The following is a 115,343-nucleotide window of genomic DNA, read 5'->3' on the forward strand; positions in this document are numbered from 1 at the left end:
AAAACAGGCCCGCAAATTCACAATCAGTCCGCGGTCAGCACGACCTTGACGCTCTGAGTGTGGTCGGCGGCAAGTCGGAACGCATCGGGGGCCGAAGAAAGCGTGCGCTCCGCTGTCACCAACTTGAGGACGTCCACCTCCCGCGACACAATGAGGTCGACTGCACGACCGAACTCTGTACCGAAGCGGAAGGTGCCTTTGAGGTCGATCTCCTTGGCCATCACCGCATTGGCCGGCAGTGGAATCTGGCCACCGGGAAGGTTGCCGACCTGAACCACCGTGCCGCCGCGCCGGACGCTGGCGATCGCAGCGGCAAGGCCGGCCGCGCTGCCCGAAATCTCGAACGCCACGTCAAGCGAACCACCCGCCGCGAGCGCTTGGAGCTCGGCGTCGCCGCCGGAAATGTCGATCATCCTGTCGGCGCCCAATCTGCGGGCGAAGGCGAGCGGCGCGGCGGCGATATCGACGACGGTCAGTTCAGCGCAGCCGGCAAGCCTGGCCGCGAGCATGGTCAAGAGACCGATGGGGCCGGCACCGAACAGGATGACGTTGCGGCCCCTGATGTCGCCGGCCCGCGCGACGGCGTGCAGGCTGACCGCCAACGGCTCGGCAAGTGCCGCCGCCTGATAGGCCACGTCAGATGGAACCTTGAAACATTGCGCGGGCATGGCGTCGAACAGACTGGCGAAACCGCCCTGCATATGCGGCGTCTTCGATGCCGAGCCCATGAAATAGATGTTCTCGCAGAGATTGGCGCGGCCTTCCAGGCATCGTGCGCAATGCCCGCACCAGCGCGACGGATTGACCGCGACATGGTCGCCGACGCTAAGGCCTGGTGCCGCGCCGTTGATCTCGACGATTTCGCCTGAGAGTTCGTGGCCGAGGACAAGCGGCGAGGTCACCACGAAGTCGCCGGTACGGGCATGGCGGAAATAATGCAGGTCGGAGCCGCAGATGCCCCCTGCCCCGAAGCGCACCCGCACCATGCCTGGCGCCAGCGGTTCGAGCGGACGCTCCACGACGCGCAGGTCCTGCGGGCCGAACAGCGTTGCGGCAATTACATGGCCGCTCACCGGATCAAGCCCATCTCGGTCGGCAGCCAAAGCGTGATGGCGGGTATGAAGGTGATCAGAAGCAGCGCCACGATAAGCGGCACCAGCCACGGCAGGATCGCCATGGTGGTGCGCTCGACAGAAAGCTTGGCGACGCGCGACAGTACGAACAGCACCATGCCGAGCGGCGGGTGCAAAAGCCCGATCATCAGATTGAGCGTCATGATCAGCCCGAAATGCACCGGGTTGATGCCGTAGACGGCGGCGACCGGCAGCAGGATCGGCACCAGAATGGTGATCGCGGCGATCGTATCGAGGAAGCAGCCGACCACCAGCATCAGGATGTTGACCAGGATCAGGAAGACCCACTTGTTTTCGGTGAGCGCGAAAATGAAGTTCGAAAACAGCTGTGCTGCCTGGCTGACGGTGAGCAGCCAGGCGAAGATCGATGCGGCGGTGACGATGAAAAGCACCGAGGCGGTCGTCTCGATCGTGTCGAAGCTGGCCTTGGCGAGCAAACGGAGCGTCATCGTGCGGTAGCGCACCAGCCCGAGGAAAAGCGACCAGATCACAGCCGCCATCGCCGCTTCGGTTGGCGTGAACCAGCCCATAGTCATGCCGCCGATCAGGATGACCGGCGTCATCAGCGCCATGACCGCGGAGAAATCGAAATACCAGTCCGCCGCGATCAGAACCAGCAGCGCGATGCCGACCGCGATGTTGATCGACAGGCCAAGTTGCACAAGCACGTAACAGCCAATCGGAAAGGCAGCCACCACCAGCACCTCGCCCGCCGCTTCGGCGAGCCGCCGAAGCTCGAAAGGTGTGTCGGAGCCCCAGCCGCGACTGTAGGCAAAGATGGCGACCGTAATCATCATCAGCACGGTCATGACCACGCCGGGCAGGATGCCGGCCATGAACAGCGCGCCGATCGAGACATTGGCCATCATGCCGTAGATGACGAAGGGCAGCGAGGGCGGAAAGATCGGCCCGAGCGTCGCGGAAGCGGCGGTGACGCCGACCGCGGCGTCGATAGGATAGCCGTGGTCCTTCATCGCCTTGATCTCGATCGTGCCAATGCCGGCGGCGTCGGCGAGCGCGGTGCCCGACATGCCGGAAAAGATCACCGATCCGATGATGTTGACCTGCGCCAGGCCGCCCTTCATCCAGCCGACCAGGGCAAGGGCGAAGGAATAGATGCGCCCGGTGACGCCGGCGATGTTCATGAGGTTGCCGGCCAGGATGAAGAAGGGAACGGCGAGCAGCGGAAAGCTCTCCACCCCGGCGATCATGCGTTGGGCTGCGATGATATCGGGCGCCACGCCGTAGATGACGAGGTAAAGGACCGAGGCGGCCGCCATCGAAACAGCGACCGGCACGCCGATGAGCATCAGGGCAAGAAAGCCCCCTACCAGAAGCAGCATCGCTCAGACCCCCGCCGTCTCGAACGCACTGGGACGCTCGAGCACGGAATAGCCGCGCCGGTAATTGCCGATGAAGACCTGGATCGAGCGCACAAGCATCAGTACGAAGCCGGCCAGAACGGCGTAGAAAAACCAGCGCCGCGGCAGGTTGACGGTGACCATGCGCTCATGCGCCACGATCATGACATAGCGCCACATCAGCCATGTCCCGTAGGCGAAGAATGCGATGCGGACAATATCGACGGCGAGCGCCAGCCAGCGGCCGACACGCTCCGGCAGATAATGGTAAAGCACGTCGACGTGGATGTGGCGCGACAGGCGCACGCACATGGCGGCGCCAAGAAAGACAACGACGACGAGCGCGTTGATGGCGATCTCCTCGGTCCAGGCAAAGCTGTTGTTCAGCGCATAGCGGGTGAAGAACTGCAGGAAGACACAGACGACCATGCCCCAGAACACGGCAAGCGTGACCCAGTCCTCGATACCGTGGTCCGACAGGTCGACGTGTACCGGCACCTCCTCGAAGGCGTGCGCGATCTCTTCGACGGTGATCTCGGTGTGGTGTTCCTCGGCCATTGGCGCGGGCTCCCGAAGCTGGTGGATCGTCAAGGATTGGAAAGGCCGTCCGGCACAATTTGAAGCCGGACGGATGGGCAGGTTAAAGCGGCGAAATCCGATTGCCGCCCTATCCTCTTGATTGAGCATCCGGTTTCCGATGCTCTACTTGATGGCGCGGATCGCTTCCCAATCGGCCTTGTTGTAGCCGAACTCCTCGAAGGTGACCTTCTCCAGCACATTCTTCTCGAAATCGGCACGGTCGACATCGGTTACGGTGATGCCGCGGTCCTTGAATACCTGCACCAGTTCCTTTTCGCGGGCGACGATCTTCGCCGTAGCGCGGGCGGCAGCCTCCTGCATCACCTCGGTAAAGATCTTCTTGTCCTCGTCGGACAGCGAGGCCCAGCGCGACGCCGATATGATGGTGTTGAGATGATCGACGATATGGCCAGTGAGCACAATATTCTTCTGCACCTCGTAGAATTTCTTCGCCTCGATGGTGGTCAGCGGGTTCTCTTGGGCCTCGACCGTGCCGTTCTGCAGGGCGAGATAGACTTCGGCGAAGGCAATCGGCGCCGTGTTGGCGCCGCAGGCACGCGGCATGGCCAGATAGGCCGGCACGTCGGGAACGCGCATCTTCAGGCCCTGCATGTCGGAGCACTTGGCGATCGGCCGGTTCGAGGTGGTCTGCCGCGTCCCGTAATAGGTGGTGGCGGCGATATGATTGCCGGTCTTGTCCTCATAGCCCTTGGTCAGGACCTTGTAGACGTCGCTTTTGGTGTATTTCAGCAGATGGTCGGCATCGCGGAAAGTGTATGGGAAATAGGTGACGCCGATCGGTGGATATTCGCGCGCCGCGAAGCTCGATCCTGAAATGATGATGTCGACGGTGCCGAGCATCAGGCCCTGGTTGATGTCTGCTTCCTTGCCAAGCTGCGAGGCCGGATAGACGTCGATGGCATAGCGGCCCTGGGTACGCTTCTTGATCTCGTCGGCAGCCCACACGGACTCGGTGTGGAAGGGCTCCGTCGTCTCGTAGACATGTGCCCATTTCAGGACCGTTTCCGCCGAGGCCGACGTCATGGGTATGGCAATTGCGACGATCGCACCGAGCAGAACTGCGTATTTTCTCAGCATCTAATTCCTCCCTGGTTGAACTTGACGGCCGGATCTCCCCCCGGCCAACTGCTATTCCGCAACCTCCTTGGCTGCGGCTCTCTCATCGAAATTGCGTGAGAATCTGATTTGCGACTGGCGCAGGTGCTGCTGCATGGCGGCCTTGGCCCGCTCGGGGTCGCGCGCGGCAATTGCGTCGCGCACGGCAAGATGTTCCTTTGCCGCGACCTGCCAGGAATCGCTGGTCTCGAAATAGATCGACAGGCGTTCGAAGTACGGGTTCATGCGCTGGTCGAAAAGCTCGCCGATGAAGCGCACCAGCACCGCGTTCTCGAGAATGCCGGCGACAGCGGTATGGAATTCCCGGTCGAGCGCAATGGTCATCTTGTTGGGGTGAAGCATGGCCTCCATCCGGCGCAGCACGTCGTCGAGCCGTTCGATATCTGCAGGCCGCACGTGAAGGGCCGCTTCGGCGGCGATCGCGCCTTCGACGAATTCGCGCGCGCGCAACAGCTCGAACGGGCCTTCCTCGACTTCGGGTTCGGAGGCGGCGGCGCTCAGCGGATCGGTGACGTAGATACCCGAGCCGACGCGGATGCGTATGCGGCCTTCGACCTCCAAAGCTATCAGCGCTTCACGGACCGTCGGGCGGGAAATTCCGAGTTGGTCGGCCAGATCCCGCTCGGTCGGCAGACGGTCGCCGACGGAAAACTCGCCAGCATCGATCAGCTGCCTGAGCTGATCGGCGACCTGTCGGTAAAGCCGGCGTGGTTCAACTGCCTGGATCGGCATGCGCGTTTAGTTCCCTCCCGGGCCACTCCTGGTACATTGGTCTGACCCATTGACCGCAGCTTAGACGGAGGATGCAGAGAGTCAAGCTCGACAGGCACCGCGGCCCGCGCAACCGGAACGCGGCGGCATTGCGCAAGCATTCCATGCGTCAGCGCCGTCCTCCGCGAATGACCAGGACGTTTCCGGCGGCGACGAGGACGAGCCCGATGATCGCGTACGCGGTCCAGTGATAGCCTTCCAGCGCCGTGGAGATCAAAAGCGCAAAGACGGGAAATATGACGGTCGCATAGCCGGCGCGGGCGCCGCCAATGCGTCCGAGCAGCGTCAGATAGGCGGCGAAAGCCATGACGGTCGATATGACGGCGAGGAAGACCAGCGAGCCAATATAAGAGGCGGTCGTCGCGAACACGAACGGCTCACCGAGCAGGAAGGCCAGGAACGCCGACCACAGAGTGCCATAAAGCATGCCCCAGGCGCTGGTTGAAACGAGCGGCAGGCCGCGGCGCTGGTTTGCGACGGAGACAAGATTGCCGGCGCAGAAGCTCAGCGTGCCGCAGAGGCACAGCAGAAGGCCCACCAACGTGCCGCCGGAAAGCCCGTTGGCGGCGATTTCGGGAAAGAACATCAGCGCTATTCCGGCGAAGCCGATGATGCCGCCGGCGAGAATGCGCGGCGCCGGGCGCTCGCCGATGACCAAGGCACCGAGCAGCATGTTGATGACCGAGGCGAGCGAGAAGACGACCGAGAGCAAGCCGCTGACGAGATAGCCGGCGCCATAATAGAAAAACAGGAAGTTCGACGAGAAGATGAGAATGCCGAGCACAGCAAAGCGCAAATGATCGGTGATTGGAAAGCGGAGCCGCCGACCGGAAAAACCCGCCCAGGCAAACATCAGCAGCGTGGCGATGGCGAAGCGCCAGACCAGATTGACCTCGTTCGACACGCCGCTGCCGACCTGAAGTTCGATCGCGAACCAAGATGCGCTCCAGGCAATGACCGTCAGCGCGTAAAGCCCGTAGTCGACGGGCTCGAAGGGGCGGTCGCGCGTCGTCATGCGCATTTCCACGTTAGCCGGTTTCGCGGCGCCGTTTGGTTCTCTTGTTACCGACATGCTGGCCAAGACTCTTCCGCTCATAAGACACTTATAGACCCACTGTCCGCCTTCGCCGCTTCTGAACCCAGAAGACGAGACCGAGCAACAGCAGGGCTGGAACCGCGAACCAATAGCGTGACGGCCGTTCCGCAGGAACTAGCACCTGGTTGATTTCGTCGCCGGGCTGCAGGCCGAATTTGGCCGCCTGGCTGCCCAGTCGCACGACGCCGATCGTCACGCTGTCGCCAAGCGCACTGACGTCCAGGCCCGCGGCCCTCAGGCGTTCGGCCGATGAATTTCCGGGCCCGAGCTGTAGCCGCACCAGCTTCGATATCTCATCGCCGGTGAGGTTCAGTGTCGTCAGGCGCAAGCGAACCGCGCCTCCCTCGGCCGTCTCGTCGACGATGCGGCTGAGTTCGGAGGCCGGCACTGCCCGATAGGGTTCGCTCACCTGATCGAGCAACAATCCCGGCCTGAACAAGATGAAACAGGCCAGTAGCAACGCAATCGTCTCGTACCAGCGGTTGCGCACGAGCATCCAATTCTGCGTCGCTGCTACAAACGAGACCATGGCCAGCGTCGATGTCGCCACCATCGCGACGAAGTCGAACGGACCTTCGAGATCGATCATCAGCAGTCCGGTGTTGAAGATGAAGATGAACGGCAAGAGGCCGGTACGGATCTCGTATTTGAAACCCTGAATGCCGGTCTTCACCGGATCGGCGCCGGAAATTGCCGCAGCAGCATAAGCCGCCAGCCCCACTGGCGGCGTCACGTCCGCCATCAGCCCGAAATAGAAAACGAACATGTGGACGGCGACCAGCGGCACGGCAAGATCGTTCTGCGCCGCCAAATCGACAATGACCGGCGCCATCAAGGTGGCTACGACGACATAGCTTGCAGTGGTCGGCATGCCCATGCCGAGAATGATGCAGATCACAGCGGTGAACAAAAGCATGACGATGAAGCTGCCGCCCGAGATGAATTCGACCAGCTCGGTCATCACCAGCCCGATGCCGGTGAGCAGAACCGTGCCGACGATGATGCCGGCCGTCGCAGTGGCAATGCCGACCGTCGTCATGTTGCGTGCGGCGGCGGACAGGCCACCGACCAGATCGTCGAAACCGTGAAGCCAATGCCGTGCCAGCGCTTGGTCCTTGCGGAAAAAGGCGGTGAGCGGCCGTTGCGTCACGATCAGCGCCATCAGGGCGACAGCGCCCCAGAATGCCGAGAGGCCGGGCGACAGCTCCTCCACCATCAGGCACCAGATCAGCAAGATCACCGGCAGCAGAAAATGCAATCCTGTGCGCGCAGTTTCGCCGAAGTGGGGAATCCTTACGATCTCGCCCTCCAGATCCTCCAGCGGCAGGTCGGGATAGCGCGCCCTGTAGGCGACAAGGCCGATGTAGACGGCGATCAGCGCGGCAGTGATCATCCAGGTCGCGGCCGCGCCGAAAACGATCTTCGTCCAGCCAATGCCGTAATAGACAAGCCCTGCGAGGACGATGAAGCCGCATATGCCCATCAGCCCGCGCAGCGCACCCTGAAATGCGGAGTGCGTGCTGCGTGACGGCAGGCCCTTCATCCCCGTTTTCATCGCCTCGATATCGACGATATAGAACAACGAGCCGTAGGTCAGCAGCGCTGGGTAGAAGGCGTGCTTCACCACCTCGGCATAGGAGATGCCGACATATTCCGCGATCAGGAATGCGGCCGCGCCCATCACCGGAGGCATCAGCTGACCATTGACGCCGGCCGCGCATTCGATGGCGCCCGCCTTCACCGCAGAATATCCGACCCGGCGCATCAACGGGATGGTGAAGGTTCCGGTGGTCACGACATTGGCGATCGACGACCCGGAAATCATGCCGGTCAGGCCGGAAGCCACGACACCGGCCTTGGCCGGACCGCCGCGGTATTTGCCGAGCAGCGAGAAGGCAAGCTGGATGAAAAAGCCGCCGGCGCCGGCGCGCTCCAGCAATGTTCCGAACAGAACGAACATGAAGACGACGTTGGTGGACACACCGAGGGCAACACCGAAGACCCCCTCCGACGTCAGCCACATCTGCGAGGCTGCGCGCGACAGCGTCGCGCCCTTGTGGCCGAGCAGGCCAGGTAGGTGAGGCCCGGCGAAGATATAGATCAGCATGATCGCCGCGATGACGGTGATGGCAGGCCCGACGGCGCGACGCGCGGCCTCGAGCAGGATGAGGACGCCGGCGATCGAGACGACAAGGTCAGCCGTAGTAGGAAGACCCGGCCGATGGGCGATATCGCTGTAAAAGACCAACAGATAGAGGGCGGACGCCGCCCCGGCGATGCCTAGCACCCAGTCGGGCAGCGGCACGCGGCTGCGCGACGAGGTCTTGAAGGCCGGAAACGTCAGCATCGCCAGAAACAGGGCGAAGGCCAGATGGATGGAGCGGGCGATGCCGTCGCTGACGACGCCGAAATTGAGCATGAACGGAAGGGGCGAGGCATACCAGAGCTGGAACAGCGACCATGCCAGCGATACGCCGAGGATCAGTTTCGCTGTGCGGCCGGTCGGCTTGCGCCCACCGGTGTCGGCCTCGGCGACGATCTCGCTGAGCTTGTCGATGTCGATAACGGGTTGGTCAGGCGCTGCCGCCCGCTGGCTTTGATCTGTCATCGTTCCCCACAATTATTTGCGATGCGAGGCGCCCTTGACGCCTCGCATTGAAGGCCTCAGAGCCAACCCTTCTCCTTGTAATAGCGTTCCGCGCCCGGATGCATTGGCGCCGACAGACCGGTCTTGATCATCTCCTTGGGATCGAGATTGGCGAAAGCCGGATGCAGTTTCTTGAAGTCGTCGAAATTTTCGAAGACCGACTTCACCAGTTCGTAGACCACCTCATCGGGCGTGCTGGCATTCGTCACCACTGTCGCGCGGACGCCGAATGTCGTCACGTCGTCCGGATTATTGGCGTACATGCCGCCCTTGATGGTGGCGACCGAATAGTACGGATGAGCTGCCAACAGCGCATCCACTGCCGGACCGGTCAGCGGGATGAGTTTGGCGCCACAGGCCGTGGTCGGATCCTGGATCGCGGCGGAAGGATGACCGACGCCGTAGAAGAACCCGTCGATCTTGTTGTCGCACAGCGCGCTGCCCTGCTCGTCCGCCTTCAGCTCCGCGGCAAGCGAGAAATCGCCGAGCGTCCAGGCCATCTGCTTGAGCAACTCCTCCATGGACGAGCGGGTGCCTGACCCGGGATTGCCGACGTTGAAGCGTTTGCCTTTGAAATCTTCGAATTTGGTGACGCCGGCATCCGGCCGCGCCAGCACGGTAAACGGCTCGGGATGGACGGAGAACACGGCCCGCAGATCCTTGAACGGCTTGCCGTCGAAATTTCCGGTCCCCTCATAGGCCTGGTACTGGACGTCCGATTGGGTCAAGCCGAAATCGAGATCGCCGGTCTGGATGGAGTTGACATTGAAGACTGAACCGCCGGTCGACTCCGTCGAGCATCGGATGCCGGTTTTCTGCCGGTCCTTGTTCATCAGTCGGCAAATGGCGCCGCCGACGGCGTAGTAGACGCCGGTGACCCCGCCGGTGCCGACCGTGACGAAGCGCTGCTCGGCTCCGACGGATGGCAGCGCCAGCAGCATGCAGGCTGCCGCGCCGATCAGGGTTTTCATCGAACTGTACATGGTTGCTACCTCTCTGGTGGGTGTCCCGGCCCGTCGCCGATGACGCGTTGGACCTGGTTTGAGGCGGTCCGCGTCGTGCGGGTCAGGCCGCTGAAGCAATCGCAGCGTCGATTGCCTCACCGAGCCGTTCGACGATCCGATCGATATCCTGTTTGGAAATAATGAAAGGCGGCGCCACAAGCACGTGAACGCCGCGCACACCGTCAATCGTCCCGGCCATCGGATAAATCATCAGGCCGCGGGCCATTGCTTCGCGCTTGATGCGGGCGTTGAGTTCAAGCCTGTGGTCGAACGGTTCCTTGCTGGCGCGATCAACCACCAGCTCGATTCCCCTGAACAGGCCCCGCCCGCGAATGTCGCCGACGTGATGGTGGTTATCGAAGCGTTGGTGCAGGCGTTCGTCCAGCTGCGCGCCCATTGCGCTGACGTTGTCGAGCAGACGGTCACGCCGGATGACCTCCTGCACGGCAAGGCCGGCCGCCGCTGCCATTGGATGCCCCATATAGGTATGTCCATGCTGGAAGAAGCCCGAGCCTTGGGCAAAGGCGTCGAAGACATGCCGGCCGAGCAGCACCGCGCCAATCGGCTGGTAGCCGCCGCCGAGCCCCTTGGCGATTGTCAGCAGGTCGGGAGCGATGCCGTCCTGCTCGCACGCATGCAGCGTGCCGGTACGGCCCATGCCGCACATCACTTCGTCGAGGATGAGCAGCACGCCGTAGCGGTCACAGATCGCGCGAATGTGCTTGAAATAATCGGCGACCGACGGCACGGCGCCGAGCGTCGCACCCACCACCGGCTCGGCGACAAAGGCGATGACCTCGTCCGGGCCGAGTTCGAGGATCTTGTCTTCGAGCTGCTGGGCGGCGCGCGCCGCATAGGCTTCGTCGCTTTCGCCATGCTTTTGATAGCGATAGGCGTAACAGGGGTCGATATGGTGGGTCTCGATCAGCAACGGCCTGAACTGGGCGCGCCGCCATTCATTGCCGCCGGTGGCGAGAGCGCCGAGCGTATTGCCGTGATAGCTCTGCCGGCGTGCGATGAGATGGCGCCGTTGCGGCTCGCCTTTCTCGACAAAATATTGCCTGGCCATCTTGAGCGCGGCCTCGACCGCCTCCGAGCCGCCGCTGACCAGATAGACGTGGTCCAACCCTTTCGGCGCGTCCTCGACCAGCCGATCCGCCAGGCGCTCCGCCACCTCGGTGGTGAAGAAGCTGGTGTGGGCGTAGGCGATGCGGTCAAGCTGGGTGTGCAGTGCAGCGATCACGTCGGGATGGCCGTGGCCGAGACAGGACACGGCGGCTCCGCCCGAAGCGTCGATATAGGACTTGCCCTCGGCATCGAACAGTTCGATGCCTTGGCCGCGAACGGCGACCGGCAGCGTCGAGTGGATGGTTCGATGAAGAATGTGTGTCATCGACGGTCCCTCATGGGCATTTTCTTCGACGGACGTTGGTTCAGATGGGTCTTGAGGGCGGCGCCCTGCTCATCGAAACGTCGCAGCGACTGAACAGCGCCCTCGCCTGCCTGCCCTGCGACAAGAGCACCGAGGACCTCCGCAACGATGAAAGCTGGCGTCATGGTGTGGAAAAAGGACGGGCTGCCCGTCGGCACGATGACCAGGTGATCGGCAAGCAGCGCCAAGGGCGCCACCCCGCTGTCGGTGATCGCAATGACCGGTACGCCGCGGCCGGCAGCGTACTCGACAAGCTCGATGGTGAAGCGCGTGTAGGGCAGGACGCTGGCGGCGATCAGCACGTCGTCCTTGGTCGCGTGGGCGAGAGCGTCGCCGTCGGTTCCGCCGATGCCGTGCAGCAGCACCGACTTCTCGCCGATCAGCGATAGGATGTAATGCAGATGCCAGGCGACTGCGTGGCTCGAGCGCAGGCCGAGGCAATAGACGCGCCTTGCCGCACTCAGCGCCCTGGCCGTCTCGACCAGACGGTCGATCGACCTGCCTTCGGCGAGATGGGCAAGCTGGCTGGAGATCGAATCCAGAATATCGGCCGCCAGCGCGTGGTCGCCCTTGAGCTTTTGGCTGGCCACCTGAAGACCTGCCTTGCCGGCGAAACCGATTTCGCCGTCCCGGATCGCGGCGGCGTAGATATCGCGTACCGCCTCGTAGCCATCAAGGCCGAGATGCTGGGCCAGCCGCGTCATCGTCGCCGGCTGCACTCCTGCGTGCCGGGCCTGCTCACGCATCGACAACAGCGCGACATCATACGGCTTATCAAGGACATAGCGCGCGGCGGACCGAAGCTGCGCCGACATGCCGTCGAAGGCAATGACGATCTGTCCAGCAAGCTCTCCCTGGTCCATGGATATTGCTAGCTCGCCAGACCAGCGATTGCAACGTCTGTTTCAGTGTGGTCAAAGATTGATTCATATGAATCTTGTCACTCACAGAACGTCCCCATGAAGCCGGCCCATGCTCTCGACCGCATCGCCATAACCGTCGCGCCGAACGGGGGACGTCGCAGCAAGGCCGACCATCCGGCGATTCCGCTGACACCAGCCGAACTTGCAAGGACGGCCGCGGAATGCGCCGATGCCGGTGCGGCTATGATCCACGTCCATGTCCGCGACAGAAGCGGCAATCATCTGCTCGACGCCGACGCCTACCGCCAGGCGATCGCCGCCATCCGCGGTGCTGCCGGCGACCGCTTGGTAATCCAGATCACCTCCGAAGCGCTCGGCATCTATTCGCCGGCCCAACAGATGGCCGTCGTACAAGATGTGAAGCCGCAAGCTGTCTCGCTGGCGCTTCGCGAAATCGTTCCTGATGCCGGATCGGAACTCGCCTTCGCGCGCTTCATGGCCTGGCTGCACACCGAGGGGGTTGCGCCGCAGATCATCCTCTATTCGCCCGAGGAGGCCGTCAGGCTTGCGGACATAAAGCAGCGCGGACTGATCCCCTGGGCAAGCATACCGGTTCTCTACGTGCTGGGCCGCTACACGCCGGGACAGACGTCCGTTCCTGCCGATCTCCTGCCATTCCTCGCGGCGAACATACCGCACTTCGACCATTGGAGCGTCTGCGCCTTCGGCCGCTACGAAGCGGCGTGCGTGACCGCCGCCGCATTGCTTGGCGGCCATGTCCGGGTCGGCTTCGAAAACAATCTTTTCCTTCCGAACGGCAGCATAGCCTCGTCCAACGCCGAACCGGTAGCGACGGTCGCACGCATACTCGCCGACTGCGGCGTCAAGATCGCCTCGGCCGCCGAGTTGGCCGCTCAATGGAACGCGCCGTTTCGTTCCATATGACAAACCAAAGCCTATTTTCGGCGGCAAGCTCGCATAAGGCATAGAGAGGCGGCTGCAATGTCATCGCCACGGAAGAACGACGCGTCCCCGCCCGCGGCGCGGCGATTGCAACAACAGTGCCGGTCGTTGTAACCATTCCGGCCGCTTGATTTTGGAGGAGACGCAGCATGGACCGATTCACCGGCGGTTGCCTGTGCGGCAACGTCCGAATTGTCGCGTCGGGGCGCCCATACCGGGTCGGCCTTTGTCACTGTCTCGACTGCCGCAAGCATCATGGCGCCCTTTTTCACGCTTCCGCGATATTTCCTGAGGATGCGGTGACGATCGACGGCGAAACACGCGACTACGCCGGTCGGTTTTTCTGTCCCCGCTGCGGCTCCTCCATTTTCGCACGCACCGCAGACGAAATCGAAGTGAACCTGGGGTCCCTGGATGCGCCTGACCAACTGATGCCAACCTACGAAAGCTGGATCATCCGTCGCGAGTCCTGGTTGCCGCCGTTTCCGTTCAAGAGACGATACGAGCGCGATCGTGACGCCACGGGTCGCTTCGAGGAGTAGGCCGGACGAACGGTGCGGCTCATTCCTTGCTGCCGTCCTCGGTGTAAACCGCAAGCTCGTAACCATCCGGGTCAGCGAAATGGAAGCGCCGGCCGCCGGGGAAGCCATAGATCGGCCTGACGATCTTGCCTCCCGCCTGTTCGACACGCTTGACCGTTCCCGGCAAATCATCGGCATAGAGAATGACGAGCGGGCCTCCTCCGGACCTCGCTGGGCCAGCAGCAAAGCCACCGGACAAGCGCCCGTCGTTGAACTCGCAATATTGCGGGCCGTAGTCGGTGAAGGTCCAGCCGAACGCCTTTCCGTAGAAGTCGCGTGACCGCTGAATGTCTTTCACATTGAATTCGACGTAGTCGATCCGTTGGTCGTTGTTGTTGCTCATGATGCATACCTCTCATGTGATGTACGACGCGGAAAGATAAGCACGCCTCTCCCTTGCCGGATTGAACAAAACGGCCATCGACATATGAGCCGCACACGGCGCTGCCGATGGCGATGCAAGTGGCATCACCCGCCCTCTTCGTTCCGGCCGGAAGAAAACGACCGATTCTTGCAACCGTTCTCGATTGGAAGACGTTGTCGGTCGTGCAGATTGTTGCCTCGAGCGACGGCCGGGCGCAGCCGCTGCGCCGTAGGTTCACCGCCGCTAATCCGAAGGGGAGCGAGATGAGCGATCCCGTCCCAGCGCAGGCAACGGGTTCATTTCAGCAACGTCCAGCGTCGGCGCGGCTTCGCGGGAGCTTTGCTTCGGTGTGGGTGCATCGGATGGACCCGGCGGGCTCACCGCCAATCGTCGTCATGCCCGACGCAACGATCGATCTGCAATGGATCGGAGGCAGCTTCCGAATTGCCGGCCCCGACAAGGAGCCGCAGACCGAGGTTCTTGCAGCAGACGAGGTCGTGATCGGCTTGCGCTTCCATCCTGCCGCGGCGACGGCATGGCTCGGTGTGCCGCAAGTCGAGCTGGTCGGCAAGAGGCTGTCGCTCGACGATTTGTGGGGGGCGCGAGCTCGCCGCCTCGCCAGCCGCGTGCGCGCCAGCGATAATCTCGAGGATCTGGCCTGCTCGCTCCAACAGGTCGTCGCCGAGGAGGTGGCCTCCCGCGCGCCAGACGTTCCCATGCAGGCGGCATATCGCTTGATCGAGCGCGGGCCGCCACCCGACGCGCCGCTCGTCCCTTGGTTGATGCGCGCGCTCGAGATGAGCGAAAGGACGTTGCGTCGGCGCTTCGACGAGAGCTTCGGCTATGGCCCCAAGACGCTTGACCGTATCCTCCGTTACCAGCGCTTTCTGCGGCTTTCGAGCCACCCCAACAGCACCGCCGCCATGCTGGCAGCCGAGGCGGGCTATTCCGATCAGGCGCATCTTGTCCGCGAGAGCCGCCGCCTGACAGGAAGCACCCCGCGACAGATTCATCACCTGCTGCACAACGAGTGAGACCTCAGCGCGTCCTTCGACTTGGCGGCACGCTTTTGGCCGTTTTGTTCAAGTCCTCACTGTCGCCCGACCTTATCCTGGTGTCTCCGACAACCAGAGGAGACTGCCATGAAACCGCGCATTTCGGTTTTGACTATCGCCGTCGCCGATCTCGAGAGTTCTCTCGCGTTCTACCGCGACGGTCTTGGCTTGCCGACGGAAGGGATCATCGGCCGCGAGTTCGAGCATGGCGCCGTCGCGTTCTTCACGCTGTCCGGCGGGTTGAAGCTCGCGATCTGGGCTCAGGATGACCTCGCCTACGACACCGGGCTGCCGAAGGCGCCGATTACCTCGACCTCGTTCACAATCGGCCACAACGTTGTGCGCCGCGAAGAAGTCGATCAAGTGATGGATGAGGCCGCCGGCGCCGGAGCCGAGATCATCAAGCCTGCCCGGGACACGTTCTTTGGCGGATATGCCGGATATTTCCGCGACCCGAACGGACATCTGTGGGAGGTCGTCTGGAACCCCGCCAACATACCGAGCGAGGATCCTCTTTAAGCGCGGCACGGGCCTGCAGCATCGAACCGCGTCAGTCATCCCGGTGCTGGCAAATCCTGTCGGTACCGGGCGGGGCTTCGGGCATCGAAGCCAGTTCGGCGGCAGGCGACCAGCACAACCGTGAGGGGCTGACTATGTAGCTCGATCCAGGTTCGCCTCGCCTGCATGACGCATCATGCGGCGAAAGCTCATTGAGATATGCGCCCGCCTTATGTGCCCTATGGACTCCCAGTCGCCGATCTCGGCGGCGGCAAGGACCTCTTCCATTTCGCGGCGGAACGCGGTGAACTCCTCGACAAGGCCCAATTGGGGCATCATCTTCAGGACGACGCGCGCGACCTGAAAATACAGGCGCTCACTGATCTCGCGCAGCGGCTGGTTGCCGGTCATCGCCGTGAGCTCGTAGAAAAAATCCATGTTGAGGCGCAGGAAAGCGCGCTGGTCGGGATTGAGTATATCGGCATCGCAGCGCGCGATGAGCGCCCGTATCCGGTCGAGGTCGTCCGCCGTGCGCGGGATCGGCGAAAGCTTGCCGACGAGGAGCGCCAACTCCAGGCGCAAGTGATAGACCTGCTGCAATTCCTCGATGTCGACATCGGTGACGATCGTGCCGACACCATGGACGGATTGAACCAGACCCTCGGATTCGAGGCGCGCCAGGACACGGCGAACCGGCGTGCGGCTGATCTGGAATTCCTGGGCAAGCTCTTCCTCGGAGAGATGGCTACCCGGCGCGTAGTCGAGCAGGCAGATGCGGTCGCGCAGTATCCGGTAGATACGCTCGAACCGTTCCCGCGCCGAGAGCGGGCGCGGCGGTGCGGCGGTCGCGGCCAGGGGCGTGGCATCCGTCTCAAGCGTCATCCAGCCTCCAGGACAGCGTGCAGGAACTGCCGCGTCCGCTCGTTCTTGGGGGCGCCGAACAACTCGCTTGGCGGCCCCTGCTCGCAGATCTTGCCGGCATGGAAAAAGCAGACGCGATCGGAGAATTCCTTGGCAAATCCCATCTGGTGGGTCACCATCAGCATGGTGAGGTCATGTTCCCTACCGAGTTTTCGGATGACTTCAAGCACTTCGCCGACGAGTTCGGGGTCGAGTGCCGAGGTCACTTCGTCGAACAGCATGATCTTGGGCCGCATGGCGCAGGCGCGGGCGATGGCGACACGCTGCTGCTGGCCGCCGGAAAGCTGCGAGGGATAGTGGTCCTTCTTCTCCGACAAACCGACCATGTCGAGCAGCTCGGCAGCACGCGCCTCGGCATCGGGCCGCTTCATGCCGAGCACGGTTATCGGGGCTTCGATGCAGTTCTGGATCGCCGTCATGTGCGGGAACAGGTTGAACGACTGGAACACCATGCCGATCTTGGCGCGGATCTTGCGGATGTGTGCGAGATCGGCGGAAACAAGCTTGCCGTTCCTCTGCATGTGGGTGAGCGGCTCGCCTTCGACCCAGATGACGCCGTCATTGATCGTCTCCAGCGTCATCAGCATGCGCAGCACCGTGGTCTTGCCGGAGCCGGACGGCCCGATGATGGAGACCTTCTCGCCGCGTGCTATTTCCAGATTGAGCCCGTCGAGAACGGTCAGCGCGCCGTAGCGTTTCGAAACATTGTCGAAGCGGACCATCGGTTGTTCCGTCATCGCATGGTCCTCCGGTTGAGCAGGCCTTCGAGGGAGCGAATGAGCGCGGCAGAAACCAGGCTCATGGCAAGGAAGAACAGGCCGACCAGCGTCATCGGCTCAGTGTAGCGGAAGGTTTCGGAGCCGATGATCTTGGCCGTCTGCATCAGCTCCAGCACGGCGATTGCGGAAAGCAATGGCGTCTCCTTGAACAAGGCAACCAGATAGTTGCCGAGCGCCGGAACGATCGGCGGGATCGCCTGCGGAATGATGATGTCGCGGAACGTCGTCCAGGCTGACAGATTGAGTGCGACCGCGGCTTCCCATTGGCCACGATGGATGTTGTCGAAACCGGCGCGATAGACCTCGGAACAATAGGCAGCGTAGTGGATGCCGATGGCAAGCACCCCGGCGGTGAAGGCGTCGAGCACGACACCGAATTTCGGAAAGACGAAATAAAGAAAGAATATCTGGATCAGCAGCGGGGTCGACCGGATCAGTTCGACCAGCACCGAAATCGTCCAGCCGGTCCACGGCACGGCGATGCGGACGACCGCCAGCACCAGGCCAAGCGAGGCGGCAAGCGCAAACCCGATCAGCGTCGCCTCGATGGAAACGATGGCAGCGCGGGCGAGCACCGGCAGGATTTCAAAAGCAAATGCCCAGTCCCAGATCATGCTGCCTTCCCCCGCGCCAATCCGAGCGAAGCCCGCCTTTCGAGAAGCCGCATGCCGATGGTCACGACCAGCGACATTGCCAGGTACATCAAAAGCACGAGGGTGAAGATCGGAATGGTCTTGAAAGTGTTTTGGTTCATTTGCTGGGCCTTGAAGGCGAGATCCGAAAGCGTGATCAGCGAGACCAGCGCTGTCGATTTCAGAAGCTCGATGAACAGATTGCCCCAGGGCGGGATCATCGCGACAAAGGCCTGCGGCAGGATGATCCGGCGCAACATCTGCGGGCGGGTCATGTTCAATGCCGTACACGCTTCCCACTGCCCGCGGGCGACGGACAGGATCGCGCCGCGCACGCACTCCGATCCGTAGGCGCCGACATTCAGGCCGAGCGCGAGCACCGCCACAACGAATGCGTTGATCGTGACGCCGAATTGCGGGAGCACGAAAAACAGCCAGAACAATTGCACCAGTGCCGACGTTCCGCGGAAGATCTCGACGTAAACCGTGGCCAGCCATCTGAGCGGCGTCGGGCCATACATCCTTGCAAGTGCTGCAAGTACGCCCATGACAATTGCGAGCAGGCTGCCGAGGACGGCGATCTCGACCGTCAGGACCGCGCCTTGCAGCAGCCCCGGCATGAAAACGCTATAGCTTTCCTGTGTTGCCAACGCGCCGATCACGACGAGCGCGATGACCAACATGGCAATGAGCGTACGGATTCCCATGCGATTCCCCCGGGAAAAAAGGGCGGCGATTTCGCGCCGCCAGCAGTTGGGAACCTATTTGCCAGCGCAGAGCTCCGCGGTGGTCTTGTTGGGGAGATAATCCTTGCCGAAGCCGAGTGGCTCGACCAGCGCGATGTGCTCTGGCGAACCGATGAACTTCTTCAGCTCGGCGTTGAACGCCTCCAGCAGGTCCGTGTCTTCCTTGCGGAAGCCGAAGCCACCATGGCCTTTCACCGATTTGCCGCCGACCTCGCCGAAGGGCTTGGTCGATTCGACGCCGTCGGCTTTCTTGGCCATGTCGGCGATCGAAAGAGCGGTCAGCGCGGCAGCATCGGCGCGGCCCGACTGGACGGCGGCGACCAGGCTTGACTGGTCGGGCAAGGAGACGATCTGCCCACCGGCAACGCCCGCATCCTTGGCGAAGCCGCCTTCGACGGCGCCGGCCATCACGGCAAGCTTGAGATCCGGATTGTCCTTGATGCTGGAAAAATCCTTGATGCCTTTCGGATTGCCTTTAGCCACCAGCATAGCCTCGCCGATGCCGTAGGACGGCTCGGAGTAGTTGATCTCGGCGCAGCGCTTCGGAGTGATGAACATGCCGGCGGCGATGATGTCGAAGCGGCCGGCCTTGAGACCCGGGATGAGCGAGCCGAATTCGGTCAGAACACCGTCGACCTGCGGTATGCCCATCTTGGCGAGCACCGCCTTGGCGACTTCCGGCGCCTCGCCGGTCAGCTTGCCGTCTGGCGTGGCGTAACCGAACGGCGCCTCGTTGGCGAAACCGACGCGGATGTAGCCGTCCTTCTTGGCCCGTTCGAGAGTGGTTTCCGCGTGAGCGGACAGCGAGGTCAATGACGTCGCGGCCAGCGCGATGCAGGCAGCCGCTTTCACGACCATGCGGCGCGATATCGATGATTTGAACATGCTTTTCTCCCATTGGACAACTGTGGATGGTTCCCAGGGCGCGGCCTTCTTCGAGGTCGACGCCTGCTTGATAAGACGTATACAACTGCCCTAGACATTTCGCAAGCAGAGATATAGAAACCATGAAAATTCGGCGATAATTCGTAGCTAGCCAACAAATTGACGTCGAGTTGTGCACAATTTGGCCTGTTTGCCCATGTTGATCAAAGGGCATGCGGCGTAGCTGGAAGGCAGGATTTCGGTGGCGACTGCGAACGGGTTCGGGACGTTCACGCAAGCGGAGTATGGGCAGCGCCTCGCCGGCGTGAAGACACGCATGCAAAAAGCCGGCTTCGATCTCATCGTCTGTCAGGATCCAGCCAACATGTGCTGGCTGACCGGCTATGACGGATGGTCGTTCTACGTTCCGCAGTGCGTCCTCGTCCATCTGGAGGAGGATCGGCCGATCTGGTTCGGCAGGGCGCAGGACGCCAAGAGTGCACGCCTAACCATCGGCCTGCCCGAGACAAACATCGTGCCGTTCTCGGAACGGCTGGTGCAGCAGCCGGTCGAACACCCCTATGACGAACTCGCCCAACTGATCCGGTCGCGCGGCTGGGGAAAGGCCCGCATCGGCGTCGAGATGGACGCGCATTATTACACTGCGCGCTGCCACGCCCACCTTGTCGAGGGGCTGCCCGACGCGCACTTCGCCAACAACCACGATCTCGTCAACTGGGCGCGGCTGGTCAAATCCGAAGCCGAGCTGGTGCTGATCCGCGAGGCGGGTGCGATCTGCACGCATGCCATGAACCGCGCCATCGAGAAAATGCGGCCCGGTGTGCCTCAGAACCATGTCATTGCGGAAATCTATCACGCACAGATCATGGGCGTGCCTGGAGCGGGCGGCGACTATGCCGCGATCTGTCCGCTGATGCCCGTTGGCGAGGGCACCAGCACGCCGCATCTGACGTGGTCCGACGCGCCGCTGCCGGACAGCGGCCTCGCCATTCTGGAGATCGCCGGCGTGCGGCGCCGCTATCATGCGGCGCTGACCCGGACGGTACATTTCGGCAAGCCGCGGCAAGCCATCCTCGACATGGCCAAGGCGATCGTCGAGGGCGTCGACGCTGGCCTCGAGAAAGCGCGCCCCGGCAACACCGCCGAAGAGGTGGAAGCCGCCTGGCAGGCAGTCCTGCGACGGAACGGGCTGAAGAAGGACAGCCGCGTCGGCTATCCGGTCGGGCTCGCATACCCGCCCGATTGGGGCGAGCGCACCGCAAGCCTTCGTCCCGGCGATACCACCGAGATGCAGCCTGGGATGTGCTTCCATTTCATGGCCGGCGTCTGGCTCGACGATTTCGGCATCGCCATCTCGGAATCGTTCGTCGTCACGGAACGCGGCGGCGAACGCCTCTGCGATGTGGCGCGCGAAGTCATCGTCATCGACTGACATGGCCGCCGGGAAACCGGCTGCCGAAAAGACCAGCCCGCCACCAAGCCGGCAACAAGCGCGAGGACGCCCGATGGACCGCAATCCGTTTTCCGAAGCCGAAATCGCCGGCCGCCTGACAAAGGTCCGTACTGCACTGGTTGAGCGCGAGCTCGACGCAGCGGTGTTTGCCTCGCCGGAGAACGTCTTCTATCTCACCGGGCTTGATCACTGGGGGTATTTTGCCCCTCACCTGCTGATCGTGCCGCTCCGGGGAAAACCTGTTCTGGTCACCCGCTCGATGGAGAAGGTGACAATCGAGAAGCAGGTGAAGGCAGCGGAATTCCGTGGCCACTCCGACAGCGAAACCGCGGCCGACCTTGCCGCACGCGTGCTTGCAGAGCTTGGCCTGTCCGGCAAGCGGATCGGCCTCGAATACTGGACAGCCGGCCTCAGCCATGGACTTGCCGTGGCACTCCAGATGCAAGCCGATGCAAAGTGGAGCGATGTCTCCGGTCTGATCGACAAGATGCGGCGGGTGAAGAGCGCCGAAGAACAGGCGCTGATGCGGCGTGCCGCAAAGGTGACGGACGCCACCGCCGGTGCCGCGATCGCCGCGATCTCGGATGGCGCTTCCGAACAGGAGGTCGCCGCCCAATGTGTTGCGGCAATGATCCGCGCCGGCGGTCATGCACCGGGCTTCGGACCGTTCATCCGCCCGGCCGCGCGCCTGGGTGAAGAGCACACGACCTGGGGCGACGGGATTTACCGCAAGGGCGAGCCGGTCTTTGTCGAACTGTCCGGGTGCATCTCGCGCTACCACGCGCCGCTCGGCCGGCTTGTTCGCATCGGCCACATCAGCGACGAAGACGCCAAAATGGCGGAGGTGACCGCCAAGGCGTTCAACGCGGTCATCGAGGCGCTGCGGCCGGGCGCCAAGGCGCGCGATGTCTACGCCGCCTGGCAGGCCGTCGCCGACGAGGCCGGCCTTTCCCACTATCGCCGCCATCACTGCGGTTACCTCGTCGGCGCCGGCCAGCCGCCGTCATGGACCGGCGGCAATTCGGTGACCGGCTTGAGGCACGATTCCGACCTCGAGATCGAGACCGGGATGAGCTTCCACATCCTGTCGTGGCTGATGGGAACGGGCCGCGGCGACGACTTCGTCTCGAACACGGTGCTGTTGACCGATGCGGGTGCCGAAGTGCTCACCCGTACGCCGGCCGGCCCGATCGTTCGATAGGCCCGCACGCATGGCGCGCTATTCCGCATTTTCGATTTTACGCAACGCGCTGTCCGGCCAGAAGAACTGGCAGCGCGCCTGGCGTGCGGCGGAACCAAAACCGTCCTATGACGTGATCGTCATCGGCGGCGGCGGACACGGCCTCGCCACCGCCTTCTACCTCGCCGAGAACCACGGCATCCGCAACGTCGCGGTGCTCGAAAAGGGTTATGTCGGCGGCGGCAATGTCGGCCGCAACACCACCGTCATCCGCTCCAACTACCTGCTCGACGGCAACACCCAGTTCTACGAATTCTCGATGAAGCTCTGGGAGGGCATGTCGCGGGCGCTGAACTTCAACGTCATGTTTTCCCAGCGCGGCCAGCTCGTCACAGCGCATTCGGCCGATCAGCTCGACAGCTTCAGCCACCGGGCCAATGTCATGCGGATGAACCGCATCGATGCCGATATTCTCGACCGGGAAGAAGTGCGCAGGCTGGTGCCCTATCTCGATTTTTCCGACACCGCCCGCTTTCCTATCCATGGCGCCATCTTTCAGGGCCGCGCGGGCACGGCGCGTCACGACGCCGTGGCGTGGGGGTATGCGCGCGCCGCCGACGGCCATGGCGTCGACATCATCCAGAACTGCGAGGTGACAGGCTTCGTCCGCGACGGCGACAGCATCGTCGGCGTCGAAACGACGAAAGGCCGGATCGGCGCCGGCAAGGTCGGCCTCGCTGTTGCCGGTCATACGTCCGTGCTCGGCGCCAGGGCCGGGCTTGAACTGCCGATCGAAAGCCATGTCCTGCAAGCTTTCGTAACCGAGCCGCTGAAGCCGCTGGTAGATCACGTCGTCGCCTATGGCGCCGACCATTTCTACGTCAGCCAGTCCGACAAGGGCGGACTGGTCTTCGGCGGCAATCTCGACGGCTACAATTCATACGCCCAGCGCGGCAATCTCGGCGTCGTGCGCGAAGTGGCGGAGGCGGCCATTGCGCTGATGCCGTGCATTTCGCGCGTCCGCCTGCTGCGCCACTGGGGCGGCGTCATGGACATGACCCCCGATGCCAGCCCGATCATCTGCCCGACGCCGATCGACGGCCTCTATCTCAATGGCGGCTGGTGCTATGGCGGCTTCAAGGCGACGCCGGCTTCCGGCTGGTGCTTTGCCCACACGATTGCTACCGGCAAGCCGCATCCCTTGATCGCGGCCTACGGGCTCGATCGTTTCCGCACCGGCCACACGCTCGATGAGGCCGGCGTCGGCCCTTCGGCCTGGCTGCAATAGGAGGCGGAACAAAATGCTGCTTATCGAATGCCCCTGCTGCGGCCCGCGTGACCATGACGAGTTCCGCTATGGCGGCGATGCCTCGGTCACGCGTCCGGCCCATGACGATCCCGATCCGGAGGCCTGGTACCGCTACGTCTATATCAGGACAAACCCGGCCGGCCCGCACCGTGAATACTGGCAGCACGTGACCGGTTGCCGGCAATGGCTGGTGGTCGAACGCGACACCCGCAACCATGCCATCACAGCCGGCGACTTCGCCAGAAAATTGCGGGCCAGGAAATCAACTCTCAGGAAATCACCGGCATGAGTGCGAACCGCAAACGCCTGCCGGTGGGCGGCCGTATCAGTCGCGAGGTGCCGGTCGAGTTTACCTTCGACGGCCGCAAGCTGGCTGGATTTCGCGGCGACACACTTGCCGCCGCGCTGCTCGCCAATGGCGTCACGCTGGTCGGTCGCAGCTTCAAATATCATCGCCCGCGCGGCATTTTTTCCGCCGGGCCCGAAGAGCCGAATGCGCTGGTTACGCTCGGGAGCGCCGGCAGGCGCGAGCCGAACCTGCCGGCGACGACGCTGGAACTCGCCGACGGCATGGCCGTGGAGAGCCAGAACCGCTGGCCATCGCTTGCCTTCGACGTGCAAAGCGTCAACGGGCTGTTGGCACCGTTTCTGTCCGCCGGCTTCTACTACAAGACCTTCATGGGCCCGACGCGCCGCGCCTGGATGTTCTACGAGCACTTTATCCGCAAGGCGGCCGGCCTGGGCAGGGCCGGCACCGGCCCGGATCCCGACCACTACGAGGTCCGTCATGCCTTCGCCGATGTCGCCATCGTCGGCGGCGGCCCGGCGGGATTGTCGGCGGCGCGGGCAGCCGCCGCGGCCGGCGCGCGGGTCGCGCTGATCGAGCAGGATTTCCTGCTTGGCGGCCAGCTTCTGGCGGAACCGTCCGACAACGCAGCGGCCGCATGGCTGAGGCAGGCCGAGGCCGAGTTGGAGGGCTTCGAAACCGTCGCGCTGATGAAGCGGACGACCGCTTTCGGCAGCTATGACGGCAATGTCCTTGGACTGGTCGAACAGCGCGATCCAACCGATCCGCAGCCGAATGGCCAGACACGGCAAACGGTCACCATGCTGCGCGCGCGCTCGATCGTTTTTGCCACCGGCGCCATCGAGCGGCCGATGGTGTTCTCGAACAATGACCGGCCCGGCGTCATGTTTGCCGCGGCCGCCCGGACCTATCTCAACCGTTTCGCCGTCCTGCCGGGCAAGAAAATCATTGTCGCCACCACCAATGACGGTGCCTGGCGCACCGCCTTCGACTATGCCGCAGCCGGCGCGGAGGTGACGGTTGCCGATCTGCGCGCAGTCCCGCCCGCAGCACTTGCGGCAGAAGCCGCACGGCTCGGCGTGGTGGTGCGGGCCGCAGCACGCATCGTCGACGTGCACGGCGGCCATGCCGTCAGGCACGTCACGCTCAACGGGCCGGAGGGCCAGTCCTCGGCCGCCTGCGACCTGGTCTGCATCTCCGGCGGCTGGTCGCCAACCGTGCATCTCACCTCGCACCTTGGTGTCAAACCTGTCTATCGCGACGACATCGGCGGCTTCGTGCCGGGCGCGTTTCCGGCCGGCGGGTTCGGCGCCGGCGCGATGATGGGGGCCTTTGCAACTGCCGAAGCCATCGAGGACGGTCATCGCGCCGGCATCGACGCGGCAGTCTCCTGCGGCAAGTCGGCGCCGGTGCCCGATCCGTCCAGACTCGATCTCGGCGAGACCGCCACAATTTCATTTCGCGAAATCCCGTCGGTCGGACTCGGAAAAGCCTTTGTCGATTTCCAGATGGATGTGACGACAAAAGACATCGAGCTCGCCCATCGCGAGGGCTATGAATCGGTCGAGCACCTGAAACGCTACACCACGCTCGGCATGGGCACCGATCAGGGCAAGACCAGCAATTTTCCCGCACTTGCCGCCATGGCAGCGCTGCGCAACGCAACGATCCCCGAGACCGGCACCACGACCTTCCGCCCGCCCTATACGCCGGTTGCCATCGGGGCGCTTGCCGGGCGCGCCATCGGCCATCATTTCAAGCCGATCCGCCGCACGCCGATGCACGACTGGCACATGGCGAACGGCGCCGAGATGCTCGAGGTCGGGCTCTGGATGCGCCCCTATTTCTACCAGCAGTCGGGGCGCGACGTGAACGACGCCTATGTCGCCGAAATGCGTACCGTACGTCAGGCGGCGGGCCTTATGGACATTTCCACCCTTGGCAAGATTGATGTCCAGGGCCCGGATGCGGCAATCTTCCTCGACCGCGTCTACGCCAACGGCTTTGCCAAACTGGCGGTAGGCCGCGCCCGCTACGGCGTCATGCTGCGTGACGACGGCATCGTCTTCGACGACGGCACCACGACGCGGCTGGCGGAAAACCGGTTCTTCATGACCACTTCGACGGCCAAGGCCGCCGACGTGCTGTCGCGTCTCGAATTCCTGCTCGACACGGCCTGGCCGGATTTGCGTGTGGCAGTGACCTCGGTAAGTGACGAATGGGCAGCGATGTCGGTCGCTGGGCCGAAGAGCCGCGCAATCCTCGGTGCTGCTTTTCCTGCTCTTGACGTTTCCGATGAGGCGCTTCCGCATATGGGGCTACTCGAAAGCGAGTGGGAGGGCCGTGGGCTCCGCATCCTGCGTCTCAGTTATTCCGGCGAGCGTGCTTACGAAGTCTATGTCGGCGCCACTGCGGGTGAACAGCTCTGGAGCCGCTTGCTCGAAGCCGGCAGACCCTTCGACCTGAAGCCTTACGGCGTTGAGGCGCTTGGCGCGCTACGCGTCGAAAAGGGCCATGTCGCCGGACCGGAGATCGATGGGCGCACGACGCTCGACGATCTCGGCCTCGGCCGCATGGTCGGCAAGCGCAGCGGCTTCGTCGGCGACGTCCTGCGACGGCGCCCTGCCCTCCGGGCGCCCAACCGGCAGCGTCTGGTCGGACTGGAATGCATCGAGGACGGAAAACGCCTGCGCGGCGGCGCCATCCTGTTCCTGCCGGATGAGAAACCCTATGGCCATGGGCGCGGTCGCATCACCTCCGTCACTTTCAGTCCCGAACGCGGCCATTATGTCGGGCTGGCCCTGCTTGCCGGTGATGTCGCGGCAGAAGGAAGCGAGGTCGTGGCGGTCTATCCGATGAAGGCCGAAACGGTTCTCGCCCGCATTGTCTCGCCGGTATTCGTCGATCCACAGGGAGAACGGCTGCATGGCTAGCTTGACCTCTTCGCGGGATTTCAGCCTGTCCGTGGCCGATTGTCCGCTTATCCAGGTCGAGGGCTGGGACGCGACACTGAGACAATTCGAAAAGAGCGTCTCGGCGTCGCTCGGCAAGAAACTTCCTGCTTCGGTCGGAGAGACGGTTCGCCACAAGGGGCTTCTAATTATCCGCGTTGCACCTCGCCGCCTTTGGCTGGCTCTCGACGAAGGCACAGAAGTGCCAGCCCTTGTCGTCGACCCCGATCTCGGCTGTTCCGTTCCCCTTGGGGAAGGTCGTGCTCGTTTGAAAATGGCCCGCCCTGACATCGCAAGGCTTCTGTCCGGCTGCATTGCCGTCGACTGGCACGCGCCGACCGCCGCTCCGGGCCGCGCCGTACTGACATCCTTCCATCACGTGCCCGTGCTCTTCCTGCGCACCGGCGAGACCGCATGCGAGCTCATCGTGCCGCGAAGCTTTGCCCGCAGCCTCTCGGATTGGATTGCCGGCGGCTAGCCAATACCGGTTCCTCGGGCAAGGGCCGGCTTTAGCGGCGATCCAAGCCGCCGTCACGAAGCCTCCTACTCTCTTGCCGGCCAGTCTTGCAGAAGCGTAATCCCATGCTTCGGCGCGGCTGCTTTGAGCCGCTCGATATCGGCAGGCGTCGGCGGCCCGACCACCTCTCCCTTGCCGAGTTCATGGCCACCTTCGGCGAGAAACCGCTCGAACACACTTGGCGTGTCTATCAGGATATAGCGAACGAGCTGATTGCCGGGATTCATAAGCTGGTGCGGGATGCCCCGCTTCAAAAACATGCTCTCGCCGGGCGAGAGCGTTCGGACCACGCCGTCCACAATTGCGGTCAACTGCCCTTCGATGACGTAGACCGTCTCGTCGTCATTCGCATGAACATGGATTGGTGTTTTCGTGTGCCCGTCGCTTCTGTTTTCGAAGAGACTCAACAAGCCTCCCGTCTGTTCGCCGGAGACCAGTCGCTTCATGACGATGCCTGCGAGCACGAATTCTTTTGGTTCAACATCCGTCATTGATCCAATCCTGCCAGGCACATTTTTGGGGGCCGTCAAGCAGACGAACTGCGCCGCGACATCCGGCAAACGTCGAACGGGCTCACGGGTTCCCGGTCGCCGGAGTTCCCTCTTCCCAAGCTCCGTTTGGACGAAAAGCCGGCTTCGTTCTCACCGGACATGCTGGCCGACATCCGCCAATTCGAGGGCGCCGCAGAGATCCGCCTAACTGACGGCGAAGCTGCAACGGGCTGCCAGGGCCTCGCCGGGCCCAAGCACCGACAGTCCATTCCATTTGTCGATCGAACCACGATTGTGAGCATCGACAGCATGACTGACCGGTTCAAAACAGAAGAAGTCGCTCTCGTCCGATGGCGAATAGACCAGGTAGAAATTCAAGGGCGATGAAGCTTCAATCCGCAGGCTGCAACTATGCTCCGGCCACGATATGGTGGCGACGCCGTTCCAACCAGCAAACAGATTGTTTATCCATCCACTCGGCAATACGGCCGGGGCGCCGAAATCCCAATGGGGACGGGTTTTGATATCCACAAACCGTTCGGGGAGATGGTTGGGCAGTTCGAGACAAACCTGCGAGGCCGGCGCATGAAGCGCGGTTCGTGCCGTTCTCGGGAACCATGGATGGATGCCAAGCCCGAACGGCAACCTGATCGACGCCCGATTGACGATGCGAAGCGTCAGCTCGAGCCCCTGTCCGGTCAGAGTGTAGCGCACCTCGGCGCGATATCGGTATGGGCCGGGTCCATTGCTGATGAGGGACAGCTTTGCGTTGTCCTGCGCTACGCTGTCGACGTCCCACTCGCTCGAAAATCCATTGCCGTGAATGGGAAATGGCTCGCCTGCAACATTGGCAGGCAGTTCGTGGAATTTGGAGTCGAATGTGAACCCGGCGCCCGAGATGCGATTTGACCACGGCAAAAGCAGGTTGCAGGCAAGGTCGAACGGGTTGCTGCTCCCGCCATCCGGCCACGGCCGGAAGAGCGGCACGCGCCCACAGTCCAGTCTCGCAAGACCTGCCCCAAGCGACGGGACGATTTCAGCGGACAGGTCTCCGCTTCTGATCTTGATCGTCGGGGCCATCAGTTCAGACGGTGTCGGCCTTGGCAGCGGCGATCGGCTGTTGATGGCGGCCTTTGCGAGCCACTGCAAGAAGGTCGTTCGACGCGATGCCGATGAGCGCCTTCATCTGATCGTGAGCGTCGTCGGCCCTGCGCATCCTGATTGCCTCCAGCACGTCGCCATGCGCGCTCAGCGTCTGCTGGTAATTAGCGGTGGCCGATGTGGTCAGGCGGAAGGAGAAGCTGAGGGCGGCCGCAAGCATATTGCCGAGATTGGCGAATACCGGGTTGCGGCTGGCACGAAGGATGGCGGTATGAAACCTGACGTCGGCATCGAGACACGCAGCGAGATCGTCCTGCGGAGCAATGCGCATGGCTTCATACGCCGCTTCGATGACTGCGAGATCGCCTGACGTCGCCATCTTGGCCGCAAGTTGGGCGGCAGCGGGTTCAATGACCAGCCGCGCCTCGATCAATCCACGGACGAAATCGAGGTCAGGCTCGATATCGCGCATCCATTCCAGAACCTGTGCATCCAGCCTGTTCCATTCGCTCGATACGCGCACACGCGTCCCGGCCCGCTTGCGTGCCTCGATCAACCCTTTCGCCGAAAGCGTCAGAAGAGCATCGCGAAGCGCGGTGCGGCTCGCCCCGTAGATAACGCAGAGTTCGGCTTCCGTCGGCAGGATGGAGTGCTGGGCGTAGGAGCCGGCGAGGATGCGCTGTCCGAGATCGCGTGCGATGCGATCCTTGAGCGATGACGTGGTGCCATCTGCGGCAGGAATGTCCTGCTTGCCTTGGCCAGTCGAAGCGATCGCCGCGTCCATCGTCATGTCCTGTTCAAGTGGTACTCGGCAATTACCACAGCAAGTATCAGCAGCGAGCCCTTGGCAAGCAACTGATAGAAGGTTGGCACGGAGGTCAGTATCATTCCGTTGTTGAGGACGCCAATGATGGCGACGCCCAGCAGTGCGCCGACGATCGTGCCCTTGCCGCCCTGCAAGGCGCAGCCACCCAGAACGGCCGCTGTGATGGCCTCGAGTTCCAGGCCTTGGGATCCGGATACGGGCTGCCCGGAGCCGGTACGGGCAGCCAACAGAATCCCGGCCAATCCGGCCGCCACTCCACTCATGATGTAGATGCCGACGCGGTAGCGGTTGATGTTGATGCCGGAGAAGCGTGCGACAACGGGATTGCCGCCCAGGGCATAGATGTTGCGGCCAACGATCGAGCGGGCAAGAAAGAGATGGAACACGATGGCGGTCAGCAAAAGAATCCAGATCAGCAGAGGCAGGCCGAAGATTCGTCCGATCCCGATGAAGCGGAAAGTCTCGCTGAAAATCGCGATCGATTGCCCATCGGACATGATGAAAGCGATGCCGCGGAAGATCGCCATCGTACCGAGAGTCGCGATGACAGCGTTGACCCGCCCATAGGTGATGATGATGCCGTTCACGAGGCCGGCAAGACCGCCCAGGACCAGGCCGGCAAGAATGCCCGCGGTGGGTGATCCGGTGGCCTGGATGGCCATTGCCGTCGATACCGTGGTCAGACCGACAATTGCGCCGACAGCAATATCAAGCCCGCCGGCGACGATGACCACGGTCTGGCTCATCGCCAGGACGCCCAGGATGGTGATGCCCAGACCGATGTTCAGCAGGTTTCGGCTCGAGAAGAACACGTCGCCTCTCAGGGTGCCGAAAATGAGCACGAGAATGACGAGAGCAACAAGAAGACTTATGTTGTGAATGCCGATGCGCTCTGCGATGCGCAACGAAGCGCGCCTTTTTCCGGTTTGTGTTGTTGCTGTCCTGAGCTCAAGGCTGTTCACTGAATTTGTCCTCCGAGCGATGCTACAGATTGCGGCATGGCGTATTTCAGGATCGTGGTCTCGTCGATGTCAGGGCGGGAAAGTTCGGCCGTGATCCGACCTCCAGCCATGATAAGCACCCTGTCGGCGAGCCCGATCAGTTCCGGCATTTCCGAGGAAATCAGGATTATGCCGATGCCGCTGGCGGCGAGTTCATCGATCAGGCGATAGATTTCCGCCTTGGCGCCGATGTCGATGCCGCGGGTCGGCTCGTCGAGGATGAGAAGCATCGGCTGCCGCGCAAGCCAGCGCGCGAGAACGACCTTCTGTTGATTGCCACCCGACAGTTTGGAAACCTGTTCGTCGAGGTCGGGCGCCTTGATCGACATCTTTGCTGCCAGTGGTGAGACGATCTCCAGTGCCTTGCGCCGGTTGAAGAAGCCGAAGGTCGACGTTCTGTCGGGCACGCAAAGCGAGGCGTTATCAAGAATGCTTCGGAACAACAGCAGCGCCTCGTGCTTGCGGTCTTCCGGGGCAAAGCCGATGCCCGCCACGATCGCTGCATGCGGACTGTTAGGGCCAACGGGCACCCCATTCATCGTTATGCTTCCGTCGAGACGCCTGTCATAGCCGACAATCGCCTTTGCCAACTCGGATCGACCCGCACCCATAAGGCCGGCAATGCCGAGGACCTCGCCATGGCGGACCTTGAGGCTCACATCGGTGACGTGGTCAGTGGTCAGGCCCGTCACCTCCAGCAACGGTTGCCCCGATTGCCACGTCTCGCGCGTAAACAGATCGGCAATGTCGCGGCCGACCATGAGCTTGGCTATGGTCTGCTCGCTGGCACCGGCCGCGGGGGAATCATCGACCAGCCGGCCGTCCCGCAAAACGACAATGCGATCCGCAAGGTCGATGACCTCGTTCAGCCTGTGAGAGATGTAGACGATCGAAGTGCCCTCTTCGCGCAGCCGGCGAATTACTGAAAACAGACGGCGCGCTTCGTCGTCGGTCAGCGACGAGGTTGGCTCATCAAATGCGATCAGCCGGCCGCCGGCACGTATGGCGCGCATGATTTCGATCATCTGGCGCTGTGCCGGACCGAGTGTGCTGCAGAGTTGACGCGGCCGCATATCCTGCTGCATGGCGAAGGTCGCAAGCACCTTGTCGGTCTGCTCCTCGAGCCTGTGCCAGTCGAGCAGGACGCCTGCCAGCCGCGGCAGTTCGCCGACGAAAATATTCTCGGCCACCGTCAGGTTCGGAACGATCTCCGGCTCCTGATGGATGACGCGTATTCCGGCTCTGTGGCTGTCGCGGGGTTCGCCGAAAACGATCGGCGTGGAGCCGTGCAGCACGGTGCCGGTGTCCGGTGCGAACACGCCTTCGAGAATTCGCATCATTGTCGATTTGCCGGCGCCATTCTCGCCAACCAGGGCGAGCACCTCTCCTGGCCGAAAGGCAATCGAGACATTGTCGAGCGCCTGCACGACGCCGAAGCGCTTCGAAATCCTATCGAGCGAGAAGAAATCCGATTGCATCAAAAGCTCACTCCCGAGGATCGATCCCGTGTGCCTGCCGACGAACTGCCGGCCCAAAGAGCGTCATGCGCCCTGCGGCGCATGACGCATATCTGGTTCAGTGGCAGAGCTTGGCTTTGTAGTCCGACGCAAAATTGTCGGCGGTGATGTATTCCGGGTCGGTGAAGGACTGAACGGGAAGCTTCGTTCCGTCCTTAATGGAGGCCAAGAGAATCTTCACCGCCAGCGCGCCATGATTTTCCGAATTGAGCCACATCGTACCACGGAACGCCGAGGGCTTTCCGGATCCGAAGGCGTCGCAGGCGCGGCTCCCGTCGATGCCGATCCCCATGCCCTGGTCTGCGGAATAGCCGGCATTCTCCAGTGCTCGCGCACCACCCAGCACGCCATCATCGTTGCATGAATAGAATATCCAGTTCGTGACGCTGGGATTGGCCGTCAATGTGGTGGTCATCACATCGATGGCGTTGACCATCGTATTGTCGTAGGGGACGCGAACGATGTTGCCCGGCTTGAAATCGGGCACCGCCTTCAGGAACGCTTCTTCCGCGCCCTTGTTGCGCTGCATGCAGGTATCGGCCTTGCGGTCCTCGATCGAGGCGATGCGCACCTCTTTGCCGGCCCAGCCTTCAGCCTTGTAGAGCTTGGCAAGCTCTTCGCCCACCCGCGCACCGATGTTGTAGGCATTCATGCCGACATAGGGGACCTGGGTGCCATCCTGGTAGTAGATATCGTCGTCCACCGCCACCAGGGGAATTTTTGCGGCCTTTGCTTTCTCCGCGATGACCGGTCCCAGCGCCTTGTCGGGGACAACGATGGCGATGCCTTTCACGCCATCGCCGACCATCGTATCGAAGGTCGTGATCGTCAAATTGGCGTCAAACTGAACGTCCTGCGACACGAATGCAGCCCCGGCCGCCTCAGCCGCTTTCTTGGCGCCGCCGACTTCGGCGACGAACCATGGGTGGTCTCCCATCTTGTTGATGTAACCAATCTTGATGTCGTCTGCGCTTGCTGCGCCACTCATCAGTCCGGCAGCCAGTACCGCAAATGTCGCCAAAGCCTTTGTTGTGGTTTTCATGAAGATCCTCCCTGAGCTCAATGGTGGTTGCTAGTCGTGGTAGAGAACCGAGCGCCCACCATCGATGGTGATCGTCTCGGCATTTATGAACGGCGCTTCGTCGGAAGCGAGGAAAACCGCCGTCATTGCAACCTCGTCCGGCCGGCCAATACGCTTGGGCGGATGGAGGTCGTAGGCTCGCCGCTTCTCCTCGGCGGGGTTCGGGAATGTGTTCCAGTAGGCTTCCGCGATCGGCGTCTCGATATAGCCGGGTGCGATCGCGTTCACCCGGATACCGCGTGCGGCATATTCGATGGCAAGCGAACGGGTCAGGCCCAAAAGTGCATGCTTGGCGACCGGATACGGGAACGTATGGGGAATGATCTGGAACGCGTGACAGCTCGCTATGTTGACGATGGACCCCGAGCCCCTCGCCAGCATCGTCGGCAAAACCGCCTTGGCGCAGAACCACGCGGCCTGGAGATCGAGCTTGAGGCAGCGCTCCCATTCATCATCCGGCATCGCCAGTGGTTCGTAGAAGACGTTGGCACCGGCATTGTTGACCAGAATGTCGACGCCACCATAGGCCGCGATCGTCCGGGAGACCATGTTCGCGACTGCGGATGCGCCGGTGACGTCCGTCTCGATGAACAGGGCGTCCGCGCCCTGGGCACGCAATTCGTCGGCGATCGCTTTTCCGCTTGCCGCATTCAGTTCGGCAATGACGGTCTTTGCCCCCTGCATCGCAAAGGCGCGGGCGATGGCGGCACCGATGCCTTGGCCGGCGCCCGTGATGATTGCGATCTTTCCTTGCAGCCGTCCTGCCATTGCATTCACCAGTCCACCACGGTGCCGTCCGGCATGACGGCGTTGCGGGCATGCAGCACTTCCTGCTTGAAGGGATGGCGCGCGATCACGTCCTCATTGACGGTGACCCCAAGGCCCGGCAGTTCGGGCAGATCCCAGCGGCCTGGCTTACGCTGAATTGGCCAGGTGACGACGTCGTCGTACCAGGCGACGGCACCGGACATCTCCTCCTGAATGACAACGTTTGGCGTCGATATGCCGAAATGAAGAGCAGCCACACCGGCGATCGGACCGAGCGGATTGTGCGGCGCAAGGCCGATGCCTGCGGTTTCCGCCATGGCCGCGATCTTCTTTGTCTCGAGCAGACCGCCGGTGTGGCAAATATCCGGCTGGGCAATGTTGAAGGCGCGGGCTGCGATCGAGTGCGTGAATTCGCGGCGCCCGATCAGCCGCTCGCCGGACGCGATCGGCACGGCCGATCGCGCCGTAATATGTGCCAGTCCGGCAACATCTTCGGGTGGCACTGGCTCTTCCGCGAACATGATGCGGGCCGGCTCGATTGCCTTGAGGTAATCCATCGCCGCGTTAACCGATGCAGGGCGTCCGTGGAAATCGACCATGATGTCGATATCCGGGCCCACCGCCTCGCGAAGCGAGCCGACCATATTGGCAACGGAGTCGATTGCCTTGGCGGGCGATACGTAGTGGGTGTAGGGAATGCAGACTACCTTGACCGCATCGTAGCCTGCTTGCGTCACGATACTTCCGCGTTCCACGATGGCATCCGCGGATCCGGTCTCATAGACCGCCTTCATGTCCCCGAGGCCGAGATGCGTATAGGTGCGCAGATAGTCGCGGACCCGGCCGCCCAAAAGGCGCCAGACGGGGACGCCCAATGACTTGCCCAGGATGTCCCAGAGCGCAATCTCGATGCCGCTGACGGCTGACATTCCCTCGACGCCGAGACGCCAAAAGCCGTGCCGCGTAAGTATCTGGTAGCACTGCTCCACATTGCGTGGATCTTGCCCGATGAGCAGTGCCTCAAGATCCTGAAGCGCCCCAACGACGGCTCGGGTCTTCCATTCCAGCGTTGCCTCACCCCAGCCAAACAGGCCAGGCTCGTCGGTTTCGACCCGAACGAAGACCCAGTTGCGCATTTCCGCATTGCAGACGCGCGCCTTGATGGCCGTGATTTTCATCGGTCCTCCCAGACCTGCCGTCTTTTTTCGAGGCAATATGTATGATTTATTACGGATAATATGGACGAGTCAAGCGCAACGTCGATCATCCTTGTTCGCGGATGGAAAGGCTGTCAGCCGCCGGTCCGCGAACATCGCGAAAAAAGGCGCGGCTAAATCACCGCGCAGACCGTTTTCGTCTCGAGATAGTTCTCCAGGCCCGGTGCGCCGTTCTCATAGCCCCAACCGGATTGCTTGTGGCCGCCCTTCGGCAATTCCGGCGAGAAGTAGGAATGGCAATTGATCCAGACGGTGCCCGACCGGACACGTGCGGCAAGGCGATGCGCAGTGGAAAGGTCGCGGGTCCAGACGCTTGCGGCGAGGCCGTAGGGCGAGTCGTTCGCATGGCTTACCGCCTCCGCGACATCGTCGAACGGTGTCACGGCAACCACCGGGCCGAAGATTTCCTCGCGCATCATGCGCATGTCCGGGCGGACGCCGGTGACCACGGTCGGCTCGAAGAAGTTGTCGAAGCGCCGGCCACCGGTGATGATCTCGGCGCCGCTGGAAGCACCATCGCCGACATAGGAGGCGACGCGCGCAGCCTGGGTTCCGTTGACCAGCGGACCAAGGTCGGTGTTCGGGTCAAGCCCGTGTCCGAGACGCAGCTTTCGCGCCTCTTCCGCCAGACCCTCCACCAGACGGTCGTAGATCGAGCGATGCGCATAGACACGCGAGCCGGCGACGCAGACCTGGCCGGCATTGGCGAAGATCCCCCGGGCCACTCCGGGGATTGCGAGCCCCATGTCCGCATCGGGCATGATGATGGCCGGCGACTTGCCGCCCAGTTCGAGCGTCAGCTTCTTCAGATTGCCGCGCGCTGCGGAGACGATCATCTTTCCGACTTCCGTCGAGCCGGTGAAGGCGACCTTATCGACATCGGAATCTGCAGCCAATGCTGCGCCCACAGTTTCACCGAGACCGGTCACGATATTGACGACGCCGTCCGGCAAGCCGGCTTCGATCATCAGTTCGCCGAGTCTGAGCGCGGTGAGCGACGTTTCCTCAGCCGGCTTGAGCACGATCGTACAGCCGGCGGCAAGCGCCGGGGCGAGCTTCATCGAGGCCATGAGCAGCGGCGAATTCCATGGCGTTATGGCTGCCACGACACCGATCGGCTCGCGCACCGTATAGGCGAAAATCTTGCTGCCCGCCGGTTGGTAGCTGATGGAGGTGGGGATGGTCGTGCCGAGGATTTTCGTGGCAAAACCGGCAAAATAGCGGAACTGCTCGGCCGAGGCGGGAATCTCGGCGAAGCGCGAGGTCTTCAACGACTTTCCCTGGTCAAGCGTCTCGAGCTCTGCAAGCTCATCGGCATGGCGCTCAATCAGGTCGGCGATGCGCCATAGCAGCTTGCCGCGTGCCGACGGTGTCATGTCGCGCCAGCTCTCGCCTTCGAAAGCAGCACGCGCCGCAGCAACGGCGCGCCCGGCGTCACCGGCTGTGCCTTGCGCCAGCAGCGCGAGCGTGTCGCCATTCGCAGGATCGGTCGCGGGCAAGATTGCGCCATCGCTGGCGTCGCACCAGCCGCCGCCGATCAGGTGCCGCATTCTGGGTTTGGCCAGGAACGCCTTGACGCCTGCATGTCTGGCTTCATCATTTCGGATGATGATCGTCATGTCCGTATCCCGCAAGCGAGCGCCTCGACCGCGGCGAGAGCACCGCGGATGATGGAATGATAGCCGGTACAGCGGCAGATATTGCCTTCGAGCGCAGCGCGGAGCTGAGATTCATCAGGAGCCGGATTCTCCAGCAGCAGGGCGGTCAGCGCAACAGTGATGCCGGGTGCGCAGTAGCCGCACTGGAAGGCGTTTTCGGTCGCCAGAGCCTCGCGCAGGACAATGGCTTCGGGAAGATCGTCGAAACCTTCCGGGGTGATGATGGTGGCCCCGTCGAGCTGCCACGACATGACCAGACAGCCATTGACCGCGCGATCATCCATCAGCACGGAACAAGCGCCGCAGCGGCCGATGCCGCAAGCCATCTTGGCGGCAGTCATGCCGAAATGGTCGCGTAGCAGGTCGATCAGGCGTAACTCGGCAGGCATGGCCAGCGCCCGGCGGCAGCCGTTGAGGTTAAAGGTAATCTCGATCTCGGCACTCACGCTGCACTCCTCTGCAGGGCGTCGAGTACCCATTCAGGATCGACCGGGATGCGCTCGGGCCAAGCTCCTGTGGCATCCGCAATCGCGTTGACGATGGCTGGCGTCACGGCGCCAATGCCAAGCTCACCAACTCCGCGCGGACCGAACGGGTCGTTCTCGTCCAGATCCTCCAACGCGAAGGTCGCGAGGCTTTCCGGCGTGTCGGCAATGCCTGGCAGCATGTAGAAATCGAGGTTGCCGGCAAGATACCGGCCATCCCGCATCGCCGCGTCCTCAGTGAGGGTGAAGCCCAGCCCCTGGACGCCGCCGCCTTCGATCTGGCCAAGATAGGCGGCAGCATCGAGCATCGGTCCGGCCGCGGTGTGCTGATGGAGCTCGAGCACGCGTACCTGCCCAGTGATGCGGCTCACGGCAACGCGCGCCAGTGTCGCGCCGAAGGCGAAGATCAGACGTGCATTGCCTTCCAGATAGTCCGATTTCGGAAACTCAAAGCTGACGGCAGCAGCTGGCAGCCGGTCCGGAGGCAACGCCTTGGCAAGCTCGGCGAAACTCATGAGCCGTGAGCCGCTGTTGGAATGTCGCTCGACGATGCCGCCGGGCGCCAGCGCCAGCGTCCCGGCTTCGCGGCAAAGCAGCTGGCCCGCTGCGGCCAGCAGGTCGCGCGTAAAAGGTGGTGCGGCGACTGCCGCGACCCGCCAGGCCACGTGAGTGCCGCGCGAGGCGGTAGAGGAACCGGATTCGGGCGTCGCCGCCGTATCGCCGGTGACCGGCCGGACATCGTCGCGGCCGCAGCCGAGCGCTCCGGCGACCGCGGCTTCACCGAGGTGAGCAGGCCCTGTCCCATCTCGTCCAGGCCGTAGAGAGCTTCGATCATGCCATCCGGAGCCAGGCGCAACGCGCCTCCGGCCGGGTCCGGCGGCAGCGTGCCGAGTCCGTTGCCTTGATAGTTCATCGCCATGCCGACGCCGATCGTCTCATAGCCGTCGAACGACGGGCCGCGCGCCTTGGCCCAGATCGGGTCAGCAGCGGCGGCTTGCAGCATCTCGGCCAGACGTTCGGACGGCGCGACCTGCTGGCCGAGATGGCCTCGCGTGCCAGGCTCGCGCAAATTGCGGCGCCGTATCTCGATAATCTCGATGCCGGCGGCTTCGGCCAGCCGATCCAGCTGGCACTCTACCGCAAAGGCCATCTGGTTGGCACCGAAGCCACGAAACGCGCCGCAGACGCCGTTATTGGTGTAGGCGAGCCGGCCCGAGCTGAGGATGTTGGCAACGACATATGGCCCGCAGGCGTGTTCGAGCGCTGTCTCAAGAACGCCCGGGCCGAGCGACGCATACGCGCCGGCATCCGCGATCACATCCACCTGCTGGGCGAGCAGCCGACCCTCGGCGTCGCAGGCGGTGCGCATATGGATGCGCATCGCATTGCGCTTGGTACCCGCGATGACGGAATCCGCCCGGCCGAGATGCAGCCGCACGGCGCGTCCGGTCTTTGGTGCCAGCAGGGCCAGGGCCGGCTGCACGGTCAGCTCGTCCTTGCCGCCGAAAGCGCCGCCAGTCGGGCTGGTGACCACCCGTATCTGCTCTTGCGGCATGCCGAGGATGCGCGAGAGCTGCATGCGGTCGCGGCGGCCATGCTGCCCACCGGCAAAGACGTTCAGGGTGCCATCCGTACCTACGAAAGCGTAGCCGCCCTCCGTCTCCATAAAGCCGTGCATCTGGCTCGGCGTTTCGTAGACAGCCTCGACGATATGAGCCGCCTTGGCAAAAGCCGCGGCGGCATCGCCACGTATGAACTCGAAGCTGCACTGCAGATTGCCTGAGACGTGGACCGGCTCGGCTCCAGCGGCGAGTGCCTGTTGGGGATCGCTCACAATTGGCAGCGGCTCGTATTCGACCCTGATGAGAGCAAGCGCGCGTTCGGCCGTCTTCGTGTCAACAGCGGCAACGGCAGCAACAGCGTCGCCGATATAGCGCACCTTGTCGAAGCACAGTGCAGGCTGATCCTGCACGACAATGCCGTAGGCATTGCTGCCGGCGATGTCGCGGTGCGTTACAACCGCCGCGACGCCGGGCAGCGCCTCGGCCGCGCTCGTATCGATGGAAACGATCCTTGCATGGGGAACGCCGGCACGCCGAATGCGCCCGACCAGCATGCCGGGCTCGCGATGGTCGGTCAGGTATTCGAGCCTGCCTGCGATTTTCGGCGCACCGTCCGGCCGCTGGTACCAGCGTGCACCGGTCTCCGATCGGGACACGAGAATTTCGGCAGGTGGGTCTCCGGACGGTACGGTCCGCCGGCGCGGCGAATGTGCTCCTTGGGACAACTTTCCGCCGAGCCCGAAGACCAGCGCATTCGCCACGACACTGCGCCGATAGCGGTCGGACCGCCATGCATCATCGATCGCCGGCGCCTCTTCGAGAATTGCGGCGTGCAGCTCGGCCCAATCGATCTCCCGCAGGTGCCGGCCGACAAGCAGCGCTTCAGCGCGGTCGAGACGGGCCGCTTGCCCGCCGCCGCTGGCCGCGAGCCGCGCGACGATGATGCGATCATGCGCCGTTTCGATCAGCCCGGCGATACCGGCCACGCTTCGGGTAAAGGCGGCGCGCAGGCCGACTTTGCGATGGGTCCAGCGAGCGGCAGTTGGTTGCGGTCGAACAATCACCGCCTTGATGAGGCCCGCGGACGGCGCCGCGGCCAGCCATTGCGCGAGCGACACGACGGCGTGCCCGGCCGGTGAGACGATCTCCAGCTGCGCGTCGGTCGCGAGCAGGGCCGGCAGAAGGCAACCCATGCGCCCGGCGACGTTGCCGCCCAGAGTTCCGAGATTGCGGACGGCAGGTCCCGCCGTGGCGCGGACGGCGGCGGCGAGCAGAGGCAAATTCTCGCCTATTGCCCGGTCACGCTCCAAGGCACCCAGGGTCGTCAGTGCGCCGATGCGAAACCCATCGGCGGCCGGTTGGATGCCCTTCAGGCCGGCGATACGGCCGATGTCGATGAGGCACCGCGGCTTTGGCAGGCCCTTGGCCCAGCAGAGTTGCAGCGCCGTGCCTCCGGCGACCAGTTGCGATGCGCACTCCCCTGCCAACGACAGCGCCTCGGCAACGGAGGCCGGGCGAAGCACCTGGAGATCCGGCCCGGTCATGTGGCTACCGCGGTCGTGCCGAAACGAATGCCTTTTTCCTTCAGCCAGCGGCGATAGGCAATGGAGGAACCGTCGGCGCGTGTCGGGATTTCCATCCGCGGCTCGAGCGGAAGGCGCAGCGGCCGCTGGTTCTCCACGATGATCCGGTCTTGCAGGAAGATGACCTGTTCGAAGTTGAGCAACGCCGTCTGCGTCGAAGCGGAGTCGACAAGATACATGACCGGCTGGGCGCGGCAGAGGTCTTCCTCGATGGGCTGGATGAACAGCGCGATCGCATCGAGCCGACCGGGCGCTCCGGGGCATACACGGTAGAGCATCACAACGAATGGGCTCGGCACACGATAGGTCAGATGCACAAACGCGCCGGAGCTTTCCGTTGCGGCAATGCGCGGCTGGAAGAACGTGCAGTTGGTCGCCCAGACCTCGTCCACCTCGCGACGTATCTCGCTCAGATAGGCCGGCACTTCCGTGTGCGGCTCCGAACCGAGAATGTCGGTATGCACGAAGGGGAAATGCGCCATGTCGAGGAAATTCTCTACGACGCGCAAACCCGAAGCCCGCATCGTCACCCAGCCGCAGGGCACGTATCGGCGGTCGGGCTCCGATGCCTCGGCGATCTCGAAGATTTCCTTCCCGGGCCGGCCCAGCGTCGTCCAGACGCAGCCGTAGCGCTGCCGGACGGGCAGCGCGGGGCCGCGGTTGCCGTCGTCCAGTATCTCCCGAACCGTGATTGCACCCGTGATGTCACGGACCAGTTCGATGTCCTGGCCGAGCAGCCGCGTGCGGCTCGGCGCGCCATCTAGATCGGCGACCGTCTCCACCGCGTACCAATCGTCCAGTGCCGCCCTGTCCGTCGTCTTCATCACCGAGGCCCGCCCTATTGGGTCCATTGCAGGCTGCCGCCGGAATTCTCGGCAAGGAAAGCGGCGCGCCGGGCGAACAGACCAGGCGCGACGCGATGGATTTCGGCGATGATCTCGCGCAGGTCGCCGGTGCGCAACGCGCCGTCCTCGGCCAGGATTTCGCCATCGACCATAGTCAAAGACACGTCGCTGCCGCGCACAGCGTGGACAAGATTGTGATGGAAGTTGAAATAAGGTCCGTCGCGGAAGACGGGCGTCATGCGCGGCGTATCGGTGCGGACCGCGATGATGTCGGCGCGCTTGCCGACTTCGATCGAGCCGATCTCGTGGTCGAGGCCGATCGCTCTGGCGCCGAGAATGGTGGCCATCCGCAGCACCTGCCAGCTATCCATGGCGGCGGCGTCGAGGTCCTTCAGCTTGCCCAGCAGCGAAGTCACCTTCATCTCTTCGAACATGTCGAAATTGTTGTTCTCCTTCTCGCCGTCGGTGCCGATCCCGACAGGCACGCCGGCCTTCAGCATCTCGGCCACCAACGCGATGCCGCTTGCCAGCTTCATGTTGGAAACAGGATTGTGGGCCACCGAAACGCGGCGCTTGGAAATAAGCTCGATCTCTTCTCGATCGAGCCAGACGGCGTGGGCGATCATGGCGCGCGGCGTTTCGAAGAAGCCAAGGTCGTCCAGCGCGAACATCGGGCGTTTGCCGTAGCGCCGCTCAAATTCCGCGATCTCGATCTCGGCCTCGCTGCAATGGGTGTGGAAGCCGGTGTCGTGTTTCCTTGCGAGTTCGATAGCCCGGCGTTGGCCGGCTTCGTCGGCATAAAACAGATGCTCCAGCCCGACCCACACATTGATGCGGCCGCCCGCCTTGCGATGCCAGCCCTCGATCATCGCCTCGTTCATGTCGAGCGTGTCGAAGTAGTTGTAGTCGGGATGCTCGCCGACGTAAGGCACGGCGACCAGGCGGTTGCCGATCGCCTCGGCCGCCCTGGCGCTTCCTTCCATGAACCGCCACATGTCGACGACGGTGGTCGTGCCGCCGAGCACGGATTCCGCGTAGCAGAGCCACGATGCCGCCTCGGCCTCGTGCGGCTGCAGCACGCGATGCATTGGATTGATATGGAGCGTCAGCCAGTCCCAGACCGGCAGGTGCTCCGCCGTGCCGCGCAGAAAGCCGGAATGCGCATGCGCGTTGACCAGCCCGGGCAGAAGCACCGCATTGTCGAGCTTCTTCACGGCCACGGCCGGATACGCAGCGCGCAATGCTGCGAGTGCGCTGACCGCGGCGATACGACCATCCTCGACCAGCACGGCGCCGTCAGGCAGCACGTGGTTATCTTCATCCATGGTGAGCAGCGTGTCGGCAGCAAGGATGAGGCTTGGGGTCATCGCGGGTACCCTGTGTGCGTTCCGTCGGTCATGGCATCCTCAAGCTGCCGCCGCGAGCAGGAAATCGGCGGCGCGCTCGCCGATCATCGTGGCGGGCGCGTGGGTGTTGCAGGTCGGGATCGTCGGGATCACCGAGGCATCGGCGACATGCAGGCCGTCCAGCCCGTGCACGGCGAGACGGCTGTCTACGACGGCCATCGCGTCCTCGCCCATCTTGGCGGTTCCGCAGGTGTGGAAGAACGTCGAGCACGCCTCGCGGATGAAGGCGATGGTCTCGGTGCGGGTCAGTCGGCGGTCAGGTGCGGCAAAGTTGCGGAAGAGACCGGCGTTCGCCTTTGCAGCCGCCATCTCCATCACCATCTCGACCGCAGTGACCATGGCGTCGAGGTCTTCCGGTTCCGCCAGAAAGTTCGGTTGGATTTCGAGCCGCCCGCCGGGCGTGCCGTCGAGCAGCTTCAAGTGCCCGACGCTCTTCGAGCGCATCAGGCCCGCACCGAAGGAAAAGACATCGCCGGATGTATCGTAGCGCGCGCGGATCGCCGGTTCGGCGCTGTTGCCCTGGACGGGGAAGGCATGCAGGTCGGGCTGCGACAGGTCCGGCCGTGACTTCCAGTTGACCATCGAGCCACCGCCATTGCCCACTATCGGTCCGATCGGTCGTTTCGCGCGGAAGACGCAGGCCTGCGCCAGCGGATGGTCCTGAAGATTCCGGCCGACACCCGGCAGGGCGCAAATGACCGCAATACCAAGCCGCTGCAGTTCGACCGGATCGCCGATGCCCGACAGCATCAGCAGGCGTGGCGTGTCGATGGCCCCTGCCGCGAGCACGATGCTCTGTTGCGCGCGCGTCTCGCGGATTTCGCCGCCGACGAGGTGCTTGATCGCGACGCATCGGCTGCCTTCGACCGTCAGGCCGATGGCCGCGGATCCGGTCAGCACCGTCAGCATCGGGTGATCCAGGATCGGCACGAGATAGCCCGTCGCCGAACTCCAGCGCTTGCCGTCGAAGATGTTGAAATTCGCGGCCGCCGCCCCCTCGTTGCTCGGGCCGTTCGGATCGTCGATCACCGGGATGCCGATCTCGGCCGCGCCATCGATCAGCGCCTGCGCGACCGGGTGCAGTGCCGCCGGGCGCTCGATACGGAGCGGACCGCCCGCTCCGCGAAATTCGCTTGCACCGTCGCGCCAGTCCTCGCAGCGCCGGAAATAGGGCAGCACGTCGGCGAAGCTCCAGCCCTTGGCGCCGCCAGCCTCCCAGGCATCGTAATCATGCGGATGGCCGCGATACCACATCATCGCGTTGATGGCGCTTGAGCCGCCAAGCAGGCGCCCGCGCGGGATGCCGATAGTACGCCCGTTCATGCTCAGTGTCGGAGCATAGTCATAGCCCCAGTCATAGGTGCCGCGGCCAAGCGGCACCCACTTGCCGGGGTCCTCGATCTCTTCGATCCCAAGACCCGTCGGGCCGGCCTCGATCAGGAGGACGTCGGCGCCGGCATCGACCAGTCGCCGCGTCACCGCACAGCCACCGGAACCCGAGCCGACCACCACGTAATCGTAGCTGCGTTTCAACACGCGTCGGGGGACGACAGGTCCGAGGATGCCCATGATCTCGTCAGTTGTGCTCGCTCGGGCCCATGATGACGATGCCTTCGCTCGCCTCGACGTGGCGGACGAAGATATACTTGTCCTCGCGGCCGTCGCTGTGTTTGCGCTTGATGTCGGGCTGGACCGTTCCCGAGACCTTGGCGACCACTATATAGGGTGCCTCCATCGCGAGCCCCCTTGCGCAATGCGCGTCGAACTCGTCCACCGTGCGCACTGTATGGGCGTTCTCGACACCGGCGCCGCGCGCGATCGCAGCAAGGTCGACGCGGCCCAGCGCCGTATGCGTCGGCGGCCCGCCGATCGACTGGTAGCACTCATTGTCCCAGACCACGATGAAGAGGTTTTTCGGTTGTTCGTTGCCGAGCGTGGCCAGGATGCCCAGATTGAAGAGCAGGCCGCCATCCGTATCAAGCGAAACGACGCGGCGGTGCGGCAACCCGGCGGCGAGCCCGAAGGCCTGCGGCGTGACGCAGCCGAGTTGCTGCTGGAACAGGCTCGCCTCGCGCATATGCGGCGCGGCGTTGTACCACTCGTCGACGCTGCCGCCGAGCGAAAGGATCACCAGCTCATCCTTCAGCCGCGCGGCAAGAGCCTTCATGCAGTCGAAGCGTTTCATCGCACCACCTCGCCGCCGAGAGCCACGGCCGAATGGTAGTAGGACGCATAGGACCAGGAATAGGCGTCGACGATGGCGCGCTCGATCTTCGCCTCCTCGGTGACGATCCGGTAGGGCACGCGCAGCGCGTTCAGCACCGGCTCCATGGTGATGCCATGCGGAATTGCCCACCAGTTGTTCTCTCCGAGCTCGCCGCGATAGCTCATCAGCATGACGACCGGGATGCCGGCTCCGAGGCCCATGCGGGCCAGCGGCTCGACCGACGCGCGCAAGCCGGAATTTTCCATGACCAGCGCCGCGCGCTTGCCCGACAGGAACACCCCGCCGCAGATCGCCGCGCCCTCACCCTCGTTGGTGACGCGGATCGTGCGGATATCCGGATCGGCATCAAGGGCCGGGTAGAGCTCCTTGAACAGCGAATCGGGCAGGTAGCAGACGATGCTCACTCCTGCCCGCTTAAGCCCCCGAATGACCGCGTCGACCGCACTCTGCTTCATGACATCCCCTTCGGCCGGGAAGTCTCGCAAAGCTCAGTTGTTCGAGATAGAGGCAAATTACTCTCATTATCGATGCGCAAAATGCAACAACTAATCATGCAACGCCTCGACCATGCGGGCCAGCAGCGCCGCGAATGCGGAGGCCGCATCCGACATTTCGCGTTCAAGCCGGGCGAGCAGCATCAGCCGGTGCGGATTCATGCGAGAATCGCGCAACGGCACGAAAACGAGCGATCCGTCAGCCACTTCCGGTTCGATGCCGAGCTTGGTGCGAAGCACCACGCCGAGGTTGAGGCGCACCATCTCGGTCATCAGTCCGATCGAGTTGGTCCGTGACCGTCGCGTGAGGTCGATCATGGAGCGCCCGATCGCATCGTCGATCGAAATCCCCAGTGCAAGGCTGTTGTCCGAGACGATGACCTGTTCGCCGGCAAGATCGAACAGCTTCACTTCCTTGCGGCCGGCAAGGCGGCTGTCCGGATGAGCGACGACGCCCAGCGGCAGAGGCGTGCTCGCGATCTTGCGCACGTTGCGCGGCACGCGCACGTCGAAAGCAAGCGCCAGATCGCATTCGCCGTCGGCAACCGCATCGCAGGCGCGTTGCGACCCGGCGACATGCACATCGACCGATATCTGCGGGTGGCGCTTCCAGAATTCCTTCAGCGCGTTCGGCACCAGCCCGCGCGCCGCGCTCTCCACGATCGCCACGGACAACGAGCCGCGGTTGAGGCCACTGAGATCGTTGATCTCGGACGAGGCGCGCGCCAACTCGGTGATGCTCTGACGCGCGTGGTAGAGCAGAAGCTCGCCTGCGCTGGTCAGTTTCAGTCGCTGGCGCACACGCTCGAAGAGCGGCGTGCCCAGTTCGTCCTCCAGGCCCTTGATGACGCGGCTGATGGAGGATGGCGCCACGTTGAGCGCCTGCGCGGTCTGGCGAACCGAGCCCAGCCGCGCGACCATTTGGAAATAATGGATGCGCGGTGAGACCAGCCCAAGTCGGAAGGGATCCACTCAGGCGGCCTCAAAGGCGGGGACGATCTCCATTTCCGGCACCAGCACGAGACCTTTGTCGGTGATACGAATTTCGGGGATGACCGAGAGCGGGATGAGGTTGAAGCCCATATAGGGAATGCAGCAGCCGGCCGCCTCCCATTCCCGTTTGAGGATCTTCACCTCCTCCGCGACCTCGGTGACGCGCTTGTCGGACAAAAGGCCGGCGATCGGCAGTTCAACCATGGCAGTCACTTTGCCGTCGACGACGACACAGACGCCGCCTTGCGTTTCCTCGATGGCCCGCAGCGCCACCTGCATGTCGGCCTCGTTGAGGCCGGCGATGATGATGTTGTGACTGTCGTGGCCGACAGACGATGCGACGGCGCCGCGTCGCAGCGTGAAATTGCTGAGCAGCCCGTAGGCGACGTTGCCGTCCGACTTGCCATGGCGCTCGACCACAGTGACGAAGCACAGGCCGTGGCGGTCGAAATGGTTCTGCCAGCCGTTGGCCGGATCGAGCGTGATCTTCTGGTGGCCGAGCGTGATCCCCGGCAGTTCGGTGCGGATGGTATGGGCCACCACCTTGCCGGTTGGCAGGTCCGGCGTCAGCTTGATCTGCTTCGGCAGCTTCACTGTGTGGTAGGCCGCGTCCGGATAGCGGTAGCGGGTCGACAGGGCCTGGTCGAGCAGTGGCGTGATCTTGCCGTCATCGACGACGAGTTCGCCGCCATACCACGTGCTGACGGGATCGAAGCCGTCGTCGAGCAGCACCAGGTCGGCACGGCGGCCACCACCGAGGCCTCCGATTTCGCCTTCCATACCAAAGCGCGTCGCGCCATGCAGCGAGCCCATCGCCCAGGCCTGCTCCGGCGTCATGCCGGCCTTCATCGCCTCGCGCGTCACCCAGTCCAGGCCGAAGAGCATCAGGTCGTCAGCATCGCGGTCGTCGGTGCAGACCGCGACGCGCTTGTGCGAGGCTCCGAGTTCCGTGATCGTTTTGATCGCTGCGGGCAGGCTGTGCCAGGGCGTCGTCGGCGGGCCGCCACGCAGGAACAGCCAGATGCCGGCTTCGAGCATGTCGTCAGCGATCTCGCGGTCGATCGCCTCATGCGTATCGGTGACGCCGGACGCGGCATAGGCCGACACGAATTCGCGTCCATAGACGTGGCCCGACACCGGACGGCCGCGTTTCAGCGCCGCAGCGAGGATGGCATGGCTGCGCTCATCGCCCATAGCCACTGGCACGAAATCCATCTTCTCGCCGAGCGCCACGGCTTCCGGCCATTTGTCGAACAATGCGCCCACCTTCTCGGCTGTCAGGTCGCCACCGGCCGTTTCCAGCAACGGCGAAGTTGCCGGGACGGTGCTCGGAACCGTCAGGAAAATGGACAATGGCGCCAGGCGTGCGTCCTCCAGCATCGCCTCGATGCCAGCAACGTCCATGACGTTGCCGATCTCGTGGCTGTCGCAGAAGAGGGTCGTGGTGCCGTTGAGCAGCGCCGCCTCGGCATAGGCGCAGGCCGTCACCATCGAGGATTCGATGTGGATGTGCGGATCGACCAGGCCGGGGGCGACGATGCCGCCCCTGGCGTCATATATCCTGGCGGTACCGCCCTTATAGGTGCCGGCCGGCTTCACAGCGGCGATCCGCCCTCCCCACAACCAGATCTCGCGGCCCGGAAGCACGCGCTCCGAGTAGGTCGACAACACGCGTGCGCCGGCAATGACCAGATCGGGATCGGCTCGCCCGGAAGCGACGCCGGCCAGCCGCCGGGTCATGGACGAGAGCGGCTGGACGGAAAAGTGCGTGAGAAAGGTCATTTTGCTGCCAGCCTCGTTCTCGTTGAATGTTGGGCGTCAATGGTAGTCGGGGATGCCCGGCATGGTCATGAAGCCGGGAAGCACGCGGAAGCGCCGCGCCCAGCGGCGCAGCGCCGGATACTCGTCATGGTCGACGCCGAAATCGCGGCTCAGCGCAAAAGCCGGAAAAAGTGCGATGTCGGCGATGGTCGGGCGGTCAGCAGCGAACCATTCTTTCTTCTCGAAACCCCGCGCGGTCATATGGTCGTCCATGGCGCGGAGCGCTTGCGCGGCACCGGCGCGCAGCGTAGCCTCGTCGCCGGCGGCACCGAACATGGCATGGCGGCGCGCGGCGCCTGCAACGCCAAGATCGCCGGCCGCGAAGAAAAGCCACTGCATCACCTTGGCGAAATCCGCACCATCCGCCGGCAGCCATGCACCCGTTGAATCGTGGCTGCGCGCCAGATGGACGACGATGGACTCGGCGCCGAACATCGTTACCTCGTCGTCGCGGAGAATGGGCAGGCTGCCCGCCGGGTTCATGGCCAGGAATGGCGGCGTCTTCTGCTCCGCCCCCGGAAATGCATCGACTGCAACGGTCTGCCATTCCAGGCCGAGCATGGAAAGCGCCAGCCGCACCTTGTAGCAGTTTTCGTCCAGCTCGTAGTTGTAGAGCGTGATCCCCGCCATCATGCGGCCCGCGTCGTCGAGGTCGCGCCGGTACGCCCGGTCTCGAGATGATGACGCAGCTCGCTCGTCCAAGCGAAGAAGTGCTCCTGCCCCCTGCCGGCATACTTGGCTGCCGGTCCGTCAATCACGACGTGCAGGGCCGATCGTTTGCCGGTCAGCTCCTGCAGGCCAAGAAGCAGCGTGTCTTCGCCGGCCGTCAGGCTGAACAGCATCCCGCTCAGCACCTTCAGATCGGCCACCCCGGATCCGCTGGAGGAGGGCGAAGGCGGCATGGCCTTCACGACATCGATCACCATTGCGGCGGGACTGTCGAGATACAGGCTGCGGACCGGCACCACCTCCTCTGGCAAGGCAGGCAGTTCTGGCAATGCTGCTGCCGGGTCCAGCGCCGTCCAGACCATGCCAGCCGCTTCGGCCGAGCTGTAGGCAGACACGGTAATGGACGCCGGCACCCTGAGATCGGGGTGGGCCGGAATGTATCGGCACTGGCCGGCCGCATCGTACTGCCAGCCGTGATAAAGACAGGCAATATGATCGCTGCGGACAAAACCGAAGCTCAGCTTCATACCGCGATGCGGGCAGCGATCCTCCCACACATGCGCTGCGCCGCTGTTGTCGCGCCACACCACCAGTTCGTTTCCGCCAAGGCGGGTCCCGGCCGAACTGCCCGGCTCGATCGATCCCGACAGCGCCACTGGGTGCCATCCAGCCTGTATCGTCATCCTGCGTCTTCCTCTCTGGAATATTCCCGAATTTCGGCCCGTTCGCAGTCCATCACCAGACAGTCGATTGGTCCCAGGCTACATGCCATCTCGAAGGCATCGATGAGATCAGGCTGGCCCGAAACCTGGACGACAAAAAAATCGTCCGCGGCTTCGTGCACCAGCAGATCGAGATTGAGCCGAGCGGCACGCCTGTCGGCGAACTCGCCAAAGCTCGACGACACCAGTTGGCCGACGAAGCGCAGGCGCGTTGTTTGAGGCGGAGGCGCAGAGTTCTGCGCTTCCAGTAGGTGCTTCATGCCTATATTTCTCCCGGCCTGCACATTTTTTAAGCAGTTTTCGAATGTGTCTAGTTAGGCATCATTTTTTGGCTTGTGCAAGCCCCGTTTCCCTGACATCTGGTGCGTAGCAGGTGATCGGACAGTTGGAAAAAGCCGCGATTTTCGAACAACTCGGCAGCCGTCCGTCGCCCAAGAAAACCAGGTGCGGCTTGGGATTGCCGGTCCGGGCGGGTGAGCGTCGATGTCGTTGTCAAGTTTCATTCAGCTATACCCAAGGTCGAGTTGCACTTGCACCTCGAGGGTGCCGTCTCCGCAGAGACATTCGCCGAGCTGGCGGCGCTGAACGCGGTGCCGCTGCCGGGCAGCAAACTGACATCGGAGCTCTACAGCTACGGCAACCTGCTGGATTTCCTGAAGGTTTACGATCTGGTTTGCGCCTCAATCAGGACTGCGGACGATTTCTCTCGCATCACCTTCGAGGCACTGGAGCGCTGCGCGAAGGCCGGTGCGCGCTACGTCGAACTGTTCTTCAGCCCGCATGCGCATCTGGCTCATGGCGTGGCCTATTCGACTATGCTCGAAGGCATCCTCGACGGCTTTCACCGCGTGAAGGAGCGCTATGGGCTTATAGCAAAGCTGATACCGGCGCATGCGAAGCCGCTCGGCGCGGCAGGTGGCGAGCGATTCCTGGACATGGTTCTGGCCGAGCGTCCGGCTGAGGTGATCGGCATCGGCTTCGATTACGACGAACGCCCGAACCCACCGCCGATGTTCGCGCGCATCGTCGAGCGAGCGCGAGCGGCCGGGCTCAATGTCACTAACCATGCGGGCGAGGACGGCCCGGCGGGCTACGTCCGCGATACCGTCGACGTCCTCGGCCTAAGACGGATCGACCACGGCTACCACGTAGTCGACGACCCGGCGCTGATGGAACAGTGCAGGGAGATGGGTATCGTCTTCACCTGCTGTCCGAGCACGACGCTGGCCACCACTGTCTGGCGCGACCTTTCCGCGCCCGACCATGCGATCCGCCGCATGATCGAGGCCGGGCTTACCGTGACGATCCACTCCGACGATCCGCCCATGTTCGGCACGACGCTCGACCGCGAATACGCGCCGATCGCCGAAAATTTTGCGCTCGGGCCGCCGGCACTGAAGCAGATCGCGCTGGCCGGCGTGTCCGCCGCATGGCTCGACGACGACATCAAGCAGGCATGGCTGGCCGACTGGTCCGCAGAAATCGACCGCCTCATGGATACCGAACTGTCTCTCCCGAACTGAACACAACACGGAACAAAGGACCGACGCATGATCGACCTGCGCAATCTCTCCCGCCGAGGCTTCCTCAACATGGGCGCCGCAGCCGGCGCCTCGCTGCTCCTGCCGAAATCCGGCCTTATCACGCCCGCGCATGCACAAACGCCGCTCGCCGCCGTCGCCGAGGAAAACGCTGTCATCGCCTTCGGCCACACCGGTCCGGTGACCGATGAAGGCTGGACCTGGAGCCACGACCAGGGCATGAAGGCCGTGCAGGAAGCGTTCCCGAAGCTGAAGACGCTGTTCGTCGAAAGCATCCCCTACTCGGCCGACGCGACCCGCACTTTCCGCCAGTTTGTCTCGGAAGGTGCCAACATGGTGTTTGCCACTTCCAACTATGGCGACTTCCTCTACGACGTGGCCAAGCGTTCGCCGGACGTCGCCTTCTATGAATGCGATGGCCGCAACCCGCTCGAAAATCTCTCGACCTATTACCTTGCCCACTGGTATCCGACCTACGTCACCGGTGTCGCCGCGGGCCTGATGAGCAAGAGCGGCAAGCTCGGCTACGTCGCCTCCTTCCCGGTTCCGTCGGTCTTTTCCGGCACCAACGCCTTCCTGATGGGCGCCCGTTCGGTCAATCCCAACGCCACGATGCAGACCATCGTCATCAACTCGTGGTTCGATCCGCAGGCGGCCACCCAGGCCGGCACCGCGCTAATCGACAACGGCGCCGACCTTCTGTTTGGCATCATGGACGAAGCCGGCTATCTGCAGGTGGCCGAGCAGCGCGGCGCGAAGGCCGTCATGTGGAATACCGACATCCGCCGCTACGGGCCGAAGGCCTACGTCTCCTCGATCGCCATCGACTTCAAGAAATTCTATGTCGACCAGGTGCGCTTGCGCCTCGAAGGCAAGTGGACGCCCTCGCAGACCATCCTGCCGATGGGCGGTGGTATTGACCGCGATGCCTGGGGCGAGACGGTGCCCCCGGAGGTCGCAAAGCAGGCCGATGCCGTGCGCGACAAGATTCTCGGCGGCTGGAGCCCGTTCGAGGGCGAGATTAAGGACACCAATGGCAACGTCAAGGTGGCTGCCGGCCATCGCATGACCGACGAGGAACTCTACAACTGGGATTGGTCGATCGAAGGCGTCAGCGGCCTCCAAGCGTGATCCCGAAGATTGCAGAGTTTTTGGATAGACTATGCGGCAGAGGGCAAGAGCTAAGCAGGATGAATGATTTTGTTCCAGTTCATCATGCTTCGAGTGAGCACCGCTACGGCGGCGTGGAGGTGCCGTCCAGCTCCCCGGGGCGTTACGAGCCGGGCTCCGGCGCGCCGCCGCTCGTGCTGCTCAAGGGCATCAGCAAATATTTCCCCGGCGTCGTCGCCAACCAGGACGTCGACCTGGACGTAATGCCGGGGGAGATCCACGCCTTGCTCGGCGAGAATGGCGCCGGCAAGTCGACCTTGATGAACATCCTCACCGGCATCTATCAGCCGGATGCCGGTGAGATCGTCGTCGACGGCTATGCCAAACGCTTCGCGTCTCCGGTCGATGCGATCTCCGCCGGTATTGGCATGGTCCACCAGCATTTCAAGCTGGTGACCGCCTTCACGGTCGCCGAGAATATTCATCTCGGCTGGTCCGAAACGCCCAAGCGTATTGGCTCGTCGGTGCTCGAGGCGCGGACTGCCGCACTGGCCGAGAAGCTGAACCTCGCGGTGCGGCCATCCGCGCGCGTCGCCGATCTTTCGACCGGCGAACAGCAGCGCGTGGAAATCCTACGCGTGCTCGCGCGCAACGCCCGCGTTCTGATCCTCGACGAGCCGACTGCAGTGCTTACTCCGGCGGAGGCGCGCGAGCTCTTCAAGGCGCTCAAGCAGTTCGTGTCCCGGGGCAATGCGGTGGTCTTCATCAGCCACAAGCTCGACGAGGTCCTGGAGATATCCGACCGCATCACCGTGCTGCGCGGCGGCCGCAAGGTGGCCACCGAAAAGACTGCGGACTGCAGCGAGAAGATGCTGGCGCGCCTGATGGTTGGCCGTGAGATCGTGCTCAGCAATCTGCGTGCCAGGCAGCCAGGCGCGGCCGGCATCTCCGCCGAGCCGGTGCTCAGCCTCAAATCCGTCGTCGCGCGTGACGACGTGGGCGGCATCCTTCTCGACGAGGTTTCGCTCGACATCCATGCCGGCGAGATTCTCGGCATCGCCGGCGTGGCCGGCAACGGCCAGAAGGAGCTGACCCAGGCCGTCACCGGCTTACGGCCGATCCACTCCGGCCAGATACTGCTCGGCGGAAAGGACGTCACGACCGCCGGCGCGGTCGACTACGCGAAGTTCGGCGTCGGCCACATTCCCGAAGACCGGCTGCACAGCGGCCTGGCGCCGGCGCTTTCAATCACCGACAACGCCATAATCCGCGAATATGCGTCGGCGCCTGTTTCAAAGGGCCTCGCATTCCGACCGCGCCTTGCGGCTGCTCTCGCGCGCACGATCGCCGAAGCGGCATCCGTCGCGGTGCCCGATTTCGGCATGCCCATGCGCAACCTTTCCGGCGGCAACCAGCAGCGCCTCGTCGCACGCCGCGAGATGCGCATCGCAAGCAAGGTTCTGATCGCCGCCTATCCGAGCCGCGGCCTCGATGTCGGAGCAATCAACACGATGATGCACTATCTCGTCGAATTGCGCGATGCCGGAGTGGGGGTGCTCTTCATTTCCGAGGAGCTGGAAGAGCTGTTCAATCTGTCGGATCGCATCGCCGTGATGTTCCATGGCAGGATCATGGGCGCGGTGGAGACTGCCTCCACCGACATCGAGGAAATCGGCCTGATGATGGGCGGACAGATGCGGTCCAGCGCCGGCGCCCAGGCCGCTGCCGGGAAGCACTGACCTTGGCGATCAAGCTCCAGCGCGTTCCATCCGCGCAGCCCTCCGTTGCCTTTGCGGCACGTGCTCTGGCGATCGTGCTGGCGCTGGTGGTCGCCGGCCTGGTTCTGGCCGCTCGCGGCAATGCTCCCATCAAACTCGCCTGGGAGGTGCTCAGCTCGACTTTTGGCTCGAGCTTCGGGCTGGAAGATGTTGGGCTTCTGGTCACACCCCTGATCCTGACCGGCCTCTCGGTCTGGGTAGCGCTGAGAATCGGCGCCTGGAACATCGGCGCGGAGGGCCAATTCTATGCCGGCGCCTTCAGCGCCACGGCGGTCGCGCTGTTCATTCCCGGCCCGACCTGGCTGATCCTGCCTGTCATGTTCATCGCTGGCGCGCTCGGCGGGCTGCTCTGGATACTGGTGCCGACGCTGGCGCGCGCCTACGCCGATGTCAGCGAACTCATCACCACCCTGCTTCTGAATTTCGTGGCGACGCTGATGGTCTATTATGTCGCCACCGGCCCATGGCTCGACCCGAGCGGCCACGCGCTCGCGACCACTGCGCGTCTGCCGCATGACGTGCCCGAATTCTGGGGTATCGTGCACTACGGTTTCCCGCTGGCGATCCTGCTCACCTTTGCCATCGCAGGACTGCTCAACTACACGCGCTGGGGCTACGAGGTAAGGATCGCCGGGTCGAATCCAAGCGCCGCGCTCTATGCGGGCATGCCGTTCCGCCGCCGCCTGATCGTCGTCCTGCTGATGTCGGGAGCGATTGCCGGCATCGCCGGTATGCTGGAAGTAGCTGGCACAGTGCATCGCCTGCAGGGCGGCATCTCCAACAATTTCGGCTATCTCGGCATCATGGTCGCGGTGCTGGCGCGCGGTTCCTCACTTGGCGTGCTCGCGGGCGCGGCTTTGATGGGCGTCATCCTGAATTCGGGCATCATCCTGCAGACGCAAGGCATCACCGTCTCGGCCGTGCTCGCCATCACCGGACTGATCCTGTTCTTCACAGCGATCGGCAACGAACTCGCTCACTACCGCATCACACGGACTGAACCGGCCGCGAGCTGAGGAAACACCCATGGACATGATCGCCGGACTGATCCAGACCTCCATTCTCGCCGGCGGCGTGCTGGCGCTGGCGGCGCTGGGCGAGACGCTCGCCGAGCGCGCCGGCGTTGTCAATCTCGGCGTCGAAGGGCTTATGGCGCTCGGTGCAATTACTGGCATCGCGGTCGTCGTCGCCACGCCGCACCCTATGCTCGGCTTCGTCCTTGCGCTTGCCGTCGGTTTCCTCGTTGGCTGCGTCTTCGCTGTTGGAACCGTCGTCGTCAAGGCGAACCAGGTGTTGTGCGGCCTGGCGCTGACGCTGATGGGCACCGGCATGGCCGCAACGATCGGTCGCGCCTATTCCGGCATGCCGGCGCCGGCGACTTTCGCGCCGATCGCTATTCCCTATCTTAGCGACATCCCGCTGCTCGGTCGCGCGATCTTCACACAGAACATCCTTGTCTACCTGATCTACATCGTCCTGCCGGTTGTGCTGCACTACATCATGTTCCGCACGCGCCACGGGCTGAACATGCGCGCGGTGGGCGAAAACCCCGCGGCAGCCGACGCCGCCGGCATTTCGGTGCAAAGCATCCGCTTCTGGTATGTCGCCGCGGGTTCGGCGCTGGCGGCCGGCGCCGGCGCTTACCTCACGCTTGCCTTCGTTCCCTCCTGGTCGGAAGGCGTCGTGGCCGGCCGCGGCTGGATTGCCGTCTCTCTCGTCATCTTCGCAGGCTACCGGCCCCTCAACGCCGTGCTGGCCGCTCTGCTGTTCGGTCTCATCACCTCTCTCGGCTTCGTCGGCCAGGCACGCAACTGGCCGATAGCGGCGCCGATCCTGTCGATGCTGCCCTATCTCGGCACGATCGCCCTGATCATCGTGCCGGTGCTTGCCTGGCAGCGCATGCGCCGGGTAATGGCCGCGCCGGCTGCTCTCGGCGAACCCTATTTCCGCGACATGCGTTGAGACCATCATGCCCCGCCTGCTTGTCAAGAACATCGATCTGCTCGCCACCTTCGACGATACGCGCCGCGAGATTTCCGACGGCGCCTTGTTGATCGGCGGCAACGTCGTCGAGGCGGTCGGCACCACCGCGGAACTCAGTGCCTGCAGCGCCGACGAGGTGCTCGACCTGTCGGGCCATGTCGTCATGCCGGGCATGGTGAACACGCATCATCATATGTACCAGAACCTCACCCGTGTGATGGCTCAGGACGACGAGCTGCTTGTCTGGCTGAAGACGCTCTATCCGATCTGGGCCGAGCTCGACGACGATGCGATAGGCGTCTCGGCGCGCGTAGCGATGGCCGAGCTCATCCATTCGGGCTGCACGACCAGCTCCGATCACCTCTACATCTTGCCCAACAACTGCACGCTCGACGCGACGATCGATGCGGCCCGCGATATCGGTCTGCGTTTCCACGCTGCGCGTGGAGCCATGTCGCGCGGCGAAAGCCAGGGCGGCCTGCCGCCGGATCGCTGCGTCGAAAAGGAAGAGGATATCCTGAAGGATGCCGAGCGGCTGATCGGCAGCTATCACGACGCGTCGCGGCATTCGATGAGTCGCATCATCGTGGCTCCTTGCTCGCCCTTCTCGGTGACGCCGGAGCTGATGCGCGATGCGGCATCGCTGGCGCGCAGCCACAAGGGCGTAAACCTGCATTCGCACCTTGCCGAAGAGCTTTTCGAGGAGAAGTACTGCCTCGAAATCTATGGCAAGCGGCCGGGCGAGTTCGCCGAATCCGTCGGCTGGCTCGGTGACGACGTCTGGTTCGCCCACTCGATCTTCATGACCAGCGACGAGATCGACCGCTTCGCCGAAACCGGCACCGGGGTCGCCCATTGCCCGTCGGCCAACATGCGCTGCGGCCAGGGCATCGCGAAGATCCGCGAGATGCTCGACAAGGGCGTGAAGGTCGGCCTTGGCGTCGACGGCTCGGCCTCGAACGACACGTCGAACCTGTTCATGGAAGCGCGGCTGGCGCTGATGCTTCAGCGTGTCGCGCCGCACCACTATCTCTCCGAAAAGCCCGGCGGCCGCGGCGGCTTCGGCGGCACGCCGACCGCTCTGTCCGCGCGCGAGGCCCTCGAAATGGCGACGCGCGGCGGCGCTGCCCTGCTCGGCCGCAATGACATCGGCCATCTCGCGCCCGGCATGTGCGCCGACTTCATCGCGGTCAAACGCAGCCAACTCGGCCTTTCCGGCACCGAGCGCGACCCGCTCGCCGCGCTGGTGCTTTGCGGACCTTTCAAGGTCGACTATTCCTACATCAACGGCCGGCAGATTATCGCGAGAGGCGACTTCGCCTCCTTCGATGTCGAGGCGGCGATGGCCGACCACCGGGCCGTGATGGACCGCATCTATCGGCAGTGAGACAGCACAGAAAGGACGCAACAATGACCATTAAGCGAGCTGCGGAGCAGGCGGCCCTCGATCAATGGTATTGCATTGAAGCGGTGAACGAGATTCCGGTCGGCACGATGCCGAACCGGCTTCTGGGCATCGATCTGTTGGTAGCCCGCGATACGGCAGGCGCGGTCAATGTGTCGCGTGCCGGTGACGGCAGCCAAGTCCCGGCCAAGGAACGCTACGGCTATCTATGGATCACGCTCGGCATGCCGGCCGGCGATGTGCTGTCGATCCCGGAGGCCTATGAGGACGACCGCCGGCCTGTCGTTTGCGGAGCAATCGCGGTAAAGGCGTCCGGCCTCCGCATCGTCGAGAATTTCCTCGACATGGCGCATTTCCCCTTCGTCCATACCGACATATTGGGCGCCGAGCCGCACACGGAAGTGCGGCATTATACAACCGAAATCCGCCGCGACGTGGATGAGGTATGGGCGACCAACTGCGAATTCTTCCAGCCGCAGGCAGCACTCTCGGCGACCGGCGGCATCATGACCCAATACATGTACCGGGTCGCCAATCCTTTCGCGGTGATGCTCTACAAGACCTGCCCCAACTCGGCTACCCGGTGGGACGTGATCTGCCTGTTCGTGCAGCCGCTCGATCCGGACCGCTGCCGCGCACACCCCGTCATGTTCCTGATCGACGACGCATCGACCACGACCGAACTGGTGCAGTTCCAGCAGCTCATCTTCCTGCAGGACCGCATCATCCTGGAGAACCAGCGGCCACTTCTTTTGCCGCTCGAGCCGCGCGCGGAAATCCCGACGCGGGCCGACGGCTCGTCGATCGCCTATCGCCGCTGGCTGAAGGAGAAGGGCATCACCTATGGCACGACGGCGCAAGCCGCATGAGCAGCCCTTCCGCTATTGTCATCGGCATCGACGGACGGGCAAACGCGCTCTGGCGCTTCGCGACGGCAGTGCGTAACTGTTCTTCGGCGGAGGACAGGTGAGCGACCTGAGCGGCAAGACGCTTCTGGCCAGCGGCTTTCACGCGCCGGAGCGCGGGCTCGTGGAAGAGTTGCGCCATGCCCTGATCGCAGTCGATCAATCAGGCATCATCGCCTCGGTGCTGCATCCGCATGATGCCGGCTATGACGAGGCGCTGGAGGCCGCGCGCCGGACCGGTTCGCTGGCGACCTTGCCGGCGCAGAGTTATCTGCTGCCCGGCTTCGTCGATCTTCACGTGCACGCGCCACAATATCCGCAGCTCGGCCGGGCGCTGGACGTGCCGCTCGAGGCCTGGCTTCACAAACACACGTTTCCCCTGGAGGCGCGCTACGCCGATCTCGCCTTCGCCCGGCGCAGCTACGGCCTGCTGGTCGACGACCTGATCGCCAACGGCACGACCACAGCGCTCTACTTCGCAACCATCCACCAGGACGCGACAAGGCTGCTCGTCGACATCTGCCTCGAACGCGGACAACGTGCGCTGGTCGGCAAAGTGGCGATGGACAATCCCGACGAATGCCCGGCCTATTATCGCGATACCTCGGCGGACGCAGCCATCGATGGCACGCGCGCTCTGATCGACTACGTGCATGGGCATCCGGACAATGCTGCGGGACGGGTAAAGCCGGTCATTACGCCGCGCTTCATCCCCTCCTGTACCGACGCCGCCCTCGAAGGGCTCGGCACGCTCGCACAGGAATGCGGCTGCCATGTGCAGACGCATTGCTCGGAGAGCGACTGGGCGCATGGCTACGTGCTGCAGCGCCACGGGATCAGCGACACGTCGAGCCTTGATCGCTTTGGCCTGCTGCGCGCCGGCAGCGTGCTCGCGCACGCCAATTTCATCACGCTTGCCGACATGGAGACGATCCGCGTGCGCAAGGCGGCCGTGGCGCACTGCGCCGTTTCCAACGCCTATTTCGCAGGCGCCGTGTTCCCGTTGAGGGCGGCCCTCGAGAAGGGTGTCAAGGTCGGGCTCGGCACCGATATTTCCGGGGGACCGAGCGCCTCGATGTTCGATGCGATGCGCGCGACGGTCATGTCGTCGCGCATGCTGGAAACCGGCACCGACCCGGCGCTAGCGGCCGAGGCGCGCGGCACCGCCGGAACAGCCCGCGTCGACTTTCGCGAGGCCTTCCACCTGGCGACGGCAGGCGGCGGCGCGGCACTCGGCTTGCCTGTGGGGCGATTCTCGCCTGGCTACCATTTCGATGCGATCCTGGTCGACACCGCCGCGCCCAGAGGCACAATTCACCTGTGGGACGAACTCGACGACGGCGACGGCATCCTTCAGAAGATCGTCTACTCCGCTTCCAGGGCCAACATCGCGTCGGTCTGGGTCGGCGGGAGAGCTGTTCTCGCCTAAGCCGACAGGAAGCTGTGCCGAGAACCAGAATGGATCTCAGTATTCGCCGACGTCGATGACAGCCTGGGCAAAGGCTTGCGGGGCTTCTTGAGGCAAGTTGTGGCCGATACCACCCGTGATGATCCGGTGCGTGTATCTGCCCGAGAATTTCTTGGCGTAGGAACTGCTGTCGGGATGGGGTGCGCCATTGGCATCACCCTCAAGGGTAATGGTCGGCACTGTGATCACGGGAGCTTCGGCCAGCCGGTTTTCCAGACCGTCATATTCCGGTTCGCCCTGCGCCAGGCCGAGCCTCCAGCGGTAATTGTGAATGACGATGCTGACGTGATCCGGGTTGTCCAGGGCTGGGGCGCTACGCTGGAAGATCGCATCGTCGAAATTCCACTGCGGCGAAGCGAGTTGCCAGATTAGTTTGGCGAAATCGCGCGTGTATTTCTCGTAGCCGGCGCGGCCGCGATCCGTGGCGAAGTAATACTGATACCACCATTGAAGCTCCGTCTCCGGTGCCAGCGGCACCATGCCGACCTGCTGATTTCCGATGAGATAGCCGCTCACCGAGACGATCGCCTTGCAACGCTCAGGCCAGAGCGCGGCGACGACATTGGCCGTTCGGGCGCCCCAGTCGCAGCCGGCGATCATGGCCTTTTCGATCCCCAGCGCATCCATCAGGGCAATCGTATCCGCGGCGAGCGCCGACTGCTGGCCGTTGCGCATCGTCTCGTCCGACAGGAAGCTTGTAGTGCCGTAACCGCGCAGGTAGGGCACGATCACGCGGTACCCCTTTGCGGCAAGCAAAGGAGCGACGTCGGTGTAGGTGTGAATGTCATAAGGCCAGCCATGAAGCAGGATCACAGGGGCACCTTCGGCCGGCCCCAGCTCCGCATATCCGACGCTCAGTTTTCCGGCATTGACCCGTCTGAGCGAGCCGAATGATTTCTGCGTGGCTTGCGTTGCAGATGCCCTTGCCTCGACCATCCAAGTGGCTGCCGGCGCGCTCAAGCCGAGTTCGGTGGCGGCGAGCGTCATTGCTGTTGCACCAACAATGCGCCGGCGGCGATGATCGACCGTCTCGGGAGCCTTACTCGCATTCATGATGAAGCCTCTATGATGACCAACAAGCGGGAACGACTAGACCGGCCGCCACATCGGCCTACAGGAAATATTGCGCTTATTTCGACGGTGACTGCGGCGAATCCAGGATTGTAACCACTCGGCCAGGGGGCAGTGCGGCGAGCTCTGACTGAATGTCGGTAAGGTCCAGCGTTTCCTCGATTTCCCTCCGGAGAAATTCGAGACGTAGGCCACCCCCGCGCTTGGAAGCGGCTGGATGTAGCATCCGCAGGAACGGCAGCATGAGAATGACTCCTGATCTTCTGTTGGGGCGAGAGGATATGTTGCGTCTGATCTTATGTTCGGAGCCACCCCGGCTTCAGACGAGGCCCTCACGATCCATTGCGATGCGCACGGCCGGCCGGGCAGCCATTCGGGCGCGGAGCGCTTGCAAAGGCGCGGGAACAGGGACGTGGAAGCGCGCCGCCCAAAGCAGCATCACGAAAAGATAAAAATCCGCGACGCTGGGTTTGTCGCCGAACAGATAGTCGGTCTCGAGCCCGTCAGCGAAGAACTCGAGTTGGCTCGTAATCGTCGCGCTCGCCTTGGCCTTTTCGGCATCGCTGCTTTGGTGCCACATCGGCTTGAAGCTTCGGTGTATTTCAGTTGAGACGTAGGCCAACGCTTCGAGAAGGCGGGTACGGCCCAACGGCCCCGCCGCTCCCAGTGCCGGGTATTGCGACGCAATCCAGTCGAGGACGGCGATATTTTCCGTCAGCGTTTCGCCGCTTTCCAGCACGAGGGCTGGAACATAGCCCTTGCGCGTGACGGTAGTGAAATCATCCCCGGAGCCCGTTCGTTTGGTCTTGAGGTTCACGCTTTCGCGCTCGAAGGAAACACCCGCTTCTTCCAGTGCGATGTGGTCCGCCAGGCTGCAGGCGAGAGGGCTGTAATAGAGTTTCACCGCTTTTCCCTTTTTCGGAACCCGATTGAATCGCGCTGGTCCTCGCCGGGCGGAAAACCTGCCACGCGAGACAGCCGCCCCAGAAACTCGCACCTGGCGGAGACCACGACTACAACACCGACAGCTAGACGTGCCTATGCCGAGGTATGGTCGGGCTGAAGTTCGGGGATCGCCGTGCGCAATGCCGGGGCGCGTGCCAGCTCAGTGACCAACGGTTATCTCGAGAGATCCAGAACCTTCCATGATGGCATCATCGCCAGCCCGGCCAGTCCTTCGCTCAGGAAATCCTAAACGAAAGTATTGGACGCACGTGCCGTTGGCACGATGGCTCACACCCGGCCACGGCCGGCATATTCCGCGCGGCATGAGCAGACTGGAAAGGCGAAAGCCGTGGCCTGCTTTTGCTCGATTGCCACCAACGCGATGACGCAGCTTCCAACAACAGGAGTCGCTATCATGGCCGACCTTTCCGAAACCTCCACAGCCGAGCACACATTGCGCGTCGAAGCGCCCGCCGCGATCGAGGTCGACGTCTCCTCGCTGACGCCGGGAACGTCGCTGATCGTCGACTGGCACGGCAAGCCGGTGGTCGTACGCAACCGCACCGAAAGAGAGAGGAAGGAAGCCGAGGCGGTCAGTCTCGCCGAGCTCAAGGATCCAATCGCCCGCAACGCCAACCTGCCGGCCGATGCGCCGGCAACCGATGCCAACCGAACCACGCCGGGCAAGGAAGCCTGGATGGTGATGGTCCAGGTCTGCACCCATCTCGGCTGCATCCCGCATGGCCAGGAAGGCGATTTCGGCGGCTGGTTCTGCCCATGCCACGGTTCCGTATACGATACTGCCGGCCGCATCCGGAAGGGGCCGGCGCCGGAGAACATGGCGGTACCGGTGTTCCAATTCGTTTCCGACACCAAGATCCGCATCGGTTGAGGCGGGGCATTTCGATGAGCGGCAACAAACACTCGACCTATACGCCCAAAACCAGAATCGAACGTTGGTTCGACGCCCGCCTGCCGCTGCCGCGGCTGGTGCACGACAGCTTCATCGTCTATCCCGTCCCGCGCAACCTGAACTACGCCTATACGTTCGGCGGCATTCTCACGATCATGCTGGTTTCACAGATCCTGACCGGCATCGTGCTGGCGATGCATTACGCACCTGATACGGGGCTGGCCTTCAATTCGGTCGAGCAGATCATGCGCGACGTGAATTCGGGCTGGCTGCTGCGCTATCTCCATTCCAACGGCGCGTCGTTCTTCTTCATTGCCGTCTACATCCATATCTGTCGTGGGCTCTACTATGGTTCGTACAAGGCGCCGCGTGAGTTGCTGTGGGTGCTCGGTTGCACCAACCTCCTGCTGATGATGGCGACGGCCTTCATGGGCTACGTGCTGCCTTGGGGACAGATGTCGTTCTGGGGCGCTACTGTCATCACCAACTTCTTCACCGCCGTCCCACTGGTCGGCGACTGGCTCCAGCAGCTTTTGCTCGGCGGCTTCGCGGTCGACAATCCGACGCTGAACCGCTTCTTTGCGCTGCATTACCTGCTACCATTTGTGCTTGCAGGCGTGGTGACCTTGCATATCTGGGCGCTTCACGTCGTTGGCCAGAACAATCCGACCGGCATAGAGGTCAAATCGAAGACCGATGTCGTGGACTTCACGCCCTATGCCACCGTCAAAGATGCCTTCGGCATCCTCGTGTTCCTGTTCTTCTTCGCCTATTTCGTCTTCTACCTGCCGAACTATCTCGGCCATCCCGACAATAACAGCATTGCCAACCCGCTGAAGACGCCGGCCCACATCGTGCCGGAATGGTACTTCCTGCCGTTTTACGCGATCCTGCGCGCCATCACCTTCAATATCGGGCCAATCAACTCCAAGCTCGGCGGCGTGCTCTGCATGTTCGGCGCGATCGCGGTGCTGTTCCTGGTGCCCTGGCTCGACACCTCGAAGGTACGCTCGGCTGTCTACCGGCCCTGGTACAGGGTGCTCTTCTGGCTGTTCGTTGCCAACGCCCTCTTTCTCGGCTGGCTCGGCTCCCGGCCGGCGGAAGGCGCATACGTCGTCATGTCCCAACTGGCGACGCTTTACTATTTTGCGTTCTTCATCGTCGCCATGCCGGTGCTCGGGCTGATCGAAAAGCCGCGACGGCTGCCGAATTCGATCACCGAAGCAGTTCTCGAAAAAGACAAGGCCAGCGGCAGAGGCCCGATCGCCCGGCCGGAGACCAAACATTGAACTGGGCATCGCGGTGATCGTTCATGAACTGGTGGAACTCTCCTCTGGTCTACATCGTGTTGCTCGGCCTCGCCGGGATCGTCGTTTGGACCGTCATCCCCAGACGCTTCGCCAATGCGAAGCTGGTCGTCCAACTTGGCTTTTTCGTCGCGATGTCGGCCATGGTTCTCGACCTGCGCGTCGTGCCATACGAGGCCGCAGGCGACAACGAGACAACCGGAGGAGCGATCCTCATCGGCTCGGTCAAGCTGCTCTGGTGGGTTCACCTTGCCTGGGCGCTGATCGGATTTGTCCGTATCTATCTCGTCTTTGAGCGAAAGCCGCGCGAGGCACGTCTCCTGCAGGACGTCGTGGTCGGTGTCGTCTACGCTGGAATGTTCCTGTCGATCCTGGCGTTTGTCTTTGCAGTGCCGGTCGGAACGCTCATCGCCACGTCGGGTGTCTTTGCCGTCATTCTGGGACTGGCGCTCCAGAATACGCTTGGTGACGTATTTTCGGGGATCGCGCTTAACGTCGGCCGCCCTTACGTGCTTGGAAACTGGATCATTCTGGGCGACGGAACCGAAGGCCGCGTTGTCGAGACCAATTGGCGGTCGACTCAACTCCTGACCCCGACCCACAATGTCGTCGCGCTGCCAAACAGCCTTCTCGCCAAGATCGGGGTAACAAATTTAAGCGGTCCGGACGAGAGCCATGGACTTGCCGTAACCGTCAAGGTGGCGCCGACAAAGACGCCGGCGATCATCGTAGATCTCATGCGCACTGTCTTGCTGAGCTGTAATTCAATCCTCCAGGACCCTCCGCCTTCGGTTACCATCAGAAGCCTGGATGCCGCAGCTATCGAGATAGAGTTGTCGTTTCGCGTCGCAAGTATTGACCAGCGAAGTGCCGCTCGGAACGACATCTTCGATCTCATTTATCGCCATTCAAAGTCGACCGGCATGCTGCTGGCGCAGCCGCTTTCGGCTTCGATTGCCATGACCAACCGGCCGAGCGACGAGACGGCAGCGTCGCAAGGCTTCACCCCAATCGAACTCATCAATTCCATACCGGTATTCTCGGCACTGACGGGTACCGAGCAGGAGTCGCTCGCCAAAGCGGCCTCGGTTCGCAGCTATCACAAGGGCGAGATCGTCGCACGACAGGGAGAGATGCTGCCGTCGCTCATGATCGTACGGACGGGAGTCATCGTCCGGCAAATTGGCGGGGACGATGATCAACTGCAGGAAATCGGCCGGCTTGCACCCGGCGATTTCTTCGGCGAGACAGGCTTGCTCGCCGGCATTGGCGAGATGTCGAGTTTGCGGGCAATGACCCCCGTCACGGTTTACGAGATAGACCAGGAAAGCTTTGCACCGCTGCTGCACGACAGGCCCGAAATGGCCGAAGATCTTGCCGCGATCCTGTCGATGAGGGTGTCGGCTTTTAATGAAAGCGGCATTGCCGGACAGCACCACGCGAGCTCCAAATTCGCGCTCCTCAAAGCCATTCAGACAGTCTTTCGCGCCGCTCCGTTCAAGCGCGTTCGAGCACCTGGCTGACAAGGCATGCAGAAGGACAGAGATCCATGACCATCCGCCACAGCGATATCACAGGCATCGATACACTCATCCAGCCGACTATCCGTGATTTTGCGGACGGAATGAAGATAAGGCGCGTATTGCCCTCCTCGAATCGCCTCATGGTCGGGCCCTTCATCCTGTTCGACCATTTCGGCCCCGCTATATTCGACGCAGGTCACGGTTTCGATATGGGACCGCATCCGCATATCGGCGTTGCGGCCGTGACCTACCTGATCGATGGCGAGATCGTCCATCGCGACAATTTCGGTAAAGTGCAGACCATCCGTCCTGGCGAGGTCAACTGGATGACGGCCGGGTCGGGCATCGTCCATTCCGAGCGCACGCCACCGGAAGTCCGGGCATCGGGAAGCAATCTCTTCGGCGCTCAGGCTTGGATCGCCCTCCCCTCCCGCTATGAAGAAATTGCTGCCGATGTCGTACATTTTGGCGCCCCCGAAATACCGAGGATCTGTGCCGACGGCGTCGAGTTTACGTTGATCGCCGGCGCGTCCGACGGGTTGGTCTCGCCGGTAAGGACGTTCTCCGACATGGTCTATGCCGAAATTGTGCTCACGAGCGGTGCCCGATACCAGGTGAAACCCGAACACCGTGAGCGTGCGATCTACATCGTCGCCGGTGAGGTTGGAATTGTCGGCCAGTTCGGTACGTTTCATGAGGCTGAATTGATAGCTCTGGCGCCCGGCGCTGAGATTGTGCTCCAGGCGCCTGCCTTCCATGCGGCGAGACTGATGCTGATAGGAGGCGAGCCCCTTTCCGAGCCACGTCACATCTATTGGAACTTCGTCTCGTCTTCAGCCGAACGGATCGAGCAGGCAAAGGCGGATTGGCGCGAACGCCGCTTCCCCGGCGTGCCGGGAGAGCACGAGCTCATGCTTCTGCCAGATGGCAGCGTGTAAGGGATAAGGCAGCGGATGGTGACCTCTGCGCCGCGAGGGCTTTACGCCGGTGGCGCAGGCGGACCACTAGGACATCAAGTAGAGATCGTTCATCGTTTCCTCATCGAGCAAACCGTCGAACCAGACGTCGAAGATTGTCTCGAGCAGGAACTCGTCGTTGCTTGCTTCGGAAAACAGCGTGAGGGACGCGTGCAACTTCTTCGCATCAACGTCACCGAAGACTGCGCGAGCGCTTAGGCCGGAGAGCCGCTGCAGGGTGCCAACGCATTCCCGATAACGGCCTCCTAGGATCGGAAATGAGAGATAAGCGCTGGCCTCGTCGAGCGATGTGATTGCATATGGCTCAGGCGCAGTACCGGTTCGCCTGGTGGCCAACCTTGGAAAGATGAACTCCATGTAGGGAGTGCACATCATTCCTCGACGGAGAATAGCCAGCGCGTCGTCGTAGACCGGATCCTGTGCGCTGACGAACCTCTGCAAATCATACTCGTCGTGCATTTGGATAGATCCCTGGGAAACCCTCAACATCCGTGCCCTGACTAGCCGTCGACGACATCCGCGTAGTCCGGGTGCTTGGCGAAAAAACGGCTCATGAAGGGACATTTCAAGATCGCTTTACGGCCGGTTTTGCGGAGCAGTTCTAAGGTCCCTTCGGCCAATCGCGACGCGATCCCTTGTCCGGAAAATTCCGACGGGACTTCGGTGTGTATCAGCGCGACCTTCCCGCCCTCGAGCCGATAGTAGGCCGCCGCAAACCTATCGCCGGCGATCGGCAGCTCGAAACGGTGCTGTTGAACGTTTTCAACGACTTGTGCATCCATCTTTATCTCTCGATTGTATGTCACGTCTGTCACCGGAGACAGATTGGCCGGCCGCTATCGCACCGCAGGCAGCCGCAGAGTGACGGTCGTGCCTGCCCCAAGCGTGCTTTGAATATCGATGCTTCCGCCTGATTGCTCGGCAAAGCGCTTCACCATAGGCAACCCGACGCCGCCGAGGCCTTCGCTTTTGGTGGTGAAGAACGGATCGAAGGCGCAGACCATTGTCTCGCTGGTCATTCCGATACCGTTGTCCGCGACACGGATATCTACCTGACCGGTGGTAGAGCTTTCAGAGGCCAAGCCGGCATCGATCGAGATCAAACCGCCGTCAGGCATTGCATCGCGCGCGTTGAACAGAAGGTTCAGAACCGCATTTTGCAATCCAAAGCGATCGCATCTCACCAAGGGCAGGTCCGGCCCCACCCGAAGCTCAAGATCGAAATTGGCAGCCAAGGCGCTTCGCACGAGGGTTTCGATCTCAGCCAGGCAAGCACCTACGTTTGTGCATTCGATTTCCGCGTGGCTCTCTCGAGCCAGGCTGATGGTTTGCCGGACAAGGCTCCCAGCCCGTTCCAAAGCCGTTTTGGCGCCGGCAATTACAGGCCCAAGCGCCGGAGCCGCCTGGATGCTCGGATCGCGGGCCAGGTGATTCAACGCCGACGAGGCGACCTGAATGAGATTGCCCAGATCATGGACGATGCCGGCGGTCGACATTTGCACGGACATATCACTTCCAGGACCATCGGGCGGGCTGTCGAAGACATCTTCTTTTATGTCCGGACGAAGCATTTCATTCCCCGCTGGCTAAGTCGGCACCTATTTTCTTCAATACGCTATAATCTGCAGAATTTACTTTCCATTATGTCCAGGAATATGCCGATGCATACTTATGTATATCCAAATGCGAGACCATGATCTATTGATAGCCGATCCCGCTGATGTAGTTGGCAAGCAGCCGTTCCTGCAGCTCCTCTTGTTTGAAGAGCGCCTTCATCGCATCGCGGATATCGAGGACGCCTAGCGGTTTCGAGTCAGCCCCGAGCACCGGCACATTCTGAAGGCCTTGCGCGGCCATGGTCTGCCAGACCGAATGAAGGTCGTCATCGGGACCACAGGACACGATGGACCTGCTCATCAATGCCGCAATCGGCGCTTCTGTTGGCCCTGAATTCGCCAGATGGCGGACAAGGTCGGACTTGCTCAGCACGCCTGCCGCCTCCCCGCTGCCGTGGCACACCACGACCAGGCCTATTGCGGGCCTGGAAAGTGAGAGTGCTGCACTGCGGAGTGGAGCGTCGACATCGATCACCATGAGACGGGCCGATATTACTGGATGCAGACTGTCAATGCGCATGACGCCCTCCTGAGAGCGCCTCGCGGCCGCGGCCGGGAGGTTGGGATCGGTTCCGTTGTTGGTCGCCGAGTTCGGCGCCTTCGCCTGGCCGGTCAGAATGGCGCGCTAACAAGCGCCATTCTGACCCATTCCAAAGATTAGCTTAGTGCTGCTTTGCTCAGGCCAAACTTCGCATCGCCTGAGCCCGGGACGGGTTTGAAGCCGATGTTCAGACGGTTCCAAGAGTTGACCGCCATGACGACGAAGGTCAGATCGGAGATTTCCTTCTCGGAGAGCTGCGACCTGACCCGATCGTAGATCTCGTCCGGGACACCCTGCTCGGGCAGCTTGGTCAAGACTTCCGTCCATGCCAAGGCTGCACGCTCGCGAGGAACGAACAAGGTCGAATCCCGCCAGGCTGCCAGATGGTAAAGGCGCAGTTCGCGCTCGCCATGAATCTTTGCCTGTTTGACGTGCATATCAAGGCAGAAGGTGCACCCGTTCAGCTGCGCGGCTCGGACTGCAACAAGGTCGCGGATCGGTTCTTCGATCGACCCCTCTCGCGTCGCACCAAGAAATTCAATAAATTTCTTCAGAAGTTCCGGCGACTGCTCCGCATAACTCGCGCGTTGGGCGGCGGCTTTTCCTTTCGGAGCGACCGGTGGCGCTGCAATATTCATTACTTATCTCCTTTAGGTGTTTGCAATCCATTGCAGCCTAAGGATGACCAGTGAGCCAAAATGTTGCTGTCGTGCCGGTGATATGTATTGCCAATCGATTGGTTTGGGGCGCCTAAACCGAAGTATAGGAGGTGGAAATCGGCACCCAGAACGCTGCGCTCGGCAATTCGCTTTGACGCAGGCATGCGACAGGCGCACAGCGTTTGGGTCATATGAAGGGCTCGGCTGATCTGGCCGGCGTCGATCGAGAGACCTGGATCGAAACTGCGTTCACTCTTCGAAGGGAGCGTTCATCACAAGATCAACTGCCGAAGTCGCCTTGTAGCCTGAAACAAAGCGCTCGCCGAAGTCCCGGGCAAAGTTGTCGTAGGTGGTTTCCGGCCTGACCTCGGCGATATGGCAAAAGCATCGGGTCATCCGTCGCTTCATTTGGAGGCGTGGAAACTCACCGATGATCTTTGCAAACTCGGCTGACGAAACGAGGCTGTATTGCAAGCCGACGACATCCAGGCAGATGCCGGCTGTGCAAAGCGCCACCTCAGCCTCCTTGTAGAGGCCGATCGACGGTGTCGAGTTGAGGGCAACGCTGTCCCAGATCAATTGGGCGCGCCGCTCGTCGAAGCCGCCTTCCCGAACGAAGGTGCGGGCAAGATCGGCGCCTTCCACTTCGAACCGGCGCGGCCCGGCGAAGTCCTCATTGAGCGTGATATCATGCAACAGGGTTGCAACGGCAACAACCTCCGCGTCGTGCCGGATATTCTGAATCTGTCCGATCCGGGCCGCGAAAAGCCAGGATCGGACCACGTGGTTGAACAAGTAGGGTTCACATCGCTGGCGGGCATGTTCGATCGCTCGGCCAACAAGCGGTGTATCGGGGACCGAAATCCCCGCAAGTGTGCGGCTGGCGATCGAATTCATGTCACTGACCGTCCCTTCGCATACGCCCCGATGGTCCCAGGGGCTACGATTTCATTTCGCGTTCGTCGTCAGTTCCGTCTCGCTGGTGTCGACGACGAAAATAGCAAGCAGGCGAGCGCCTTCCGTCTTGCTGGCGTTTTCGCTGACGGCATGACGGTCGCCCGGGAATTCCGAGAAACTCTCGCCGGCGCGATAAGTCTTCACCGGTCCATCGTTGACCTGGCTTCGGATCGCCCCCTCAAGGACCGTGGCATAGATGAACGCGGATTTGGGATGGGTATGGGCCGGCGACGTGCCCCCCGGCGCGTACTCGACGAGCACGGCTTTCATGCTCTTGCCGGGCACGTTTGGAAGGGCCTGGTCGTAGACAAGCTTCACACTGTCCACGTCTTTGGCCATTGCTGCGGTCACGGAAGCGGCGGTGAGCGCGGCGCAGAGAAGTGTTTTGATCATGTCTGGTCTCCTTGTTGTAATGCGAATGGTGGGCCTATTTGTTGTAATGCGAATGGTGGGCCTATCCGATGATTGCTTACTTCGGTGGCGTGTATCGGCTGAGCCAATCATCGAAACGCACGGCGCCGATGCGCGCATTCTCGCCGGGCACAAGCGTTCGATCGTCGATTGCCACTTGGCCGTAGTAGAGCGCGCCGGGATCCGGGACGACTTTGCGCGGGTCGTTGGTGGCCTTCAGGAAGCGCTCGACAAGTTCGCTCATGCGAACACGCTCCGGGCCGGCAATTTCGATCATGCCGTTCAACGGGGCGGTAAGCGCGACGTCCGCCATGGCATCGGCAACATTATCAGCCGCCATGGGTTGGAAGTAGGCCGGCGACATATGAATGGTATCTCCGACGGCGCCCGTGTTTGCGATGGCGGCGGTGAATTCGAAGAACTGAGTGGCGTGAACGATTGTGTACGGAATTCCGGACTCCCTGATCAGCTTTTCCTGAAGCAACTTGCCGCGGAAATAGCCCATGCCCTGCAGCCGGTCGGTACCGACGACCGACAGCGCCACGTGATGACGGACGCCGGCGGCCGTTTCGGCCGCAAAAAGATTACGCCCGGATGCCTCGAAGAACTCCAGGGCAGCCTTTTCCTCGAACGACGGCGAGTTCGCGAGGTCGACGACGACCTGCGCACCGGCAAGCGCGGCCGCCAGACCCTCTCCCGTAACGGTGTTGACGCCCGAATTCGGCGACGCCGCAAGCACGTCGTGTCCTTTGTTTCGCAGTCTCTCCACGGTCTTTGAACCGATCAGCCCGGTTCCGCCGATGACGACGATCTTCATGTCTAGTCTCCTGGTGTTGCGTGTTTATTTTCGTTGCTCGATCGGATGCTGGCGTTTCCGGCCCGCTACTGACTGACCGATGCAGCAGCGTCCTCGATGAGTGACGTGACCTCGTCGGGATGCGAGACCATGAGCGCGTGCGACGCACCCTCGATGGCGACGGTCTTTACCGCGTGCGCACGCTTGGCCATGAAGCTCATGACGGCTGCCGGGATGTTGCGGTCATCGGAGCCGTAGATCATGTAGGACGGCAGCGTCTTCCATGAGGCGACGCCCGAGGCTTCAGCCAGAGCCGTCTGCGCAACAGGGCGTTGAGTGGCAGCCATCAGCAAAGTCTGCTCTTGCGGAACGTCGGCGGCGAACTGGGCGCGGAACTTGGCCGGCTCGATGAAGAGGTCTTGTCCGCCGTCCGGCAACGCGACTGGAGCAAGCGCGCTCCCCAAGGTGCTGCCGGGAAACATGCTGGACAACGTAAGGCTCGATTCGCCGGTATCCGGCGCGAAACCCGCCACGTAGACCAAGGCCTTCACATTGGGATTGCCATTGGCAGCCTCGGTGATGACAGGCCCGCCGTAGGAATGCCCCACCAGCACGACCGGCCCGGAAACCGACCGGACGATGGCTGAGACTGCTTTCGCATCGCTGGCAACGCCGCGGAGCGGATTAGCTGCGGCTATCGCTACATAACCGTCTTTGCTGAGCTTGGTGATGACTGCGTCCCAGCTCGACGATTCCGCAAAGGCGCCGTGCACCAGTACGATCGTCGGCTTGGGCTGAGAATTCGCCCCCTGCGCCATCCCGCCGCCCGACGCGGCAAGCGCCGCTGTGAGCGCCAGGACTCGAGTTATGTTTCGCATTTGCTTTCTCCCGTGTGGCCTGTGGTGACCAATGCTCAGGAGAATGCGCCGACGCGGCCCGCCAACCTATTGTGCGGAAGGGTCTGTCATACAATGCCAAGGTGCAGGGTAGGTCACCAGGGAGATCAGGTGCCCTGCAGCATGATTGAGGTATCTATGCCGGGTGTGCATTGTCGGCAGTCGCAGGAACAGACACTGAGGGCGCGCGGCCCGAGAGCTTTGTTTGCAGGACGCCGCTGCTGGCGCGGCCGATAGGTCGAGTGCTGGTAAGCCGGCCGGATCGAACACGATTTCCGCCTGACAATGCTCGGCCCGGCAGCAAAAGCCTCCTCTCGCCAATGACATAGTCCCTGGCCTTCGGCCTGCATCGCCCAACGCCTTGGTATGGGTCAAACAGCCGGACCGTCTGATCGTGTCGCTGCGTCACGGCATTTATATTTGCATGGGTGAATGTACCAATGGAGTTACCAAAATGAAAATGACAGTCCTTGCTGTCGCCGCGCTTGTTATTACAGCAGGAAGCGCCATTGCCGGAAGCGACCACTATGGATCAAGCGGAGCCCAGCAGCCTGCGACTGCGTCTAACAACACGTATACATCCTCAATCAAAAAAATGAACAACGATATCGGGGTGCCGAAAACCGTACGCAAGCCGACTGTTCCCAACGATGAATATGGCCAGGGCATCTGGGGTCACTGATCCCGACCTACAGAAAATTGAAGGACCGGGGCGTGACCTCGGTCCTTCCGTCGTATCGGCGAGCCGACTTCCCTCTTGCGCATCGATCCCTGCAATGCGACTTGCCGCTTACGTCGCTCAATTTGCACCAGGTCGACGAAACGTCTTGCCTCCGACCTATTTGGCGGGATTCGTGCGGCAGCTTCCCGGAAAATCGTCGTGAGGAAGACCGATTGCTCAGGCGTTATTCGGCAGTCTATTGGCGCGACGACATCGCAGTCATGGCTCAGAGCACTGCCATCCCGCCGTCGACCCGCAGATTGATGCCCGTGACGAAACTGCTCGCGTCCGAGGCAAGGAACAGGGCGGCTTTTGCCAGCTCGTCCGGCTGCCCCATCCGGCCAAGGGGTATTGCCTCCGCCATCGCCTTTTCAAACAGCCCGCGCTGCTCAAACGGTATGCCTAGCTTATCGAGAATAGCCGTATCCACCGGACCTGGGCTGAGCACGTTGACCCGGATGCCGCGAGACTTCAGTTCGATCGCCCAAGCGCGCGCAAAGGCATTTATTGCCGCCTTCGAGCCCGCGTAAACAGCATGACCGTCCAGAACCTTCTCGCTGGCCAGCGAGCCTGTGAGGATGATTGCGCCGCCGTTCCGCATGATCGGAATCAGCTTCTGGACGCCGAAGAAGACGCCTCGCGTGTTGACGGCAAATTGCGCATCATATTCTGCCTGGGAGACGTCGGCCGAGTGCGTGATGGTGTTTATGCCGGCGTTCGCCATATAGATGTCGAGCGTCCCGAACCTCTGGAGGATCTGCTGCGCGACCTCATCATGGTGCGCCACGTCGGCCACATTTCCCTGAATGCCCAGCGCGCCTGCCCCGATCTGTGCGACCGCTTCCTCGACCGCCTGCCGCCGGCGGCCGGTAATGACGACTTGTGCGCCCTCGGCCGCAAAGATTTTTGCAGCGGATAGTCCGATCCCGCTGTTTCCGCCGGTGACCACCGCGATCTTGCCCGAGAGTGCGCCCATGTCGTTCCTGCCTTCGAAAAATTGTGCCGTTGCAGCTGAGATAGTCGCAACTGCTGCCAAGAAAATTTCACGCCGAATTGAGACCGCCAAAATGAGCTGCAATCGCAAACGGCTACCGATTGATAAACTCCCGGCGCTTAGCCAGTTTGATGTCTTCGAGAGCGCTTTGGCCTTCAAGGCAGAACAAGCGCGCGGCGACGACCCCTGACAGCGCGACGTAGTGTCGAACGCCGGCGATCGCCTCCGCGCTGCACAGGCGCAGTTGCCCGAATGGCAGCCGTGGCGCAGCATATGTTTCGCGCCTTTGCCAGCGCTCCAGCTCGATGGCGCAGTGGTTCGGTTCCACAATCCGGGGCATGAGCCGGCAGAACCAGCATTCAGGCCACCGCTCGGCTATGCGAGCGCACAAGGTTTGACCTGGCGCGCCACCTGAAATGCGATTCAGGGCGCGCGAAATACTGCCAAAGGTGGTCATCGGCGGCTCCAGGAAATTGCGGAGAACGTGCGGTCGTGACTGAGGGCGTGCTATCCTTTGATGAAGGCGAGCAGGTCAGCATTGACCTGATCCTGGTGCGTGGCCGTGATCCCGTGGGGCGCGCCGGGGTAATAGACGTCCTTTGCGCCTTTGATCAATCGGGCCGACTTGACTGCCGAGTCCTTGACGGGGACGATCTGATCGTCCTCGCCATGCAGGACCAGGGTTGGTATGTCGAACTTCTTGAGGTCCTCGGTAAAATCGGTCTCGGAGAACGCCTTGACGCTTTCGTACGCGTTCACGAGACCCGCCTGCATGCTCCAGAGCCAGAACTGATCCAGAATCCCCTGGGAAACCTTGGCGCCTGGCCTGTTCGCGCCGTAAAACAACGGTGCGAGGTCCCGGTAGTACTGCGAACGATCCTTGACGAGGCCAGCCCTTATGCCGTCGAATACGTCGATCGGCAGGCCTTCCGGATTGGCCGGCGTCTTCACCATGATCGGCGGAACAGCGGCGATAAGAACAGCCTTGGCCACCCGCTTCGTCCCGTGCCGTCCGATATAGCGAGCAACCTCGCCTCCTCCGGTGGAATGGCCGACCAGCGTGGCGTCCCGGAGATCCAGCGCCTCGATCACGGCTGCAAGATCGTCCGCATAGCCGTTCATGTCGTTGCCGGACGTGGCCTGGCTCGATCGGCCATGGCCGCGCCGGTCATGCGCAACGACGCGAAAGCCGTTATGGGCAAGAAAGAGCATCTGGCCGTCCCAGGCGTCGGAATTCAGCGGCCATCCGTGCGAGAACGTGACGACAGGACCCTTGCCCCAATCCTTGTAGTAGATTTCGGTGCCGTCCTTGGTCATGATGGTGCTCATCGTCTTGGTTCCTTTGATTGAGGGCGAAGAGGAAAGGTTTTGTTTTCGGCTCGCGGCCGAAGCAGCGCGGGGCAGTCCGGCGGCAGCGGTGGCGATCAGGCCCGCCAACAAGACATCGCGGCGAGATCCGCCGACGGAGAAAAGTCCGTCTTTGTTCATCATGTCCATCCATGTGCTTTGAACATCCTGCTCACCATCACGACCGTCGAGTCGGCCTGTGCGGTCGCGTTCGGGGAGGAGCGAGCGAGGAGCGCTCGAAACCCGACGGTCGTGATGGCTTGCGAGGAACAGGATGCATCGATCCGGGCCGCGAACCTATTCGACGGAAGCATCTGTCATACGATGCCAAGGTGCAGGGCAGGCACGCCGAGGATAGGGCCGGGCTAAGGCAAGCTCTTATAGACACACGTCAATTTAGGCTTGGTAGCGGCGCGGGGACCGACGCGGCATGGCCGGCGTCAGTTGCTGTTGCATGAAATGTTGCGAGTTATCGGTGGGACTGGCACCGCAAAAGAGCGCCGCCCAGTGGTAGCGATGTTGGCACGGGCCTTGCCCCGACACACCAATAGGACCACCTGATGTACATCAGGACTACCTGCAGCAGCACGAGCGTGCCGACGGGCAGGAAGGCTGGTGCGCGCTGAAGAAACAATTTCCCACAGCCTGAAACAGCCGGGCGCGCTGGGCGATCCTATTGGATGGGGCATGGATCGGCTTGTGCCAATTCTAGACCTCGCGCATCGGCGCGGGCAGCGTTTCCCACGCCCGGATCAGCTCACCGATGGAAGCGGCTTCCATTTTGCGCATGACATTGCCGCGGTGAAGCTTGACCGTCACTTCACTGATGCCGAGGTCGAAGGCGACCTGCTTGTTGAGGCGCCCGCGCGCCACTTCACGCAGAACCTCGCGCTCGCGCGGCGTTAGCGTCTCGACGCGCTCGATGTTGCGCTTGACGATCACCGCATCCGCCCGCCGCTTGGCGTCCACCGCAATGCCCGCGATCACGGCGTCAAGCAGCGTCTGATCGCGCACCGGCTTGGTGAGAAAGTCCACGGCGCCGGCCTTCATCGCCTGGACAGTCATCGGGATGTCGCCATGCCCGGTCAGGAAGATGATGGGTTTGGGGTTGCCGTTTTTCGCAAGATGGTGCTGCAGATCGAGACCGCTCGTCCCTGGCATGCGCACGTCGAGGATCAAGCAGCCGGGGCTCTCCAACACGTCGGCGTCAAGCAATTCACGGGTCGAGGTAAAGCACACCGGCAGGAAACCCGCCGACAGGATCAATTCAGACAGCGCCTCCCGGACAGAGGCATCATCATCGACAATAATGACCAGCGGCTGCTCGGCTTCAACCCTTCGCTGCTGTGATGACGGCGTCGATCTCCGTAAGGGCAATTGGTCAACTCTCATGTTTAGCCTCCGTTTCTGGGTTGCGTAAAGCGTCGCCGATCGCCGCAAGCAGTGCCTGGCCATCGAATGGCTTGCGAAAAAGCCCGCCAATGCCCTTGGCGCGGTGCTGATCCACTATCTCGTGGCGGCCGGTGATCAGGAACACAGGCAGGTCCGGACGCGCCTTCTTGACCAGGTCACGAAGTTCAAAGCCGTCCATGCCGGGCATCCCGATGTCGGTGATAAGCATGTCCAATCCAGACAGGCCGCTGACCAGCAATGCCCCCGCCGACGAGAAGCTGCGTGCCACATAGCCGGCGGACTCCAAGAGGTCCTCCAGCGACTCGAGCAGTCTTGGGTCATCGTCGACAATCGCCACGACAGGCCTCCGCTTGCTCACGCTCAGCTCCCCCCTGCCCGGCGCGAGTGCGTGATCGGTATTCCCAATCGCTCGGCGATGCGAACGAGGTCGGCGAGCGACGCCGCGACCATCTTCTGCATGACGTTCCTTCTATGAATTTCCAGCGTAACTTCGCTGATCCCCAGTTCAGCGGCGGCCTGCTTGTTGAGCAAGCCGCTGACCACCAGCGGCAGCACCTCCCGTTCGCGCGGCGTCAGCTCGAGATAACGTTGCTTCAACACGCCCAGCTCAGCGCGCTCCGATCGCTGTGCCCGATCCTGGGCAATCGCTGCATGGATTGCGGCCATGAGGTCTGCATCGCTGAAGGGCTTAGTCAGGAAATCTACGGCACCGTGCTTGATCGCACGCACGGAGGACGGGATATCGCCATGTCCTGTCAGGAAAACGATCGGCGGATGATCGCCCTCGGCAATCTGCCGCTGCAGATCGAGGCCGTTAATATCCGGCAACTCGATATCGAGGATGAGGCAGGCAGGGACGTCCGGCTTGTCAGCGCGGATATAATCGCCCGCCGATCCGAACGCTACGGCACGCATGTCGTGCGCGGCCAGAAGCTCACTGAGCGCCTCCCGGATGCGTTCATCGTCATCTACGATGAAGACAATTTGGCCGTCCGTCGTCATGACGCTGCTTTCGCTTCAATCGGCAACGTGAAGATAAACGTCGCTCCGCGCGGTTCGTTCTTCTCGACCCATAAACGCCCGCTGTGCGACTCGATGATCGAACGGCAGATCGCCAGTCCCATGCCCATCCCTTGCTCTTTCGTGGTAAAGAACGGTTCGAATATCCGGTCGGGAAACTCGACGCCCCGGCCGCGATCGCTGACTTCGGTCTGGACAACATCCCCGATATGGCGCACGCGGATTTTGATAACTCCGTCGTCCGCAACAGAGTCCATCGCCTCCATGCCGTTGCGGATGAGATTGACCAGAACCTGCTGGATTTGGACGCGATCGAACGCGACTAGCGGAATGTCGCTTCCGACATCTACGCCGATGCGAACGCCCCGCCGCATCGCTTCCTCGGCCACGAGGTCGCGTGCCTCTGCGATGACACTGCTGAGCGTCGCATTGGTCCTCGTCTCGGTGGATTGCTTGAACAGCGCGCGGATGCGGCCGACGACGTCCGCCGCCGAATTGGCGTCCCGGATAATGCGCTCGGCCGTAATCTTCGCGCGTTCGACGTTCGGCGGGACGGCACTCAGCCAACGGTGACATGCATGGGAATTGGCGACGATCGCGGCCAACGGCTGATTCACCTCGTGCGCGATCGAGGCGGAAAGCTCGGCGAGACTTGCAGCCTGAGTGGCTTGCGCGAGTTTGTCGGAGGCTTGTCGCAGCGCTTCCTGCGCGCGCACCTCTTCGTCGATGTCGAGGGAAACCCCGTACCATTGCACAACCGCCCCGTCTTCATCACGCCGCGGCTCGACCCTGCACTCCGCCCAGCGATAGCCATCTGTTTCGCGCCAACGAAACCGCATCGCGGAACCGCCGCCTGTTTCGAAACAGGTCAGCAACGTGCGCAGCACCTCGGGAGCATCTTCGGGATGAACCAGTTCTTGCAGCAATTCTTCGATGCGCGGCTCTCCGAGAGTTTCGAAATTGGCGATCACGGAGCGGAAATGGTCCTGGTATCGCTTGTTGAAGTAGACCGGCCCGCCAGTCGGCACCGCGCTCCAGATGCGGACCGGCACCGCGTCGATCATCTGCTGAAGCTGCAATTCGCTCCGCCGCAGGGCTTCTTCGGCTTGCATCTGATCGTCTATGTCGTGACAGAGGCCGTACCACTGGACGATGCGGCCAGTCTGATCGCGCATCGGCTCCGCCCGGCTCGACATCCAGTGATAGACGCAATCGGCGCGGCGCAAGCGATACCTCATGGAGAAGCGCTCACCGGTGGCGAGGCAGTGACTGAGCGCATCGCCGAATGCTGCTGTGTCGTCCGGATGGACGGTGGCCGCTATCATCGCCGCCAGCCGGCTGATGCCCTGTTTGTCCAAATCCGTTACGTCAAGGCCGAGAAAGTCGACCATTCGCTTGTTGAAAAAGGTCGGCTCGCCGTCCGGCGTCAGGCGCCAAACGTGGCTCGGAACCATGTCGACAAGCTGCGAGAGCTCCCGCTCCCGGTCGCGCAATGCCTCCAGGCTTTCGCGCAAAGTGAGCACCGCCGCCTGATGCTGCCGGGATATGGCGGCCACGACGAGCGCCGAAAATGCCGAGATGGCCAGAAAAAGCTGCAGCATGATCTGGTTGTGCTTCTGGGACTCGGGATCGCCGGCAAATTGGCTGGCGCCGGATATCGTGAATACCGCCGTGATCAGAGCGAGGACGGTCAATGCTACGGCGGCGCCTCTGAACTCAAAGCGCACCGCGGCCCAAAGAAGAGGCGGCATGATGATGTAGGCGAAGGGCAGATAGCTGCTCAAGGAAAGGGCGGCGATACCAAGAAAGATCAGCCCCAGGACGCAAGCTTCCATCCACCGCGCTGCCGAGAGCTGCGCCTTACCGCGCCAGTTCTGGAACACGACCAGCGCCAGTGGTGCTACGATCAGGACTCCCGTCGCGTCTCCGATCCACCACAGCGGCCAAGCCGTCGCAAAGGTTTGCGATTGTATGCCAAACCACGCAAGCGCCGCACTCCCCACCGTCGCGCTTGCGACTGGCGCAATTCCAGCGGCCAGTACGATGAAAGCAAGAACGTCCCGCAACGTTTCCAGCCGAACTGGGCGCTTGCAGGTCTGGTTCACAAGCCATGCGCCGGCCACCGCTTCAAGAGCGTTGCCGGCAAAGATCAGGAAGGCCGGGGGCAGCGGAGTGTGGAACCACAACAAGTTGCCGAACAGTTCGGCCAGACAGGCCCCCAGCACCCACCACGGCCAGCTATACCTGGAGGCGAAGACAAGCGTAGCGATGAACAGCCCGCTCGGAGGCCAAATGGAAATCCCGGTTCCAGATATGATTGCGAGCGACTGGGCGAATCCGCAGCCCAGGACATAGGCCGTAATAAAAAGCCCCAGGTGCAAGAGTTGGGGACGGTGCGACCAGACGCGCGACAACCTGCCTCTTTCAAGATCGCTGATCATGTTGCCGTCAATCACGCCCGATTCAATCGTCGCGAAAGGTCGGCCACTTCCCGGTCCGGATCGGTCCAAGTCATGCGTTAACGCGAGCGTTGCGTTGGAATCGGTCTCGCCAAGTGAGTTGGGCGCTGTCGTCATCGGGTGCCCCTGACGGACAAACAAACTCTGGAGATTGTCGGCGCTTCTTGTAGCACTTGCTCTTGATAGCTGGACTGGGCTGACGGACTCACGTCGCCACCCTAATCCCGCCACGCCCCAACCGCACCTCATGGAAATCCATGCATTGCACGGGGCGGCGGCGGCCCTTCACCGAGAGCCGAAAAAACCAAGCGCTTACTGAGCGCCGCCCGTTATTGCGCAGCTTTCGCTTCAATCGGAAGGGTGAAGATGAATGTCGCCCCACGCGGCACGTTATTCTCCGCCCAAAGGCGTCCGCCGTGAGACTCGACGATCGAACGGGAGATCGCGAGCCCCATGCCCATCCCGTTCCCTTTCGTTGTAAAGAACGGCTCGAATATCTTGTTGAGACGTTCGATACCCGGGCCGCGGTCGCTGACCTCGGTCTGGATCGTGTCCTCTATCCGGCGCACGCGCATCCCGAGAACCTTGTCGCCCGCGGTGGTGTCCATTGCCTCCATGCCGTTGCGAATGAGGTTGACCAGGACCTGCTGGATCTGGACGCGATCGAACGCAACCAGCGGAAGGTTGCTTTCGACGTCGATGTCCATGCGAACGCGACGCCGCATGGCCTCCTCGGCCATAAGGTCACGTGCTTCGGCAACGACGCTAGGGATCGGCGTGCTGGTTCTCATTTCAAGCGAAGGTCTGAACAGGGCACGGATGCGGCCGACGACCTCCGCCGCCGAGTTGGCGTCGCGGCTGATGCGCTCGGCCGTGATCTTCGCGCGCTCGACGTTCGGGGGCTCGGCGGACAGCCAACGGTGGCATGCGCTGGAGTTGGCGACGATGGCGGCCAGCGGCTGGTTCACCTCATGAGCGATGGATGCGGAGAGTTCGGCAAGGCTCGCCGCCTGGCTCGCACGCGCAAGTCTCTCTTGTGCCAGCCGAAGCTCCTCTTGTGTCCGCACCTCATTTTCGATGTCGAGGCAGATAACGTTCCACTGCACGATGGCGCCTTCAGCGTTGCGCATCGGCGCGGCGCGCGTCTCGACCCAGCGATATTCACCATCGAAGCGCCGCAGACGGTGCCGTCGCGCATACGGCTCGCCTGTGGACAGACAATGGGCATATCTCTCTTTGACACCTGTCAGGTCGTCGGGATGAACACCGGCGTCGAGTGTGCCGGCCAGCCGGGACTTTCCCGCTTCGTCCAACTCCTCAAGATTGTATCCGAGAAATTCTCGGAGCTGCTGGCTGCGATATATCGGTTCGCCGTTCGGCGCGGCGCAATCGATCATTGCCGGCAGCGTTTCAACGAGCTGCCAGAGCGCGCGTTCTCTCTCGCGCAGCGCTTCTTCGACGCGCAGCTGATCGTCGATGTCGTGCGTAAGGCCGTACCATTGGACGATGCGTCCACCCTGGTCCCGCAGCGGCTCCGCGCGGCCCTCCATCCAGCGATAAGCGCCATCGGCACGGCGCAGGCGATACTTCATGAAGAAGCGCTCGCCGGTGGCAAAGCAGCTGTCGAGTGCTTCCCTCAGGCTGGCTGCATCGTCGGGGTGGACGACGATGGCAATGAAGGCCGCCAACCGGCTCGTGTCCGGCTTTTCCGCGTCCGCTATGTCCAGGCCGAGAAAATCTATCAGGCGCTTGTTGAAGAAGGTCGGCTCACCGTTGGGAGACAGCCGCCAGAGGTAGCTCGGAACCATGTTGACGAGTTGCGAGAGCTCTCGTTCCCGGTCGTGCAACGCGGCTTGCGTGGTCACCAGGTCATGGATGTCGACGCTCACGCCGTACCATTGGAGAATGCTGCCATCTTCGTCGCGCAGCGGCTCGGCGCGAGTCTCGGTCCAGCGATAGCCGCCGTCGGCCCGCCTCTGGCGATATCTCTGAACGTAAGGCACGCCCGTTGCGAATGAATGGCGGATCGCCTGCCGTGCGGTGTCGATATCGTCTGGATGGATCACGCTCAGCGACGGCGATCCGTCTGGGGCGGTGATGTCATGGAGCGTGGCCCCGGTTACATCGGTGAACCGCTTGTTGACGTAGGAAGGCGTCCCTTCCCGTGTCGTGCTCCAGATCAAAGCGGGCACGGTGTCGATAAGCTGCTGAAGGCGCCGCTCGCTTTTGCGCAACGCCGCTTGCGCGCGCACCTCATCGTCGATGTCGAGAGAAACCCCGTACCACTGCACGACCGTTCCGTCGTCATCGCGCCGCGGCTCGACCCTGCACTCAGCCCAGCGATAGGTGCCGTCTTTTTCGCGCCAGCGAAACCGCATCGCGGAGCCGCCGCCAGTTTCGAAACACCTCAGCAACGTGCGCTGCACCTCGGGTGCATCTTCGGGATGAATCACCTTGTGCAGCAACGTTTCGATGCCCGGCTCGCCGAGCGCATCAAAGTTCGCGATAACGGAGCGGAAATGGTCCTGGTATCGCTTGTTGAAGTAGACCGGCCCGCCGGTCGGCATCACGCTCCAGATGCGGACCGGCACGGCGTCGATCATGTGCTGAAGTTGCTGCTCGCTCTGCCGCAACGCCGCTTCGGCGTGCATCTGATCGTCTATGTCGTGACAGAGGCCGTACCACTGGACGATGCGGCCGGCGTCATCGCGCATCGGCTCCGCCCGGCTCGACATCCAGCGATAGACGCCATCGGCACGGCGCAGGCGATAGCGCATGGCGAAGCTCGCACCGGTAGCGAAGCAACCATGGAGTGCATCGCCGAACGCTGCCGCGTCGTCCGGATGAACGGCGGCCTGTATCATCGCCGCCAGCCGGCTTATGCCCGGTCGGTCCAGATCCGCTACGTCGAGGCTGACAAAGTCAACCATGCGCCCATTGAAGAAGATCGGCTCGCCGTCGGGATCGAGCCGCCAGATGTGACTCGGGACCATGTCCACCAGTTGCGAGAGTTCCCGCTCGCGGTCACGCAATGCTGACTCGGCCCGCTTCTGGTCCTCAATGTCTATTGTCGTGCCGTACCATTGAACGATGCGCCCCTGGCTATCGCGAAATGGTCGTCCTGAGCTTCGAAACCAGCGATAGACGCCATCGGCGCGCCGTAGACGATGCTCGGTATCATAGGGATCGCCGGTTTCGAGGCAATGCCGCCATCTGGCGGCTACAGGATCATAATCGTCGGGATGGACGGCTCGACGCCAGCCGAACTCATCGTCGTCTTCGGAAGTGTTGAGATCCTCATGCGTGTTGCCGAGGAACGCCAGGGTGTTTGGGCTGACATAGGTGAACCTTCCGGCGGCATCGGCTGCCCACGCATGGCCGGGCATGCTCTCGATGATTTGCAGCGCGAGCGTTGCTTCGGGGTCGATTTCGCCAAGTGAGTTGGACGCTGCTGTCATTGGCTTCTCCTGTCGGACAAAAAAGCCTGGGGACGGTCAGCGCCTGATATAGCACTTGTTTTCAATATCTGGACAGGCGAACTCACCGCCTAAATCTAGGCCCGCCATGCCTCGGCTGCATCTCATGGAAATCCATGCATTGCGCGCAGATATCGCTGCTACAGGGGCCCTAACGATCGCCTCGCGCGAGGAGCGACGCGGATCGATGCATCAAGACCTACCACTGGGAATACGAGCCGGACAGGTAAGACGCTCGGCTGCCTCTTCGTCGGCTCCAGAGTGAAACCGGAAAAACCTCTGCATTCGTCATCCCTGTCTCGTCCGGTTAACACGGCTCTTGGGGTAATCTGGAAACCTCTCCCGTCCAATACATCTGTTCCAAAGTATAGAACCTGGACGCGGTTTAGTTCTGCGGAGCGGCTTGGCGGCCGAGCAATTGTTTGGCGACAATGAGACAGGGAGCAGCGACCGCGAACAGCAGGACGAGCGCGAAGAAAGCTTCGTCGAACGAGATCGTGGCGACCTGCTTCTCAAGCGCGCGCTGCAGCAGCGGCAGGGCGGCCTTGGTCGCCGCAGTGCCGTCGACACTGTTCGCCAGAGCGTTCGCAGTGGCTCTCAAGCGCTGGTCTACGGCTGGATCGCCATTGACGAGGTGGGACGCCAGTATCGTCCGATTGTGGGCATTCTGGTGATCAACATACGTTTGCAAGAGGGCTGTGCCGGTCAGACCGCCCACCTGCTTGCCGAAGTTGAACAGCCCGATGCCGAACGGCAGCGCATTGGCGGCAAGGCCCTGCAGTGTAACCAGCGTCAGTGCCACGAACAGAAGGCCGAGGCCGAATCCTCGCAGCAGCAGAGCAAGGGTCAGATCCGGTGATCCGCTACCGCTCGTCGAAGCGGACAGCATCCACATGGCGCCTGCGAAGAGCAGAATGCCAAATGGCGCAAGCGTGATCGGGCGCATCCCGGTCCTTTGGATGACGAAGCCGGACAACAGAAGTCCAAGCGCGAGCATGGCTCCGCTGGGCAGCAGAAGCACTCCTGCGCCCGTGGCGGTAAAATCGAGCACGTTGAGGGCAAAAGCCGGAATGAGATAGGCGCTGCTTGAAAGAGCAGAGCCGGCGACGAAGCTGACGAGCAGGCCGAAGCGAAAGTCCGGATTGCCAAGGGGCGAGATGGCCAGCAGTGAGCCTTCTGAACGAAAGCGGGTCTCCCAGACGGCCAGAAGGCCGGCGGCCGTCACACCGGTTGCGGCAAGGAAGGTGATGTCGGTGTCGTCGAACCAGTTGAACCTGCTGCCTTGCAGCAGGACGTAGGTCAAAAGCGCGGCGCTGATGCCGAGCAACAATATCCCGACGGCAGGAAACCTGGTTTTCCGCCAAAAGGTCTGATCGCCGTCCGCCGCCAGAAGGAGAAGGGAGACGATGCCGAGCGGACTGATGCTCAGGAATATCCACTCCCAGGTCAGATGATCGACAAGCCAGCCCTGCAGGGCCGGCGTGACGGTCGTCGGAGCCATGACGGCGCCTACGGCAAAAACCGCCTGAACGACGGGCTGATGCCGGTGCGGGAAGCGAAAGAACAGTAGTGTCTGGCCGGCGACGAGAACTGTGCCGCCGGCCAGTCCTTGGACAATGCGGCAGATGCAAATCCAGGTGAGGTCCACCGACAACGTCAAGGTCGCGGATGCCAGCAGAAGGGCGACAACCCCCGCGCGCAAGCAGGCGGTCGGCCTGGCTGCCGTCACAAGAAGCGGAGCGACAAGGAACGCCGTCAGCTTGGCCGCGATGAAAACAACGTCGATCATCGCCAGTTCGTCCAACGTTGCGTAGGTGTCGCCGAGCATGTCGATCCGGCCGATGGACAGTGCGGTGGATGCGACCGCGTCCATGAAGGCGGCAAGCACGACGCCGGTTGCTATCAAGCAAGCGCGCAGGGTGCCGGGATGGCGCTGCACAGCCGCCGTTTCGGCGAGGTGCATCATTGTGCTGAGCGCCCGTCCGCGGTCCCGCCTGTCTGCATTTCCTGCGCTACTGCCGGAGCATCCCTGGTGCCGACGGTGATGGCAACACGAGCCGAGAGTCCCGGAACCAGGCGGCCGGGCAACGGATTGCGCGTCATCCTGATCTTGACCGGCACGCGTTGGACGACGCGGATGAAGTTTCCGGTGGCATTGTCCGGCGGCAGCAGGCTGAATGCCGCGCCACTGCCGGGAGCGAAGCTGTCGACAAGGCCGTCGATTTGCAGATCTGGATATTCGTCAACCATGACGCGGACGCGTTGGCCGATCTCAACCTGCTTCAGCTGTGTTTCCTTGAAATTGGCGACGATCCAGACATCGTTAACCGGAACGATGTCCAGGGCTGCTGTCCCTGGGTTGACATAGCGGCCGACACGGATCTGGCGATTGCCGACGATGCCGTCGACCGGGGCCCGCACGACGGTGTTGGCCAGGTCAAGCATCGCCAGGTCGAGCGCTGCCTGTGCCTGCGACAGGGCTGCCTGCGCACCGGACAATTGTGCATCCAGAACACCGAGCTTCAACTTTTGAGCCAGCAGATTGGCCTCTGTGCCGTCCAGCGATGCCTTTGCCTTGTCATGGCCGGCCTGCGCATCCTGCAGCTTCTGATCGCTTGCGGTCCCGTTCTTCTGCAGCGTGACGTAGCGGTTCAGGTTGGCGCGGGCGAATTGCAGGTCGGCTGCGGCAGATTGCTTCTGCGCCTCAGCCTGCGCGATCAATGCGTCCTGCAGTTCACGGGTCGCCTTGATGTTGGCGATTTCCGCCTGCCGAGCGGCGACGTTGGCTTTCGCCTGCTCCGCCTTGGCCTTGTAGTCGCTGTCGTCGATGCGAAACAGAACAGCACCCTTAGACACACTGGCATTGTCGTCTATGTCGACTTCGACGACGTAACCGGCAAGCTTCGGAGCGATGCTGGTAATGTCTCCGCGGAGATAGGCGTTATCGGTCGTTTCCTCGAACCGGCCCCGCGTGAACCATTGCCAGCTCCATATAGCTGCCATTGGAATCACCATAAGGGCAACGATGACGATTGCGATCTTGCTGGCTCGGCTCATGATTGCCTCGACACCCGGTCGATGCGCTCGCTATCGAAGGAGGTATCCGCCTCCCGAAGAGCGAGATGTTCGGCAAGGCTGGAAGCCCATGGTGCGCAGTACAGTTTCACGAGAACGTCTCCGTCGAGCTGCGGTTCTGCAACAAAGCAGAACTGCAGAACGATCGCGGATTTCACGGCCTCGCCGCTATCACGCGGACGAACATCCCATCTGCCCTGATCGGTGGTTCGTACTGAACCTCAGCACAGGTCGTATTATCATTCAGCCGGATTCCTCAGGCGCGCGAACGTGCCGGCGCCGAGCTCCGTATTGCCGAAACTCTGGACATTCCGTGGCAGCAATGATCGCAGGGAGCGCCCGCTTGAAGAGTTCGGGTGCCTTAACGTTCACCTATTTTGAAAAGCGCGCGCAGCACGCGTCCGCTGTGCGGCAGTCACGACGGTTCATGAAAGCAACCCGCTATCTTGCCTCCGGCTAACGCGGTGCGACACGCAGCCCGGCGGCATCGAAGAGATGCATACGCTCCGACGCCAGGGCGAGGTTGATCGGCGGGCCTTGCGTTTCAACGCCCTGCTGCTTGAGAACGGCGATCAGTTTGCTGTCGCCGGCAATGGTGGCGTGGACCACTGTTTCCGGTCCCAACGCCTCGGCCAGCACTACCCGCGCTTCCACCGATCCCTTGCTGCCATCCGAAAGTTGGATGTCGTGTGGCCGGATGCCAAGCGTCGCGTCGTCCCCCGGTTTCAGCGCGACTCCGTCGGCCGCGACCGAGGCCGACAGCCCGCCTGGACCTTCGACACGCACCTCGGCGGCGCTTGCCGAACGCACCTTTACCGGCAGCAGGTTCATCCGCGGCGCGCCGATGAAGCCGGCGACGAACAGGTTGGCCGGCGCGTTGTAGAGATCGAGCGGCCGGCCGACCTGCTCGATCCGCCCCGAGCGCATGACCACGATGCGGTCCGCCAGCGTCATCGCCTCGATCTGGTCATGGGTGACGTAGATCATCGTGGTTGCCAGCCGCCGGTGCAGGCCCGCCAGTTCAGCACGCATGGTGATGCGCAGTTCGGCATCGAGGTTGGACAGCGGTTCATCGAGCAGAAAGGCGGTCGGATTGCGCACCACCGCACGGCCGATCGCCACGCGCTGCTTCTGACCGCCCGACAATTGACCGGGCCGGCGGTCTAGATAGGGAGCAATTTCCAACATGCGCGTCGCTTCCGTGATCCGCGCGTCGATCTCGGCTTTCGGCATACGGATGTTTTCAAGCCCGAAGGCGAGGTTCTGGCGCACGCTCATGTGCGGATAGAGCGCGTAAGACTGGAACACCATCGCCAGACCGCGCTGCGCGGCCGAAACGTTGGTGACGTCGACCCCGTCGATCTCGATCTTGCCGTCGGTCGGTCGATCGAGCCCGGCAATCAACCGCAGCAGCGTGGACTTGCCGCAACCCGACGGACCGACGAGGACCAGCATCTCGCCGTCACCGACGTCAAGATTGATGCCGTGCAGGATCTTCATCTTGCCGTAAGCCCGATCGATGTTGGTCAGCGTTATCCGTCCCATGACATCCTCACTTCAGCCCGGTGCCGGCAATGCCGGAAGTGATGTAACGCTGCAGGAAGACGAAGACGAGAACGACGGGGATCATCGTCACCACGGTCATCGCCAGTATGTAGTGCCACTGCACGTTTAGCTGGCCGGCATAGGTGTTGAGGCCGACCTGGAGTGTGTAGAGTTCCTTGCGCGACAGCACCACCAGCGGCCACAGAAAGTCGTTCCAGCGCCAGACGACCGAGAAGATCGCCAGCACGGCGAGCGCCGGTGCTGCGAGCGGCAATACGATGCGCCAGTAGATCTGCCATTCGGAAGCGTTGTCCATGCGCGCCGCGTCGAGCAGCTCGTCGGGGATGGTCAGCATATATTGGCGCAGCAGGAAGACGCCGGTTGGCGTCGCCACGGTCGGCAAGATCACGCCCCACAGCGAATCGAGCAGCCCGACGGCGCCCACCACCGAATAGAGCGGCACCAGGATGACCGACAGCGGCACCATCAGCGTACCGACGATCACAAGCATCGTCAGATCACGACCGCGGAACTTGTATTTTGACAAGGCGAAGGCGGCCATCGAATTGGTGAGCAGCGTGATCAGCGTCGCCATTGCCGTCACAAAAACCGAATTACGCAGATAGCGCAGGAAGTCGAAATGGATGAAGGGCTCGGTGTAGTTCTCCGTCGCGAAGCCGATTTCGCGCACCGGCTGCCGGTCGGCGATGTTGACCTTCACGACATCGTTCGGCGCCTGCGGGTCCACCATCTGCGCCATGATGCCGATGCGCCGCACCTCGGCCAGCACCTTGGTCGAACCATCCGGCAGCTTGACCCTGTAGAGGGCCAGCGGCTTTTCGTAGCCTTCAACCCTCGCCTGTTGGCTGACATAAGGCATTATGGTCGGCGGGAACTCGGCGAGCTGTGCGGGCGTCTTGAATGACGAACCCACCAGCCAGACGGCCGGACCGAACATGATGACAACGCCGCCGACCAGCCACAGCCAGCTCACGATATCCGTCCAGTGCCAGCCGCGACCGCCGCGCCGGCGGGTCAGGAATGTCATGACGACGCTCATGCGCGGGCTCCTTTCCGCTCACCCCGGCGTCCGACCTGCAGTTGAACCAAGGTGAGCACGACCAGCACCAACCCCATCAGGATCGAAGCCGCCGAAGCCAGCCCCGGATTGCGCAGCAGGGAGGCGAAGCCGATCTCATAGATGTACTGTGTGATATAGAGGGTCGAGGTTCCCGGCCCTCCACCCGTCAGCACATAGACTTCGTCGAAGATCTGCACGGCGCGGATCAGCGTCAGTACGATGACGACAAGCAGGTTCGGCATTAGCAGCGGCAGCGTGATGCGCCAGAACACCCGCGCCGGTTTCGTGCCGTCCATCTCGGCCGCTTCGTAAAGGTCGCGCGGGATCGCCTGCAATCCGGCAAGCAAGATCAGCGTATAGAAGCCCATATGGGCCCAGACCGAAACGCTGACCGCGGCGGTGAAAGCCCAGAAACGGTCGGTCAGCCAGTTGTGCGGCTCGCCGCCCAGATCATGGACGATCAGGTTGAGCAGGCCCTGGCGCTGCAGGATCCAACGCCAGATCAGGCCGGTGACGACGGGCGACAGCAGCACCGGAAAGAAGAACACCGCCCGCCAGAAGCTGCGCCCGACGATCTCGCGGTTGAGGATCAACGCTGTCGCCATTGACACGACCGTCATCAGCGCCACCTGCACGACGACGAACAGGCCCGTATTGTGCACGGCCTTCCAGAAGAGGTCCTCGTGGCAAGTGGCAGTGTCCAGGTAGTTGCCGCAATCGAGCAGGCGCCGGTATTGCTCGAGCCCCACATAGGTTCGGTCCTGCAGGAAGTAGGCCGTTCCCGACGTGGCCGAATAGAAAAAGTTGATGATCATCGGCACCAGGACGAAAATGCCGAAGATCGCCATGTTTGGGGCGAGGAAGAACGCGGCCATGCCGCCGGTGCCCGTCGCGCGCTGCCAGAACTTCAGCGGCACGTTGAGGATCGACGCCAGCCACACGACCGGCGCCGCGAGGGCGGCGCCAGTCCATGCCTTCAGTGTCGCGGCGGCGGTCACTTCGCCTCGGCAACCTTGTCGGCGATATCCTGGTCGATCCTGCCCCAGGCATCGTCGAGGCTGAGCTCGCCGGCCATCACCTGGCTGACGCGCGTCACCAGCGCGGCGAAGTAAGCGTTGGCCCACTTCCACGGCGGCAGCGCATCGGCCGCCGGCAGGGTTTCACCCGCCGCCTTGACGAACTTGTCGAGCGCCGGACCGACGTTCTTGTCGGCAGAGACCCATTTCAGCCCGCCCTTGTCTACGACGCCCTTGTGCGCGGGCAGAAACAGCGTGCGCTCGCTGAACTCCTTCACCACGTCTTCACGGGCCAGATAATCCATGACCTTGGCGACGTCCTTGGGATTCTTCGTGTATTTGATGGCGACCAGCGCCGCGCCGCCCTTCACGCCCGAACATCCTGCAGTACCGCAGGGCGAGCCGGTCGCCACCCAGTCGAAACTGTCGCCGATCTTGGTCGACAGATTGGCGACCTGCCAGCTGCCCGAATAGTAGAACGGGATCTGGGCGTTGATGAAGTCGTCGGCGGCCGCGCGATAGGTCGAGCCTGCCGCCGACACCCAGGTATCCTTCAGCATCAGGCCCTTGGCGGTCCAGTCGACCAGCTTGCCGACGAACGCCTTGGTGCCGTCGTCGACTTTCGCCGGCATGCCATCGGGGCCGATATAGTTCGCTCCGAAGGAGACATTCGGGCCCGAAATGCGGTGACCGGAACGGTCGATGGCGAAGGCAGCCGGAAGCTGCTGGCTCTTCGCCACCTCGGCGGCGGCTTTGATCCAGTCGTCCCAGGTCGCCTTGTCGCCGGGCAGCGGCACGCCGGCCTGTTCGAACAGCGTCTTGTTGGCGAAGCCGCCGGTGAGCGTGAGCTGGGTCATGAAACCCGGGATGGCGTTGGAGCCGTCGGGGCGCATCCAGTCCAGCGTGTCGGCGAAATTGTCCTCCCAATATTTCGGATCGGCCAGCAGTGGCCTGAGATCGAGCCAATGCTGGGCAAGCTCCTTGATGTTGGTGACGCGGGCGATGTCCGGACCCTGGCCGGCTTCGAGCTGGATGGGCAGCTGCTCCTGGATCACCTTGTAGGCGACGTTGTCGAGCGTGACGTGGATGTCGGGATTGTCCTTCATGAAGCGGTTCAGGATGTCCTGGATGACATCGCCTTCGACACCGTCCGAATACCACATGATGCGCACGTCGCCGGCAAACGCGCTGGTCGATGCGAGCAGGCTGACCGATAGCGCGGCCAGCAAAGTGCGGGTCTTATTCATGCTTCGTCTCCTCCTTTACCAGGGCGGGGCCCCGATGGTTCAAGCTGCCACGCCCTCTCCTCTTGAGCGTCGCAGCCGATTTCCTCCCTACTCTCTGTGCTTCATGCGCATCGCCTCGCCGCGCACGGTCCAGTTGGTCGGATCGAGTGTACGTCCCTCAGCCACGATCCTTGCGTCGGCGAGGAAATGCACCGTGCCGTACTCCGGGTCGTCGACGATCAATTCGCCGTCGGGACCCGACCGCACCGACAGGCCGGCAAAGGCGCCCGCCCAGGTGTCGAGTGCCGGCAGATTGGCATCCCGGTCACCGAGGCGAACGATCCATGTCGTCCTGCGTCCCGCCGCCCGCAACTCGTTGCCGGCGGTCGGGCCGGCCACGACCTGCGTGAGCGGAACATCCGTTTTCAGCATGACGAAGGCGTCGCCAGATTGCGCGAACGCCCGATCGCCAGCCACTTGCACGGCATCGAAGACGCTTGCGGGGAACCAGGCGTGTGTAAAGTCGGGCTGTTCATCCGAGCAGGAGAAGCTGACTATCGCGAGGTCGCGGTATTGGTGAAGCCGGGGCAAAGTGCCTGAACCACCCCAATATGATGGTCTGCCATATCCCGACTGCAGCACTTCGCCGGGGTGGTTGATCCAGATCTGCGCATCCGGATTCTTGCCGAGCCGGGCGTGAATGACGGTCTCCTGATAACCCCATTGATTCCAGCGGTAGCCAGCGGCGCTGCCCATCGCATGGTCGCGCGTCTTATAGTGGTAGAGCCGCGCGAAGCGGTCTTGTCCCTGCGCAAAAGTCCATTCCCACGCCGCATCGCCGGTAAGGGAAGCAATTGCTGCCAACCCCTCCGGAACGCTCAAATCGTGATCCCGCAGGCAGAGTGCCAGCTGCGGCAGCGCGTGAAAGCGCATGCCGTAATTGCCCTTGCCCCAAAGCATGCGGCAGATGCCGGATAATTCCAGGGAACGCGCGGCGCGCAGCGTGTGCTCATAGGAGCGGCCCTGCGCCCCGGTGAGGATGCCGCGATGCGCCGAGCGGGCGACGATTTCAAGCAGGCGTGTGATTGCCTTGCCGGCACGTTCGGCGATGTCCCAGTCCGGGGCCAGCGCGTAGAGCGCACACAGGCCCTTGAGGTCGATCGGGAAATAGGGCGCCGAGTTGAACTCGGCCATCTCCCATGCCTCGAAATGGTCGAGCCAGGCGCGTACCCGCGCGGCTCCAACCGCGGACTGTTCGCGGCCAAGGCGGCCCGACCGCACGAACCGTGAATCGGGCAACAGCACTCCCGCAATATAGGCGGCGGTGTGGAAGAGCAGCGCGTGGTTCTCGGAGAAGTACCACTGCACATCATTGCCGGGCTCGTCCATCCAGTAGCGATAGCCGAGGATGGCGTTGTCGACGCGCTCCCGCAGGCTCACTTCCAGCCGATCGCCATAGGCCTTGCGGCACCACAACAGCGGCACCAGGATGAAGTCGGCGCAATCGTGACAATCCTCGATCGCCGGCAGCGTGCCGGAGATCATGGCGTCAGTCTCGGCGCCCTGCTGTCCGATCGCCAGGCGCGCCAGCGCGCGCACGGTGTCGGCCTCGGCGTGACCGGCGACCTCGCGCAAGGCCTCATCAATACGCGCAGTAAGCGTTTCCGGCGCATCGCCCTGACGGCGCGCGTGGCATATCTCGACGCCGAAGACACGCGATACGGCATGGTCTGCGACCGTCAGGGCTACCTTGAAATGGCGAAAGTCGGCCGGCAGCTGCTCGGCATCGGCGATCGGCAGCCGCGTCTGGCCCGCCGGCAGATCGAAGGCGAAGCGCACCGGCGTCTCGATCGACATGAAATCGCCCTCGATCTCGACCTCGACTTGCGCGTCGCGCGGCAGGGCCACGCCGGTGACGAGCGCCACCTCGCCGCCGTCATAGGCGGGACGCTCGAAATGCATGTCGTCGAGGGCTGCTTCCATCGCATCGGCAACCCCGCTCTCGACTTCGATCGGCAGTGCCACCGAAGCAGCCGGACCGGATAGATAATCGAGCTGGAAATAGTAGCGGGCATCGCGCTCGGCGAGATCGTCGAACCATATGCGAATGTCGTTGCGGCCGGCCCTCAGCGCGATCTTGAAGTGCTCGGCACTTTCCAGATTGCGGCCGTAGGGCGCCATCCAGCCGGCTTCCTCACCATTGGCAAAGAGTATGGCGCCGCCGCATGTGCGCAGCCGCACCATCACCTCGCCACTCGAGGCCACCTCGATGGTGGTCTCGACCCAGGTTCCAAGCACCGTCGGCCGAAACCAGAAGCCCGATAGGTCGATGCGCGGCGAGGCGAAGGGCAGCCAGAGGCGCTCGGCGCCGAATTCGGCGCTGACCTGTGGTCGCTTGCCGCGTCGTTCCGCCGCGAACCGCGTGCGGCACGGATATTCATGCGGAATGAAATTCTTGTGCTTGGTCAGGAAGAAGAAGGGATCCATCTCGCCTTGCATGGGCTGGTCGGCCACGTCGTAGCGTTGCTCGGCGATAGACCCGAGCCGCCAATAGACGATTGGCTGCCCCGCCATGAGCGGCCGGCGCAGCGTAAAATCCGTCCGAACGCTTTGCGCGGCCTCGCTCATCGCAAATCCTTCACGGCAACTGGATCGACATCGGTGTAGGCCTGGTTCTCGCCGGTCATGCCCCAGACGAAAGCATAGGGGCCGGTGCCGGCGCCCATATGGATAGACCAGGCGGGCGACAGGACAACGTCACCGTCAGCGGCCATCAGGTGGCGCGTCTTGTCTGGCCGGCCCATCAGATGGATTACACGGTCGGCTTCGGCGAGGTCGAAGTAGCAATAAGCTTCCATGCGCCGCTCATGCAGATGCGGCGGCATCGTGTTCCACACGCTGCCCGGCGCGAGGTCGGTGATCCCCATCAGCAAGAGGCAGGACGGGGCCACTTCGGGATGGATGTACATGCGCAGCGTGCGCCTGTTCGCACGAGCGTCCTCGCCGAGCACAAGCGGCTTGGCTTCGCTGCTAATGATGAGACGGTGCGCAATATCGGCGCCGGCCGGCACCGAGTTCATGTAGAAGCGCGCCGGCCTCTCCGGATCGTCGCTCGCCAGCGTCACCTCGCGCGCTCCGCGTCCGACATAGACGATGTCGCGGTTAGCCGCGGGAAAGCGCCGGCCGTCCACCGCGACGGCGCCATTGCCGCCGAGATTGGCGATGCCCATCTCGCGCGCGTCAAAGAAGAGCGGGGTGCCGACTTCGGCCCCGTTGCCGAATGTTAGCGGGTTGGCCAGCGGCACCGCGCCACCGACGATCATGCGATCGATATGGGTGTAGACGAATTCGATCGCGCCAGGCCGGAACAAGCCGTCGACGAGGAACTCGGCCCTCAGCCGGTCCGTGTCCATGCCGGCAATATCGGCCGGCGACGCGCCATAGAGCGTCCGCATCATGCCGCCTCCACGTTCGCCTGCAGATGCCGCGCCCCTTCGGTCAGGCACAGAATGGCCAGCGCCTGCCCGTAGCCCGTCGGATGGATGGGTATATCGCGATAGAACTGCAGGTCTGCGCCCATGCGTGTGCCATAGGACACGTTCGCCACCACACCTTTGTCATCGATGTTGGCCACCACGGCTTCCAAGGCGCGGAGGCCGGCGGCACGGCACTCTGTCGAGCCGATGCCGAGCCGCGCGGCCTTCATCAACCCGTAGCCGAAGCCGGCCGTGGCGGAAATCTCCTCGTAAGACGTCGGGTCGTCGAGCAGAGTGTGCCATGCCCCCGAACCTGCCTGCACCTCGAGCAGGGCGTTGATCTGCGTCTCCAGCACGCCGAGCAGATAGGCCCGGACCGAAGGCGCAATTTCGGCGAACTCCACCAGTTCGAGGATACCGACGGTAATCCAGGCATTGCCTCTCGCCCAACGCGCACGGGCGAAATTGTGCCGTCCCGCGAACGTCCAGCCGTGAAACCACAGCCCTGATGCCGGGTCGGCGAGATAACGGGCGTGGACCAGGAATTGCCTTTCTGCTTCTTCGACGAAGCGACGTTGGCCGGCAGCCTGGCCATACGATGCGAGGAACAGCGCCACCATGAACAGCGTGTCGTCCCACAATTCGTCCTCGTTGACCCGGTCCGAAACATCATGCTGGAAACCGCCTTCGGGCGTCCGCGGCAAGGCGGTGGCCACCCGCTCGGCCCATTCGCGCAGCACCGGCTCGAAGCGCGGCTGGCGCCGGCGCCGCCACAATTCGCTTAGCGCCAAAAGGGGCGCGGTGGTGTTGACGTTCATCGCAGGGAGACCGGCAGCGATGCGTCGGTCGTACCAGGCCTCGATCGTCTGCAGCAGCCGATCGTCGCCGGTCTGCGCCCACAGCCGAACCAGCCCGTAGAGCCCGACGCCTTGCGGCCATTCCCAGCTGTCGAAGCTGACATAGTCGCCCGGCGTGCCGTCGAGATTCGGCTCATGGAACCGCCCGTCATGACGCAACCCGGTCATGCCGGCCACAAGGCTGGCAAGCACGGAATTCAGGCGTTCGGCCGATAGCGGCATCACTCCTCCCGTTTCTCCCGCTTCATCGGAACTGTTTCACAGCCATTTTTCTTGCGCAATCTGAAAATTTTTTGCATTAATCGGATGACTTTGCCGGAGGTGACGGAGCGGATGAATATCCAGGGCAAGCGCGGCCGCCCCAGCCGCCGCATTCGACTTGAAGAGATCGCGGCGCGTTGCGGCGTGTCGGTCAGCACCGCCTCTCGTGCGCTGAGCGGCGTCGGTGGCGTGAGGGATGAGCTTCGTGCCAAGATCATCGAAACGGCGAAGTCGATGAACTATGCCGTTCCCGCCTCGGTTGCCGGCCGCAAGGTCATCCTGGCCGCAAGCAGCGTGGCAATGGTGGACAGTGCCCGCAATCAGTTCACCTACCATGTCCTTGACGGGCTCAACGAGCGTGCCCGGTTGCTGGGCGTCGAACTGGTGACCCGGCCGGTTTCGGCGCCCGAGGACGAAATCGCGCTGCTGCGTGAATCCGAGCGCGACGACAGCGTCGCCGGTTGCCTGTTTCTGACGCTGGACGATGACGATGTGCTGACGCTGACAGCCGGATTCGCCAAACCGATCGTGCTCGTCAACGGCGACGATCCCTCGATGCGCCATTCGAGCGTGACGCCCTGCAATCGCTCTGCCGCCATGCTTGCGGCGCAGCATCTGATCGGCCTCGGCCACCGCCGCATCCTGTTCCTGATGCGGCGTGGCCGGCGCACGATCGAGCGGCGCTACGAAGGTTGGCGCGACGCGCTGATCACGGCCGGCATTGCCGGCTTCGACGACTTCGTGGTCGAGGTGCAGGACTGGCTGCCGGAACTTGCGAGCAGGGCCGTCAGCGAGCGCATCGCGGCCCGCGGCCTCGATTTCACCGCCGTGCTGACGGCTGGCGACAGCTTGGCGTTTGGTGCCATCGCCGGCGTCCAGGAGGCCGGATACTCGGTGCCTGGCGACGTGTCCGTGGTCGGTATGGACGACTTGCCGCTCGCTGCCTTCTGCAATCCGCCGCTGACGGCGATGCACATTCCTATGCGCGAGATCGGATCGGCGGCGCTTAGCCTGCTGCTCGACGATATGGCCCATTCGGGGTCGCCGCCGCGTCGCGTCGAACTTGCCTGCAATCTCGTGGTGCGCCAGTCGACGGCACCAGCCCGAAGCGGCGGTCATCAGTTGGCCTTTTGAGCGCGCGACTTGCCGCCAGCAAAGAGCAGCGGCAAACCCTCTTGCGTCTCCAGTTCAAGGACACATCCAAGCAGGATCATATGGTCGCCAGCCGGGAAGCGGTCGACGACGCTGCATTCGAACCGCGCCAGTGCGCGCGGCAGCAATGGCACGCCGTGCTCGCTCCACGACAGGTCAAGATCGGCAAAGTCCGTCCCCGACTTCGAAAAGCGCCAGCACAGATCGATTTGATCTTCCGCCAACACGTGAATGGCGTAGTGCGCGGAATTGGCGAAGGCTTCGAACCGGCGCGAGTGGCGGCCGATTGACCAGAGCACCAGCGGCGGATCGAGCGACACGGATGAGAAGCTGTTGGCAGTGATTGCGACCGGGCCGTCGGCCGTGCCGGTGGTGACGACCGTGACGCCGGTGGCGAAACGTCCGAAGGCGTTGCGCAAAAGGCGGGGATCACACACGACATGCTCCATCAGCGGCGCTCTCCCGTTCCCAGTGGTGTCGCCGGGATCCGTTCCGGCACCCGGCCATAGGCGTGCGGGAGCGAGCATGTCTTGAGCTGGGGCAACACCTTGGTGCCGAAATGACGCGCCTCGTCGAGATGCGGGTAGCCGGAAAAGATGAAAGCGCGGATCCCCATCTTCATATACGCTTCGACTTCCGACAGAACCTGATCGGTCGAGCCCACCAGCGCCGCGCCGCAACCCGAGCGCGCCCGCCCGACACCGGTCCACAAATGCGGCTCGACATAGCCTTCGGCATCGGCGATCTGGCGGTTCCTGGCCTGGTGCGATACGCCGAGCGATCGGGCGTCGAGCGCGCGCTCGCGGATCGCCCTGCCCTGCTCGTCGTCCAGCTTCGAAACCAGCTCCCGGGCATATTCCTTTGCCTCGGCCTCGGTATCGCGCACGATCATGTGGACGCGCAGGCCGTAGTCGAGCGTCCGCCCATGACGCTCGGCTCGTTCGTGGACGGCTTTCATGCGGCTGGCAAGCTCCTCCCTGGTTTCCGGCCACATCAGGTAGACGTCGCACTGTTCGGCGCAAAGATCGAGCGCGTCGGGCGAATAACCGCCGAAATAGAGCAGCGGGCCGCCATTTTGCTGAAAGGGCTTCGCCGATGCCGTCGAGAGCCCGTTATAGCGATAGACCTCGCCCTCGAAATCGATGCTGTCCCTGGTCCAGGCCTGGCGCAGGATCTGCACCACCTCGCGGGAACGGCGATAGCGGTAGGCGCTGTCGGCTGTCTCGCCCGGAAAGTCCGATGAAATGATGTTCACCGTCAGCCGGCCTTCCAGCATGTGATCCAGCGTCGCAATCGTGCGCGCCAGCATGATCGGCTGCATCTCGCCACAGCGCACAGCGGCAAGCAGATTGATCTTCGACGTGATCGGCGCACAGCCGGCAACGAAGCTCAGCGTGTCCTGGCCGACCTGATAGGACGACGGACACAGGATGTTGCGGAAACCGAGTTCCTCGGACGTCTTCACGATCTCGGAGCAATGCGCCCAGCTCGAGCGCAGCGCGCCGTCCGGCACACCGAGATAGCGATAGTCGTCCGAGCAGAGTGCGGCGAACCACGAGACTTCGGCTGCGTCGAGATCCGGCGAGGTGATTGGGACGATGCTCATTGCCACTCTTCAGAAAAGACGTCCGGGCCACTCTTCAATGACGTCCGGAGCTGCGAATAGGGCTTGCGTAGCATTCGTTTTGGTGTAGATCAATATTGTATCAATTTTGGAGCCAAACCCGAAACCGGGATGCGATTGGAACACGGGATGCATTTGACAAGGGCTGACCCCGGCCACCGATCCAGCCAGATGCGTGGCCCCTTGCCTGTACACTTGCAGACCAGCGAAATGCTGATCCGCGAAATCGCGGCCGGACGGCTGGCCGACGGGGCGCGGCTGCCGCCCGAGCGCGAGATGGCCGCGAGCCTCGGGATTGCCGTCGGCACGCTCAGGCGGGCGCTGGCAGATTTGACCGAAAAGGGCCTTCTCGACCGCATCCAGGGCTCGGGTAACTATGTGCGGGCGCGCGGCGACTTGCTCGGGATCTATGCCTTCTTTCGCCTGGAGCGCATCGGCGGTGGCGGCCTGCCGAGCGCCGACGTGCTATCAGTCGAGCGGCTGCCCAAGCCCGCCGACCTGCCGCAATTCGGCAGCGCCGGCGAAGCCCACCGCATACGCCGGCTGCGACGGCTCGACGGCGAGCCGGCCGCAGTCGAGGAGATCTGGCTCGACGTCAGCCGCGCCGAGCGGCTCAAGCGCGAGGATTTGTCGGAATCCCTCTATCTCCATTACCGGCTCGCGCTCGGCTTTTCGATCGTTCGCGCCGAAGACCATGTCGCCGTCGCGCCTGCGCCGGACTGGGCCCCGCTCGAGTTCAGGCCACCGCCGGGGACGGTCGTGGGGTTCATAGAACGTATCGCCTGGGCTGGCGACGGCGCCAGCGCGGAATATTCCCGCAGCTGGTTCGATCCGGGCGCGGCGCGGTATGTCACGCGTTTCAGATAGGCCGGAGGAAGACGCAGCGTGACCAGATCATCGATCGGCTACGGCATCATTGGCTGCGGCATGATGGGCCGCGAGCATATCCGCAACATCGCTCTGTTGCCCGACGCGCATGTGGCCGCGATCTTCGAGCCGGACCCCGGCATGTTGGCGGCGGCGCTGGCGACGGCGTCGGGCGCGCGATCGGCGGCATCGATCGCCGAGCTGCTGGCGATGGACGAGGTGGACTGCGTCTTGATCGCCAGCCCCAACCACCATCACCTCAGTCAGATGGAGCAGATCGCCGCACTTCGACCGCTGCCGGTGCTGGTGGAAAAACCGCTTTTCACCGAGACCGCCGACGAGGGGCGGATCGCGCTGTTGAAAGCGCGGCTTCCGCTCGTCTGGGTGGCCATGGAATACCGCTATATGCCGCCCGTCGCCGCATTCGTCGAGCAGGCGCGCCACGCCACCGGCGGCATCCGCATGCTGACGGTCCGCGAGCACCGCTTCCCGTTTCTGGCCAAGGTCGGCGACTGGAACCGCTTCAACCGCAACACCGGCGGCACGTTCGTCGAGAAGTGCTGCCACTTCTTCGACCTGATGCGGCTGATCCTTGAATCGGATCCCGTCCGCGTGATGGCGAGCGCTGGACAGGCCGTAAACCATCTCGACGAACGCTATGGCGGTGAGAGGCCGGATATCCTTGACCATGGCTATGTGCTGGTTGATTTCGCGAGCGGCGCGCGCGCCATGCTGGAACTGTGCATGTTTGCCGAGGGCAGCCGCTACCAGGAGGAACTCTGCGCTGTCGGCGGCGACGGAAAGATCGAATGTCTGGTGCCCGGACCAGGCCGTTTCTGGCCGACCCACCTTGGCCCTGCGCCAGTGCCCCAGTTGATCGTCAGTCCGCGCAATCCGCCTGGACCACGACTGCTGGAGATTCCCGTCGACCCCCGGCTGCTCGAAGCAGGCGACCATAACGGTTCGACCTATTTCGAGCACGCCCGCTTCACCGCTGCGGTGTGCGGACAAGGCAAAGTGGAAGTGACCTTGCAAGACGGCTGGTGGGCCGTCGTCATGGGTCTCGCCGCCCAGAGATCGGCCGGCGAAGGCCGCGCCATCGAACTCGCCGGTGAATTCGCCTTGCCGACCTAGGCTGACCACGCATTACCGGACCGAGTCAGATGCGCCGAGCAGTTTCGGCGTCGAACAGATGCGCACATGCGCGGTCGATCTCGATCCGCACCCCTTCGCCTTGCTTGAGCGCAAGCCTTTCTCGGAAGAGGCAGGAGATTTCTTCACCGGAGCAGTCGACCCTGGCGAAGATTTCCGAGCCGGTCGCCTCGAGAAGCGTGACCGTGCCCGGCATACCTTGCCCCGTCGCCCGGATATGTTCCGGGCGAATGCCGTAGACGAGTTCGCGTCCCGCGGCATTCACCGGCTGGGCGCCTTCCGGCAACGGCAGGACCAACCCGCCGGCGCTGCGGAACACGCCCTCCTCGATGCGTCCGGCGATGAAGTTCATGGCGGGCGAGCCGATGAAACCGGCAACGAAGAGGTTGGCCGGATGGTCGTAGAGGTCCAGCGGCGCGCCGATCTGCTCGACCAGGCCGTCATGCAGCACGACGATCTTGTCGGCCATCGTCATGGCCTCGATCTGGTCGTGCGTGACATAGATCGTCGTGGTACCCAGGCGCTGGTGCAGGGCCTTGATCTCGCCGCGCATCTGGACGCGCAATTTGGCATCAAGGTTGGAGAGCGGCTCGTCGAACAGGAAGACCTGTGGGTCGCGTACGATCGCGCGGCCCATGGCGACCCGCTGGCGCTGGCCGCCCGAAAGCTGGCGCGGATAACGGTCGAGCAGCTTTTCCAGGCCAAGAATGCCAGCTGCCTTCCGGACCCGGCCAGCGGTGTCGGCCGGATCGGCTCTCTTGATCTTGAGGGCAAAGCCCATATTGTCGGCCACAGTCATATGCGGATAGAGCGCATAATTCTGGAACACCATGGCGATGTTCCGGTCCCGTGCACGCAGGTTGTTGACCATACGCTCGCCGATGGCGATCTTCCCGCCGGAGATCGTTTCAAGGCCTGCAATCATGCGCAGCAGCGTCGACTTTCCGCATCCCGACGGGCCGACCAGGATGACGAACTCGCCGTCGGCGATATCGACGCTGACGTCGTGAATGATCTTGGTGGCCCCGAAGGCCTTCTGCACGTTGTTGATCGTTACCGATGCCATTGGATCTTTCCTGGAAAAGAGTGATGTCAGGGCGCGCCCCTCAGCCGCCCTTGACGGCGCCGGCGGTCAGCCCCGCGACGATCTGCCTTTGCGCGAACATGGTCAGGATCAGCACCGGCAACGTCACCACCAGCGCCGCCGCGGCGAGCGGCCCCCAGCTCACCTGCTCGTAGGACAGCATGTTGTAGACGGCGACCGGCAGGGTGCGCGTCTCACGGCTGGCGAGCACCACGCCGAAGACGAAATTGTTCCACGAGAAGATCACGGACAGGATGAAGGCCACCACGATGCCCGGCTTAGCGATGGGCAGGGCGACCAGCCGGAAAACCTGCCAGGAGCTGGCGCCGTCGATGTTGGCCGCCTCTTCCAGTTCCATCGGCGTGGTCTCGAAATAACCGATCATCACCCAGACCACGATCGGTACCGTCACCACCAGGTGGATGATGATCTGCGGCCATAGCGTGCCGAGGATCCCGATCCATTGGAACAGCAGAAACAGCGGGATGAGATAGGATAGCCCAGGCGTCATGCGGGCGATCATGATGACGACCGCCGACCGTTCAGCCTTTAGCCGTGCGATGCCATAGCCGGCCGGTACGCCGATCAACAGCGCCAGCAAGGTCGCCGTGCCGGTCACCAGAACCGAGTTCCAGAGATAGAGCAGGAAATTGTTCTCCTCGAACACCTTTACATAGTTCGACCAGGCGAAGCGTTCGGGGATCAGGATCGGCGGATAGGCACCGTTATCGATCTCGAATTTCAGCGACAGCGAGATCATCCAGAGGAAGAACAGGATCGCCGGCGAGACGAAAACCAGGGCAGCGAAAAACAGACCGATCTGGTTGAGCAGCCGTGAACTCATCTATTTGCCCTCCGTATCGATCCACTGCGAGCGTTGGCGCAGCATCAGCAGGACAAACGACAGGGCCACGATGACAATGAAGAACACCACGGCCATGGCCGAGCCGTAGCCGATATCGTAGTAGGAGAAGGCGGTGTTGTAGAGATAGATGTTGATGGTCTCCGACGCCGTTCCCGGCCCGCCCTGGGTCATCGCATAGATGATGTCGAAGCTCTTCAAGGCATCGATGGTGCGGATGATGACCGCGATCATCAGGAACGGCGCGATCATCGGCAGAGTGAGATAGCGGAATTGCTGCCAGGCATTGGCGCCGTCGATCTCGGCGCTTTCGAAGGGCTCGCGCGGCACCGAGGCCAGCCCGCCAAGCACGATCAGCATGACCAGCGGCGTCCACTGCCAGGTCTCGACCGCAACCAGCGACGGGATGACCGTGTTGGCATTGAAGATCCATTCCTGAGCCGGGATGCCGACCAGCGACAGCAGGTAGTTGAGCACGCCGAGCTGAGGATGAAACATCATTGTCCAGACCAGTGCCACGGCAACGGGTGTCGCCATCATCGGCATGACGAAGACGCCGCGCAGCAGGCCGCGCAGCGGAAACCTGGCGTCGAAGATCAGGGCGGCCAGTGTGCCCAGCAGCATCGGCGCTGCAACCGAGAGGAATGTGTAGGTCAACGTATGAACAAGGGATTCCCAGAACCGTGGGTCGCTAGCCAGGCGGAGATAATTTTCCATCCCGGCAAAGCTCCGCGACTGGCCGAGCGTCCAGCGATTGACGCTCATCCATAGGGTGAAAGCCCAGGGGAAAACGATGACGGCGCCGACGACGACGAGTGCGGGGACAACGAAGGGCCAGTAGTTGGGAGCCAGCCGGATCGTCTGGCTCCCGTCGATAACCGGCATCGTCACCCCGGTCTGTTCTGGGGTGGTGGCCGACATCAGCCCTGCTCGCTCCTGTCGAGAACCGGCTGGAACTGCTCGGTCGCCTTCTTCAGCTCCGCGGCGGGATCGGCGCCGGCAATCATGTTGGTCAACGCCACCCCATAGATGTCGCGGAATTCGGTGACGGGGATGATGACCGGCAGCGCCAGCCGGCTGATATTGCCCGAGCCGACCACGGCATCAAGCCAGCTTGCCGGCATGGTGACGCCTTCGCGCACCTTGGGATCCTCCAGCACGGATTTGCGGAATGGAACACCAGCGCCGGCCTGCAACAGCCGCGCGCCCATGGCTGGCGATACCGCCCACTGGCAGAACAGATAGGCGGCCTCCTTCTTCTCGCTGGCGGCGGTAACGCCAATCCCGTCGCCGAAGGTACCCGAGGCATGCGCCTTGGGACCCTTGGGCATGACGCCGTAACCGACCTTGCCGACCACTCTCGATTTTTCCGGATTTTCCATCGGCGGGGCAAAACCCACGCCGTCGAGCCACATGCCGATCTTGCCTTGCAGGAAGGCAGACTGTGCTTCGGCCCAATTGAACCCGGTAACGCCCGGAGGGGCGGACTTGGTCATCAATCTTTGATAGAGCGCGGCAGCCTCGATCGCCTCGGGAGCCTCGGTGCGCAGCTTGCCCTTGTCATCGAGCGGCGTCATGTCGTAGCCGAGCATCAGCGACGTCCACACCGGCGTGTTTGCGTTCTTGAGCCCGCGGGCGACGAAGCCGTATGTATTGGTCGACGAGTCGGTCAGCGCTTCGGCGGCGGCCGCCAACTGGTCGAACGTTTCAGGGTATTTGAGACCCTTGGCCTCGAACAGCTCCTTGTTCCAGTAGACGATCCAGTAGTCCACCGAGAAGGGCAGTGAACGCAGCACGCCCTGGCCGTCCTTGGCAAACAGCATGCCGGCTTCGGCGAAGTCGCTTTCGACCAGCGCCGGATCGGTGAGCGATGGATCGGCGAGATAGCCGGCGATATCGGCCAGCCAGCCACCCTTCTCGAACTGGCGCTTCTGCACGTGGTAGCTCAGATGCACGACGTCGAAGCTGGGCTTGCCCGAGCTCAACTCGATCACCGTCTTCTGGCGCTGCTGCTGCTCGGGCGTTGCCTCGGCATTGACCTTGATGCCGGTCAGTTCCTCAAACTCGGCGAGATATTTCAGGATGGTGTCGCTGCGCGGGCTTTTCACCAGGTTGACGTCAAGTGTCGTCCCGGCAAAGCGTTTCCAGTCTACGCCTGCGGCAAAGCCGGGGCGAAGCCCCACAAGGCCGGCAGCGGTGAGCGCCGCGGTTCCGGCAAGGAGTTGCCTCCTGGTTGGGTTGAACAGATTGGACGACATTTCTTCCTCCCGGTTGCTGTCGTTGTGGATGCGCCGCGAACTGCGGCGCGGCTATATTTCCTCAGATCTGGAGCGCCAGCCGGCGCGCATTGTCGATATGCAGACTGATCGCTTCAACCGCCTTTTGCGAATTGCGGCTCTCCATGGCTTCGATGACGGCCAAATGTTCGCGCATCACCGGCACCACACGTCCATCGATGCGGAAACGCTCCTGGTGGATCAGCCGGATTTTCACCGAGTTGACCAGATAGGCCTTGGCGATAATCTCGTTGCCGAGCGCATTGATGAAGGTGTCGTGCATGGCCCAGTCGATGTTCTGGGCCTTGGCTTCCATTTCCGGCGTCGGCGCCTGTCCCAGAGCTTGAGCCAGCATCTCCTCATGTTCGCGCCGCATGCGGGCAAGTTCGGCGTCAGAAGCGCTGGTCGTGAATAACGCCACTGCCTCGCGTTCCATGAACAACCGAAACTGAAACGCCTCGCGGATCAAATTGATGTCGATATGCGCGATCTGCATGCCGCGCTGCGGGATGGTGGTCAGCAGTCCCTCAGCCTCGAGACGCGGGACGATCTCGCGAATAGCACCCAGCGGCAGTCCGGTGAAAGCGACCAATTCGCGCTGTGACACGAACTGCCCCGGCCGCAGATCGCGGGCCAGCAAATGCCGCGTGAAGCTGGCATAGGCCTTCTCCCGGAGAGTGATCGGTTCGCTGCCGTCTTCCACTTCAGCTCGCTTCCTTATCGGTCAGCCCGGCCTTGTCGGTCAGGCCGCCTCTGTCGCAAACAGCCTGTCGTAAGCCGCGGCAAGCTGCCGCTGTCCTTGCGGATCGATCGCCTCCAGGGGCGGGCGGACCGCCAGCCAGCGCTCGTCGCCGGTCTTGCGCGCAACCATGACCTTCACCGCCGGCGTGACCGGGTATCTGAGCAATTCGAGCACGAAGTCCTCGACGCGTGGGTCGTCGCGGCCGTCTTCGACCATTGCGCGGATTTCGGCGGTAACAAAATTAGCCATGCCGGAAATCGCGCCCTGTCCGCCGTGGCGCACGCTTCTCGCCAGATGCCGTTCGTCGCCGATGAGGATCACCAGATCGCTGTGCGCTTCAAGCAGCGCCTCACTGTAGCTCCAGTCCCCGCCGGAATCCTTCACCCCGGCCACCACAGCGGGAAAAGCGGTGCGCAGCCGGCCGATCAGCCCAAGCGGGAGCGGCACCATGGTGACTGAGGGAATGTTATAGAGCAGCACGTCGCGCGCCAGCGGACCGAGTGCGGCGAAGACGGCGGAAAACCATCCGAACAGCCCGTCCTCGCCGACATTCTTGAAGTAGCTCGGCGGGGCGAGCAGAATGTTGCGAACGCCGCGCTGCAAAGCGTGCCGGGCCTGATCGGCGGCATCTTCGGCTGCATCGACCAGCACTCCGGCGACGAGCTGATGTGCCGGAATACCGGCCGCCAGCATGGCCTCGGTGACGATCCGCCGCTCGTCGGTGCCGACCGAGGCCCCTTCGCCAGTGGTGCCGAACAGCGTCGCGCTGCTGCAGCCGGCGCCAAGGCAGGCTCGGGCGTGCGCGATCATTGGCGCGAGCGCTATCTTCCCCGACGGGTCGAAGGGTGTGGTTAGGGCAACCGAAAGACCAAAGCGGGAAGCCAATGCGATCTCCGTTGAAATCAATGTGCACGTAGCGATAGCATGCTAACATGTCAGATGTAAACTGGTGATCTTGCCAACTCGGCATCGCCGAACGGCGCTGCCGCGGCAGCGCCGTTCGGCGATCCTTTTCCGACGCTCGAACATCACATATGCAGCTGTCCCCGAGCCTCTGCGGGATTGGCTGGACGAGGCAGCCTAAGCTCGATCAAGTGGCGACGAGGTGGCCGTCGCCAACATCTTCGAGCTTGAGTTTCCGGGGCTCGTCACCGATGCGCCGCACAGCGCTTGGAATTTCGCTGTCCAAACGGGCGAACCGGGCGCGGCGCCGGCCCGGATCGGGAACCGGAACGGCTTCGATCAGCCGCTTTGTGTAAGGATGGCGCGGGTTGGAGAATATCTGGTCGCGGGTGCCCATCTCGACGATCTGCCCCAGATACATTACCGCCACACGATCAGAGATGTTCTCCACCACTGCCATATCGTGCGAGATGAAGAGATATGCGACGCCGAATTCGCGCTGCAGCTCCTTCAGCAATCTTAGCACGCGCGCCTGCACCGATACGTCGAGGGCAGAAACACTTTCGTCGGCAATGATCAGCTTCGGTCGCAGCGCCAGCGCTCGTGCAATGCAGATTCGCTGGCGCTGCCCGCCGGAGAATTCGTGGGGGTAGCGCTCCATCTGGTCAGCGGAGAGGCCGACGCGTTCGAACAGGGTGGCGATCTGGGCATGCCGTTGCTCTCTGTCGCCGAGGCCGTGGATCAGCAGAGGCTCGGCGACGAGATCGCCTACTCGCATGCGCGGGTCGAGGGACGCGAAGGGATCCTGAAAGATCATCTGCACATTGCGGCGTACAGCCTTGCGCTCCTTGCGGCTGAGCGCAGACAAGTCGTGGCCGCCGATTGAAATGCTGCCAGTGTAGGGCACCAGCCCGGCGATCGCCTTGGCCGTCGTCGACTTGCCGCAGCCCGATTCGCCGACCAGCGACAGGGTTTCGTGCGGCGCGATCGAGAAACTGACGCCTTCGACCGCGTGCACCCTGCGGTCGACGCGGCCGAAGAAGCCGCCGTGCAGGTCGAAGCGGACGTGAAGATCGCTGACAGATACAAGCTCGGCCGGCATGTTGGCGGCGTCTTGTCGGTCTTCGGCGGTCCGTCCTCCGCCGATGCGCGGCACGGCAGCCAGAAGCTCGCGCGTATAGTCGGCCTGCGGGCGATTAAAGATGTCGGCCGCCCTGCCCTGCTCGACCATCCGGCCATCGCGCATGATGATGACGCGGTCCGCCATCTCGGCGACGACGCCCATGTCGTGCGTGATCAGGATAACGCTAGTGCCGTGCTCGCGCTGCAGGTCACGCAGCAACTCCAGCACCTCGCCCTGAACCGTGACGTCGAGAGCAGTCGTCGGTTCATCGGCGATCAGCACATCCGGGTTCAGGGCCAGAGCCATGGCAATCATCACGCGCTGGCGCATGCCGCCTGAGAGTTCGTGCGGATAGTGCTCGAGCCGCCGTTCGGCATCCGGAATTCGGACTGCCTTCAGCGCCTCTAGCGCCCTCAGCCGAGACTCGGAGCGCGACAGCGAGGTGTGTGCCTCGATCGCCTCCGTGAGCTGACGGCCGACGGACAGAACCGGATTCAGCGATGTCATCGGTTCCTGGAAGATCATGGCAATACGGTCGCCGCGGATGCGGCGCATGCCGCTCTCGCTGAGAGCCGCGAGATCCTGATCGCCGAGCCGGATGAAGCCTGATCCGATGCGTGCCGCCGGCTGCGGCAGCAAGCCCATGATGGCCAGCGCCGTCATCGACTTGCCGGAACCGGACTCGCCGGCAATGCAAAGCGTTTCGCCGCGCATCAGGTCGAATGTGAGGTCGGAAACGACGTCGCGCTCGCCCTCCTCACCACGCACGGTGACGCTCAGACCTGAGACGCTGAGTACCGGCCTGATGGAGCCACTCTCCGCGGCGGCCTGCCCGGATCGTTTGATGTCCTCCACCTTCATTCAAAGACGCAGCGGGGGAAGTAGAAAGAAACCACCCAGTTGGGCATGTCGACGATCTCGCTGATGCGCAGGTCACCGCAAACCGACACGAGCATGTAGGCGTCTATCGGATCCATACCGTAGCGGCCAGAGAGCAGGTCGATCATCTGCGAGACGGCGCTCCTGGCGCCGTCCATCAGATCCGGCCCGATACCGGTTGTCACCTCGTAGCCCTTGGCGTCGAGATGCCGCGACACCGGGCCGGGCGTTGTGAAACGCGGCGTCCGCAGCCGGGCATCCTTGACCAGATCGAGCGTCAGCACGGCGTTCATCGGACTCTCGATCGCCGTGCCGCACACCTCGCCGTCGCCTTGCGCGGCGTGCGTGTCGCCGACCGAGAACAACGCTCCCGCGACCTCTACGGGCAGGTAGAGCACCGTGCCGGCAGCAAGATCGCGTATGTCCAGATTGCCGCCCACGCGCCGCGGCGGGACCACCGAATGCAGGCCCGGCTCAGCCGGGGCATTGCCGATGGTGCCGGCGAAGGGCTTGAGCGGCACCCGGCCGTTCTTGCCGAACAGCGCCGGTTCGAGCGAGGCGGCGTCGTAGTTCCAGATATTTAGTGCCGGTTGAGTGAAGTCATCCGCCAGCAGACCGAATCCCGGGATATTCGCCGTCCAGCCGAAGCCCGACGGCTTGAACGCCTCGATGGTGATTTTCAGGGCATCGCCCGGCTCCGCCCCGTCGACATAAATTGGCCCCGTGACCGGGTTCACCTTGGCAAAGTCGAGCAAGGCAACGTCGTCGACGGTGCTCTCCATCGTCAGCTGCCCGCCGGACGAGTCCAGGCACTGGAACTCGATCGTCGACCCTGGCGCCACCCGTTCGACCGGGACAAAGGAATTGTCCCAGCCGAAATGATGGTGGCGCCCGTGGATGGTGTAGTCGCAGTTATTGCACATCGGTCACATACACATTGTCGTAGTTGATCGGGATGTGGACCGGATCGACATAGAGGTTGTCGGCGCCACCCATGCGGGCTGATTTCATGGTGAAACGCTGCTCGTTGAACACCGGTGCCCAGGGCGCGTCTTCCATGATCTTGCCGTAGATCTCGCTCCACATCTTGGCGCGTTCGCCAGCCTTGGCCGGGTCGACGATGGAGTCGGCTTCGGCCGCCTTGGCGTCGAGCTCCTTGTTGCAATACCACGACCAGTTCCAGCCGCCCGGGACGGCACCAGCGCAGCCCAGGATCGGGCCGTAGAAGTTCGACGGATCGGGGAAGTCGGCGATCCAGGCCATGCCGCCGGACCAGATCATCGGCGCACCGGCCTTGTCGCCGCCGGCGGCGATGACATTGGCCTGCGCGAGCGACTGGATGCTGGCCTTGATGCCGACCGCCGCCAGATCCTGCTGAATGGCCTGCGCGATGCGCGGGTTGGGATCGGTGTTCATGGCAAACAGCTGCGTGTCAAATCCGTCGGGATGCCCGGCCTCGGCAAGCAAGGCCTTGGCCTTGGCCACGTCGTAGGGATAGCCCTTGAATTCCTTGTCATAGCCAGGCATCGACGGCGGCAACGGCTGATTGGCCGGCACCGCACGGTTGTTGATCAGCTGGACGATACGGTCCTTGTTGATCGCCATGTTGACCGCCTGCCGTACCTTCACATTGTCGAAGGGCGCCATGGTGGTATTCATGGTGATATAGCCGGTGTGCAACTGGCCGCCCTCGACGACACGGGCCTTCTGCTCGGGATCGGCCATGACCTCCTGGAATTTCGCCGGCGGAATGCCGTCGCCGGGAACGTCGATCTCGCCTTTCTGGAGCCGCAGCAGCGCCACGATCGGCTCCTGGCCGATCTCAAAGGTTATCTTGTCGAGATGCGGCAGACCCTTGTGCCAGTAATCCGGGTTGCGCTCAAAGACCACGCGCTGGCCGAGCGTCCATTCGGCGAGCTTGAAGGCGCCGGTGCCGACCGGATGTTTGCCGAAGTCCGCGCCGTATTTTTCGACTTCTTCCTTCGGCACGACATGCGAGAAGTTGATCGCCATGACATGCAGGAAGGTGGCGTCGGGCCGGGTCAGGTCGAACTTGATGGTGTAGGGATCGACGACGGTTATGCCCGCGAGGCTTTCCGCCTTGCCGGCAGCGACATCGTCATAGCCTTTGATCGAGCCGAAGAAGCCGGCACCCGGGCTCTGTGTCTTTGGATTGGTGACGCGATCGAGCGAATATTTCACGTCATCGGCGGTCATCTCGCGGCCATTGTGGAACTTCACTCCGTGGCGCAGTTTGAAGGTGAAGGTCTTGCCGTCGGGCGCAATCTCGTAGCTCTCGGCAAGGTCGGGCCGCAGGTTGGTGGTGCCCGGCTCGTAGTCCATCAGCCCGTCGAACAGGCTCTTGATCATCGACCAGTTCTGCCAGTCATAGCCGATGGCTGGATCGAGCGTGGCGACGTCGTCCTTGTAGGTGATGATGATCGCGCCGCCCTGCTTGGCGTTCGGATCGACGGCGTCTTCGGCGCGTACGCTTGTCATGCCAAGCACCAGCGCAAGCGCCGATGCCGCCACGGTCGATATCAGATATTTTCTCATGTCATGTTCCCTTCTTTGGTTTTTCTTGGTTTTCATCTGAGCTTGATGCGTGGATCGATGAACGGTGCGACGGTGTCGGCCAGGAGATTACCAAGCACGATGGCAAAGGCCGAAACCAGGGTGACCCCCATGATGATCGGAATATCGATGCGCTGAATGGCCTGCCAGGCCAGCTGGCCGATGCCTGGCCAGCCGAACACGCTTTCGACAACCACGATGCCGCCCATGAAGATGCCGATGTCGATGCCGATCATGGCGATGACCGGCAGGATGGCGTTGGGCAGCGCGTGGCGGAAGATAATGGCGCTGCGTGCAAGACCCTTGGCACGCGCGGTACGCACGTAATCCTGGCGCAGCACGTCGATCATCGACGAGCGCATCATGCGGGCGTACCAGCCGGCACCGAGAATTCCCATGGTCAGCGATGGCAGCACCAGATGACGCCAGGTGCCGTAACCGCCGATCGGGAACCAGCCGAGCCGCACCGCGAACACATAAAGCAGCAGCAGGCCAACAACGAATTGCGGCGCCGAGACGCCGACGAAGGAGGCGACCATCAGCGACTGGTCGGTGGCGGTGCCACGCTTGACGGCGGCGATGAGGCCCATCGTCAGCCCGATCACGACTTCGCAGGCAATGGCGCCGACCATCAGCAGCAGGCTTGCCGGCAGCCGCGAGACGATAAGCTCCGTGACCTACGAGCGCTGAATGTAGGAGCGCCCCAGATCGCCGCTGAGGAGGCTGGTCAGGTAGTGCCAGTACTGGACGACAAAGGGCTGGTCGAGGCCGAGCTGCCGGCGGATGTTCTCGACCGTCTCGGGCGTGGCACTGCGGCCGGCGATCTGGCGGACGGGATCGGCGGGCAGCAGATAGAGCAGCGCAAAGGTGATCAGAGAGACGCCGAGCAAGATGAGCACGGACTGGACAACGCGGCGGCCGAGATAGGCGATCATGCCCGCCCCCTTTGCGTCGGATCGAGGATGTCGCGCAACGCATCGCCGACCAGGTTAAAGGCTAGTGCCAGCGCCAGGATCGCCGCACCCGGAAAGAAAACCAGCCAGGGCGCTGCCTGGAAATAGGTTTGGTTTTCGAAGATGATGTTGCCCCAGGACGCGGTCGGCGGTTGCACGCCGATGCCGAGATAGCTGAGCGTCGCTTCCAGAAGCACCGTTGTCGAGATGCCGAGCGTGCCCCAGACGATGATCGTCGGCAAAAGGTGCGGCAGGATATGACGAAACAGGATGCGTGGAGCGCTTGCGCCGATGGTGCGCTCGGCATCGATGAACTCGCGCTCGGAGAGCGAACTTGTCTCGGTATAGATGACGCGGGCGGTCTGCACCCAGTTCACCAGTGCGATCACCATGGCGACGATCCACAGGCTCGGCTGGAGCACCGCCGCCAGGCAGATGGCGAGCAGCAGCGCCGGGAAAGCCATCATCAGATCGGTGAAGCGCATAAGCGCGCTGCCGATCCAACCGCGGAAATAGCCGGCGGTGATGCCGACCAGCGTGCCGATCAGAAGCGCCACGCCATTGGCGACGATGCCGATGATCAGCGACGTGCGCGCGCCGAAGAGGAGACGGGTCAGCAGATCGCGGCCAAGCAGGTCGGTGCCCAGCCAGAACTGGGCCCCCGGCGGCAGTGGCGCGCCTTCAAGCGTGAGCCCGTCGAACATCTGCTCATTCGGATCGTAGCCTGTCAGCCACGGTGCAAGAATGGCGCCGGTCAAGACAACGGCAACAATCCCGAGGCCGAGCAAAGCGAGAGGCCGTTTTAACAGACGTCGCCAGACGCCGGCGCGAGGCTTGGCTGGCATACGCCCGGCGGCTGAAAGCTCAGGCGCGATCGGATTGGTCATCGTCGCCTTCTTCCTGTGTCATCGCCACGATCCTGCGCGCGGCGTCCTCGACGCTGATTTGCCAGCTCATCGCCAGCGAGCGGAGCTGCGCATAGGCACGGCCGTCCTCGGCGCCCTTCGACAAGACCTCCACGGCGCGTACGATGGTCTGGCGCTCCGCGACCCGCTGACGAAGCGAGGCAATCTCGCTGGCCAGAAGCTTGCGCGCCTCGAAACTCTGCCTTGCGATCAAAAGCGCGCTATAGACGCCGGCATTGCCGACCGGTTTCAGCAATTGGGCATCGGCCTTGTGCGACAGTGCCCATTCGACACGCCCCGGCGCCTCGGAGCCGATCAGTGCTATCAGCGGCATCGGTGCCTCGCCCGGCTTCCACGGAAATTGCTCGTCAAAGCCGAGGTCGACGTCGAAGAAAACGAAGTCCGCCGCCAAGGCTTCGGCCGGCAGTTCCGGCCAGAAGCCAATCGCCTCAAGGCCGATGGCCGACAATTGCCTTGTGATCGCCTGCACGGTCGGATGTGGACGATGCAGGACAAAGGCCCTGGCGCCTCCAAGGTTCGGGATACGCGCCATCTTGCTCACGACACTACCCGCAGGCGTGGCCGCCCGAACGTCTCCGTCCGGTCATAGCGGGAAAGGTAGGGATCGGGTGCCACGCCCTTCGTCAGCGTGACCGTTTTGAACGATGTTCCATCGATACGTCCGATCTGCACCGGCAAGGTAGTGTGCTGGGTTTGCGGGTCGATGGCGATGTCGCCCAGCGGCGTTCGAAATGATGTTTCGGCGAAGACCTTGGGAAGATCCATCCATTGTGCATCGGGGCTGCGCGTGAGGATCTCGGCGAGGGTGCGCACCGAGGCATAAGCCGCCGCCTCGAAGGATGAGGCAGGCATGACGGAAGACACTGAAGCCGCTCCGCGATCCACCTCCGAGATGTCGTGAAAATAGGGCCCAACGGACAGATGGCCATCGCCTGCCCCGTTGAGCGCCGGCAATTCGCATTCCGTGAGATTGCAGGACAGGATCGGGCAACGCTCCGGCCCGAAATGCGGGTCGCGCTGGCCAAGCTCGGCATAGGCAGCGATGAAGGCATAAGAAGAAGGGCCGATGAGATTGTTCAGAATGAAATCAGGTCTCGTCGCCTGTATCTCCGCGATCAGCCTCGCAACATCGACCTCGCCGAGCGGCAGATAGCGTTCGCCCAGCACCTTGCCGCCGGCGTCCGCAATCAGGTCGCGCGCCACGCGGTTGGTCTCCCAACCCCAGATGTAGTTGGAACCGAGCAGGAAGCCGTCGGCGCCGAAACGAGGCACGACATAGGCGAGCAGCGGTACGAGATGCTGATTGGGGCAGGCGTGCGTGTAGACGACATGCTCGTTGGCTTCGAAGCCTTCGTACGGGCAGGCATACCACAGCGTGCCGCCTGCCCTTTCCAAGATTGGAATGACCTCCTTGCGGCTCCACGAGGTGACGCAGCCAATGATGTGACGCGCGCCGCTGTTGGCAAGAATGTCCGCGCAGCCGCTTGCATACCGATCGATGTTGCCCTGCGGGTCACGCTCGACCGGGGCGAATTCGAACGGGATAGCGGGATCGACGTTGAGGTCGGCGATGGCGTTCATCGCGCCCGCGCGGCAGGATTCGGACACCAGCCGGTAGTTGCCGGACCGCGAATAGAGAATGCCGATCTCGATATGCCGTTTCAAGCAAAGCCTCAAAATGACAATGCCCCGCAGCCACCGCCGCAAGGCGAGGCATACGAGGCATTCTTGCCGCCCGGCGGTCAGAGCCGGTATTTGTCCCCACCGTATTACGCCCGCGCTCCCAGTCAAGAGCCGCCGCGCGAAACTTTGGCTAGCCGAAAACA

Annotated in this window: 104 protein-coding genes and 5 pseudogenes; 26 read left to right on the forward strand and 83 right to left on the reverse strand. The window is 62.7% G+C overall.

What is annotated here, in order from left to right; genetic code table 11:
* Positions 1-23: 23 nt before the first annotated feature.
* The 10 genes from NKI19_RS16925 to NKI19_RS16970 form a co-directional block, all read right to left on the reverse strand.
* Positions 24-1,073, reverse strand: a complete 1,050-nt coding sequence (locus NKI19_RS16925) for an L-idonate 5-dehydrogenase (protein WP_352489731.1) — start codon at positions 1,071-1,073, stop codon at positions 24-26.
* The gene (locus tag NKI19_RS16930) at positions 1,070-2,476 is read right to left on the reverse strand and encodes a TRAP transporter large permease (protein WP_352565698.1); all 1,407 of its coding nucleotides are present in this window, start codon (positions 2,474-2,476) and stop codon (positions 1,070-1,072) included. The genes NKI19_RS16925 and NKI19_RS16930 overlap by 4 nt, the downstream gene beginning before the upstream one ends.
* A gap of 3 nt (positions 2,477-2,479) precedes the next feature.
* On the reverse strand, positions 2,480-3,052 hold the full coding sequence (locus NKI19_RS16935) for a TRAP transporter small permease (protein WP_352489729.1): 573 nt from the start codon (positions 3,050-3,052) through the stop codon (positions 2,480-2,482).
* A 144-nt stretch (positions 3,053-3,196) separates the two neighbouring features.
* Positions 3,197-4,117, reverse strand: coding sequence for a sialic acid TRAP transporter substrate-binding protein SiaP (locus NKI19_RS16940; RefSeq protein ID WP_352565741.1), 921 nt, complete (start codon positions 4,115-4,117; stop codon positions 3,197-3,199).
* 105 nt (positions 4,118-4,222) lie between these two features.
* The gene (locus NKI19_RS16945; RefSeq protein ID WP_352489728.1) at positions 4,223-4,942 is read right to left on the reverse strand and encodes a FadR/GntR family transcriptional regulator; all 720 of its coding nucleotides are present in this window, start codon (positions 4,940-4,942) and stop codon (positions 4,223-4,225) included.
* Between the two features lie 148 nt (positions 4,943-5,090).
* Positions 5,091-5,996, reverse strand: coding sequence for a DMT family transporter (locus NKI19_RS16950; protein WP_352565700.1), 906 nt, complete (start codon positions 5,994-5,996; stop codon positions 5,091-5,093).
* Between the two features lie 88 nt (positions 5,997-6,084).
* Positions 6,085-8,685, reverse strand: coding sequence for a TRAP transporter permease (locus NKI19_RS16955; protein WP_352565701.1), 2,601 nt, complete (start codon positions 8,683-8,685; stop codon positions 6,085-6,087).
* 56 nt (positions 8,686-8,741) lie between these two features.
* Positions 8,742-9,695, reverse strand: a complete 954-nt coding sequence (locus NKI19_RS16960; RefSeq protein WP_352565743.1) for a TAXI family TRAP transporter solute-binding subunit — start codon at positions 9,693-9,695, stop codon at positions 8,742-8,744.
* Between the two features lie 94 nt (positions 9,696-9,789).
* A complete protein-coding gene (locus tag NKI19_RS16965; RefSeq protein ID WP_352489725.1) occupies positions 9,790-11,121 on the reverse strand; it encodes an aspartate aminotransferase family protein in 1,332 nt (443 codons plus the stop codon).
* Positions 11,118-12,023: a MurR/RpiR family transcriptional regulator gene (locus tag NKI19_RS16970; protein ID WP_352489724.1), complete on the reverse strand. Its 906-nt coding sequence runs from the start codon at positions 12,021-12,023 to the stop codon at positions 11,118-11,120. Before NKI19_RS16970 ends, NKI19_RS16965 begins: the two co-directional genes overlap by 4 nt.
* Before the next feature lie 96 nt (positions 12,024-12,119).
* On the opposite strand from NKI19_RS16970, the gene NKI19_RS16975 reads away from it, so the two are divergent.
* Positions 12,120-12,968 carry a beta-keto acid cleavage family enzyme gene (locus NKI19_RS16975; protein WP_352489723.1) on the forward strand — a complete coding sequence of 283 codons (849 nt, stop codon included), beginning with the start codon at positions 12,120-12,122 and terminating at the stop codon, positions 12,966-12,968.
* Between the two features lie 167 nt (positions 12,969-13,135).
* Complete coding sequence (locus NKI19_RS16980) at positions 13,136-13,528, forward strand: GFA family protein (protein ID WP_352489722.1); 393 nt, start codon at positions 13,136-13,138, stop codon at positions 13,526-13,528.
* A gap of 19 nt (positions 13,529-13,547) precedes the next feature.
* Here NKI19_RS16980 and NKI19_RS16985 read toward each other — a convergent pair whose 3' ends face one another.
* The gene (locus NKI19_RS16985; protein WP_352489762.1) at positions 13,548-13,913 is read right to left on the reverse strand and encodes a VOC family protein; all 366 of its coding nucleotides are present in this window, start codon (positions 13,911-13,913) and stop codon (positions 13,548-13,550) included.
* A gap of 104 nt (positions 13,914-14,017) precedes the next feature.
* Here NKI19_RS16985 and NKI19_RS16990 point away from each other — a divergent pair, with 104 nt between their 5' ends.
* Positions 14,018-14,965 (forward strand): helix-turn-helix domain-containing protein, encoded by a 948-nt coding sequence (locus NKI19_RS16990; protein ID WP_352489721.1) that lies wholly within the window; start codon positions 14,018-14,020, stop codon positions 14,963-14,965.
* 108 nt (positions 14,966-15,073) lie between these two features.
* Complete coding sequence (locus NKI19_RS16995) at positions 15,074-15,505, forward strand: VOC family protein (protein ID WP_352489720.1); 432 nt, start codon at positions 15,074-15,076, stop codon at positions 15,503-15,505.
* Between the two features lie 132 nt (positions 15,506-15,637).
* Here the strand turns inward: NKI19_RS16995 and NKI19_RS17000 are convergent, their stop codons facing one another.
* Genes NKI19_RS17000 through ehuB form a run of 5 tightly spaced genes read right to left on the reverse strand, consistent with a single transcriptional unit; the run spans position 15,638 to position 19,447 of the window.
* On the reverse strand, positions 15,638-16,366 hold the full coding sequence (locus tag NKI19_RS17000; RefSeq protein ID WP_352489719.1) for a GntR family transcriptional regulator: 729 nt from the start codon (positions 16,364-16,366) through the stop codon (positions 15,638-15,640).
* A complete protein-coding gene (gene ehuA / locus NKI19_RS17005; RefSeq protein WP_352489718.1) occupies positions 16,363-17,142 on the reverse strand; it encodes an ectoine/hydroxyectoine ABC transporter ATP-binding protein EhuA in 780 nt (259 codons plus the stop codon). Before ehuA ends, NKI19_RS17000 begins: the two co-directional genes overlap by 4 nt.
* Positions 17,139-17,798: an ectoine/hydroxyectoine ABC transporter permease subunit EhuD gene (ehuD, locus tag NKI19_RS17010; RefSeq protein WP_352489717.1), complete on the reverse strand. Its 660-nt coding sequence runs from the start codon at positions 17,796-17,798 to the stop codon at positions 17,139-17,141. The genes ehuA and ehuD overlap by 4 nt, the downstream gene beginning before the upstream one ends.
* Complete coding sequence (gene ehuC, locus NKI19_RS17015; RefSeq protein WP_352489716.1) at positions 17,795-18,523, reverse strand: ectoine/hydroxyectoine ABC transporter permease subunit EhuC; 729 nt, start codon at positions 18,521-18,523, stop codon at positions 17,795-17,797. The genes ehuD and ehuC overlap by 4 nt, the downstream gene beginning before the upstream one ends.
* Before the next feature lie 54 nt (positions 18,524-18,577).
* Positions 18,578-19,447 carry an ectoine/hydroxyectoine ABC transporter substrate-binding protein EhuB gene (gene ehuB / locus NKI19_RS17020; RefSeq protein ID WP_352489715.1) on the reverse strand — a complete coding sequence of 290 codons (870 nt, stop codon included), beginning with the start codon at positions 19,445-19,447 and terminating at the stop codon, positions 18,578-18,580.
* A gap of 241 nt (positions 19,448-19,688) precedes the next feature.
* On the opposite strand from ehuB, the gene NKI19_RS17025 reads away from it, so the two are divergent.
* From NKI19_RS17025 to NKI19_RS17050, 6 genes are all read left to right on the forward strand, one after another.
* A complete protein-coding gene (locus NKI19_RS17025; protein ID WP_352565703.1) occupies positions 19,689-20,879 on the forward strand; it encodes a M24 family metallopeptidase in 1,191 nt (396 codons plus the stop codon).
* A 73-nt stretch (positions 20,880-20,952) separates the two neighbouring features.
* On the forward strand, positions 20,953-22,101 hold the full coding sequence (locus tag NKI19_RS17030; RefSeq protein WP_352565705.1) for a M24 family metallopeptidase: 1,149 nt from the start codon (positions 20,953-20,955) through the stop codon (positions 22,099-22,101).
* A 10-nt stretch (positions 22,102-22,111) separates the two neighbouring features.
* The gene (locus tag NKI19_RS17035; RefSeq protein WP_352489712.1) at positions 22,112-23,368 is read left to right on the forward strand and encodes a sarcosine oxidase subunit beta family protein; all 1,257 of its coding nucleotides are present in this window, start codon (positions 22,112-22,114) and stop codon (positions 23,366-23,368) included.
* Positions 23,369-23,381: 13 nt separating this feature from the next.
* Positions 23,382-23,678: a sarcosine oxidase subunit delta gene (locus NKI19_RS17040; RefSeq protein WP_352489711.1), complete on the forward strand. Its 297-nt coding sequence runs from the start codon at positions 23,382-23,384 to the stop codon at positions 23,676-23,678.
* Positions 23,675-26,629: a sarcosine oxidase subunit alpha family protein gene (locus NKI19_RS17045; protein ID WP_352489710.1), complete on the forward strand. Its 2,955-nt coding sequence runs from the start codon at positions 23,675-23,677 to the stop codon at positions 26,627-26,629. The genes NKI19_RS17040 and NKI19_RS17045 overlap by 4 nt, the downstream gene beginning before the upstream one ends.
* On the forward strand, positions 26,622-27,125 hold the full coding sequence (locus tag NKI19_RS17050; RefSeq protein ID WP_352565707.1) for a sarcosine oxidase subunit gamma: 504 nt from the start codon (positions 26,622-26,624) through the stop codon (positions 27,123-27,125). The genes NKI19_RS17045 and NKI19_RS17050 overlap by 8 nt, the downstream gene beginning before the upstream one ends.
* Before the next feature lie 65 nt (positions 27,126-27,190).
* On the opposite strand, the gene NKI19_RS17055 is transcribed toward NKI19_RS17050, so the two are convergent.
* The 22 genes and pseudogenes from NKI19_RS17055 to NKI19_RS17160 form a co-directional block, all read right to left on the reverse strand.
* Complete coding sequence (locus NKI19_RS17055) at positions 27,191-27,655, reverse strand: cupin domain-containing protein (protein ID WP_352489708.1); 465 nt, start codon at positions 27,653-27,655, stop codon at positions 27,191-27,193.
* Positions 27,656-27,859: 204 nt separating this feature from the next.
* The gene (locus NKI19_RS17060) at positions 27,860-28,735 is read right to left on the reverse strand and encodes an aldose 1-epimerase (RefSeq protein WP_352489707.1); all 876 of its coding nucleotides are present in this window, start codon (positions 28,733-28,735) and stop codon (positions 27,860-27,862) included.
* A gap of 4 nt (positions 28,736-28,739) precedes the next feature.
* The gene (locus NKI19_RS17065) at positions 28,740-29,540 is read right to left on the reverse strand and encodes a FadR/GntR family transcriptional regulator (RefSeq protein ID WP_352489706.1); all 801 of its coding nucleotides are present in this window, start codon (positions 29,538-29,540) and stop codon (positions 28,740-28,742) included.
* A gap of 2 nt (positions 29,541-29,542) precedes the next feature.
* The gene (locus NKI19_RS17070; protein WP_352565709.1) at positions 29,543-30,487 is read right to left on the reverse strand and encodes an ABC transporter permease; all 945 of its coding nucleotides are present in this window, start codon (positions 30,485-30,487) and stop codon (positions 29,543-29,545) included.
* A 53-nt stretch (positions 30,488-30,540) separates the two neighbouring features.
* Positions 30,541-32,061: a sugar ABC transporter ATP-binding protein gene (locus NKI19_RS17075; RefSeq protein WP_352489704.1), complete on the reverse strand. Its 1,521-nt coding sequence runs from the start codon at positions 32,059-32,061 to the stop codon at positions 30,541-30,543.
* 97 nt (positions 32,062-32,158) lie between these two features.
* Positions 32,159-33,142 (reverse strand): substrate-binding domain-containing protein, encoded by a 984-nt coding sequence (locus tag NKI19_RS17080; protein WP_352470579.1) that lies wholly within the window; start codon positions 33,140-33,142, stop codon positions 32,159-32,161.
* 30 nt (positions 33,143-33,172) lie between these two features.
* Complete coding sequence (locus NKI19_RS17085; RefSeq protein ID WP_352489703.1) at positions 33,173-33,949, reverse strand: SDR family oxidoreductase; 777 nt, start codon at positions 33,947-33,949, stop codon at positions 33,173-33,175.
* Positions 33,950-33,954: 5 nt separating this feature from the next.
* Positions 33,955-35,127, reverse strand: a complete 1,173-nt coding sequence (gene dgoD, locus NKI19_RS17090; RefSeq protein WP_352489702.1) for a galactonate dehydratase — start codon at positions 35,125-35,127, stop codon at positions 33,955-33,957.
* A 152-nt stretch (positions 35,128-35,279) separates the two neighbouring features.
* Positions 35,280-36,785 carry an aldehyde dehydrogenase family protein gene (locus NKI19_RS17095; protein WP_352489701.1) on the reverse strand — a complete coding sequence of 502 codons (1,506 nt, stop codon included), beginning with the start codon at positions 36,783-36,785 and terminating at the stop codon, positions 35,280-35,282.
* Complete coding sequence (locus NKI19_RS17100) at positions 36,782-37,270, reverse strand: (2Fe-2S)-binding protein (protein ID WP_352489700.1); 489 nt, start codon at positions 37,268-37,270, stop codon at positions 36,782-36,784. The genes NKI19_RS17095 and NKI19_RS17100 overlap by 4 nt, the downstream gene beginning before the upstream one ends.
* Positions 37,267-38,025, reverse strand: a pseudogene (locus NKI19_RS17105) (molybdopterin cofactor-binding domain-containing protein); the annotation flags it as partial. The pseudogene NKI19_RS17105 and the gene NKI19_RS17100, both read right to left, overlap by 4 nt.
* A gap of 410 nt (positions 38,026-38,435) precedes the next feature.
* Positions 38,436-40,415, reverse strand: a pseudogene (locus tag NKI19_RS17110) (molybdopterin cofactor-binding domain-containing protein); the annotation flags it as partial.
* A complete protein-coding gene (locus NKI19_RS17115; RefSeq protein ID WP_352489761.1) occupies positions 40,412-41,278 on the reverse strand; it encodes an aromatic ring-hydroxylating dioxygenase subunit alpha in 867 nt (288 codons plus the stop codon). The gene NKI19_RS17115 and the pseudogene NKI19_RS17110, both read right to left, overlap by 4 nt.
* Positions 41,279-41,292: 14 nt before the next feature.
* On the reverse strand, positions 41,293-42,666 hold the full coding sequence (locus NKI19_RS17120; RefSeq protein WP_352489699.1) for an amidohydrolase family protein: 1,374 nt from the start codon (positions 42,664-42,666) through the stop codon (positions 41,293-41,295).
* A 39-nt stretch (positions 42,667-42,705) separates the two neighbouring features.
* Positions 42,706-44,274 (reverse strand): GMC family oxidoreductase, encoded by a 1,569-nt coding sequence (locus NKI19_RS17125; protein WP_352489698.1) that lies wholly within the window; start codon positions 44,272-44,274, stop codon positions 42,706-42,708.
* A 7-nt stretch (positions 44,275-44,281) separates the two neighbouring features.
* Positions 44,282-44,890 carry a thiamine pyrophosphate-dependent enzyme gene (locus tag NKI19_RS17130; RefSeq protein WP_352565710.1) on the reverse strand — a complete coding sequence of 203 codons (609 nt, stop codon included), beginning with the start codon at positions 44,888-44,890 and terminating at the stop codon, positions 44,282-44,284.
* Positions 44,887-45,387 (reverse strand): thiamine pyrophosphate-binding protein, encoded by a 501-nt coding sequence (locus NKI19_RS17135; protein ID WP_023674235.1) that lies wholly within the window; start codon positions 45,385-45,387, stop codon positions 44,887-44,889. Before NKI19_RS17135 ends, NKI19_RS17130 begins: the two co-directional genes overlap by 4 nt.
* Before the next feature lie 90 nt (positions 45,388-45,477).
* Positions 45,478-46,398: a LysR family transcriptional regulator gene (locus tag NKI19_RS17140; RefSeq protein WP_352489696.1), complete on the reverse strand. Its 921-nt coding sequence runs from the start codon at positions 46,396-46,398 to the stop codon at positions 45,478-45,480.
* A complete protein-coding gene (locus NKI19_RS17145; protein WP_352565712.1) occupies positions 46,399-48,201 on the reverse strand; it encodes an adenine deaminase in 1,803 nt (600 codons plus the stop codon). It abuts the gene before it with no gap.
* A gap of 36 nt (positions 48,202-48,237) precedes the next feature.
* Positions 48,238-48,873: a glutathione S-transferase family protein gene (locus tag NKI19_RS17150; RefSeq protein ID WP_352489694.1), complete on the reverse strand. Its 636-nt coding sequence runs from the start codon at positions 48,871-48,873 to the stop codon at positions 48,238-48,240.
* Positions 48,870-49,592 (reverse strand): Rieske 2Fe-2S domain-containing protein, encoded by a 723-nt coding sequence (locus tag NKI19_RS17155; RefSeq protein WP_352489693.1) that lies wholly within the window; start codon positions 49,590-49,592, stop codon positions 48,870-48,872. Before NKI19_RS17155 ends, NKI19_RS17150 begins: the two co-directional genes overlap by 4 nt.
* Complete coding sequence (locus NKI19_RS17160; RefSeq protein WP_352565714.1) at positions 49,589-49,891, reverse strand: hypothetical protein; 303 nt, start codon at positions 49,889-49,891, stop codon at positions 49,589-49,591. The genes NKI19_RS17155 and NKI19_RS17160 overlap by 4 nt, the downstream gene beginning before the upstream one ends.
* A 213-nt stretch (positions 49,892-50,104) precedes the next feature.
* Here NKI19_RS17160 and add point away from each other — a divergent pair, with 213 nt between their 5' ends.
* The 8 genes from add to guaD all read left to right on the forward strand — a co-directional run bounded on the left by add (position 50,105) and on the right by guaD (position 59,782).
* Positions 50,105-51,154 carry an adenosine deaminase gene (gene add / locus NKI19_RS17165; protein WP_352565716.1) on the forward strand — a complete coding sequence of 350 codons (1,050 nt, stop codon included), beginning with the start codon at positions 50,105-50,107 and terminating at the stop codon, positions 51,152-51,154.
* Between the two features lie 27 nt (positions 51,155-51,181).
* Positions 51,182-52,303: a BMP family ABC transporter substrate-binding protein gene (locus NKI19_RS17170; protein WP_352489690.1), complete on the forward strand. Its 1,122-nt coding sequence runs from the start codon at positions 51,182-51,184 to the stop codon at positions 52,301-52,303.
* Between the two features lie 59 nt (positions 52,304-52,362).
* A complete protein-coding gene (locus tag NKI19_RS17175; protein WP_352489689.1) occupies positions 52,363-54,021 on the forward strand; it encodes an ABC transporter ATP-binding protein in 1,659 nt (552 codons plus the stop codon).
* A gap of 2 nt (positions 54,022-54,023) precedes the next feature.
* A complete protein-coding gene (locus tag NKI19_RS17180; RefSeq protein ID WP_352489688.1) occupies positions 54,024-55,076 on the forward strand; it encodes an ABC transporter permease in 1,053 nt (350 codons plus the stop codon).
* A 10-nt stretch (positions 55,077-55,086) separates the two neighbouring features.
* A complete protein-coding gene (locus NKI19_RS17185; protein ID WP_352489687.1) occupies positions 55,087-56,022 on the forward strand; it encodes an ABC transporter permease in 936 nt (311 codons plus the stop codon).
* 7 nt (positions 56,023-56,029) lie between these two features.
* The gene (locus NKI19_RS17190) at positions 56,030-57,430 is read left to right on the forward strand and encodes an 8-oxoguanine deaminase (RefSeq protein ID WP_352565717.1); all 1,401 of its coding nucleotides are present in this window, start codon (positions 56,030-56,032) and stop codon (positions 57,428-57,430) included.
* A gap of 23 nt (positions 57,431-57,453) precedes the next feature.
* Positions 57,454-58,317, forward strand: coding sequence for an aromatic ring-hydroxylating dioxygenase subunit alpha (locus NKI19_RS17195; RefSeq protein WP_352489685.1), 864 nt, complete (start codon positions 57,454-57,456; stop codon positions 58,315-58,317).
* 97 nt (positions 58,318-58,414) lie between these two features.
* A complete protein-coding gene (gene guaD, locus NKI19_RS17200) occupies positions 58,415-59,782 on the forward strand; it encodes a guanine deaminase (protein WP_352565719.1) in 1,368 nt (455 codons plus the stop codon).
* A 36-nt stretch (positions 59,783-59,818) separates the two neighbouring features.
* Here guaD and NKI19_RS17205 read toward each other — a convergent pair whose 3' ends face one another.
* Together NKI19_RS17205 and NKI19_RS17210 are read right to left on the reverse strand one after the other, a co-directional pair.
* Positions 59,819-60,874, reverse strand: coding sequence for an alpha/beta fold hydrolase (locus tag NKI19_RS17205; RefSeq protein ID WP_352489683.1), 1,056 nt, complete (start codon positions 60,872-60,874; stop codon positions 59,819-59,821).
* A 337-nt stretch (positions 60,875-61,211) separates the two neighbouring features.
* Positions 61,212-61,796, reverse strand: coding sequence for a glutathione binding-like protein (locus tag NKI19_RS17210; protein ID WP_352489682.1), 585 nt, complete (start codon positions 61,794-61,796; stop codon positions 61,212-61,214).
* 456 nt (positions 61,797-62,252) lie between these two features.
* On the opposite strand from NKI19_RS17210, the gene petA reads away from it, so the two are divergent.
* Genes petA through NKI19_RS17230 form a run of 4 tightly spaced genes read left to right on the forward strand, consistent with a single transcriptional unit; the run spans position 62,253 to position 66,518 of the window.
* Positions 62,253-62,729, forward strand: a complete 477-nt coding sequence (gene petA / locus NKI19_RS17215; protein ID WP_352489681.1) for a ubiquinol-cytochrome c reductase iron-sulfur subunit — start codon at positions 62,253-62,255, stop codon at positions 62,727-62,729.
* Between the two features lie 14 nt (positions 62,730-62,743).
* Positions 62,744-64,039 (forward strand): cytochrome b, encoded by a 1,296-nt coding sequence (locus tag NKI19_RS17220; RefSeq protein WP_352489680.1) that lies wholly within the window; start codon positions 62,744-62,746, stop codon positions 64,037-64,039.
* A gap of 23 nt (positions 64,040-64,062) precedes the next feature.
* Positions 64,063-65,580 carry a mechanosensitive ion channel family protein gene (locus tag NKI19_RS17225; RefSeq protein WP_352565721.1) on the forward strand — a complete coding sequence of 506 codons (1,518 nt, stop codon included), beginning with the start codon at positions 64,063-64,065 and terminating at the stop codon, positions 65,578-65,580.
* A 26-nt stretch (positions 65,581-65,606) separates the two neighbouring features.
* Positions 65,607-66,518: a pirin family protein gene (locus NKI19_RS17230; RefSeq protein ID WP_352489678.1), complete on the forward strand. Its 912-nt coding sequence runs from the start codon at positions 65,607-65,609 to the stop codon at positions 66,516-66,518.
* A gap of 66 nt (positions 66,519-66,584) precedes the next feature.
* Here the strand turns inward: NKI19_RS17230 and NKI19_RS17235 are convergent, their stop codons facing one another.
* From NKI19_RS17235 to NKI19_RS17275, 9 genes are all read right to left on the reverse strand, one after another.
* Positions 66,585-67,016, reverse strand: a complete 432-nt coding sequence (locus NKI19_RS17235; RefSeq protein WP_352565723.1) for a DUF1810 domain-containing protein — start codon at positions 67,014-67,016, stop codon at positions 66,585-66,587.
* Positions 67,017-67,057: 41 nt separating this feature from the next.
* Complete coding sequence (locus NKI19_RS17240; protein WP_352489676.1) at positions 67,058-67,339, reverse strand: GNAT family N-acetyltransferase; 282 nt, start codon at positions 67,337-67,339, stop codon at positions 67,058-67,060.
* Positions 67,340-67,393: 54 nt separating this feature from the next.
* The gene (locus tag NKI19_RS17245; RefSeq protein ID WP_352489675.1) at positions 67,394-68,128 is read right to left on the reverse strand and encodes a sensor histidine kinase; all 735 of its coding nucleotides are present in this window, start codon (positions 68,126-68,128) and stop codon (positions 67,394-67,396) included.
* A 127-nt stretch (positions 68,129-68,255) separates the two neighbouring features.
* Positions 68,256-68,693: a CBS domain-containing protein gene (locus tag NKI19_RS17250; RefSeq protein ID WP_352483844.1), complete on the reverse strand. Its 438-nt coding sequence runs from the start codon at positions 68,691-68,693 to the stop codon at positions 68,256-68,258.
* Between the two features lie 137 nt (positions 68,694-68,830).
* The gene (locus NKI19_RS17255) at positions 68,831-69,352 is read right to left on the reverse strand and encodes a carboxymuconolactone decarboxylase family protein (RefSeq protein ID WP_352489673.1); all 522 of its coding nucleotides are present in this window, start codon (positions 69,350-69,352) and stop codon (positions 68,831-68,833) included.
* A 270-nt stretch (positions 69,353-69,622) separates the two neighbouring features.
* Positions 69,623-70,069, reverse strand: a complete 447-nt coding sequence (locus tag NKI19_RS17260) for a hypothetical protein (protein WP_352565725.1) — start codon at positions 70,067-70,069, stop codon at positions 69,623-69,625.
* Between the two features lie 252 nt (positions 70,070-70,321).
* Positions 70,322-70,723: a cupin domain-containing protein gene (locus NKI19_RS17265; protein WP_352489671.1), complete on the reverse strand. Its 402-nt coding sequence runs from the start codon at positions 70,721-70,723 to the stop codon at positions 70,322-70,324.
* A 76-nt stretch (positions 70,724-70,799) separates the two neighbouring features.
* Positions 70,800-71,558, reverse strand: a complete 759-nt coding sequence (locus NKI19_RS17270) for an SDR family oxidoreductase (RefSeq protein ID WP_352489670.1) — start codon at positions 71,556-71,558, stop codon at positions 70,800-70,802.
* A 65-nt stretch (positions 71,559-71,623) separates the two neighbouring features.
* On the reverse strand, positions 71,624-72,415 hold the full coding sequence (locus NKI19_RS17275) for an alpha/beta fold hydrolase (protein WP_352489669.1): 792 nt from the start codon (positions 72,413-72,415) through the stop codon (positions 71,624-71,626).
* 472 nt (positions 72,416-72,887) lie between these two features.
* Here NKI19_RS17275 and NKI19_RS17280 point away from each other — a divergent pair, with 472 nt between their 5' ends.
* Positions 72,888-73,115 (forward strand): DUF680 domain-containing protein, encoded by a 228-nt coding sequence (locus NKI19_RS17280; protein WP_352489668.1) that lies wholly within the window; start codon positions 72,888-72,890, stop codon positions 73,113-73,115.
* 265 nt (positions 73,116-73,380) lie between these two features.
* Here the strand turns inward: NKI19_RS17280 and NKI19_RS17285 are convergent, their stop codons facing one another.
* The 19 genes and pseudogenes from NKI19_RS17285 to bglB form a co-directional block, all read right to left on the reverse strand.
* Positions 73,381-74,130, reverse strand: coding sequence for a glucose 1-dehydrogenase (locus NKI19_RS17285; RefSeq protein WP_352489667.1), 750 nt, complete (start codon positions 74,128-74,130; stop codon positions 73,381-73,383).
* 112 nt (positions 74,131-74,242) lie between these two features.
* Positions 74,243-74,605 (reverse strand): hypothetical protein, encoded by a 363-nt coding sequence (locus tag NKI19_RS17290; RefSeq protein ID WP_352489666.1) that lies wholly within the window; start codon positions 74,603-74,605, stop codon positions 74,243-74,245.
* Between the two features lie 50 nt (positions 74,606-74,655).
* Positions 74,656-75,636 (reverse strand): alpha/beta fold hydrolase, encoded by a 981-nt coding sequence (locus NKI19_RS17295; protein WP_502899298.1) that lies wholly within the window; start codon positions 75,634-75,636, stop codon positions 74,656-74,658.
* A 567-nt stretch (positions 75,637-76,203) separates the two neighbouring features.
* Positions 76,204-76,887, reverse strand: coding sequence for a response regulator transcription factor (locus NKI19_RS17300; protein ID WP_352489663.1), 684 nt, complete (start codon positions 76,885-76,887; stop codon positions 76,204-76,206).
* A complete protein-coding gene (locus tag NKI19_RS17305) occupies positions 76,877-77,266 on the reverse strand; it encodes a response regulator (protein ID WP_023716983.1) in 390 nt (129 codons plus the stop codon). Before NKI19_RS17305 ends, NKI19_RS17300 begins: the two co-directional genes overlap by 11 nt.
* A gap of 2 nt (positions 77,267-77,268) precedes the next feature.
* Complete coding sequence (locus NKI19_RS17310; RefSeq protein ID WP_352489662.1) at positions 77,269-77,910, reverse strand: response regulator transcription factor; 642 nt, start codon at positions 77,908-77,910, stop codon at positions 77,269-77,271.
* Positions 77,907-78,302 carry a sensor histidine kinase gene (locus NKI19_RS32855; RefSeq protein ID WP_502899302.1) on the reverse strand — a complete coding sequence of 132 codons (396 nt, stop codon included), beginning with the start codon at positions 78,300-78,302 and terminating at the stop codon, positions 77,907-77,909. Before NKI19_RS32855 ends, NKI19_RS17310 begins: the two co-directional genes overlap by 4 nt.
* An 87-nt stretch (positions 78,303-78,389) precedes the next feature.
* A pseudogene (locus NKI19_RS32860) lies at positions 78,390-78,566 on the reverse strand (histidine kinase dimerization/phospho-acceptor domain-containing protein); the annotation flags it as partial.
* Positions 78,567-78,596: 30 nt separating this feature from the next.
* Positions 78,597-80,342: pseudogene (locus NKI19_RS17315) on the reverse strand (MASE1 domain-containing protein); the annotation flags it as partial.
* Positions 80,343-80,716: 374 nt separating this feature from the next.
* On the reverse strand, positions 80,717-83,845 hold the full coding sequence (locus NKI19_RS17320) for a PAS domain-containing protein (protein WP_352565729.1): 3,129 nt from the start codon (positions 83,843-83,845) through the stop codon (positions 80,717-80,719).
* A gap of 403 nt (positions 83,846-84,248) precedes the next feature.
* Complete coding sequence (locus NKI19_RS17325; protein WP_352565731.1) at positions 84,249-85,829, reverse strand: MFS transporter; 1,581 nt, start codon at positions 85,827-85,829, stop codon at positions 84,249-84,251.
* Entirely contained in the window at positions 85,826-86,920 is a 1,095-nt protein-coding gene (locus NKI19_RS17330; protein ID WP_352489659.1) for an HlyD family secretion protein, read from the reverse strand. Before NKI19_RS17330 ends, NKI19_RS17325 begins: the two co-directional genes overlap by 4 nt.
* Positions 86,921-87,394: 474 nt before the next feature.
* Positions 87,395-88,483 (reverse strand): ABC transporter ATP-binding protein, encoded by a 1,089-nt coding sequence (locus NKI19_RS17335; protein WP_352489657.1) that lies wholly within the window; start codon positions 88,481-88,483, stop codon positions 87,395-87,397.
* A gap of 7 nt (positions 88,484-88,490) precedes the next feature.
* The gene (locus NKI19_RS17340) at positions 88,491-89,543 is read right to left on the reverse strand and encodes a carbohydrate ABC transporter permease (RefSeq protein ID WP_352489656.1); all 1,053 of its coding nucleotides are present in this window, start codon (positions 89,541-89,543) and stop codon (positions 88,491-88,493) included.
* Positions 89,540-90,562, reverse strand: a complete 1,023-nt coding sequence (locus tag NKI19_RS17345) for a carbohydrate ABC transporter permease (protein ID WP_502899299.1) — start codon at positions 90,560-90,562, stop codon at positions 89,540-89,542. The genes NKI19_RS17340 and NKI19_RS17345 overlap by 4 nt, the downstream gene beginning before the upstream one ends.
* Entirely contained in the window at positions 90,559-91,827 is a 1,269-nt protein-coding gene (locus NKI19_RS17350) for an ABC transporter substrate-binding protein (RefSeq protein WP_352489655.1), read from the reverse strand. Before NKI19_RS17350 ends, NKI19_RS17345 begins: the two co-directional genes overlap by 4 nt.
* A gap of 87 nt (positions 91,828-91,914) precedes the next feature.
* Complete coding sequence (locus NKI19_RS17355) at positions 91,915-94,434, reverse strand: hypothetical protein (protein ID WP_502899300.1); 2,520 nt, start codon at positions 94,432-94,434, stop codon at positions 91,915-91,917.
* A complete protein-coding gene (gene kduI / locus NKI19_RS17360; RefSeq protein WP_352565733.1) occupies positions 94,431-95,264 on the reverse strand; it encodes a 5-dehydro-4-deoxy-D-glucuronate isomerase in 834 nt (277 codons plus the stop codon). Before kduI ends, NKI19_RS17355 begins: the two co-directional genes overlap by 4 nt.
* Positions 95,261-96,361: a beta-galactosidase BglB gene (bglB, locus tag NKI19_RS17365; protein ID WP_352489652.1), complete on the reverse strand. Its 1,101-nt coding sequence runs from the start codon at positions 96,359-96,361 to the stop codon at positions 95,261-95,263. Before bglB ends, kduI begins: the two co-directional genes overlap by 4 nt.
* A gap of 111 nt (positions 96,362-96,472) precedes the next feature.
* Here bglB and NKI19_RS17370 point away from each other — a divergent pair, with 111 nt between their 5' ends.
* Positions 96,473-97,534 (forward strand): LacI family DNA-binding transcriptional regulator, encoded by a 1,062-nt coding sequence (locus NKI19_RS17370; protein ID WP_352489651.1) that lies wholly within the window; start codon positions 96,473-96,475, stop codon positions 97,532-97,534.
* On the opposite strand, the gene NKI19_RS17375 is transcribed toward NKI19_RS17370, so the two are convergent.
* Both NKI19_RS17375 and NKI19_RS17380 read right to left on the reverse strand, forming a co-directional pair.
* On the reverse strand, positions 97,519-97,989 hold the full coding sequence (locus tag NKI19_RS17375) for a flavin reductase family protein (protein WP_352489650.1): 471 nt from the start codon (positions 97,987-97,989) through the stop codon (positions 97,519-97,521). The two genes, NKI19_RS17370 and NKI19_RS17375, sit on opposite strands and share 16 nt — an antisense overlap.
* 11 nt (positions 97,990-98,000) lie before the next feature.
* Positions 98,001-99,158, reverse strand: coding sequence for an LLM class flavin-dependent oxidoreductase (locus NKI19_RS17380; protein ID WP_352489649.1), 1,158 nt, complete (start codon positions 99,156-99,158; stop codon positions 98,001-98,003).
* Between the two features lie 228 nt (positions 99,159-99,386).
* Here NKI19_RS17380 and NKI19_RS17385 point away from each other — a divergent pair, with 228 nt between their 5' ends.
* Both NKI19_RS17385 and NKI19_RS17390 read left to right on the forward strand, forming a co-directional pair.
* The gene (locus NKI19_RS17385) at positions 99,387-100,043 is read left to right on the forward strand and encodes a GntR family transcriptional regulator (RefSeq protein ID WP_352489648.1); all 657 of its coding nucleotides are present in this window, start codon (positions 99,387-99,389) and stop codon (positions 100,041-100,043) included.
* An 18-nt stretch (positions 100,044-100,061) separates the two neighbouring features.
* Positions 100,062-101,177, forward strand: a complete 1,116-nt coding sequence (locus NKI19_RS17390; protein ID WP_352489647.1) for a Gfo/Idh/MocA family protein — start codon at positions 100,062-100,064, stop codon at positions 101,175-101,177.
* A 25-nt stretch (positions 101,178-101,202) separates the two neighbouring features.
* Here NKI19_RS17390 and NKI19_RS17395 read toward each other — a convergent pair whose 3' ends face one another.
* From NKI19_RS17395 to NKI19_RS17455, 13 genes and pseudogenes are all read right to left on the reverse strand, one after another.
* The gene (locus NKI19_RS17395; RefSeq protein WP_352489646.1) at positions 101,203-102,261 is read right to left on the reverse strand and encodes an ABC transporter ATP-binding protein; all 1,059 of its coding nucleotides are present in this window, start codon (positions 102,259-102,261) and stop codon (positions 101,203-101,205) included.
* Positions 102,262-102,301: 40 nt separating this feature from the next.
* Complete coding sequence (locus NKI19_RS17400) at positions 102,302-103,123, reverse strand: carbohydrate ABC transporter permease (protein ID WP_023674179.1); 822 nt, start codon at positions 103,121-103,123, stop codon at positions 102,302-102,304.
* Complete coding sequence (locus NKI19_RS17405; protein ID WP_245274609.1) at positions 103,124-104,026, reverse strand: carbohydrate ABC transporter permease; 903 nt, start codon at positions 104,024-104,026, stop codon at positions 103,124-103,126. It lies immediately after the preceding gene.
* A 35-nt stretch (positions 104,027-104,061) separates the two neighbouring features.
* Positions 104,062-105,399, reverse strand: a complete 1,338-nt coding sequence (locus NKI19_RS17410) for an extracellular solute-binding protein (protein WP_352565735.1) — start codon at positions 105,397-105,399, stop codon at positions 104,062-104,064.
* A 61-nt stretch (positions 105,400-105,460) separates the two neighbouring features.
* Complete coding sequence (locus tag NKI19_RS17415; protein ID WP_352489644.1) at positions 105,461-106,120, reverse strand: GntR family transcriptional regulator; 660 nt, start codon at positions 106,118-106,120, stop codon at positions 105,461-105,463.
* A 39-nt stretch (positions 106,121-106,159) separates the two neighbouring features.
* The gene (locus tag NKI19_RS17420) at positions 106,160-107,044 is read right to left on the reverse strand and encodes a dihydrodipicolinate synthase family protein (RefSeq protein ID WP_352489643.1); all 885 of its coding nucleotides are present in this window, start codon (positions 107,042-107,044) and stop codon (positions 106,160-106,162) included.
* A gap of 205 nt (positions 107,045-107,249) precedes the next feature.
* Positions 107,250-109,046, reverse strand: coding sequence for an ABC transporter ATP-binding protein (locus NKI19_RS17425; RefSeq protein WP_352489642.1), 1,797 nt, complete (start codon positions 109,044-109,046; stop codon positions 107,250-107,252).
* Positions 109,043-109,987, reverse strand: coding sequence for an acetamidase/formamidase family protein (locus tag NKI19_RS17430; protein ID WP_352489641.1), 945 nt, complete (start codon positions 109,985-109,987; stop codon positions 109,043-109,045). The genes NKI19_RS17425 and NKI19_RS17430 overlap by 4 nt, the downstream gene beginning before the upstream one ends.
* Positions 109,977-111,620: an ABC transporter substrate-binding protein gene (locus NKI19_RS17435; protein WP_352489640.1), complete on the reverse strand. Its 1,644-nt coding sequence runs from the start codon at positions 111,618-111,620 to the stop codon at positions 109,977-109,979. The genes NKI19_RS17430 and NKI19_RS17435 overlap by 11 nt, the downstream gene beginning before the upstream one ends.
* A 32-nt stretch (positions 111,621-111,652) precedes the next feature.
* A pseudogene (locus NKI19_RS17440) lies at positions 111,653-112,573 on the reverse strand (ABC transporter permease).
* The gene (locus tag NKI19_RS17445) at positions 112,570-113,436 is read right to left on the reverse strand and encodes an ABC transporter permease (protein ID WP_352489756.1); all 867 of its coding nucleotides are present in this window, start codon (positions 113,434-113,436) and stop codon (positions 112,570-112,572) included. Before NKI19_RS17445 ends, NKI19_RS17440 begins: the two are co-directional and overlap by 4 nt.
* Positions 113,437-113,455: 19 nt before the next feature.
* A complete protein-coding gene (locus tag NKI19_RS17450; protein WP_023716955.1) occupies positions 113,456-114,058 on the reverse strand; it encodes an ANTAR domain-containing response regulator in 603 nt (200 codons plus the stop codon).
* Positions 114,055-115,182 carry a transporter substrate-binding protein gene (locus NKI19_RS17455; protein ID WP_352489638.1) on the reverse strand — a complete coding sequence of 376 codons (1,128 nt, stop codon included), beginning with the start codon at positions 115,180-115,182 and terminating at the stop codon, positions 114,055-114,057. Before NKI19_RS17455 ends, NKI19_RS17450 begins: the two co-directional genes overlap by 4 nt.
* Positions 115,183-115,343: the final 161 nt, after the last annotated feature.

It is taken from the genome of Mesorhizobium sp. M0751, from assembly GCF_040320265.1.
GTDB lineage: Bacteria > Pseudomonadota > Alphaproteobacteria > Rhizobiales > Rhizobiaceae > Mesorhizobium.

Coding starts and splice junctions, on each gene's coding strand:
- NKI19_RS17175 (WP_352489689.1), top strand. CDS start 52,363: ATGAATGATTTTGTTCCAGTTCATCATGCTTCGAGTGAGCACCGCTAC.
- NKI19_RS17040 (WP_352489711.1), top strand. CDS start 23,382: ATGCTGCTTATCGAATGCCCCTGCTGCGGCCCGCGTGACCATGACGAG.
- NKI19_RS16975 (WP_352489723.1), top strand. CDS start 12,120: ATGAAGCCGGCCCATGCTCTCGACCGCATCGCCATAACCGTCGCGCCG.
- NKI19_RS17050 (WP_352565707.1), top strand. CDS start 26,622: ATGGCTAGCTTGACCTCTTCGCGGGATTTCAGCCTGTCCGTGGCCGAT.
- NKI19_RS17075 (WP_352489704.1), bottom strand. CDS start 32,061: ATGCAATCGGATTTCTTCTCGCTCGATAGGATTTCGAAGCGCTTCGGC.
- NKI19_RS17405 (WP_245274609.1), bottom strand. CDS start 104,026: ATGCCGGTTATCGACGGGAGCCAGACGATCCGGCTGGCTCCCAACTAC.
- NKI19_RS16940 (WP_352565741.1), bottom strand. CDS start 4,117: ATGACGTCGGCCTCGGCGGAAACGGTCCTGAAATGGGCACATGTCTAC.
- NKI19_RS16995 (WP_352489720.1), top strand. CDS start 15,074: ATGAAACCGCGCATTTCGGTTTTGACTATCGCCGTCGCCGATCTCGAG.
- NKI19_RS17290 (WP_352489666.1), bottom strand. CDS start 74,605: ATGACCACCTTTGGCAGTATTTCGCGCGCCCTGAATCGCATTTCAGGT.
- NKI19_RS17125 (WP_352489698.1), bottom strand. CDS start 44,274: ATGGGCATCCTCGGACCTGTCGTCCCCCGACGCGTGTTGAAACGCAGC.
- NKI19_RS16955 (WP_352565701.1), bottom strand. CDS start 8,685: ATGACAGATCAAAGCCAGCGGGCGGCAGCGCCTGACCAACCCGTTATC.
- NKI19_RS17000 (WP_352489719.1), bottom strand. CDS start 16,366: ATGACGCTTGAGACGGATGCCACGCCCCTGGCCGCGACCGCCGCACCG.
- NKI19_RS17385 (WP_352489648.1), top strand. CDS start 99,387: ATGCTGATCCGCGAAATCGCGGCCGGACGGCTGGCCGACGGGGCGCGG.
- NKI19_RS17035 (WP_352489712.1), top strand. CDS start 22,112: ATGGCGCGCTATTCCGCATTTTCGATTTTACGCAACGCGCTGTCCGGC.
- bglB (WP_352489652.1), bottom strand. CDS start 96,361: ATGCCGCTATCGGCCGAACGCCTGAATTCCGTGCTTGCCAGCCTTGTG.
- NKI19_RS17095 (WP_352489701.1), bottom strand. CDS start 36,785: ATGACGATCATCATCCGAAATGATGAAGCCAGACATGCAGGCGTCAAG.
- NKI19_RS16935 (WP_352489729.1), bottom strand. CDS start 3,052: ATGGCCGAGGAACACCACACCGAGATCACCGTCGAAGAGATCGCGCAC.
- NKI19_RS17235 (WP_352565723.1), bottom strand. CDS start 67,016: ATGCACGACGAGTATGATTTGCAGAGGTTCGTCAGCGCACAGGATCCG.
- NKI19_RS17340 (WP_352489656.1), bottom strand. CDS start 89,543: ATGAGCGTCGTCATGACATTCCTGACCCGCCGGCGCGGCGGTCGCGGC.
- ehuC (WP_352489716.1), bottom strand. CDS start 18,523: ATGGGAATCCGTACGCTCATTGCCATGTTGGTCATCGCGCTCGTCGTG.
- ehuA (WP_352489718.1), bottom strand. CDS start 17,142: ATGACGGAACAACCGATGGTCCGCTTCGACAATGTTTCGAAACGCTAC.
- NKI19_RS17320 (WP_352565729.1), bottom strand. CDS start 83,845: ATGACAGCAGCGTCCAACTCACTTGGCGAAATCGACCCCGAAGCAACG.
- NKI19_RS17400 (WP_023674179.1), bottom strand. CDS start 103,123: ATGAGTTCACGGCTGCTCAACCAGATCGGTCTGTTTTTCGCTGCCCTG.
- NKI19_RS16945 (WP_352489728.1), bottom strand. CDS start 4,942: ATGCCGATCCAGGCAGTTGAACCACGCCGGCTTTACCGACAGGTCGCC.
- NKI19_RS17115 (WP_352489761.1), bottom strand. CDS start 41,278: ATGAAGACGACGGACAGGGCGGCACTGGACGATTGGTACGCGGTGGAG.
- NKI19_RS17295 (WP_502899298.1), bottom strand. CDS start 75,636: ATGAACAAAGACGGACTTTTCTCCGTCGGCGGATCTCGCCGCGATGTC.
- NKI19_RS16950 (WP_352565700.1), bottom strand. CDS start 5,996: ATGACGACGCGCGACCGCCCCTTCGAGCCCGTCGACTACGGGCTTTAC.
- NKI19_RS17330 (WP_352489659.1), bottom strand. CDS start 86,920: ATGAGCCGAGCCAGCAAGATCGCAATCGTCATCGTTGCCCTTATGGTG.
- NKI19_RS17240 (WP_352489676.1), bottom strand. CDS start 67,339: ATGGATGCACAAGTCGTTGAAAACGTTCAACAGCACCGTTTCGAGCTG.
- NKI19_RS17280 (WP_352489668.1), top strand. CDS start 72,888: ATGAAAATGACAGTCCTTGCTGTCGCCGCGCTTGTTATTACAGCAGGA.
- NKI19_RS17350 (WP_352489655.1), bottom strand. CDS start 91,827: ATGAATAAGACCCGCACTTTGCTGGCCGCGCTATCGGTCAGCCTGCTC.
- NKI19_RS17250 (WP_352483844.1), bottom strand. CDS start 68,693: ATGCGCATTGACAGTCTGCATCCAGTAATATCGGCCCGTCTCATGGTG.
- NKI19_RS17185 (WP_352489687.1), top strand. CDS start 55,087: ATGGACATGATCGCCGGACTGATCCAGACCTCCATTCTCGCCGGCGGC.
- NKI19_RS17310 (WP_352489662.1), bottom strand. CDS start 77,910: ATGACGACGGACGGCCAAATTGTCTTCATCGTAGATGACGATGAACGC.
- NKI19_RS17060 (WP_352489707.1), bottom strand. CDS start 28,735: ATGGCCCCGACGATCAAGATCAGAAGCGGAGACCTGTCCGCTGAAATC.
- NKI19_RS16965 (WP_352489725.1), bottom strand. CDS start 11,121: ATGACACACATTCTTCATCGAACCATCCACTCGACGCTGCCGGTCGCC.
- NKI19_RS17130 (WP_352565710.1), bottom strand. CDS start 44,890: ATGAAACGCTTCGACTGCATGAAGGCTCTTGCCGCGCGGCTGAAGGAT.
- petA (WP_352489681.1), top strand. CDS start 62,253: ATGGCCGACCTTTCCGAAACCTCCACAGCCGAGCACACATTGCGCGTC.
- NKI19_RS17085 (WP_352489703.1), bottom strand. CDS start 33,949: ATGGCAGGACGGCTGCAAGGAAAGATCGCAATCATCACGGGCGCCGGC.
- NKI19_RS17080 (WP_352470579.1), bottom strand. CDS start 33,142: ATGAAAACCACAACAAAGGCTTTGGCGACATTTGCGGTACTGGCTGCC.
- NKI19_RS17135 (WP_023674235.1), bottom strand. CDS start 45,387: ATGAAGCAGAGTGCGGTCGACGCGGTCATTCGGGGGCTTAAGCGGGCA.
- NKI19_RS16960 (WP_352565743.1), bottom strand. CDS start 9,695: ATGAAAACCCTGATCGGCGCGGCAGCCTGCATGCTGCTGGCGCTGCCA.
- NKI19_RS17155 (WP_352489693.1), bottom strand. CDS start 49,592: ATGACGATACAGGCTGGATGGCACCCAGTGGCGCTGTCGGGATCGATC.
- NKI19_RS17220 (WP_352489680.1), top strand. CDS start 62,744: ATGAGCGGCAACAAACACTCGACCTATACGCCCAAAACCAGAATCGAA.
- ehuB (WP_352489715.1), bottom strand. CDS start 19,447: ATGTTCAAATCATCGATATCGCGCCGCATGGTCGTGAAAGCGGCTGCC.
- NKI19_RS17045 (WP_352489710.1), top strand. CDS start 23,675: ATGAGTGCGAACCGCAAACGCCTGCCGGTGGGCGGCCGTATCAGTCGC.
- NKI19_RS17445 (WP_352489756.1), bottom strand. CDS start 113,436: ATGCCAGCCAAGCCTCGCGCCGGCGTCTGGCGACGTCTGTTAAAACGG.
- NKI19_RS17255 (WP_352489673.1), bottom strand. CDS start 69,352: ATGAATATTGCAGCGCCACCGGTCGCTCCGAAAGGAAAAGCCGCCGCC.
- NKI19_RS17065 (WP_352489706.1), bottom strand. CDS start 29,540: ATGGACGCGGCGATCGCTTCGACTGGCCAAGGCAAGCAGGACATTCCT.
- NKI19_RS17245 (WP_352489675.1), bottom strand. CDS start 68,128: ATGCTTCGTCCGGACATAAAAGAAGATGTCTTCGACAGCCCGCCCGAT.
- NKI19_RS17230 (WP_352489678.1), top strand. CDS start 65,607: ATGACCATCCGCCACAGCGATATCACAGGCATCGATACACTCATCCAG.
- NKI19_RS17265 (WP_352489671.1), bottom strand. CDS start 70,723: ATGATCAAAACACTTCTCTGCGCCGCGCTCACCGCCGCTTCCGTGACC.
- NKI19_RS17145 (WP_352565712.1), bottom strand. CDS start 48,201: ATGACCTTTCTCACGCACTTTTCCGTCCAGCCGCTCTCGTCCATGACC.
- NKI19_RS17275 (WP_352489669.1), bottom strand. CDS start 72,415: ATGCGAAACATAACTCGAGTCCTGGCGCTCACAGCGGCGCTTGCCGCG.
- NKI19_RS17190 (WP_352565717.1), top strand. CDS start 56,030: ATGCCCCGCCTGCTTGTCAAGAACATCGATCTGCTCGCCACCTTCGAC.
- NKI19_RS17300 (WP_352489663.1), bottom strand. CDS start 76,887: ATGAGAGTTGACCAATTGCCCTTACGGAGATCGACGCCGTCATCACAG.
- NKI19_RS17425 (WP_352489642.1), bottom strand. CDS start 109,046: ATGAAGGTGGAGGACATCAAACGATCCGGGCAGGCCGCCGCGGAGAGT.
- NKI19_RS17150 (WP_352489694.1), bottom strand. CDS start 48,873: ATGATGGCGGGGATCACGCTCTACAACTACGAGCTGGACGAAAACTGC.
- NKI19_RS17355 (WP_502899300.1), bottom strand. CDS start 94,434: ATGAGCGAGGCCGCGCAAAGCGTTCGGACGGATTTTACGCTGCGCCGG.
- NKI19_RS16990 (WP_352489721.1), top strand. CDS start 14,018: ATGGCGATGCAAGTGGCATCACCCGCCCTCTTCGTTCCGGCCGGAAGA.
- NKI19_RS17055 (WP_352489708.1), bottom strand. CDS start 27,655: ATGACGGATGTTGAACCAAAAGAATTCGTGCTCGCAGGCATCGTCATG.
- NKI19_RS17205 (WP_352489683.1), bottom strand. CDS start 60,874: ATGAATGCGAGTAAGGCTCCCGAGACGGTCGATCATCGCCGCCGGCGC.
- NKI19_RS17170 (WP_352489690.1), top strand. CDS start 51,182: ATGATCGACCTGCGCAATCTCTCCCGCCGAGGCTTCCTCAACATGGGC.
- dgoD (WP_352489702.1), bottom strand. CDS start 35,127: ATGAAAATCACGGCCATCAAGGCGCGCGTCTGCAATGCGGAAATGCGC.
- NKI19_RS16980 (WP_352489722.1), top strand. CDS start 13,136: ATGGACCGATTCACCGGCGGTTGCCTGTGCGGCAACGTCCGAATTGTC.
- NKI19_RS17270 (WP_352489670.1), bottom strand. CDS start 71,558: ATGAAGATCGTCGTCATCGGCGGAACCGGGCTGATCGGTTCAAAGACC.
- kduI (WP_352565733.1), bottom strand. CDS start 95,264: ATGATGCGGACGCTCTATGGCGCGTCGCCGGCCGATATTGCCGGCATG.
- NKI19_RS17285 (WP_352489667.1), bottom strand. CDS start 74,130: ATGGGCGCACTCTCGGGCAAGATCGCGGTGGTCACCGGCGGAAACAGC.
- NKI19_RS17325 (WP_352565731.1), bottom strand. CDS start 85,829: ATGATGCACCTCGCCGAAACGGCGGCTGTGCAGCGCCATCCCGGCACC.
- NKI19_RS17435 (WP_352489640.1), bottom strand. CDS start 111,620: ATGAGAAAATATCTGATATCGACCGTGGCGGCATCGGCGCTTGCGCTG.
- ehuD (WP_352489717.1), bottom strand. CDS start 17,798: ATGATCTGGGACTGGGCATTTGCTTTTGAAATCCTGCCGGTGCTCGCC.
- NKI19_RS17030 (WP_352565705.1), top strand. CDS start 20,953: ATGGACCGCAATCCGTTTTCCGAAGCCGAAATCGCCGGCCGCCTGACA.
- NKI19_RS17120 (WP_352489699.1), bottom strand. CDS start 42,666: ATGACCCCAAGCCTCATCCTTGCTGCCGACACGCTGCTCACCATGGAT.
- NKI19_RS17430 (WP_352489641.1), bottom strand. CDS start 109,987: ATGTGCAATAACTGCGACTACACCATCCACGGGCGCCACCATCATTTC.
- NKI19_RS17225 (WP_352565721.1), top strand. CDS start 64,063: ATGAACTGGTGGAACTCTCCTCTGGTCTACATCGTGTTGCTCGGCCTC.
- NKI19_RS17395 (WP_352489646.1), bottom strand. CDS start 102,261: ATGGCATCGGTAACGATCAACAACGTGCAGAAGGCCTTCGGGGCCACC.
- NKI19_RS16930 (WP_352565698.1), bottom strand. CDS start 2,476: ATGCTGCTTCTGGTAGGGGGCTTTCTTGCCCTGATGCTCATCGGCGTG.
- NKI19_RS17160 (WP_352565714.1), bottom strand. CDS start 49,891: ATGAAGCACCTACTGGAAGCGCAGAACTCTGCGCCTCCGCCTCAAACA.
- NKI19_RS17380 (WP_352489649.1), bottom strand. CDS start 99,158: ATGAGCATCGTCCCAATCACCTCGCCGGATCTCGACGCAGCCGAAGTC.
- NKI19_RS16970 (WP_352489724.1), bottom strand. CDS start 12,023: ATGGACCAGGGAGAGCTTGCTGGACAGATCGTCATTGCCTTCGACGGC.
- NKI19_RS32855 (WP_502899302.1), bottom strand. CDS start 78,302: ATGCGGCGGGGCGTTCGCATCGGCGTAGATGTCGGAAGCGACATTCCG.
- NKI19_RS17335 (WP_352489657.1), bottom strand. CDS start 88,483: ATGGGACGGATAACGCTGACCAACATCGATCGGGCTTACGGCAAGATG.
- NKI19_RS17370 (WP_352489651.1), top strand. CDS start 96,473: ATGAATATCCAGGGCAAGCGCGGCCGCCCCAGCCGCCGCATTCGACTT.
- NKI19_RS17195 (WP_352489685.1), top strand. CDS start 57,454: ATGACCATTAAGCGAGCTGCGGAGCAGGCGGCCCTCGATCAATGGTAT.
- NKI19_RS17410 (WP_352565735.1), bottom strand. CDS start 105,399: ATGTCGTCCAATCTGTTCAACCCAACCAGGAGGCAACTCCTTGCCGGA.